The 104,581-nt window shown below is 66.4% G+C and carries 79 protein-coding genes (1 of these 79 cut by a window edge); 45 read left to right on the top strand and 34 right to left on the bottom strand.

What is annotated here, in order from left to right; all coding sequences use genetic code 11:
• Positions 1-128: 128 nt before the first annotated feature.
• Positions 129-1,550, bottom strand: coding sequence for a helix-turn-helix domain-containing protein (locus ACFOOR_RS04715; RefSeq protein WP_343164972.1), 1,422 nt, complete (start codon positions 1,548-1,550; stop codon positions 129-131).
• A 149-nt stretch (positions 1,551-1,699) separates the two neighbouring features.
• On the opposite strand from ACFOOR_RS04715, the gene aceA reads away from it, so the two are divergent.
• From aceA to ACFOOR_RS04690, 5 genes are all read left to right on the top strand, one after another.
• A complete protein-coding gene (gene aceA, locus ACFOOR_RS04710; protein WP_343164973.1) occupies positions 1,700-2,989 on the top strand; it encodes an isocitrate lyase in 1,290 nt (429 codons plus the stop codon).
• A gap of 28 nt (positions 2,990-3,017) precedes the next feature.
• Positions 3,018-4,649: a malate synthase A gene (gene aceB, locus ACFOOR_RS04705; RefSeq protein WP_343164974.1), complete on the top strand. Its 1,632-nt coding sequence runs from the start codon at positions 3,018-3,020 to the stop codon at positions 4,647-4,649.
• 298 nt (positions 4,650-4,947) lie between these two features.
• Complete coding sequence (locus tag ACFOOR_RS04700; protein WP_343164975.1) at positions 4,948-6,333, top strand: spinster family MFS transporter; 1,386 nt, start codon at positions 4,948-4,950, stop codon at positions 6,331-6,333.
• Positions 6,334-6,351: 18 nt separating this feature from the next.
• The gene (locus ACFOOR_RS04695; RefSeq protein ID WP_343164976.1) at positions 6,352-7,215 is read left to right on the top strand and encodes an alpha/beta fold hydrolase; all 864 of its coding nucleotides are present in this window, start codon (positions 6,352-6,354) and stop codon (positions 7,213-7,215) included.
• 139 nt (positions 7,216-7,354) lie between these two features.
• Positions 7,355-8,326 (top strand): hypothetical protein, encoded by a 972-nt coding sequence (locus ACFOOR_RS04690; RefSeq protein WP_343164977.1) that lies wholly within the window; start codon positions 7,355-7,357, stop codon positions 8,324-8,326.
• Positions 8,327-8,403: 77 nt separating this feature from the next.
• Here the strand turns inward: ACFOOR_RS04690 and pbpC are convergent, their stop codons facing one another.
• Together pbpC and ACFOOR_RS04680 are read right to left on the bottom strand one after the other, a co-directional pair.
• Positions 8,404-10,470 carry a penicillin-binding protein 1C gene (gene pbpC / locus ACFOOR_RS04685; RefSeq protein ID WP_343164978.1) on the bottom strand — a complete coding sequence of 689 codons (2,067 nt, stop codon included), beginning with the start codon at positions 10,468-10,470 and terminating at the stop codon, positions 8,404-8,406.
• A gap of 2 nt (positions 10,471-10,472) precedes the next feature.
• Positions 10,473-15,350, bottom strand: coding sequence for an alpha-2-macroglobulin family protein (locus tag ACFOOR_RS04680; protein ID WP_343164979.1), 4,878 nt, complete (start codon positions 15,348-15,350; stop codon positions 10,473-10,475).
• Between the two features lie 158 nt (positions 15,351-15,508).
• On the opposite strand from ACFOOR_RS04680, the gene ACFOOR_RS04675 reads away from it, so the two are divergent.
• Entirely contained in the window at positions 15,509-16,207 is a 699-nt protein-coding gene (locus ACFOOR_RS04675) for an SDR family NAD(P)-dependent oxidoreductase (protein WP_343164980.1), read from the top strand.
• A gap of 259 nt (positions 16,208-16,466) precedes the next feature.
• Here ACFOOR_RS04675 and ACFOOR_RS04670 read toward each other — a convergent pair whose 3' ends face one another.
• The 4 genes from ACFOOR_RS04670 to kdsB are packed head-to-tail and all read right to left on the bottom strand — an operon-like array spanning position 16,467 to position 20,218.
• A complete protein-coding gene (locus ACFOOR_RS04670) occupies positions 16,467-17,675 on the bottom strand; it encodes an NAD(P)/FAD-dependent oxidoreductase (RefSeq protein WP_343164981.1) in 1,209 nt (402 codons plus the stop codon).
• Positions 17,672-18,814 (bottom strand): CaiB/BaiF CoA transferase family protein, encoded by a 1,143-nt coding sequence (locus ACFOOR_RS04665; protein WP_343164982.1) that lies wholly within the window; start codon positions 18,812-18,814, stop codon positions 17,672-17,674. The genes ACFOOR_RS04670 and ACFOOR_RS04665 overlap by 4 nt, the downstream gene beginning before the upstream one ends.
• Positions 18,815-18,821: 7 nt before the next feature.
• Positions 18,822-19,439, bottom strand: a complete 618-nt coding sequence (locus ACFOOR_RS04660) for a histidine phosphatase family protein (RefSeq protein ID WP_343164983.1) — start codon at positions 19,437-19,439, stop codon at positions 18,822-18,824.
• The gene (gene kdsB / locus ACFOOR_RS04655) at positions 19,436-20,218 is read right to left on the bottom strand and encodes a 3-deoxy-manno-octulosonate cytidylyltransferase (RefSeq protein ID WP_343164984.1); all 783 of its coding nucleotides are present in this window, start codon (positions 20,216-20,218) and stop codon (positions 19,436-19,438) included. Before kdsB ends, ACFOOR_RS04660 begins: the two co-directional genes overlap by 4 nt.
• A 143-nt stretch (positions 20,219-20,361) precedes the next feature.
• On the opposite strand from kdsB, the gene ACFOOR_RS04650 reads away from it, so the two are divergent.
• From ACFOOR_RS04650 to argC, 3 genes are read left to right on the top strand one after another with little or no spacing between them, the layout of a single operon-like run.
• Entirely contained in the window at positions 20,362-21,369 is a 1,008-nt protein-coding gene (locus tag ACFOOR_RS04650) for an N-acetylornithine carbamoyltransferase (RefSeq protein WP_343164985.1), read from the top strand.
• On the top strand, positions 21,369-22,688 hold the full coding sequence (locus ACFOOR_RS04645) for an acetylglutamate kinase (RefSeq protein WP_343164986.1): 1,320 nt from the start codon (positions 21,369-21,371) through the stop codon (positions 22,686-22,688). The genes ACFOOR_RS04650 and ACFOOR_RS04645 overlap by 1 nt, the downstream gene beginning before the upstream one ends.
• Positions 22,685-23,629, top strand: coding sequence for an N-acetyl-gamma-glutamyl-phosphate reductase (argC, locus tag ACFOOR_RS04640; protein ID WP_343164987.1), 945 nt, complete (start codon positions 22,685-22,687; stop codon positions 23,627-23,629). Before ACFOOR_RS04645 ends, argC begins: the two co-directional genes overlap by 4 nt.
• Before the next feature lie 60 nt (positions 23,630-23,689).
• Here the strand turns inward: argC and ACFOOR_RS04635 are convergent, their stop codons facing one another.
• The 5 genes from ACFOOR_RS04635 to ACFOOR_RS04615 all read right to left on the bottom strand — a co-directional run bounded on the left by ACFOOR_RS04635 (position 23,690) and on the right by ACFOOR_RS04615 (position 33,191).
• Positions 23,690-24,364 (bottom strand): hypothetical protein, encoded by a 675-nt coding sequence (locus tag ACFOOR_RS04635; RefSeq protein ID WP_343164988.1) that lies wholly within the window; start codon positions 24,362-24,364, stop codon positions 23,690-23,692.
• Positions 24,365-24,381: 17 nt separating this feature from the next.
• Positions 24,382-26,496, bottom strand: coding sequence for a M12 family metallo-peptidase (locus ACFOOR_RS04630; RefSeq protein WP_343164989.1), 2,115 nt, complete (start codon positions 26,494-26,496; stop codon positions 24,382-24,384).
• Between the two features lie 122 nt (positions 26,497-26,618).
• Positions 26,619-28,721: a reprolysin-like metallopeptidase gene (locus ACFOOR_RS04625; RefSeq protein WP_343164990.1), complete on the bottom strand. Its 2,103-nt coding sequence runs from the start codon at positions 28,719-28,721 to the stop codon at positions 26,619-26,621.
• Between the two features lie 154 nt (positions 28,722-28,875).
• Positions 28,876-31,020, bottom strand: a complete 2,145-nt coding sequence (locus tag ACFOOR_RS04620) for a reprolysin-like metallopeptidase (protein ID WP_343164991.1) — start codon at positions 31,018-31,020, stop codon at positions 28,876-28,878.
• Positions 31,021-31,085: 65 nt separating this feature from the next.
• On the bottom strand, positions 31,086-33,191 hold the full coding sequence (locus ACFOOR_RS04615; protein ID WP_343164992.1) for a reprolysin-like metallopeptidase: 2,106 nt from the start codon (positions 33,189-33,191) through the stop codon (positions 31,086-31,088).
• A 181-nt stretch (positions 33,192-33,372) separates the two neighbouring features.
• Between ACFOOR_RS04615 and ACFOOR_RS04610 the strand changes: the two genes are divergently transcribed.
• Positions 33,373-36,720: a S8 family serine peptidase gene (locus ACFOOR_RS04610; RefSeq protein WP_343164993.1), complete on the top strand. Its 3,348-nt coding sequence runs from the start codon at positions 33,373-33,375 to the stop codon at positions 36,718-36,720.
• An 8-nt stretch (positions 36,721-36,728) separates the two neighbouring features.
• On the opposite strand, the gene ACFOOR_RS04605 is transcribed toward ACFOOR_RS04610, so the two are convergent.
• The 15 genes from ACFOOR_RS04605 to ACFOOR_RS04535 form a co-directional block, all read right to left on the bottom strand.
• Entirely contained in the window at positions 36,729-37,235 is a 507-nt protein-coding gene (locus tag ACFOOR_RS04605) for a hypothetical protein (RefSeq protein ID WP_343164994.1), read from the bottom strand.
• The gene (locus ACFOOR_RS04600) at positions 37,232-37,717 is read right to left on the bottom strand and encodes a GspMb/PilO family protein (RefSeq protein ID WP_343164995.1); all 486 of its coding nucleotides are present in this window, start codon (positions 37,715-37,717) and stop codon (positions 37,232-37,234) included. Before ACFOOR_RS04600 ends, ACFOOR_RS04605 begins: the two co-directional genes overlap by 4 nt.
• Positions 37,714-38,736 carry a PilN domain-containing protein gene (locus ACFOOR_RS04595; RefSeq protein ID WP_343164996.1) on the bottom strand — a complete coding sequence of 341 codons (1,023 nt, stop codon included), beginning with the start codon at positions 38,734-38,736 and terminating at the stop codon, positions 37,714-37,716. The genes ACFOOR_RS04600 and ACFOOR_RS04595 overlap by 4 nt, the downstream gene beginning before the upstream one ends.
• Positions 38,733-39,617 carry a type II secretion system minor pseudopilin gene (locus ACFOOR_RS04590; protein WP_343164997.1) on the bottom strand — a complete coding sequence of 295 codons (885 nt, stop codon included), beginning with the start codon at positions 39,615-39,617 and terminating at the stop codon, positions 38,733-38,735. Before ACFOOR_RS04590 ends, ACFOOR_RS04595 begins: the two co-directional genes overlap by 4 nt.
• Entirely contained in the window at positions 39,614-40,354 is a 741-nt protein-coding gene (locus ACFOOR_RS04585) for a prepilin-type N-terminal cleavage/methylation domain-containing protein (RefSeq protein ID WP_343164998.1), read from the bottom strand. The genes ACFOOR_RS04590 and ACFOOR_RS04585 overlap by 4 nt, the downstream gene beginning before the upstream one ends.
• Entirely contained in the window at positions 40,351-40,698 is a 348-nt protein-coding gene (locus ACFOOR_RS04580) for a prepilin-type N-terminal cleavage/methylation domain-containing protein (protein ID WP_343164999.1), read from the bottom strand. Before ACFOOR_RS04580 ends, ACFOOR_RS04585 begins: the two co-directional genes overlap by 4 nt.
• Positions 40,691-41,167: a GspH/FimT family pseudopilin gene (locus ACFOOR_RS04575; RefSeq protein WP_343165000.1), complete on the bottom strand. Its 477-nt coding sequence runs from the start codon at positions 41,165-41,167 to the stop codon at positions 40,691-40,693. Before ACFOOR_RS04575 ends, ACFOOR_RS04580 begins: the two co-directional genes overlap by 8 nt.
• Positions 41,139-41,573: a type II secretion system major pseudopilin GspG gene (gene gspG / locus ACFOOR_RS04570; RefSeq protein WP_343165001.1), complete on the bottom strand. Its 435-nt coding sequence runs from the start codon at positions 41,571-41,573 to the stop codon at positions 41,139-41,141. Before gspG (ACFOOR_RS04570) ends, ACFOOR_RS04575 begins: the two co-directional genes overlap by 29 nt.
• Positions 41,574-41,594: 21 nt before the next feature.
• Positions 41,595-42,791, bottom strand: a complete 1,197-nt coding sequence (locus ACFOOR_RS04565; protein WP_343165002.1) for a type II secretion system F family protein — start codon at positions 42,789-42,791, stop codon at positions 41,595-41,597.
• Between the two features lie 3 nt (positions 42,792-42,794).
• Positions 42,795-44,423: a GspE/PulE family protein gene (locus ACFOOR_RS04560; RefSeq protein WP_343165003.1), complete on the bottom strand. Its 1,629-nt coding sequence runs from the start codon at positions 44,421-44,423 to the stop codon at positions 42,795-42,797.
• 5 nt (positions 44,424-44,428) lie between these two features.
• Positions 44,429-45,481, bottom strand: coding sequence for a rhamnan synthesis F family protein (locus ACFOOR_RS04555; RefSeq protein WP_343165004.1), 1,053 nt, complete (start codon positions 45,479-45,481; stop codon positions 44,429-44,431).
• 35 nt (positions 45,482-45,516) lie between these two features.
• A complete protein-coding gene (locus tag ACFOOR_RS04550; protein WP_343165005.1) occupies positions 45,517-47,577 on the bottom strand; it encodes a class I SAM-dependent methyltransferase in 2,061 nt (686 codons plus the stop codon).
• 65 nt (positions 47,578-47,642) lie between these two features.
• Positions 47,643-48,404: a prepilin peptidase gene (locus ACFOOR_RS04545; protein ID WP_343165006.1), complete on the bottom strand. Its 762-nt coding sequence runs from the start codon at positions 48,402-48,404 to the stop codon at positions 47,643-47,645.
• Positions 48,401-50,449: a type II secretion system secretin GspD gene (gene gspD / locus ACFOOR_RS04540; protein ID WP_343165007.1), complete on the bottom strand. Its 2,049-nt coding sequence runs from the start codon at positions 50,447-50,449 to the stop codon at positions 48,401-48,403. Before gspD (ACFOOR_RS04540) ends, ACFOOR_RS04545 begins: the two co-directional genes overlap by 4 nt.
• A gap of 97 nt (positions 50,450-50,546) precedes the next feature.
• Positions 50,547-52,109, bottom strand: coding sequence for an ArnT family glycosyltransferase (locus ACFOOR_RS04535; RefSeq protein WP_343165008.1), 1,563 nt, complete (start codon positions 52,107-52,109; stop codon positions 50,547-50,549).
• 328 nt (positions 52,110-52,437) lie between these two features.
• On the opposite strand from ACFOOR_RS04535, the gene ACFOOR_RS04530 reads away from it, so the two are divergent.
• From ACFOOR_RS04530 to ACFOOR_RS04505, 6 genes are all read left to right on the top strand, one after another.
• A complete protein-coding gene (locus ACFOOR_RS04530; RefSeq protein ID WP_343165009.1) occupies positions 52,438-55,632 on the top strand; it encodes a TonB-dependent receptor in 3,195 nt (1,064 codons plus the stop codon).
• A 141-nt stretch (positions 55,633-55,773) separates the two neighbouring features.
• Entirely contained in the window at positions 55,774-57,342 is a 1,569-nt protein-coding gene (locus tag ACFOOR_RS04525) for an alkaline phosphatase D family protein (RefSeq protein WP_343165010.1), read from the top strand.
• 40 nt (positions 57,343-57,382) lie between these two features.
• A complete protein-coding gene (locus ACFOOR_RS04520) occupies positions 57,383-58,402 on the top strand; it encodes an agmatine deiminase family protein (protein ID WP_343165011.1) in 1,020 nt (339 codons plus the stop codon).
• 3 nt (positions 58,403-58,405) lie between these two features.
• Complete coding sequence (locus ACFOOR_RS04515) at positions 58,406-59,656, top strand: serine hydrolase domain-containing protein (RefSeq protein WP_343165012.1); 1,251 nt, start codon at positions 58,406-58,408, stop codon at positions 59,654-59,656.
• Positions 59,657-59,665: 9 nt separating this feature from the next.
• Positions 59,666-60,514 carry an N-carbamoylputrescine amidase gene (aguB, locus tag ACFOOR_RS04510; protein ID WP_343165013.1) on the top strand — a complete coding sequence of 283 codons (849 nt, stop codon included), beginning with the start codon at positions 59,666-59,668 and terminating at the stop codon, positions 60,512-60,514.
• Positions 60,511-62,061, top strand: a complete 1,551-nt coding sequence (locus ACFOOR_RS04505) for a GNAT family N-acetyltransferase (protein WP_343165014.1) — start codon at positions 60,511-60,513, stop codon at positions 62,059-62,061. Before aguB ends, ACFOOR_RS04505 begins: the two co-directional genes overlap by 4 nt.
• On the opposite strand, the gene ACFOOR_RS04500 is transcribed toward ACFOOR_RS04505, so the two are convergent.
• Positions 62,058-62,243 (bottom strand): hypothetical protein, encoded by a 186-nt coding sequence (locus tag ACFOOR_RS04500; RefSeq protein WP_343165015.1) that lies wholly within the window; start codon positions 62,241-62,243, stop codon positions 62,058-62,060. The genes ACFOOR_RS04505 and ACFOOR_RS04500 overlap by 4 nt on opposite strands.
• 165 nt (positions 62,244-62,408) lie before the next feature.
• Here ACFOOR_RS04500 and ACFOOR_RS04495 point away from each other — a divergent pair, with 165 nt between their 5' ends.
• Both ACFOOR_RS04495 and ACFOOR_RS04490 read left to right on the top strand, forming a co-directional pair.
• Entirely contained in the window at positions 62,409-62,978 is a 570-nt protein-coding gene (locus ACFOOR_RS04495; RefSeq protein WP_343165016.1) for a type 1 glutamine amidotransferase domain-containing protein, read from the top strand.
• Between the two features lie 137 nt (positions 62,979-63,115).
• Entirely contained in the window at positions 63,116-63,286 is a 171-nt protein-coding gene (locus ACFOOR_RS04490) for a hypothetical protein (protein ID WP_343165017.1), read from the top strand.
• A 289-nt stretch (positions 63,287-63,575) separates the two neighbouring features.
• On the opposite strand, the gene ACFOOR_RS04485 is transcribed toward ACFOOR_RS04490, so the two are convergent.
• The 5 genes from ACFOOR_RS04485 to ACFOOR_RS04465 all read right to left on the bottom strand — a co-directional run bounded on the left by ACFOOR_RS04485 (position 63,576) and on the right by ACFOOR_RS04465 (position 69,216).
• Positions 63,576-64,226: a MarC family protein gene (locus ACFOOR_RS04485; RefSeq protein ID WP_343165018.1), complete on the bottom strand. Its 651-nt coding sequence runs from the start codon at positions 64,224-64,226 to the stop codon at positions 63,576-63,578.
• 95 nt (positions 64,227-64,321) lie between these two features.
• Complete coding sequence (locus tag ACFOOR_RS04480) at positions 64,322-65,608, bottom strand: amino acid permease (RefSeq protein ID WP_343165019.1); 1,287 nt, start codon at positions 65,606-65,608, stop codon at positions 64,322-64,324.
• A gap of 19 nt (positions 65,609-65,627) precedes the next feature.
• A complete protein-coding gene (locus tag ACFOOR_RS04475) occupies positions 65,628-66,698 on the bottom strand; it encodes an aromatic ring-hydroxylating oxygenase subunit alpha (protein WP_343165020.1) in 1,071 nt (356 codons plus the stop codon).
• A gap of 112 nt (positions 66,699-66,810) precedes the next feature.
• Positions 66,811-67,857: a 1,9-bis(guanidino)-5-aza-nonane synthase gene (locus ACFOOR_RS04470; RefSeq protein ID WP_343165021.1), complete on the bottom strand. Its 1,047-nt coding sequence runs from the start codon at positions 67,855-67,857 to the stop codon at positions 66,811-66,813.
• A gap of 120 nt (positions 67,858-67,977) precedes the next feature.
• On the bottom strand, positions 67,978-69,216 hold the full coding sequence (locus tag ACFOOR_RS04465) for a type III PLP-dependent enzyme (RefSeq protein ID WP_343165022.1): 1,239 nt from the start codon (positions 69,214-69,216) through the stop codon (positions 67,978-67,980).
• A gap of 522 nt (positions 69,217-69,738) precedes the next feature.
• On the opposite strand from ACFOOR_RS04465, the gene ACFOOR_RS04460 reads away from it, so the two are divergent.
• From ACFOOR_RS04460 to ACFOOR_RS04365, 20 genes are all read left to right on the top strand, one after another.
• Positions 69,739-72,516: a hypothetical protein gene (locus ACFOOR_RS04460; protein WP_343165023.1), complete on the top strand. Its 2,778-nt coding sequence runs from the start codon at positions 69,739-69,741 to the stop codon at positions 72,514-72,516.
• A gap of 79 nt (positions 72,517-72,595) precedes the next feature.
• Positions 72,596-75,193, top strand: coding sequence for a TonB-dependent receptor domain-containing protein (locus ACFOOR_RS04455; protein WP_343165024.1), 2,598 nt, complete (start codon positions 72,596-72,598; stop codon positions 75,191-75,193).
• Positions 75,194-75,363: 170 nt separating this feature from the next.
• Positions 75,364-76,146, top strand: coding sequence for a type II secretion system protein N (locus ACFOOR_RS04450; protein WP_343165025.1), 783 nt, complete (start codon positions 75,364-75,366; stop codon positions 76,144-76,146).
• On the top strand, positions 76,143-78,089 hold the full coding sequence (gene gspD, locus ACFOOR_RS04445; protein WP_343165026.1) for a type II secretion system secretin GspD: 1,947 nt from the start codon (positions 76,143-76,145) through the stop codon (positions 78,087-78,089). The genes ACFOOR_RS04450 and gspD (ACFOOR_RS04445) overlap by 4 nt, the downstream gene beginning before the upstream one ends.
• Entirely contained in the window at positions 78,089-79,597 is a 1,509-nt protein-coding gene (gene gspE, locus ACFOOR_RS04440; protein WP_343165027.1) for a type II secretion system ATPase GspE, read from the top strand. Before gspD (ACFOOR_RS04445) ends, gspE begins: the two co-directional genes overlap by 1 nt.
• Positions 79,584-80,801 (top strand): type II secretion system inner membrane protein GspF, encoded by a 1,218-nt coding sequence (gene gspF, locus ACFOOR_RS04435; protein ID WP_343165028.1) that lies wholly within the window; start codon positions 79,584-79,586, stop codon positions 80,799-80,801. The genes gspE and gspF overlap by 14 nt, the downstream gene beginning before the upstream one ends.
• Entirely contained in the window at positions 80,798-81,265 is a 468-nt protein-coding gene (gene gspG / locus ACFOOR_RS04430) for a type II secretion system major pseudopilin GspG (protein ID WP_380213872.1), read from the top strand. Before gspF ends, gspG (ACFOOR_RS04430) begins: the two co-directional genes overlap by 4 nt.
• Positions 81,262-81,723 (top strand): GspH/FimT family pseudopilin, encoded by a 462-nt coding sequence (locus tag ACFOOR_RS04425; protein ID WP_343165030.1) that lies wholly within the window; start codon positions 81,262-81,264, stop codon positions 81,721-81,723. The genes gspG (ACFOOR_RS04430) and ACFOOR_RS04425 overlap by 4 nt, the downstream gene beginning before the upstream one ends.
• Complete coding sequence (gene gspI, locus ACFOOR_RS04420; RefSeq protein ID WP_343165031.1) at positions 81,720-82,079, top strand: type II secretion system minor pseudopilin GspI; 360 nt, start codon at positions 81,720-81,722, stop codon at positions 82,077-82,079. Before ACFOOR_RS04425 ends, gspI begins: the two co-directional genes overlap by 4 nt.
• On the top strand, positions 82,076-82,714 hold the full coding sequence (gspJ, locus tag ACFOOR_RS04415; protein ID WP_343165032.1) for a type II secretion system minor pseudopilin GspJ: 639 nt from the start codon (positions 82,076-82,078) through the stop codon (positions 82,712-82,714). Before gspI ends, gspJ begins: the two co-directional genes overlap by 4 nt.
• A complete protein-coding gene (gene gspK, locus ACFOOR_RS04410) occupies positions 82,711-83,688 on the top strand; it encodes a type II secretion system minor pseudopilin GspK (protein WP_343165033.1) in 978 nt (325 codons plus the stop codon). Before gspJ ends, gspK begins: the two co-directional genes overlap by 4 nt.
• Positions 83,685-84,902 (top strand): type II secretion system protein GspL, encoded by a 1,218-nt coding sequence (gspL, locus tag ACFOOR_RS04405; RefSeq protein ID WP_343165034.1) that lies wholly within the window; start codon positions 83,685-83,687, stop codon positions 84,900-84,902. Before gspK ends, gspL begins: the two co-directional genes overlap by 4 nt.
• Positions 84,899-85,393, top strand: coding sequence for a type II secretion system protein M (locus ACFOOR_RS04400; protein WP_343165035.1), 495 nt, complete (start codon positions 84,899-84,901; stop codon positions 85,391-85,393). Before gspL ends, ACFOOR_RS04400 begins: the two co-directional genes overlap by 4 nt.
• A complete protein-coding gene (gene gspN / locus ACFOOR_RS04395) occupies positions 85,393-86,109 on the top strand; it encodes a type II secretion system protein N (RefSeq protein ID WP_343165036.1) in 717 nt (238 codons plus the stop codon). The genes ACFOOR_RS04400 and gspN overlap by 1 nt, the downstream gene beginning before the upstream one ends.
• 1 nt (position 86,110) lies before the next feature.
• Positions 86,111-86,599 carry a hypothetical protein gene (locus tag ACFOOR_RS04390; RefSeq protein WP_343165037.1) on the top strand — a complete coding sequence of 163 codons (489 nt, stop codon included), beginning with the start codon at positions 86,111-86,113 and terminating at the stop codon, positions 86,597-86,599.
• 77 nt (positions 86,600-86,676) lie between these two features.
• Positions 86,677-87,477, top strand: coding sequence for a phosphonate ABC transporter ATP-binding protein (gene phnC, locus ACFOOR_RS04385; RefSeq protein WP_343165038.1), 801 nt, complete (start codon positions 86,677-86,679; stop codon positions 87,475-87,477).
• A complete protein-coding gene (gene phnE / locus ACFOOR_RS04380) occupies positions 87,474-89,483 on the top strand; it encodes a phosphonate ABC transporter, permease protein PhnE (protein ID WP_343165039.1) in 2,010 nt (669 codons plus the stop codon). Before phnC ends, phnE begins: the two co-directional genes overlap by 4 nt.
• Positions 89,484-89,660: 177 nt before the next feature.
• On the top strand, positions 89,661-90,785 hold the full coding sequence (locus ACFOOR_RS04375; RefSeq protein WP_343165040.1) for an OprO/OprP family phosphate-selective porin: 1,125 nt from the start codon (positions 89,661-89,663) through the stop codon (positions 90,783-90,785).
• A gap of 87 nt (positions 90,786-90,872) precedes the next feature.
• A complete protein-coding gene (locus tag ACFOOR_RS04370) occupies positions 90,873-91,967 on the top strand; it encodes a substrate-binding domain-containing protein (protein WP_343165041.1) in 1,095 nt (364 codons plus the stop codon).
• 211 nt (positions 91,968-92,178) lie between these two features.
• Positions 92,179-92,481 carry a GIY-YIG nuclease family protein gene (locus ACFOOR_RS04365; protein ID WP_343165042.1) on the top strand — a complete coding sequence of 101 codons (303 nt, stop codon included), beginning with the start codon at positions 92,179-92,181 and terminating at the stop codon, positions 92,479-92,481.
• A 276-nt stretch (positions 92,482-92,757) separates the two neighbouring features.
• Here ACFOOR_RS04365 and ACFOOR_RS04360 read toward each other — a convergent pair whose 3' ends face one another.
• A complete protein-coding gene (locus ACFOOR_RS04360) occupies positions 92,758-93,837 on the bottom strand; it encodes a glycosyltransferase family 4 protein (protein WP_343165104.1) in 1,080 nt (359 codons plus the stop codon).
• 208 nt (positions 93,838-94,045) lie between these two features.
• Here ACFOOR_RS04360 and ACFOOR_RS04355 point away from each other — a divergent pair, with 208 nt between their 5' ends.
• The 7 genes from ACFOOR_RS04355 to ACFOOR_RS04325 form a co-directional block, all read left to right on the top strand.
• Entirely contained in the window at positions 94,046-94,969 is a 924-nt protein-coding gene (locus ACFOOR_RS04355) for a DUF4328 domain-containing protein (RefSeq protein WP_343165043.1), read from the top strand.
• A 131-nt stretch (positions 94,970-95,100) separates the two neighbouring features.
• The gene (putA, locus tag ACFOOR_RS04350) at positions 95,101-98,226 is read left to right on the top strand and encodes a bifunctional proline dehydrogenase/L-glutamate gamma-semialdehyde dehydrogenase PutA (RefSeq protein WP_343165044.1); all 3,126 of its coding nucleotides are present in this window, start codon (positions 95,101-95,103) and stop codon (positions 98,224-98,226) included.
• A 273-nt stretch (positions 98,227-98,499) separates the two neighbouring features.
• Positions 98,500-100,383: a ribonucleoside-diphosphate reductase subunit alpha gene (locus ACFOOR_RS04345; RefSeq protein WP_380213865.1), complete on the top strand. Its 1,884-nt coding sequence runs from the start codon at positions 98,500-98,502 to the stop codon at positions 100,381-100,383.
• A 194-nt stretch (positions 100,384-100,577) separates the two neighbouring features.
• Positions 100,578-101,381 carry a lipid A-modifier LpxR family protein gene (locus ACFOOR_RS04340; RefSeq protein WP_343165106.1) on the top strand — a complete coding sequence of 268 codons (804 nt, stop codon included), beginning with the start codon at positions 100,578-100,580 and terminating at the stop codon, positions 101,379-101,381.
• A gap of 164 nt (positions 101,382-101,545) precedes the next feature.
• Positions 101,546-102,574 (top strand): ribonucleotide-diphosphate reductase subunit beta, encoded by a 1,029-nt coding sequence (locus tag ACFOOR_RS04335; RefSeq protein ID WP_343165045.1) that lies wholly within the window; start codon positions 101,546-101,548, stop codon positions 102,572-102,574.
• A 43-nt stretch (positions 102,575-102,617) separates the two neighbouring features.
• A complete protein-coding gene (locus tag ACFOOR_RS04330) occupies positions 102,618-104,084 on the top strand; it encodes an AMP nucleosidase (RefSeq protein WP_343165046.1) in 1,467 nt (488 codons plus the stop codon).
• Positions 104,081-104,581, top strand: partial view of a hypothetical protein gene (locus tag ACFOOR_RS04325; protein WP_343165047.1) — the 5' portion only. It continues 126 nt past the right edge of the window; 501 of the gene's 627 nt are visible here — the first part of the coding sequence; it begins with the start codon at positions 104,081-104,083; its stop codon lies off the right edge, out of view. The genes ACFOOR_RS04330 and ACFOOR_RS04325 overlap by 4 nt, the downstream gene beginning before the upstream one ends.

Genomic DNA, 104,581 nt, shown 5'->3' with positions numbered 1-104,581 from the left:
AAGCCCAAGGATGACACGGTTCTCCGCCGTGCTCCCGCAGGTCCTCAAAAACCTCCGGCAGCGGAAACCATCATGCCGCAATCCGCACATACAAGGATGAGGGACAAACCCTGTGTGCAAAGCAGGCCTCAATCCTCGCCCAAGGAATACGGCCCCGCGCCGCGGCGCCAGGGATCGATGTCGAGTGCGCGGCCCATCGGCGGGAAGGCGCGGTGGGCGCAGGGGCTGCGCTCGCACATGCGGCAGGACAGTCCGATCGGGGCGGGTGGCAGACCGCCGAGACGGTCGGCATAGACGACCTTGTCGGCATGGCTCCATTCGCAGCCCACGGCGACGGCCTGCAAGACGGGCGGTTCGCCGGGCGCGCCGGGCCGGGTGACGGCCTTCACTACCGAGACATAGCGCGTGCCGTCGGGCAGTTCGAAACCGTGCGGGATCAGGCCTTCGGGCGAGCGGAAGGCCTCGTGCAGCGCCCATTTCGGGCAGGAGCCGCCCGACCGGGCAAAGGCCAGCACGCCGCCGCCATAGCGTTTCGAGACATTCCCGGCCGGATCGACCCGCACCATGAAGAAGGGCACGCCCTCCGCGCCGGGACGCTGCAGCGTGGTGAGCCTGTGGCAGACGGCTTCGTAGCCGGCCTCAAAGCGGCGCTGCAGCCGGGTGATGTCGTGACGCAGATCGGTCGCCGCCTTCGCGAAGGCCGAGTAGGGCATGAGGAGGGCGCTGGCGAAATAATTGGCCAGCGCGATGCGGTAGAGCGTGCGGGCTTCCTTCGCGGCGAAGCCCGGCTGGTCGGCGAGGCGGTCGATGCGCTCACCCTGTTCGAGCAGCGCCAGGCTGGCGGCCATGTGAAAGGGCCGCGATTCGACCGGCATCACCTCCGACAGCATCAGGCGCCTTGCGTGGAAATCGAGCCGGCGGCGGGCGCCGCCCATTACCGCCTCTTCGAAGACCCGCACCACAATGCCATGGGCTTCCTGCAGGCGCGCCTCCAGCGTCACGGCGCGGCGGCGCACGTCGAGCTTCAGCTCCGCGGCGAGGGCTTCGGCGGCCTCTTCGAGTTCGGGGAAGTGGTTTCGCCTGGCGTCGAGCGCGTCGCGCACGCTTTCCGCCACGCCGGCAGCGGGCAGGCCGCCGGACATGCGCGACATCATTTCCTGCGCCGCACCGGACTGCTGGCGATAGGCCTGGTGCAGCTGGGTCAGCGCCTCGGCCGCACGGGGCTGGGTCTCGGCCAGCTCGGTCAGTTCCACGCGGTCAAGTCCGATGGGCGACAGCACCGGGTCGGCGGCGGCATCCTCGAGGTCGGCGAGCAGCTGGCGGTCGGTGCCTTCCGCAAAGCTTTTCATGTCGAGGTCGAACACCTCGGCGAGGGAGAGGAGGACGCGCGCGGTGACCGGGCGCTGGTTGCGCTCCAGCAGGTTGAGATAGCTCGCCGACAGGCCGAGCGCCTCGGCGGCTTCGGCCTGGGTCAGCCCCTTTTCGCGCCGAAGCCGGCGCAGGCGCGCGCCGGCAAAGATCTTTTCGAGCGGTCTGGTCTCGTCCGACATCGGCCTGCCATGAGTAAATAATTTACAGAATTACATATTCACAACTGTGCGAAGTATACAGGCTTTCCGCTTTATATGGCAAGCGTTCTGGACCTTTCGCAACCAATCCCTTCTGGTGCCGTCAACCGATTTACATGAGGGGACCTGTCATGTCCGACTTTTCGAAACTGATCCCGGGTGCGGTCGATGGCCGCTTCGAGGGCATTGAGCGCAATTACTCCGCCGACGAGGTTCTGCGCCTGCGCGGCAGCGTGCATATCGAGAACACGCTGGCCGAACGCGGCGCGGTGAAGCTGTGGGAGCTGTTGAAGACCGAGCCCTATGTTCATGCGCTGGGCGCGCTGTCGGGCAATCAGGCGATGCAGATGGTCCGGGCGGGCCTGAAGGCGATCTATCTCTCGGGCTGGCAGGTCGCGGCCGACGCCAATGTCGCCGGGGCGATGTATCCCGACCAGTCGCTCTATCCGGCCAATTCGGCCCCGGAACTGTGCCGCAAGATCAACCGCACGCTTCAGCGCGCCGACCAGATCGAGGCGGCGGAAGGCAAGGTCAGCCGCGACTGGTTCGCGCCGATCGTCGCCGACGCGGAAGCCGGTTTCGGCGGCCCGCTCAACTGCTACGAGATCATGCGCGCCTTCATCGAGGCGGGCGCTTCGGGCGTCCATTTCGAGGACCAGGTCGCGGCGGAAAAGAAGTGCGGCCATCTTGGCGGCAAGGTGCTGATCCCGACCGGCGCGCATGTCCGCAATCTCAACGCCGCGCGGCTCGCCGCCGACGTGATGGGCGTGCCGACCATCCTGGTGGCCCGCACCGATGCGGAATCCGCGACGCTGATCAATTCCGACATCGACGCCCGCGACCGTGAATTCATCGACTATGACGCGGGCCGCACGAGCGAAGGCTTCTACCGCCTGAAATCCGGCATGGGTGTCGATCACTGCATCAAGCGCGGCCTGGCCTATGCGAAGATCGCCGACCTTCTGTGGTGGGAAACCTCGAAGCCGAACCTCGAAGAGGCCAAGCGCTTCGCCGAGGCGATCCAGAAGGAATTCCCGGGCAAGATGATGGCTTACAACTGTTCGCCCTCCTTCAACTGGGAAGCCAATCTCGACAAGGCGACGATCGAGACCTACCAGCGCGAGTTGGGCGCGATGGGCTACAAGTTCCAGTTCGTCACCCTGGCCGGCTTTCACCAGCTCAATCACGGCATGTTCCAGCTTGCGAGCGGCTATCGCGATCGCGGCATGGGGGCCTATTCCGAGCTTCAGCAGGCCGAATTCGCCTCGGAGAAGGACGGCTACACCGCCACGCGCCACCAGCGCGAGGTCGGCACCGGCTATTTCGACCTGGTGAACCAGACGCTGTCGGGCGGCGAAGCCTCGACGACCGCGATGGCGCACTCGACCGAAACCGATCAGTTCAAGACCGAAGCAGCCTGAGCCGGAACCGGCAGGGAAGGAGCGGGCGATGACCCATATCTCACCGAATGGCGTGGAAATCCTCGGCAAGCTGGAACCGGGTTACCGGGCGATCCTCGCGCCGCACGCCCTCGCCTTCCTGGCCGGCATCCACCGGCGTTTCAACAGCCGCCGCCTGGCGCTGCTGGAGGAGCGCAAGGAACGCCAGGCCCGGCTCGATGCCGGGGAGATGCCGGACTTCCCGAAGGACACGGCCGATATCCGCGCTTCGGACTGGACGGTGCGCGCGGCGCCGGCCGATCTGCGCGATCGCCGGGTGGAGATCACCGGGCCGGTCGACCGCAAGATGGTCGTCAACGCGCTCAATTCCGGGGCCCGCTGCTTCATGGCGGACTTCGAGGACGCAACCAGCCCGGTCTGGACCAATCTGGTCGACGGGCAGATCAATCTGCGCGACGCGATCCGCCGCACGATCGACTTCACCGACGAGACGTCGGGCAAGCGCTACAAGGTGTCGTCCGACGCCGCGACGCTGATCGTGCGGCCTCGCGGCTGGCACATGGAAGAGCGCCATGTGCGCATCAATGGCGAGGCGATGTCGGCCTCGCTGTTCGATTTCGGCCTCTATCTCTACCACAATCACGATGCGCTACGGACGATCGGGACGGGCCCGTATTTCTACCTGCCGAAGATGGAATCGGCGCGCGAGGCGCGGCTCTGGGCGCTGGTCTTCCAGCATGCCGAGGAGATGCTCGGCCTCGACCGCGGCACGATCCGCGCGACCGTGCTGATCGAGACGCTGCCGGCGGTGTTCGAGCTCGACGAGATTCTCTACGAGCTGCGTGACTATTGCGTCGGCCTCAATTGCGGCCGCTGGGACTATATCTTCAGCTATATCAAGCGGCTGCAGAAACAGTCCGACCGCATCCTGCCGGACCGCTCGCAGGTCACGATGGGCGTGCCTTTCATGCGCAATTATTCGCGCCGGGTGATCGCGGTGTGTCACCGCCGCGGGGCGCATGCGATGGGCGGCATGGCGGCCTTCATCCCGGTGAAGGGCGACGAGAAAGCCAACGCCGAAGCGTTCGAGAAGGTCCGTGCCGACAAGCTGCGTGAAGCCACGGACGGGCATGACGGGACCTGGGTGGCGCACCCGGACCTCGTGCCGGTCGCCAAGGCGGTGTTCGACGAGGTGATGAACGGGCCGAACCAGCTCGACAAGCGCCTGGCTGTGACCGGCTCGGCGGCGCAATTGATCGAGGTGCCGGAGGGCACGATCACCGAGGCCGGCGCGCGCGACAATGCCGAGGTCGCCATCCGCTATGTCGCGGCCTGGCTGGCCGGGCGCGGTGCCGCGCCGATCAACAATCTGATGGAAGATGCCGCGACCGCGGAGATCGCCCGCGCCCAGCTGTGGCAGTGGAAGATGCATGGCGCGGTGACCGAAGAGGGCACCAAGCTCGACGCTACGTGGATGAAGGACGCGATCACCCGGGCCGAAAAGGACATTCTCGCCGACGACGCCTGGCGTCTGTCCGGCCCGAACGAGGTGATGGCGGCGACGGAACTCGTCCGCGATCTCGTCCTGTCGGACGACTTCATCGAATTCCTGACCGGGCCGGGCTATGACCGGATGACGCAAGACCTCCAGGTCTCGATGCGGTTGACGGAGTTTGATTGAGTTCCTGAGCCTCTGCCGGCCGCGCGGGGTGGAGTGTTTCATGGGGTCCCCATGAAAATGGGGACCCGAAGCAGGCACCTGGTTTCGGATTCCCGCTTGCGCGGGAACCCCGGGGAGAAGGAACGCTCACCCCACCCCGCTCCCGTCCTTCTTACGAAGGCCGCTCGCGTCCCTCCCCTTCGAGGGGAGGGTATGACGCACCCCGCACCATACCGGTTTTTCTTTACCCGCTCCGCGCGGCTGATAACTTCCCGTGACAAGCGAGCCGGAAAACCGGCCGGATACGGGGAGAGACGGTATGGCCGATGCGGCGAAACCGGCGGCTGTGCCGCCGGCCACGGATAGCGGTGCCTACCGCGCCTATGTGCTCGGCGGACTGTTCGTTGTCTACACATTCAACTTCATCGACCGTCAGATCGTTTCGGTCCTGCAGGAACCGATCCGGGCGCATTTCGACCTGGCCGACTGGCAGCTCGGACTGCTGACCGGTCCGGCCTTTGCCTTCCTTTATGCCATTCTCGGCTTGCCGATCGCGATGCTCGCCGATCGATGGCACCGGGTGAACATCATCGCGATCGCGCTGGCGGTCTGGAGCGCCTTCACCGCGCTGTTCGGACTCGCGGGCAGTTTCATGACGCTGCTTCTGATGCGGGTCGGTGTTGGCATTGGCGAGGCGGGTGGTTCGCCGCCCTCGCACTCGCTGATCTCAGACTATTTCCCGCCGAACAAGCGGGCCGGGGCGATGAGCGTCTATTCGCTCGGCATTCCGATCGGGTCGGTGCTCGGCATATTGTTCGGCGGGATCGGCTATCATGCCGTCGCGACCTGGTATGCGGAAAATGGCGTGCCGGGATGGCTGGACGCCATCGGAGCGTCCGAACCCTGGCGCGTTGCCTTCCTGCTGGTCGGCATACCCGGCATTCTGCTCGCCCTCGTGGTGAAGTTCACGATCCGCGAGCCCAAGCGCGGCCGGCAGGATGCCCCGCAGGCTGCGGACGGGGGTGCGAGCAAGTCACGCGCCCTTGGCAAGACGTTGAGTGTCCTGTTTTCCAAGCCGGCCTTCTGGCTGATCGCGCTCGGCGCGGCGATTGCCTCGCTGGTCGGCTACGGGCTTTTCCCGTGGGTGCTGAGCTATTTCGTGCGCATCTACGCGGTCGATGTGCCGTTGTCGGAAGCCGTGGCGCAGGCGGCCATTCCTTATGCCTTCGTCGTCGGTGGCGGCGGCTTTGTCGGCACACTCCTTGGCGGCTGGCTGACCGACAAGTTCGGTCCGAAATGGCTGGGCGCCTATCTCGCCATTCCGGCGATCGCGCTCGCCGTCTCCTATCCGCTGCACTTCGTGGCGCTGTCCCTGCCGGTGGGCACGATGGCCTTCATGGTCCTGGCCGTCGGCAGCGCGCTGCTGTCCTTCTGGTACGGGCCGGTCTGGGCGACGATCCAGAATCTGGTGCCGCCGGACATGCGGGCGATGTCCTCGGCCGTATTGCTGTTCGTCATCAACATCATCGGCCTGGGGATCGGACCTTTCGCGACCGGCGCCCTGTCTGACTTTTTCCGGGAATCCTACGGGGCGGATGCGCTGCGAATCGCCATACTCGTGATTGCATTACTGGTGCTGCCCGCGGCGGCGCTGTTCTATGCCGCTTCGCGCCGCCTTTCGAAGGACTGGGAGGCCGCGCGCTGATCCGCAGGGGGATGATGCGTGAGCCATACCGACGCCTTCTTTACCAGCCGCGACGGGCTGAAGATCAGCTATCGCGACCACGCTCCCGCGGGTGAGGAAACCGGATTGCCGGTGCTTTGCCTGCACGGGCTGACGCGGAATCTGAAGGATTTCGAGGATTTCGCACCGAAGGTGGCGGCGACCGGGAGGCGGGTGATCGCCGCCTCGCAGCGCGGCCGTGGCGATTCGGACCGGGATCCCCAGACCGGGCGCTATCATCCCGGCGTCTATGCCCAGGACATGCTGGACCTGCTCGATCATCTGGGTCTGCCGCGCGCGGTGTTTGCCGGCACGTCGATGGGCGGGCTGATGACGATGGTGTCGGCGATGCTGGCACCGCATCGGATCAGTGCGGCGATCATCAATGATGTCGGGCCGGAACTGGCCCCGGAGGGGATCGAGCGGATCCGCTCCTATGTCGGCAAGTCGGGCGATCACGACGACTGGAACAGCGCAGCGGACCGGGCGCGCGAGGTCAATGGCCACGCCTTCCCGAAGGAGACGGGCGCGGATTTCTGGCTGACCTTTGCGAAGCGGACGCACCGTGTGCTGGAGACCGGGAAGATCCGGTCGGACTACGACCCGGCCATCGCCTCGGCGGTATCGCAGGGCGGGCAGGCCGCGGTCGATCTCTGGCCGGTCTGGGCGGCGATGGTGCCGATCCCGACACTTCTGGTGCGCGGCGGGATTTCCGATCTGCTGTCGCGCGAAACGATGGCGAAGATGAAAGCCGTGAAGCCGGATCTCGAGGTCGTTGAAGTGCCTGATGTCGGGCACGCGCCCTTCCTGACCGAGCCGGCTGCCTGGCGGGCGATCGCGCAATTCCTCGAAAGGGTCGACTGACGGGGGAAGTCTTCGCCCGTCAGGGTAGATCGAATTTCAGAATTCGCGCCAGGGGAGAAAAATTTACTTTTCCCTTCGGAGATTCTTAAGAGCGCGTTAAGCTTTGCATCTCGAAGCCTAGAAAGAGGGGGGGAACCCTATGCTCCGTCGTACCTATCTGGCTGGAATCGCCATTGCCGCTCTGGCGCCCGCGGGTTTCGCGGCGGCAGACGACATGACGTGGTTCCCGTCCGAGCCGCCAACCAGCGCCACGCCGGGCGAGTGCTATGCGCGCGTCCGTGTCGAAGCCGAGTATCGTCCCTATACCGAGACGATCGTCACCGGCGACACCTACGAAACCTACAATGTCCGTCCGGCCGAACTGGGCTATGACGTCCGCGAATTCATCAGCCGCGAAGCCGGCATGCGCTACATCGTGCATGAGCCGGTCTACGACATCATCACCGAGCAGGTGATGGTGCGTCCGGCTTATGTCGAATATCGGGTGATCCCGGCGGTGCATGAGGAAGTCACCGAACGGATCATGGTGCGCGAACCGCGCATGGTCTGGCAGCGCGGCCGCGTGCCGGGTGCCCAGATGACCCGTTTTGATCCGGAAACCGGCGAAATCTGGTGTCTCGTCGAAGAGTCGGGCGAATACCGCACCGTCACCCGCAACGTGCTGGTCACGCCGGCCCGTGTCGATGAAGTCCGGATCGATGCCGAATACGCGACGATCCAGCGCGAAGTGCTGATCCAGGAAGCCCGCGTCGAGGAAATCCCGATCCCGGCCGAATACGACCGGGTCGAAATCCAGACGCTGGTTCGGGCCGCGTCGGTCGATTCGCAGACCGTCACCGGCCGCACCGAATCGGTCACCCGCTACGAGCTGGTTGCCGAAGAGCGCTATGAGTGGCGTCTGATGGATTGCGACGAAATGGAACTGCCGGGCTATGTCCCGCCGGCCTCCATGCGTTCCGAGCCGCCCGCCATGTCCTACCAGTACCAGGGCGGAGGCGACTATCAGGAGCCGCAATACGACGAGACCGAAACGCCGGTCGCGTCGCTGGCGTCCAGCCGGATCACCCAGCGCGGTGGCCCGCGCATCATCCAGGCCGCTGCGCGCCAGTAGGCGATCACGCGACCAGGCAAGTCAGGAATGCGCTCCGCACCGGAAACGGTGCGGGGCGTTTTCTTTTGTCCGATCCACTATCGGGCGGGGCCGTCGGCCGCGGTGCGGATGCGCACCCGCGCCGTCGCCGTGCGGCCTGCGTCGTCCACGGCGGCGATGGTGTAGAAGCCGCGCTGGGGCGGCAGCCAGACCGGATCACCAGCGCCATTGCGATCGGCGGGCGCACCATCGACGAACCAGTCGAGCCGGCCCGTCCCGCGTCCTGCGAGCACCAGCGGCCGGCCTTCCTCATTGGCCCAGACCTCCGAGCCGTCGGGCGGGAAGACGATTTCCGGCGGCAGGGTGTCGCCGAAACGGCGCAGCGGGGCCGGCGGTGAATGGTCGTCCGGCGTTTCGGCGCGGCCCCAGCCGGTGTCGGTTTCCGGCGCATAGCGGCGGGCGCGGTCGAACACGTCGAACAAAATAGGCAGGGCGCCCTCGCGGCCGGTCACGCCGGGGCGCGGCGTGCCGTCCGGACGGCCGACCCAGACGACCACGGTGAATCCGTCGCCGGTGCCGGCGGCCCAGGCATCACGAAAGCCCCACGACGTGCCGGTCTTGAACGCGATGCGCGGCGCACCGCGCGACAATTCGGCCGGCATGCGCCCGCCCGGATGCGGGGCGCGGCGCAGGATCGAAACGATTTCCTCGGCGGTTTCCGGCGTCATCAGGGTCTGGGCGGGGGCGTCGGCGTCGATATCGGACCGGTCTTCGAGCCAGCTCAGGGGACGCGCCGCGCCGCCGTCGCCAAGTGCGGCATAGAGGACGGCGACCTCGCGCACCGTCAGTCCGACCCCGCCAAGCGCGATTGCCAGGCCGGCATCGTCTTCGCCCGAATCAGCGATGCGGCCGTGTGCGCCCGCGAAATCGAGCGAGGCGGCGAAGCGCCGAGCCCCGACCGCGTCGAGCGCGAGAACGGCCGGGACGTTGAGCGAATGCTGCAACGCCTCGGCGACGGTGACATCGCCGCGGAAGCTGCGATCGAAATTCTCGGGCTGATAGGCGTTGAAGGCGCGCGGCACGTCGGCCATGCGGGTTCCGGCAGCGGCGAAACCGTCATCGAAGGCCAGCGCGTAGATGAAGGGTTTCAGCGTCGAGCCGGGCGAGCGGGCGCGGTCGGTCAGATCGATCCAGCCGCCCTGGCGGCCGCGTCCGGCCGAGCCGATCGCGGCGCGCACGGCGCGGCTGCCGGTCTCGACGACGAGGATGGCGATCTGGACATCGCTGCCAGCCTCCTCGGCCTCGGCCCGGGCAAGGGCTTCGAGCTCGGCCTGCAGACCGCCGTCGAGCGACGTGCGGATCTCGGTGACGCCGGGTGCGCGGCGGCGGGCCTCTTCGGCGGCATGCCAGGCCTCGGCCGGGAAGTCGGCACGCGAAGGCAGCGGTTCGCCGGCGGCTTCGGCCGCGCGGTCCGGCGACAGAAGGCCGGCCTCGGCGAGCCGGTCCAGAATGGCGGCACGGCTGGTGCGGGCCTGCGCGGGCCGCAGGTCCGGACGGCGGACTTCGGGCGATTGCGGCAAGGCGATGAGCAGGGCGATCTGGTCGGCGGTGAGCCGTTCCGGCTCGCGCCCGAAATAGGCCCAGCTCGCCGCCCTTATGCCTTCGAGATTGCCGCCATAGGGCGTGAGCGAGAGGTAAAGCTCGAGGATCTCGTCCTTGGTCAGGCGGCGTTCGAGCTGCAATGCGCGCCAGCTCTCGACGATCTTCGAGCCGAGATTGCGCGGGCGCGGTTCGAGCAAGCGGGCGGTCTGCATCGTCAGGGTCGAAGCGCCGGACACGATGCGGCCCGCCCGCGCCGATGTGAAGGCAGCCCGGATCACGGCGAGCGGGTCAACCCCGTCGTGGTCGTAGAAACGTTGGTCCTCGACCTCGATCAGCGCATCAATGAAGGCCGGGTCGATGCGATCGATGTCGGCGGCGAGCCGCCAGCGCCCGTCCTCGACCGGGAAGACGCGCAGGGCCCGCCCGCCGGAATCGGTCACCACGACCGACATCTCCGTTCCCCGGCCCATGTCGGGCGGGGTCAGCCGGTCGAGGACAAGGAGGCTCGCCGCCATCGCGAGGATGGCGGCGTGAACCCCGATGACCCAGACCGGCAGCCGCATCGTCAGTCGGCCCGCGGACGGATGGTCACGCGGCCCGCTTCGGACCGGGCGAAGACGTCGCTGCGGTACATGTCCTCGGCATTGGCGCCGGGGATGACATAGTCGCCCGGCGTTACCGCCCGCACGATGTAGGCCAGGCGGTAGCTGCGCCGTTCGTAGACATCGACGGCTGCGACGTAGCGGTCATCGCGGGCTTCGGCGATGTCCGGCGTCGTCAGATCGCCGAGGAAGGCATAGGGGCCGTTCCGGCCCGCATCCTCCGGCGACAGGACGGCCTCGATCTCGAAGCCTGCCGGCAGCAGATCGACGACGACGGCCGGAATGCGGCGCTGGTCCAGACCGCTGAGGGTCAGTGCGACGATGAATCGGTCGCCCTGAACCACGTCGGACAGGTCGGCCGTCGCGCCCGCGGGCGTCAGTATCATCTTCTCGATGGCCAGGCGTTCGGCCACGGCAGGCGGTGCATCGACCGGTGCGCCGCGGGCGATCTGGGTCATCCAGACCATGTTGCCGGTCTCGTTGGTGAAGACCGGCCGGGAGGCCAGTTGGTCTGCATCGAGACGGAAGGACCGGCCGGACGTCACCGTATCGGCATCGCCCTCGACGGAGACGTTGACCTCGGTCGTGTCGCCGGCGAGCGCCCGGGCGGCGAGGAGAAGGAAGGCTTTCTCCTGCGTCGTCAGACGGTCGGGTTCGGGCAGGTCGGTGGCGACGCGATCAGTCAGCGCGGCGACGACGTCAGTGTTACCCGCTTCCGCGGCGAGGGCGAGAACGCCGGCGATGTCGCGCCGGGGTGTCTGATACCAGTCGCCGGCATTGTTGTAGCCGAGCGCATCCATTGCGGCCTGGAAGGCGCTGCGCGAGCGGGCTTCGTCGCCGATCATCGCCAGACCGGCCCCGAGATGGGCACGGGCGAGCGGGCTGTCGATGTCGGTCAGGAGCCGGTCGTGCATGTAGCGCAACTGGGCGCGGTCGACCCGGCCCGCGCGGGCAAGGACGTAAAGCGCGTAGGCGGCGCTGCGGTGGTTCAGGCGTTCCTGGGTGTCGTACTGCCAGGGCCCGCGCTGGACCTGCGTCTCGTAGCCGGAGGCCCGCCACAGTTCGAGGCGCGAAATGCCGTCGAGCACGGTATAGGCGCGATCCAGAGCCGCATCGGGCACGGAATAGCCCTGCTCGCGGGCGCGGGCGAGGAAGTCGACCGCATAGGCCCCGAGCCAGGGGTTGGCATTGCGGTCACCCATACGCCACTGGCCGATCGCCCCGTCCGCGCTCTGGCGGTTGAGGATGGTCTCGACCGCATCGGCGACACGGCGGCGGATCTCGGCGTCGGTCTCGACACCCGCGAGCGATGCCATCTGGTCGGCATAGAGCAGGGGCAGAGCCCGGGAGACCTGCTGCTCGGTGCAGCCATAGGGATAGCGCGACAGCGAATCATAGAGCGCGGCGGCGTCCATCGGAATGGCCGAGAAGCTGACCTGGACGGTCTCGGAGCCCGGCGTGAAGCCGTCGATGACGCGCGGATCGGGCGTGTAGTTCCGCCCGTCCTCGATCCGGGTGCGTTCGATCCGGCTCACGGGAAGGAAGGCCGAACGGATCTGGATCGGATAGCTGCGCTGAACCGAGAAGTCCGGTCCGGCCACGGTGATGCCGATCGCGGTAACGCCGGTTTCACCGGCCTCGACCGTGATGCCGGCATCCTGGCGCTGTCCCGAGGCCAGTTGCAGCTGCAGTTGAGGATCGGCCACGGTCAGGCCGGCACCGGCATCGACGGTGACGGTATAGGTGCCGGCGTCGCCCTCGACATTGTCGAGCGTGGCGGTGGCGACAGCGGTGTCGCCCGGCGCGAGGAAGCGCGGCAGGATCAGTTCGGCCGGCACCTCGTCGCGCACGGTCAGGGGCTGGCTGGCCGCACCGAGGCCGGACGGAGTCCAGGCCACGGCCATCAGGCGCAGTTCGCCGTTGAAGTCCGGGATGTCGAGCTCGATCTCGGCCTCGCCATTGGTGAAGCGGACCGGTCCCTGGAACAGGGCGACGGTGCGCGTCGGCACCACGGTCAGGCCGGCGCCGCCGATCTGGTCACCGCCGGAGCGGACGTCCGCCGCGGCTCCCTGATTGGGGTCGAGCAGGCGGCCGTAATCGTCATACATGTCCACGGCCAGGCGCTTGCGGCCGAAGAAATGCTCGACCGGGTCGGGCGACTGGAAGCGGGTCAGAAGGAGGATGCCCTCGTCCACCGCGGCCAGGGTGACATAGGCGTCGCGGGTATTGCCCGCGGCCTCGATCGTGACCGTCAGCGGCTGGCGCGGGCGGATCACTTCGGGCGTGTCGAGCGACAGGTCCAGCGTGCGCCGGCCCATATCGACCGGGATGTAGCTGACCCCGACGGCGCGGCGCGGCCGCGGCTGTGCAACCGGGTCGCGCGGCGTGTAGACCGACACCATGACATAGGCGCCGGCGCCCCAGTCCTCGGTCACCGGCAGGGAGATGCGGGCGCCTTCCTGCGGTACGTCGATCGTACGGGTTTCCAGCACGCGGTCAGTCGCCACCACGACTTCGGCAATGCCGGCATAGGGGGCGAGGATGGTCAGTTCGGCCGCACGGCCGACTTCGACACCGCCCTCGGGCGTCGCGATGCGGACGCGGTCGGGGGCCTCGACCCCGTCAACGGGCTGCGATCCCCAGCCGACCCAGAAGCCGGTGCTGGATTCCACGCCGGTCAGGGGATCGGTGACGATGAGCTGATAGCTGCCCCAGTCGAGCGGCGGGGAGGTGATGGTGCCGCCTTCGAGGCCAACCTGCTGCACCCCGTCCTCGATGGTGACGACGTTGCGCGTGCGGCGCCAGCGCCACGGGCCGTTGTCCTCGCGGTACCAGTCATAGCGGTAGTCGATCCGGATCAGGCGCCATTCGACGGCGGTGGTGACCGGACTGCCCGTGGGATCGAGCGCAACGACGCCGAAGCTCGCCGTCTCGTCGCGGGCCGAGCGGTAGTCGAATTGCGGGTCGATTCCGAGATAACGCTGACGCGGGCGATAGGGGATGCGCACGTCGTCGGCGACCGGGCGGCCGCCGGGCTCAAGCGCGCGCACCACGGCGCGCAGGCGCAGCGGACGCGAGGCGTCAGCGGCTTCACCGTTCGGATTGACGACCAGAGTCGCGCGACCGGACCCGTCGGCAATCGTGTCCGGCAGGTCGAAAGTGCGTTCGCGGAAATCCTCGTCATGACGGCCGAAGCTGTAGTCGGCCCAGGCCGGGAAGGGCGTGTATTCCGCCTCGATGCGGACCTCGCCCTCGACCGGCAGGCCGGCCCCCGGCGCGCCATAAAGGAAGCGGACATCGGCTTCGATATTGCGCGTCTCACCGGCCAGAACCGGGGTCTCGTCGTCGGTCTCGAGTTCGAGCGCAATGCGTTGCGGCACGAAATCCTCGACCGAGAAGCTGACACGGCCGACGACTCCGAGACCGTCGACTTCCAGCGCCATGCGCCAGATGCCGCGCGCGGCGGCGCGGGGGACGTCGAAGTCGAACTGGACGGCGCCGGCTTCCGGCGCGCCGTCGAAGCGGAAGCGCTGGTTCTCGATGCCGTTCGGAGCATAGACGACGAGCGAGCCGGCGCGGTCGGTGATCGCCATGGCTTCGCGGTCGCGGATCAGGCCGGTCAGGTGAACCGTCTCGCCGGGGCGGTAGATGCCTCGGTCGAGATAGAGATAGGCGTCGGCGCCTTCGGGCGCATCGCGGCCGCCGACCGCGTCCTCGCTGAGATCGACTGGCGAACGGTCGAGGTCGAGAATGGCGAAGTCGCCCTCCGGGCCATAGGCGAAGACCATGCGCGGCGCGGTATCGCCGGTGCCGTTGACGATCGGGCCGTCGAAGCTCACGCGGCCGTCATTGTTGGTGGTCTGGCTGGCCAGGATCTCGTTGGAGCGGGCGACCAGGTCGATGCGGACATCGTCCTCCGGTCGTGCGGTCTGCAGCGAGCGGACGGTGATGTCGATCCCGTCCGAGCCGGTATAGGTCGTCAGGGCGAGATCGGTGATGACGAACCAGCGCGCGGCGCGGGCCGGCTGGCGTTCGTCCTCGTCGACACCGGCATCGGTGACGCGCATGAAATAGGCGCCGGGGCGCAGTTCGCCGATCGTGTCGGTGAGCGGCATGACGGTGACAGTCGGCGCATTGATCGCGCCGGACGTGTCCATCTCGCCTTCCCAGACCAGGCGCGATACGCCGCTCGGGTCCTCTTCGCCGTAGAGCCATTCATACTCACCTTCGCCGGCGGTATAGCCCTGGGAGATGGAGCGGAAGGCGAGCGCGCGGTCGGTGATCTGGAAGATGGTGATCTCGACGCTGTCGACATTGACGGTCTCGATCGGAATGCCGTCGGCCTCGATGCGGGGCAGGATCACGCCGCCGCCGGCAAAGCCGACATAGGCGGGGCGGTCGCCGAATTCGAGCGTGGTGGTCTGGTCGTAGCCGAGCTCACGGCCATCCGCGGCGGGCAGGCCTTCGCGCAACGTGACATCGTAGGAGGTCCCGAAATCCACCCCGCCGAGGCAAAGGGTCTGGCCGGTCACGGACAGGGCGACGGGCGTGTCGGGATCGATGCGCACATAGGGCGCGTAGTCGGTTTCGGGGTCGAGTGGGCCGGAAAAGACGAGGCAGAGGCTGGGCGTCGCGTCTTCGACATTGACCCGGTAACGCAGATATTCGAACCGGGTGGAAATCTCGGCTTCGGCGCGGGGCGCATCACTGGCGCGATCCTGAAGCAGTGCCGTGTTGCCGCCAGCCGTCTCGCCACTTCCGCTGCGGTCCCCGCAGGCGGTTACGATGAGGGCGAGCGCAGCCATGGCGAAGGCCGCGGCACGGTGAAGCCGATGTGTCATGAAAATCCTCCCTGTCCACCGAGGACATTACACCACCTTAAGGCATTTTCATGCCGGGAATCTTGGCCAAGTGCGGGCAGCAGGCCGGCGGGTGCGGCCAACGGGCTTGATGGCCCGGCATATCGGGCTAGCCTGAGGCCAAACAGATGGAGAGAGGCATGAAGGGCAAGGTCGTCGCGATCACCGGCGGTTTCGGAATTCTGGGTTCGGCGGTGGCCGAACTGGCGGAGAAGCGCGGCGCGAAGGTCGCGCTGATCGACCGCGCGCCGACGCCGCCCGACGGATTGTGCGATGCCGGGTCCGGCATGCTTTGCCTTGGCAGTGTCGACCTGACCGACGAAGCCCAGGCCTCCGAGGCGGTCGAGGCCGTGACCGACCGGTTCGGCGGGCTCGACGTGCTGTGCAACATCGCCGGCGGCTTTGCCTGGGAGACGCTGGAAGACGGCCGGATCGACACCTGGGATTTCCTCTACCGGCTCAACGTCAAGACCGCGGCGGTTACCTGCCGTGCCGCCCTGCCGGCGCTGAAGGCCTCGATGGCCGGGCGGATCGTCAATGTCGGCGCGGCCGGTGCGGTGAAGGCCGGCATGGGCATGGGGGCCTATGCGGCGTCGAAGTCGGGCGTCATGCGCCTGACCGAGGCGCTGGCCGAGGAGCTGAAGTCCGGATCGAAGGTGACGGTTAATGCCGTCCTGCCCTCGATCATCGACACGCCGCAGAACCGCAAGGACATGCCCGACGCCGATCCCAAGACCTGGGTCGCGCCATCGGACCTTGCCGAAGTGATCCTCTTCCTCGCCTCCGATGCGGCGAAGGCAATGACCGGCGCGCTGGTCCCGGTGACTGGGCGGGTTTGATCCTTCCCGCGCCTAGACGCTCCCCGGTTTCGCGCAGCGAAGACCGGGGTCGAGACTGGATCCCGGACCGGCTTCGCCGTCCGGGAGACGTCGTATTAGAAGTCATGGGGTCCCCATGAAAATGGGGACCCGAAGCTTCTACCCGGTTTCGGATTCCCGCTTTCGCGGGAACCCCGGGGAAAAGGTACGCTCACCCCACCCCGCTCCCGTCCTTCTTACGAAGGCCGCTCGCGTCCCTCCCCTTCGAGGGGGGAAAAACCTACATCCGCGTCTTCAGATCGAAGCCGGTGTCCGCGGCTTCCTCCGGTGTCAGGGCCGGATCGGGTTTTGCCAGGATGCGGCGCATCGCCATGTGGTCGGCCGGGGCGCGGACGCTGTCGGCGGCGATGACGCGGCCGTCCCTGAAATAGAAGACCGAGAAGCTGCCCGAGGCCGGGTCGCCGCGCACGACGCTCTCGTCCGCGCCCTCTGACAGGCCGGCCATCTGCAGCTTGGCGTCGTACTGGTCGGACCAGAACCACGGCACCTCGGAATAGGCCGTGGGTGTGCCCGCCAGCGTCTTTGCGAGCGCACGGGCCTGATCGGCGGCGTTCTGGATCGATTCGAGGCGGATACGGCGGCCCGCGAACGTGTTCATGTGGTGGGCGCAGTCGCCGATGGCGTAGATGTCCCGGTCGGCAGTGCGGCCGTATTCGTCGGTGTCGATGCCGTTGTTGCAGGCCAGTCCGGCTTCGGCGGCCAGCTCGCAGTTCGGCACGACGCCGGCGCCGAGAATGACCAGATCGGTATCAAGCGAATCGCCGTTGTCGAGCGTGACCGTGCCGGCGTCGCCGACGCTCTGGACGCCCACGCCATAGCGGATGTCGACACCGTGCCCGGCGTGCAATTCGTGGAAGAAGCTGGAAATGCGCGGGCCGACGGCGCGGCGCATCAGCCGGTCGAGCATTTCCACGACGGTGACCTTCACACCCATCTTGGCGATGGCGCTGGCGGTCTCGAGGCCGATGAAGCCGCCGCCGATCACGGCGGCATGCTTCGCGGTTTCCAGCGCCGCCTTGATTTTGCGCGAGTCCGCGAGGCTGCGCAGCGCGAAGACTTTCGGGCCGTCGATGCCGGGAATGGGCGGAACGCGGACGCGGGTGCCGGTCGCGATAACCAGCGTGCCAAAGGCGAGATCCTCGCCGGTCGAGAGGCGGATGGTTTTCGCGGTGCGATCGATGGCTTCGGCCTTCACGCCAAGGCGCAGGTCGATGCCGTGCCCTTCGTAGAAATCCGGCGCGCGCAGCGGCAGGCGTTCCTCGGCGAAACTGCCGAGCAGATAGGTCTTGGACAGGGGCGGGCGCTGATAAGGGGCGTCGGTCTCCTCGCCAATCATGATGACCGGACGGTCGCAGCCTTCGCGCTTCAGGCTGTCGGCCAGTTGAACTCCGGCCTGTCCGGCCCCCAGTATGACGATGGCGTCGGTCACGCGCTTTCTCCCGCAATGCCTTCAGACAACATGCGGTCGATCTCGTCCGGCTCAACCCCGATTCCCATGAGGATTTTCCGCGTGTCCTCTCCCGCGAAGAAGGGGCCGCGTCCTGCGGCGGCCGGCGTTGTGGCAAAACGCGGGGCCGGTGCGGGCTGGGTCAGGCCGTCTGACGTGAAGAAGGTGCCGCGGGCGGCATTGTGCGGATGGTGCGGGGCTTCGCTCAGCGACAGGACGGGGGAGACGCAGGCGTCCGTGCCTTCGAACAGGGCGGTCCATTCGGCGCGGGTCTTCGTGGCAAAGCAGGTCGTGAATTCGGCTTCGAGGCGGGGCCAGTCGGCCTTGTCCCACTGTTTCGCCGCGTCTTCGGCGGGCATGTCCAGTCCAGCGAGAAGCTGGGCGTAGAATTGCGGTTCGATCGCGCCGACCGCCATGAAGCCGCCGTCCGCCGTTTCGTAGCAGCGGTAGAAGGGTGTCGCCCCGTCGAGCAGGTTGTCGCCGCGACGATCGGTCCAGATGCCCGAGGCGAGCAGGGAATGGATCAGCGACATGATCGCCGCCGACCCGTCGGTCATCGCGGCATCGACGACCTGGCCCTTGCCGGTCGTGCGGGCATTGAGGATCGCGGCGAGCACGCCGAAACAGAGCATCAGCGATCCGCCGGCATAGTCGCCGACGAGGTTGAGCGGCGGCAGCGGCCGCTGCGCCGTGCCGATCGTGCCGAGCGCACCGGAAATGGCGATGTAGTTGATGTCATGCCCGGCGCGGTCAGCCAGCGGCCCGGTCTGGCCCCAGCCGGTCAGGCGGCCATAGACGAGTTTCGGATTGCGCTTCAGCACCGCGTCCGGACCCAGCCCGAGCCGCTCGGTGACGCCGGGCCGGAAGCCCTCGATCAGCGCGTCCGCGGTCTCGCACAGCTTCAGGACGGTCTCGACCGCCTCGGAGTGTTTGAGATTCAGCGCGATGGATTTCTTGCCACGACGGTTGGCGTCCTTGGGGCGTTCGGGCAGGCGCGGTTCGGCGCGGCGGTCGACCGCGATCACCTCCGCGCCGAGGTCGGCGAGCAGCTGACCGGCGAGCGGACCGGGGCCAATGCCGGACAATTCGATGATGCGTATGCCGTGGAGCGGTCCTGTCATGGCCCGATCAGAGCGGAAGCCCGGATGCCGGGTCAAGATTCCAGAAGCGCGGCGAATCGCCCGCCGGCGTCAGATCGGCGGCGCCGACATGGCCGGTCTTTACCTTGGCGTCGCCATCGAAGCCGAGTGCGGCGTGGAAGAAGCGCAGTATGCCATTGGAGGTGACGACCAGGACCGTGCCGCTCGACCGCCGCGCATCATTGAGAACCGCCATCGCATTGGCCTTCAACGTGGCCGGCGAGGGTGACCAGCCGGCGCCCTCGGGGAAGTCGTGGTGGTCGCGCCAGCCGGCGAGCGCGGCTTCGCCCCAGGCCGCGATGATCTCCTCGTCCGATTTTCCGCCCCAGGGGCCGTAGTCGATTTCCTTCAGGCGTTCATCGATCTCGATCGGTCCAGTGAAATTGATCCTCGCCGCCACGATGTCGGCGGCGCGGCGGGTGCGGCGCAGCGGGCCGGTGATGATGCGGTCGAGCTTCACCCCGGATGACTGGAGGGCCTTGCCGAGGCTTTCCGCTTGCGCCTCGCCCTTCTCGACGAGGGGCAGGTCTTCCTTCGCGCCGACCCAGACCGGTGTTTCGCCGGGGCCGAACGTGTTGCCGTGGCGGGCGAGGAGGAGGCAGGTCATCCGACCAGCTCGCCTTCGCGTTCGATGATGGCCTCGACCACTTTCGCGTCATCGCGGCTGTCGACCGACCAGGCCGAGCGGCCGCGATAGTCGACCTCGACAACCCGTATCGGAATGCCGTTCTCCAGCGCGCGCAACTGTTCCAGGCTTTCAGCCCTTTCGAGCGGACTCGGCTCCAGCGCGACGATCCGGCGCAGCGCATCGGTCCGGTAGCCATAGAGGCCGATATGCTGGAAGACGGGCGTTCCGGCTTCCGGGTGACGCTGGAAGGGCAGCACCGATTTGGAGAAGTAGAGCGCGTCCATGTTGCGCGCGAAGACGACCGTCGTGCCGCCGACCGCGCCCGCGGCCTTGGTCTCGCGGAAGCGTTGCTCGGTCTCGGCGGTCATGCGCACGGCGGGGGTCGCCATCTGCAGCGCGGGGTCGGACTTCAGCGTCGTCGCGACGGCGCCGATCACCCAGGGCGGGATGAGCGGGGCATCGCCCTGGACGTTGACGACGATATCCGCGTCGGAGTTCAGCGCGTCGAGTGCGGCCAGTGCCCGTTCGGTGCCGTTGCGGCAGGTCTCCGGCGTCATCACCGCCTCGCCGCCGAAGCCGCGTACAGCATCGGCGATGCGCTCGTCATCGGTGGCGACGACGGTCCGGTCGACGCCGTCGGCGGCGCTGGCCAGGCGCCAGACGCGCTCGATCATCGGCCGGCCGGCGATCGGGGCCAGCGGCTTGCCAGGAAAACGGGTCGAACCGTAACGGGCGGGAATGACGGCGAGAACGGTCATGAAATCGGCATGGCACAGCCGCGCAAAAGAGGAAAGCGTTACCAGCGCGAAGCCATTCAAACCCGCGCAATCATGCATTATAGACGGGGCACGTGCCCGGCCATGGCCGGGCCGCGCCGTTTTTGAAGGAAGGGTTGCGGGCGATGCGCCATTTTCTGACGACTGAAGACTGGAGCCGCGGCGAATTGCAGGCGCTGCTGGACCGCGCCAGGGCGCTGAAGGCCGGGGCGTCGTCGAATGCGCTGGCCGGCAAGTCGATCGCGCTGGTCTTCTTCAACCCGTCGCTGCGCACACGGTCGTCCTTCGATATCGGCGCGACGCAGCTGGGCGGTCACGCCATCGTGCTCGACGCCAAGGGCGCGACCTGGCCGATGGAGTTTGCCGACGGGGCGGTGATGGACGGCGACGAGGAAGAACATGTGCGCGAGGCCGCGCGCGTGCTGTCGCGCTATGTCGACCTCATTGCGATCCGATGCTTCCCGAAATTCCAGAACTGGACGGAAGAGAAGAAGGACCCGCTGATCTCGGCTTTCGCGGCACATGCGACCGTGCCGGTGATCAACATGGAGACGATCGTCCATCCGTGTCAGGAACTGGCGCTGATGCTGGCGCTACAGGAGAAGATGGGCAATGTCCGGGGCAAGGAATTCCTGCTGACGTGGGTGCCGCATCCGCGCCCGCTCAACACGGCGGTAGCGAATTCCGCCATCCTGATCGCGTCGAAATTCGGCATGAATGTCCGCATGCTGATTCCGGACGAGGTCTACCGCCTCGACGATCGCTATATGGGCGCGGCGGAACGCTATTGCGCCGAGGCCGGGTCGCGTTTCACGGTGACCACCGATGTCGAGGCCGCCTATTCCGGCGCCGATGCCGTCTACGCCAAGAGCTGGGGCGCGCTGCCCTTCTACGGGAAGTGGGAGGGCGAAGCCCCCTATCGCGCCAAGGGCCGGGATTTCATGATCACGCCGGACAAGATGGCGATGACGAACAATGGCGTCGTCAGCCACTGCCTGCCGATGCGCCGCAATGTGAAGATCGCCGACGCGGTGGTCGACAGCCCGGCCTTCCTCGGTATCGAGGAAGCAGAGAACCGCCTGCATGTGCAGAAGGCGATGATGGAAGCGCTCGCGCTTCAGGGCGGACACTGATGGCGGAGACTCCCGCTGTCCGTCAGACGATCGTCCAGCTGCTGTCGCACATGCGCGACGGCAAGGAGATCCGCGAATACCTGAACCGCTTCTCCAAGGTCGACCAGTCGCGCTTCGCCGTGGTGAAGGTCGGCGGGGCGGTGATCCGCGACGACCTTGAGGGGCTCGCCGCGGCGCTCGCCTTCCTGCAATCGGTCGGCCTGTTGCCGATCGTGGTGCATGGCGGCGGACCTCAACTCGACGCGGCGCTGAGTGAGGCGGGCATCCCGTCGGAGAAGATCAACGGGCTGCGTGTCACGCCGGACGCGGCGATCCCGGTCATCCGGGACAATCTGACGAAGATCAACCTGTCGCTGGTCGAGGCGATCCGCCGGGCCGGGGGCCAGGCCGCGGCGATTCCCCAGGGCGTGTTCGAAGCCGAGATGCTCGACGCGGCGGTCTATGGCCGGGTCGGCGAGCCGACACATGTGCGGCTCGATCTGGTGGACAGCGCGCTGAAGGGCGGCGAGGCGCCGATCCTGGCCTGTCTCGGCGACACGGTCGACGGGCACCTGGTCAACATCAATGCCGATTTCGCGGTGCGGGCGCTGGTGCACCGGCTGCAGCCCTACAAGATCATCTTCCTGACCGAGACGGGCGGGTTGCTGGACCAGGCTGGTCAGCTGATCTCGTCGGTGAACCTCGCGACCGAATTCGACCGGCTGATGGCGTCGGACTGGGTGTCCGGCGGGATGCGGGTGAAGATCGAGGAGATCAAGCGCCTGCTTGATGATCTGCCTCTGACCAGCTCGGTATCGATTACCCGTCCGGAAGAACTGGCGAAGGAGCTGTTCACCCATGCCGGCGCCGGCACGCTGGTGCGCAAGGGCGAACAGGTGATCCCGGTCACCGACAAGCGCGAACTGGACCCGGCGCGAACCGTGGCGCTGGTCGAGAAATCCTTCGGCCGGGCGACCGTGCCCGGATACTGGGACCAGCTGGATCTGAAGCGCGGATTCGTGACCGAAAACTACCGCGCCGGCGCGCTGGTGACCGAGGTCGGCGGGGTAGCCTATCTCGACAAGTTCGCGGTGCTGGAAGAGGCGCGCGGCGAGGGCCTGTCGAAGACGGTGTGGTCGAAACTGATCGAGGCCGTACCGTATTTCTACTGGCGGTCCCGGGCGGCCAATCCGATCAACAGCTTCTACTTCTCCGAATGCCATGGCGCGGTGCGTCGGGGTGAATGGGTGGTGTTCTGGCGCGGCGAAAGCGATCTCTCCCGCGTGCCGCACTTCGTCGATCTGATCGGCCAATTGCCGCCGACCCTGATCACGCCATGAGTGTGAGAATCGGTCTCGTCGGCGCACGCGGGCATACCGGGCGCCACCTGCTCCGCCTGCTGGCCGGACGCGGCGACATGCAGGTCGTCTGCGCCGGATCGCGCGAATTCGCCGGCCAGGCCGTCACCACGCTGGCGCCGGAAGCCGATCCGGCACTGGTGTTCGAGGCGCTGACGCCGGACGATATCGCCGCGCGCGGGCTCGACGCGGTGATCCTGGCCCTGCCGAACGGAGCGGCCGCGCCCTATGTCGCGGCGATCGACGCGGGCTCGCCCGAAACCGTCATCGTCGATCTGTCTGCGGATTACCGTTTTGACGAGCACTGGGTTTACGGCCTGCCGGAAATCTATGGACGCGACCGGATCAGGGGCGCAACGCGGATCGCCAATCCGGGCTGCTATGCGACGGCGGGGCAGCTTGCCATTGCACCGTTACGCGACGTGATGGCCGGGACGGCGCATGTCTTCGGCGTGTCGGGCTATTCCGGGGCTGGCACGACACCGTCGCGGAAGAATGACACCGTGGCGCTGAAGGACAATCTCATGCCCTATGCCCTGACCGGGCATTTGCACGAGGGCGAGATGGCGCGTCATACCGGCAGGCCGGTCGCTTTCACGCCACACGTCGCGGAATTCTTCCAGGGGCTGACGGCGACGGTGCAGGTCGGGTTCGCCGAAGCGCAATCCGCAGAGACGGTCCGGGCGCTCTACGAGGCGGCCTATCGCGGCGAGCGGCTGATCCGGCTGATCGACGCGATTCCGGAAATCCGCGACGGCGCGCATTTCAACGGCGCAGTGCTGGGCGGCTTCGCGGTGTCGAAGGATGGAATGCGCGGGGTCAGCGTGTGTGCGCTCGACAACCTCCTCAAAGGGGCCGCCGTCCAGGCGATCCAGAATCTGGCGATCGCGACCGGCCTGCCGGAATTCGACGGCCTCGTCTGAAATGAAAACGCCCCGCCGGTGGGGCGGGGCGTTGATCCATGCAGTGCGGCTCGAAGCAGCCTAATCGTTGCCGTTTTCGTGCGCGCGCAGCGAATTCACCAGCGCCTCGAGGTCGGCCTGAGCGCGGCGGGTGGCCTCGGCCAGCTGGGCCTGGGTCTCCGGGTCGAGCTCAAGGTCATCGCCCGTCCCGCCATCGCCGGACGGCGAATCGGCGTTACTGGCGGAGGCGACGGTGTTGGACGCGACCGTGGTTGTCTCCACGCCATTGTCCGCATCAACGAGCGGCTGGACCTGACGGGCCAGCATGGCGCTGACGCGTTCACCGTCCTCTTCCGTCACCTCGTTGTCGAGACGCCGCGGAGCCATCCGCTGGGAGTCGTCCGGCGCGGTGCCGGCACGGCCCGACAGCAGGACGATGCGCTGGATCTGGCCTTCGGTTTCTGGCGTCTCGCCATAGACGACGGCGTAGTCATAGCCCTGAAGCAGGCGCGACACGACCTCGGCGAGTGAGCCTTCCAGTTCGGCATCGATCGCCGGGTCTTCCTCGAGGCGGTCCAGACCGACGAGGCGGAAACCCGCCTCGTCCCGGATGGCCGTGAGGACTTCGCTCAGGTTCTCACCTGACGCGCTGACCTGCCAGGTGTCGCCATTGCGTTCGGCGCTGACATCGGCCGCGGCCGGCGCGATGAGCGCCGCCGAGGCCAGGAATGTCGTCAGAGTGAAGCGCAAGGTCATCGGGAGTGTCTCCCTCCTTATTGGGTGCGGACCGCGACACTGGTCGCGCCGCGCTCGCCACCGACATCGGTGAAGCGGACGAAGACGCGATTGCGGGCCGGGTCATTGTCGATCGCGCTGCCATTGCCGCGGACGAAGATGCCGAAGGTGGCGGTGGCATTGTTGTTGAGGGTCAGCGAGGTCGACGCTGCCCGTGACGTGGTGCAGGCGCCCGTGGTCGGGTTGGTCTGGCACACCTCGATATTCTGGATGTTCAGGGCCCGGCCACCGGTATCGGCGGCCACGTTGATCACCGCATCGGCGCCGACATTGGTCACGGCAACCGAGAAGACGCCGACCTGGTTACCGGTCGTCGGCACTTCGACGCGGCCGGTATTGCCCGCCGTCGCGGCGAGCGCGATCACGTCGGCCGGAGCCGTCGCCGAGGACGAGAAGGTCAGCGAGTTGAGGCCGAGCGTGTACTCCGCCGAACGGCGATTGGTGCAGAAGGCCTCGATGAACAGGTCGGTCTCGTCGAAATCGCTCGACACCGGCGAACGGCCATTGTCGGCCCAAGTGTCCGCGCTGGTGACCGAGAAGACGAAATTCTGGGCCCCACCCGAGGGGATGTCGACCGGCGTGTTCGCCGTGCCGGTCAGGGCGTTGGAGGAATTCGTCGTCTGATAGCTGAACTGCGAAGCGGACGCGCCGGCCAGGCGAAGGCCGCAAGCGGTCGCCGTCGTGGCATTCGCCGCCGGATTGATGACCGTTGCGAATGCCGTCGCGGCGGTGCCGTTCACAACCGAACGGGTCACCGGCAGAACCGCCGAGACCACACGCGGCGCGATTTCCCGGAATTCGGTGATGTCACGGCCTTCCTCGCGTGCGGCGCGGGCGTTGTCGGCGCTGTCGCCGGGCGTGGTGTCATGAGAGATGCCGCAGGCCGCGCCGGACGGGCAGAGATTGATCTCCGGATTGGAGAAATAGTTCACGCGGCTTTCGCCGGTACCGCTCGAATAGGACATGATCGTCCGGAAATTGCCATCGACGCGGTGGCCATAGGCGAAGGCCCGCACACCGGGGGTGCCGGCATCTTCACGATTGTGGGCAAAGCCGGTGTTGTGACCGATTTCGTGCGCGAAGGTCTGGTCGGTGCAGAAGCTGTAGCCGCCCGTGCCCGTCCAGTTCACGTCGATCCAGTCGGAGTTGACCGATACGCCGAAGGCCGCGGTGCTGGCCGAAATCGAACCGCTGCCGCCGCCGAGCACATAGGCGACGCCGCAGCTGCCATGCGTGTTGCGGTCATAGTGACGAAGGATCGAGACAAGGTCGGCGCCCTTGGCGTCGCGGACATCGCGGAAAGCGCGGAAGTCCTGGCCGTTCGCGCCGACCGTGTTGTCGCCCACGCCATCCTGCAGGTCGCCCAGGGTCGAGCTGTTCGACGCGGTCTCGCTCGCTGCGAAAAATTCGAGATTGACGAGTCGCGCCCGCATGCCCGTGTCGGAGTCGATATGGGCCTGGTCGAGCAGGGCGACGAGGAACTGGACGCGCGCGCCGACGGCGAGACCCCAGAGATCAACCATGGACTGCGTGTAGTAGACCGCGATGTCGACCGTGCCGTTGGAGCCCACAGCGACCGCTTCGTCGGTCGCCGGATCGTCGGACATCAGCGGTGAATTCTCGATCACGTCTTCCGGGATATAGCCGGTCGGGATGCCGTCATCGCCCCATTCCGGGACCGTCGCATCGGGATGGTGCTGGAAAATCCGGTGCCCGCCGGTGCGGTTCGGCACGATGTTCCAGGTGCCATCCGGCGTGTTGATCTGGCCGAAGACGAAGCCATTGGTCTCGGTGATGATGACGCGGTTGCGGATGTCCTGGCCCGCGATACGGCCGACCCAGGTCCGGGCGCCGAGATCGCCGACCGTCACACGGTCGAGCTCGGCCTCGTAGCCGGCGCCGAAATTGAGATCGATCCGCTCGCCCGCATGCATGTCCATGACAGCGGAATTCAACTGGCCGAATTCAATCGCGCCCGGCAGGCCTTCATCGGCGGCCGCAACCGGTTGAACATTGCGGAACATGTCCTCGGCATGGGCGCCGGCCGCCAGGGCCAGAGCGGACACCGCCGCCATGATGGTGGTTCTGAACATCAAAAAAACTCCCCGATTGAAAACGCCCTGACGCGTATGCGCGTGCACCAGAGGGTAGCATAACAAGCGAAAGCGGGCGGGCATAGATGCCCGCCCGCCTTATTCCGCCTGTGGTTGCAGGATTACTGCGTGCGTACCGCGACGCTGGTCGCCCCGCGTTCGGTCCCGCCCTGGGTGAAGCGCACGAAAACCCGGTTGCGCGCCGGATCATTGTCGATCGCCGTACCGTTGCCGCGCACGAAGATGCCGAATGTCGCCGTTGCATTGTTGTTGATCGTCAGCGTTTGCGACGCTGCGCGCGCCGTTGTGCAGGCGCCTGTTCCCGGGTCGGTGACGCAGATTTCCAGCGTGTTGACGCCGGCGATCGTGCGGCCACCCAGGTCCGGCGTGGCCGTGATCGAAGCCCCGGTGCCGACATTGCTGACCGCTACCGAGAAAACGCCGACCTGGTTGCCCGTGGTCGGAACATCGACCCGGCCCGTGTTTCCGATCGTGGCCGCCAGTGCGATCACGTCGGCGGTCGCCGATGCGGAAGACGAGAAGGTGAGCGAGTTGAGGCCGAGCGTGTATTCCGCGGAGCGGCGGTTGGCGCAGAAGGCCTCGATGAAGAGGTCGGTGTCGTCATTGGCCGACGGAAAGCCCGGAATGGCGGGGGTGTTGTCGGCAAAGGTCGAAGCGCTGGTGACCGAGAACAGGAAGTTCTGGGCGTTGCCTGCGGGGATGTCGACCGGGGTGTTGGCGGCGCCTGAGAGCGCATTGGCCGGCGTGGTCGTCTGATAGGAGAATTGCGAGCCCGTCGAACCGGCAAGACGCAAGCCGCAGCCGGTCGCCGTCGAGCCGGACGAGGCCGGGTTGATGATGGTCGCGAAGGCCGTCGCCGGAGCGCCGTTGACCACCGAACGGGTAACCGGCAGGACCGCCGAGACGACGCGCGGAATTTCCGCCCGGAAGTTGACGATGTTCAGCGATTCCTCGCGCGCCGCGCGGGCGGTGTCTTCCGTCGCCGAGCCGCAGGCCGAATTGTTGCGGCAGGTGGAGATTTCGGGATTGGAGAAGACCAGCATCTGCTGTTCGCCCGACTGCCCGCTCGGATAGGCCATGATCGTGCGGTACGAACCGGCGACGATGAAGCCGTGGGCGTAGTCACGGACGCCCGATCCGGCGCCGGAATTGTTGCGGTCGTGGGCAAAGCCGAGATTGTGACCGATTTCGTGCGCGAATGTCGGGTCGGTACACAGCGAGAAGCCATCGTTCAGATTGGCGTCTTCGCCATCGATCCAGTCTGCGGACACCGAATAGGCAGCGACCGCATCGCTGGCGGAAATGTCGTCGTCTCCGCCACCGAGAACATAGGCCAGTCCGGCCGAGCCGAGGCTGGCCTGGCAACGCTGCAGGATGCCGACGAGGTCCGCGCCATAGGTCGCGCCGGTATTGCGCAGGGCCGACAGATCCTGGGTGACACCGGAGCCGTTACCGTTCGGGCCGAAGCCCGAGAGATTGCCGAGCGTCACCGACTGGTCGGCATTGTCGGTGGTCAGCGAGACGGGCTGGAGCTGAACCAGGCGGGCGCGCAGACCGGTGTCGGAATCGATCAGGGCCTGGTCGAGGATGGAAAACAGGTATTGCACCCGTCCGCCGGTCGAAATCCCCCACTGGCTTGCGAAGCTTTCCGAATAGAACAATGCGATGTCGATCGTGCCGTTCGAGCCAACCGCAACGGCCTCGGCCGTTTGCGGACCTTCGGCGGCTTCGCGTTCGGCGAGCGCGCGCATCACATCGGTCGCATTCGGGACAATGGCGTCGTGTTCGTTGTAGATGCCGACAGCATTGTCGGGCATGCGCATGATCTGGTGGCGGCCGACGGCGTCGGAGAGGATGTACCATTCGCCGTCCGGCGCGTTCACGCGGCCAAAGATGGCGCCGTTGAATTCGGTCAGGATCACGCGGCGGTCTACGCCATCGCCGAGGAGTTCACCGACCCAGACCTGACCGCCGAGTTCCTGCGTGTCGACGCGGTTGAGCACGGCCTGGTACCCGCTGCCGAAATTGAGATCGATCGTCTCGCCCGGTTGCATGCGCATCACGCCGGGAGACAGACGGTCGAACTCGGTCACATCGAATCCGTTATCGGACGCTGCGGTGCGCGTGCCGACGAACATGTCATCGGCCAAGGCACCGGCGGACAGGGCAAGCGCGATGGCCGAACCCGTAACAAAACGCATCATCGGATATTTCTCCCCTGGATTTCCCTTTGCGGGATCATAGGGCAGCGGAACTCACCCGGCGAGTGAAATCGGGACAATTGCCATCAAATGTTGTGCGCTCTGACAAACCGGGAGGCGGCGGGGGCTCGTCTGCGAACCCCCGCCATTCCGGCAATTACGGCGTGCGGACCGCGACACTGGTCGCGCCGCGGGACGCGCCGCCCTCGTTGAAGCGAACAAAGACGCGGTTGAACGCCGGCAGGAATTCGATCGGCTCGCCCAGCCCGCGAACGAACACACCGAATGTCGCAGTGTCATTGGTGTTCAGGGTAAGCGTCTGCGATGCAGCCCGCGGGGTGATGCAGGCACCCGTGCCCGGATCGGTGCGGCAGATCTCCAGCGCCTGGACACCGAGAATATTGCGGCCACCGAGATCGGGCATCGCGGTGATGCTGGCACTGGCGCCGACATTCGTGACGGCCACGGAGAAGACGCCCGTGCGGTTGCCGGTAACGGGTACGACCACAGTGCCGGAGCTGCCGACCGTGGCCGCCAGGGCGATCACGTCAGCCGGAGCCGCGACGCTGGACGTGAAGGTCAGCGTGTTGAGGCCCAGCGTGAATTCCGCCGAGCGGCGGTTGGTACAGAAAGCCTCGATGAAGAGGTTGCGCTCGTCATTCGCGGACGGATCGGTCAGGCCGGTATTGTCGTCGAAGGTCGCCGCACTGGTGACCGAGAAGACGAAGGTCTGAGACCCGCCAGCTGCGAGATCGACCGGGGTATTGGCCGTGCCCGTGACGGCGTTCGTGGCCGGATTGGTCGTCTGATACGAGAATTGCGCCGGAGTTGCTCCGCCGAGACGGAGGCCGCAACCGGTCGCTGTCGAGCCCGACGATGCCGGATTGATGATGGTGGCGAAGGCTGTCGCCGTCACACCATTCTGGACCGACCGGGTAATCGGCAGGACCGAGGACACGACGCGCGGTGCTTCGGCGGAAAACAGGACGACGTCCTTGCTTTCCTCGCGGGCAGCGCGGGCGTTGTCGGCCGGATCGTTGGTCAGCACGCCGCTGACCTCACCCGGGGCTGCGATACCGCAGGCCTGGCCGTTCGGGCAAAGGGTGAGCGACGGGTTGGAGAACCAGGTCGCTTCCATCTCGTTGCCGATCGTGCGCGGCGCGCCGCCGGGACAGGCGCCGCCATTGGTCGGGTAGGCCATGATGGTGATGAAGTCGCAATCCTGGCGATGGCCGTGGGCGAAGGTGCGCACCCCGGTGCCGACACCGCCGGCGTCCTCGACATTGTGAGCCATGCCGAGATTGTGGCCGACTTCGTGGGCGTAGGTGATGTCTGAGCAGAATCCGCCGCCGGCACCATACCAGTCGCCGGTCACCGAATAGGCCTGGTTGGCCCAGCTCGCATTGATGTCACCGTTCGAGGCCGGCGCGCCGAGAATGTTGGCGATGCCGCAGCCGCCATGGCCGTCCTGGGTCAGCTGGATGATACCGATGAGGTCTGCACCATGCGAGGTGCGGTAGGCCCGCAGCGCGCTGAGGTCCTGGGTGATGGTGGGGGCCTCGTCGCCCGTCAGACCCGAGAGGTTGGCCAGGTTCTGGGCCTGGTCGGCATCGTCCTCGGTCAAGGTCACCGGGCCGGTATAGACCAGGCGAGCGCGCATGCCGGTGTCGCTGTCGACCAGGGCGGTATCGAGCACCGCGACGAGGTGCTGCACCCGCGCGCCGGACGTCATGCCCCATTGGGTTTCAAAACTCTGCGAGTAGAAGACGGCGACGTCGACGATGCCGTTCGACCCGACCGGGACATCTTCACCCACGACCGGCTCCTCGCCGGATTCGGCCATGGCGGCCGCGATGGCTTCAGGCGTGATGCGGATCGTGTCGTTGACGCGGTAGCGCTGCTCGAGGCCGGCCGGCATCTGCATGATGCGATGACCATTGCCTTCGGGAATGACGTACCACAGGCCTTCCGGCGTCGAGATTCGGCCGAAGACCGTTCCGTTCATCTCGGTGATGATGACCCGGTTCAGCAGGCCCTGGCCTTCGATGCGGCCCACCCAGCTGCGGGCGCCGAGCGCCTGGCTCTGGATGCGGTCGAGCTCAACCTCGTAACCGGCCCCGAAATTCATCGTGACGGTTTCGCCCGGTTGCATCTGCATGACGCTGGTGTCGAGGCGCGCGAACTCGAATGTCGTCGCGCCATCGTCCGATGCGACTGCGCGGACGGTCGAGAACATGTCGTCGGCCTGTGCCAGGCCGGCGAAGGATACGCTCGCAAACAGTGCGGCAACTAGAGATTTCATCTGAACCGTGCTCCCCCTTGGTGAGGGGAAAACTATTCGGAAATCCGAGTCTTGGACAGAGGAATCTATTCCGGTTCCGTTCGCACCGCGACGCTCGTCGAACCGACGATGCGGCCGGTCGAAGCGCCGGCCGCCTGGAACAGGATGCGGTTGGCGGCCGGTTGATTTGCGATGCTGCCGGTGGCCGTGACGAAGACCGAAAAGGTCGCGGTTTCGTTCGCGCCCAGCGTCAGGGGAAGTTCAGACAGGCGCGGCGTGAGGCATTGCGCGGTTGCCGGGTCGGTGCGGCAAATGTGGATCTGTCCCACTCCTTGAGCGCCTGTTGCCGCCCGGGCTGTGAACAGGATGTCACCTGGCGCGCCGGCATTGGTGACCGCGACAGCGAACGCTCCGGTGGCTCCCGGAGCAGAGATTGAGAGACGACCGGGGGAGCCGCTGGTGGCCGCCACGGAGATGATGTCGGGCCCAACCGACGGCAAGGCAGTGAACAGGAGCGTGTTCAGCCCCGGGATCACGGTCTGGGTGATCCGGTTGGCGCATTGCGCGTCGATCCGGATTTCGGCCTGGTTGGTCAGGGAGGTGCGGGAGATCGCAATGACGTAGCTCTGGCTGGCTCCGGCCGGAATATCGACCGGCGTGTCGGGCGTACCGGTAATGGCATTGGTCGCCGGATCTGTGGTCTGGTAGCTGAAGCTGCCGCCTGAATTGCCAGCGTGGACGCGCAGTCCGCAGGCGGTCGCGGTGCTTCCCGTCGAAGCCGGATTGACGATGGTGACGAAGGCGGTTGCCGCCACGCCGGTCCCGACCGCGCGGCTGGACGGCAGCACCGCCGTCACGACCGCCGGCGCGGGCGGGTCGCGGTATTCACGCACGCGCCAGCCTTCGGTACGAATCGAGCGGGCATTGTCGGCCGGTGTCGTGTTGTCGTCCGCGCCAGCCATTGCCGGCCGATCCGCCGCGATGCCGCAAGCTTCACCCCTGCAGATCAGGCGGTCCGGGTTCGAAAAGGCCGCAATCCAGGTCTCGAACTGGCCGCCATTGGGGCAGCTCACCCCGGATCGTGACGAGTGATAGCCCATGATCGTGCGGAAGCTGCAGTCAACACGGTGACCGTAGGAGTATGTGAACAGGCCGAACTGACCGCCGGCATTCTCGACATTGTGATGCGAGCCGAGATTGTGTCCGATCTCGTGCGCGAAAGTCAGGTCGCCGCAGCTCGCTCCGGTCCCGTTGGCGTCGGGTCCGTCGCCGGTGACCGCGACACCGAGCACATGGTCGCTCGCGGGATCGATCGATCCGACCGCGCCGGCACCGGGCAGATAGGCGACGCCGCAATAGGTCTGTTCGTGGCGCCAGTAGCGGCGCAGCATGATGACGATGTCGGCGGCCTTGCCGTTGCGCATGGCGTAGAGGTGGGACAGGTCGCCGTCATTGTTGCACTGCAATCCGGCCGTCGCTTCGCAGGTGCCGAACACGTCGGCCGATGTGCCGGGATGGCCGAAGCTGGCCCCGGCGACGAGGTCGTCGATGGTTTCGAGTGTCGAGGTCTGCTCAATCCAGGGCACGCCGAGCGGCTGGGCGTGGACCATGCGGACGCGCAATCCCGTGTCGCTGTCGATCAGGGCCTGGTCGAGGACATTGATCAGGTGCTGGGCGCGCGTGACGACGCCGAGTCCGTAGAAACTTTCCATCCCCTCGGTGTAGACGACGGCGATATCGACCGTGCCGTTGGAGCCGACAGGCACGGCGGATGCTTCAGCGGGACGATCCGGGGACGGCGCGCGCCGTGCTTGCGGGAAGCCGCGCAGCACATCGTTCAGCGGCGCGTCGTCGGCCAGCACGGCGCGCTGAGCCACCGAGGTCCCGCCCGCCTCGACCGGGGCGATCTGCCAGTCGCCTTCCGGAGTCGAGATCCAGCCGAAAACGGCGCCGTGTCCGGACGTGACGATGGCGCGATGGAAGGCCCCTGCCTCGCCGACCCGGGCCACCCAGACTTCGGTACCGGAGGGCTGAAGCTCGGACCGCAACACGGTCAGCGGCCAGCGCCCTCCCTCGGGCGAGACGAATTCGGTCACGGCGCCGGGCCGCAGTGCGAGACTGTCGTCAGGCAGGCCGGGGGCGGTGATCGTGTCCGGGCTGGCGGCGAGGAGGGCAGTCAGGAAGATCAGCATGAGGTATCCCGTCAGCGTATTGCGGCACGCTAACCCTCAAGCGCCACCAATGTCTCATGGCTTGCCGTTTCTCACGGACAAGTGACGCGCCGCATTTGCTGGACGGCGACACCGGTTTGCGTAACATGGGCGACGACCGCCCGATGATTGCGGTCCATTGATCGACCATTCGGGGGGTTCCATGTTCCGTTTCCTGTTCGCCGCGCTTGCCGCGCTTTTCGCGTTCGCGTCCGTGGCGCTCGCCGCGCCCGTGACACTCGATGATCGTGCGGAGGCTCAACTTGATGCCGGCGAGCGCGCCCGTGTCATCGTCTGGCTGGCAGCGCCAAGCGCCTCTGACGCTGCGGAGGCCGGCATCGAATCGGACGCGGCGTCCGCCACGATCAGCGCGGTCAGCAATGCCGTGATGATGCGGGTGTTCGGTGTTCCGGCGGCACGCATGGCAGAGGCGGCTCCGGGTTCGGACCAGCCGCGCATCGCCCGCGAATTCCGGTACACCCCCGTTCTGGCGATGGAGCTGAACCGGGACGAGATCGCCCGGCTTTCACAAGACGAAGGCGTTCGCCGGATCGAAGCCGACGAACTGTCCCGTCCCTACCTGAATGTGAGCGTGCCCCTGATCGGCGCGACCGCGTTGCACAATGGCGGCAATACCGGGGCCGGCGTGGCCGTGGCGATCCTCGATACCGGCGTCGATCACGAACACCCGATGTTTGCAGGCCGCATTACGGCTTCGGCCTGCTTCTCGACGACAGCCAGCGGCTCGACGAGCCTTTGCCCTGCGGGCGCGCCGACCGACACGACCACGCCGGGTGCCGGCGATGACTGTGCCTTTACGGGCGACACGGAAACGCCGATTGCCGGGTGCGGACACGGCACCCACGTTGCGGGCATTGCCGCGGGCGCCAGCTTCGTCGACCCGGGTACGGGCGATACGCTGATTGGTGTCGCGCCGGGTGCCAACATCATCGCGGTGCAGGTGTTTTCGCGCTTCACCAACTCGGGAGATTGCGGGTCATCCGTTCCGTGCGCACTCAGCTATTCCACCGACCAGCTGGCCGCGCTCGAATGGCTCTATACGAACCGGACGACGTTCGCGCTGGCGTCGATCAACATGAGTCTGGGCGGAGGAACCTTCACCGCATTCTGCAACACGGACTCGCGCTTTGCCGTGATAAACAACCTGCGCACCGCCGGTGTCGCGACAGCGATCGCTTCGGGCAATAACGGCTTCAGTAACGCGATCGGTGCTCCGGGCTGTGTCGAACCCGCGATCACGGTCGGGGCAACCAACGACAGCGATGTTCTCGCCAGCTTCTCGAATTCAGCCACCATGGTCGATGTGCTGGCTCCGGGCGTGTCGATCAATGCGGCCGCGCCGACCATCGACGACACGCTGCCCGGCCGGGCCCGGTCCATCAGCGGCACGTCGATGGCGACGCCGCATGTGGCCGGCGCCATCGCGCTGCTGCGTGCCAGCCGGCCCACGGCCAGCATGGATGCGATCGAGAATGCGCTCGAAGCGACCGGTATTCCGGTGACCAATGGCAACAACAACATCACCTCGCCGCGCATTCGCGTCGACCTTGCCGATGCGCAGCTGGCCGCGAACAGTGGCGGCACGGTTGCCGGTGTGATGACGGTGAGCCCGCTGATCGCGTTCAGCGCATCGGGCAGTGGCAGCGACGGTTCGAACTATGGCAGCCGCGAATACACGCTGACGAATACGAGCGGATCCTCGATCACCTGGCAGGCGGTGGGCAGTGCCGACTGGATCGTTCTCGAGATTGTTGCTGGAGGCGGCGGGGCCGACGGTCCGGGCGGTTCAGCATCCGACACCGAATCCGGTTCCCTCGCGGCGGGCAACAGCGTGATCGTTCGCGCCAGCGTGAATCCGGCCGGTCTGTCGGGCGGCAGCTATCTCGGAACGATCACCTTTGCCGCCAACGGCGCGTCGCCGGGCCTGCAGGTGGCGGCATCGCTCGCGGTCAGCATAGCTCCGCCGGTGAACGACAATTTCGCGAATGCGCTGGTCCTGACCCAACCGAGTCAGGTCGTGGCGTTCAACAACAGTGCGGCGACCAAGGAAAGCGGTGAGCCCAACCACGTCAGTGGTGGCGGCGCTTCGGTGTGGTGGAGCTGGACGGCTCCCGTATCGGGTCAGGTGCGTGCCGAAACCCAGAGCGCCGGCTTCGACACGATGATGGGTGTCTATACGGGTTCGGCGGTGAATGCTCTGAGCGTCGTCGGACAGAATGACGACATCGCCTTTCCGTCCAACACGCAAAGCCGGGTCGACTTTACGGCCACCGCAGGCACGACCTACCGGATTGCGGTCGATGGCTATAACGGCGCGTCCGGCAACGCCAATCTGTCGGTCGGCATGCTGGCGGCTCCGGCCAATGACAATCTGGCGAGCGCGGAGACGCTTGCCGGTGCCAATGGCTCGGTTTCCGCTTCCAACGTCAATGCAACACTCGAGACGGGCGAGTCGCAGCACGGCGGTACTGCGGGCGGCGCGTCGGTCTGGTTTGCATGGCAGGCCCCGGCCAGCGGGCCTGTGGCGTTCACCGCGACCGGCGGTTCGGCGGCACTTCTGGCGTCCTATAGTGCGAACAGCCATGGCGGCACGGCGATTTCGCAATCGGCCTCCGGGTCGATCGACTTCACCGCCGCGTCCGGCACGACCTATTACATCGCCCTCGACGGTACAGGCGGGGCGCAGGGCCTGTTCAGCCTGACCTGGGCGCAGGGCCCCGATCCGGCCCATCGCCTGCGGGCCGCGGTCCTGCCGAATGCGCGATCGGTGACGGTCGGCAACACCGCGACCGCCTTTGCGACCGTCATCAATCCCGCCAGCTTCGGTGCCGGTGGCACGAATTGCCGCATCGAGGCACCGGCCAGTTTCAACGGTGCTTTCACCTTCCGGCGGACCGATCCGGGCACGAATGCACCGGTCGGAAACAATGGAGACACGGTCAGTCTCGCGTCCGGGGGCAGCCAGACCTATGTGCTGTCGATGACGCCCGGCGCGGCGATGAATGGTGCCGTGCTGGCTCCGGTCTTCCTGTGCGACGATATCCGCCCGACCGATCCGATCCCGGGCGTCACCACCGTCACGCTGACCGCCTCTGCGGTCCAGACCGCGGACATCGTCTCGATCGCCGCCACGCCGACGGCGAACGGCATTCTCGATGTTCCGCTCAATGGCGCGCGGGCCTTTTCCGTGGCGGCGGTGAATATCGGGGCGGCCCAAACCGTCACGATCACGCCGGGTACGGGCGGGGTTTCCCTGCCACTGACGATCGACATGTGCGAGACCAATCCGGCGACCGGGGCCTGCCTGACCGGACGGACGCCGACGGTGGCGGTCAATTTCGCGGCCAACGAAACGCGCACCTTCTCCATCTTCGTGCGGTCGACCGGTGCGGTTGCCTTCACCCCGTCAACCAACCGGGTATTCGTGACTTTCACCAACGCGACCCCGGCGACGGTCGGGGCGACCGGCGTCGCGGTGCGGACGCAGTAATAGGGGAGTTATTCCTCGGGTTCGCCGACCGGGAGCGCCCAGCGTTCCCGGTCGCGCGAAATCTCCACGCCATCGGGGCGGATCGCGTCGATCCGCCAGCCGTCGACCGTGTCACCGGTATAAACGCGGCGGGTCTCGCCCGTCTGCCGGACGGTTGCAGCACTGCGGCCGTTCGGGCCGGTGACGACGCTGACGACAATCAGGTCGGGCGGACCGTCATTCGTGACAGGCGTCTGCACCGGGGTCTGAACCGGTTGTTCGATCACCTCGGCAGGCCGGCGCCGGTCGGCGCGGAAGAGGGGCCGGCTCTCGATCGCCTGAAACGACGATAGCGGCGGCAGGAAGGGGCCTTCCTCGTGCGCGATGGGCGGCGTGCGGACCACACCCGGCTGTACCGGCAACCCGCCGGGCGCGACCGCGCGCACCGTGTTGCCCGGGCCACCCAGCTGCGTCGCCGCGTAGACGCCGCCGAGTATGACCGCGACGCCCAGCAGGATGAGGAGACGCCGGTTCATTCCGCCGCTCCCGGCGACAGGCGCGCCTCGATGCTGGCCGTCAAACGCAATTGCCCCTCCGTGCGAGCCGGGCGAAGACCGGCCTCGGTGACGATCAGCGCCGGCGTGGTGGATTCCACAGCGTGCAGGAAGGCGGAGATCTCGCCGATACTGCCGCTGACCTCGACCTCGGACAGCATGCGCAAGGCATCGTCCGGATTGGCGGGTTCGGTATCGAAGCGGCTCAACGTGACGCCGTTCTGGCGCGCCATTTCGTTGAGCCGGGTCTGCAGGTCGGCGCGGGCCTGGGCGCGGCTCGCCGCGGTCAGCAGATAGCGCTGCGGGTCGGCCGCCGGCGGCAGTTCGGCATCGCGTTCGGCCACGGCGATCCGGTCCTGCGTCGAGACCCAGCCGCTGACCGACCAGGCGGTCAGGGCGATGACGGCGATGACCAGCACGAGCAGGCTGGCCAGGCTGAGCGCGCGGCGGCTGTCCTCGGTCATTCTCCCGCCTCCGGCTGAACCGCGACATGGCGCATCGACAGGTCGAAGCGTTCGCGGCCGGTTGCCTCGTCTCGGACCGTGGCGCTTGGAAAGGTGATGTTGGAAAACTCGGGCGCGCTGTCGAGTGCGCTGATCGTGGCGGCCGCATCCCAGGCCAGGCCGGACACGCGCAATTCGCCGCGGTCGAAGCTGATATCCGTCACATAGGCACCATCCGGCAGGCGGCGCGACAGATCGTTCAGCGCCACCGTCAGCGGGTCGGCGGCGAGCTTGGCACGCGCCTGACGGATCGCGGCCTGAAGCGAGGCTTCGATCTCGGCCGGGGTTTCCACAGCGGCGAGGCGCGGCGCGAGCCGGAAACGGGTGTCGAGCAACATGCCCGCGGACACAAGGAACAGGACCGCGGCGACGCCCGTGACCCAACGGAAGGCCGAGTGTCCGGCGGAAGGCGCGCGGCGGCCTTCGCGCAGATCGCAGACCGGGGCGGCGTCGATATCGGCGCGGGCGAGATCGCAGGCGAAGGCCTTCAGCCCGAGCGCGTCGGCGCGCGCCAGCGCCGTGTCGAGATCGGAGCGCCGCACCAGGGCGAGCGAGACGTCGATCCAGCCATCGGCTTCGCGCAGCGTGTCGCGTTCCAGCGCATGGGCGGTCTCCGCCGCGCCGAGCGGCGACAAGCGGGGCAGGGCAAGGCGGGCGGCGTCGTCGAGATGGGCGCGTGCGGCCGAGGGGAATCGGGCATTGCGGCGGAAGCCGAGCGAGGAGGCAAAACGCAGGACGAGCGGGCCGGACCGATTCAGCGCGGCGATTCCGGCACCGGCCTCGGTCGGCGACATGCCGGACGGGATGATGGTCTCGCCGCCGCGCCCGTCGCGGTAGCGCATCCGGCCCGGTTCAACGAGCAGGACGCGCCAGCGGCGCGCGAACAGCCCGCCGGCAAGCGGCAGGCGGGAGGCCGCGTCATCGACGTCGGCGGTCCACTGGCGCAAGGCGAGGCGCGCCTGTTCCGCGAAACCGCTCATCCGTTCTCACGCTCTCCAATCACCGCTTCGAGTGTATCCGCATCAAGGGGCGAGCGTCGAAGCAGCAAGAAGGGTGCCCCCTCGGCCGGCGCGGCAATCACGACCTCGCGGCGCATGTCGGCGCCCCCCGGTGTGTGCGCCTCCACGAAAATCGCATATCGCGCGCCCGGATCGCGGTCAAACTCCGTCCCCTCGGCCAGTTCGGCGGCCGGGGCTCGCGCCCGGCGTTCGCGCAGGATGCGGCCGCGGTCGCTGGCCGACATGTCGAGCGCGCCGAGCAGGACCGGAGGGGCGAAGACCGGTGCGACTTCCTCGGCGCCGTGAATGGTGAGGTAGGGCGCGGCCGCGTCATAGATTTCGGCGGTCACGCCCAGAACCGAGCGGAATTCCTCGCGGGCCAGAAAGTCCCGGTTGCCGGGCGGCGGCAGACCGTCGCGGCGATAGTCCAGCGCCTCGGCGCCGGGCTGGCTGCGGTCATTGTCTTCATCGCGCCAGTCGACCATGGCCCCGGCGATCGCCTCGGCGTCGCGGCGCGAGACGTCGAGTTCCTGCAGCAAACGCACGAGAGCTTCGGCGCTTCCGCGATTGATGTCGAACCGGCCTTTCTCGGAGACCGGCCACAGCGTCACCTCGATGCCATCGATCTCGAAGCTGAAGTCGCGGCCATCGGCGGCCCACCGGGCCTCCTCGTCCGCGGAGGTCAGGCCGGCGGCGGCACGGTTGACCGCCGCGTCGATCGCCGCGGACAGGCGCAGCTGGTCGAGTTCGGCCCTTGCCCCCGCCGTCGACACGCGCGCGGACAGGGCCGACATGCCCGCCGTCACGGACAGCGCACCGAGAAAGGCGACGACGATCAGAAGCGAAATCCCGCGCCGGCTCATTGCGTGACCTCGCCGTCCGCCCGTTGTTCGGCCTCTGTTTCCTCCGGCAAGGCGGGCAGGGCGACGATGAAGGGCGGCTGGCCGCTCGTCTCGCCGAATTCCATCCGTACACGGATGGGAAGATCCTGCTGGTCGCGCCAGTCGGTCTGCCAGCGCCCGGCCTCGCTTGCGTAGGACAGCGTGACCGGCTCGGCCAGGGTCATCAGCGTCCAGCTTTGCGCCTCGCCCCCGTCACCGAAGGCAGCGAGGTCTGGCAGGGCGCGGCGGGACAGGGTCAGCGCGACGGCGGGCTCGGTCTCGTCACCCGCAGGTTCGACGACGAGCCGGTATTCGTAGAGACCCGGCCTTGCCGGATAACCGGGATCGGCGGCGAGAAAGACGAGGCTGGAGGCGCTGCCCTGGAACAGGACGGGGGCCGCATCTTCGGATTGCGGAGCGGCGGGCCGATCAGAGTCGATCTCGGCATTGGCCATCGGTTGCGCTTGCTGACGCGGAATGCGGCGGTTCGCGGTGTCCTGCTGCGTCGTGGTCGGGGCGGTCGCCGGCACCGCGGTCTCCAGACGCGAACGCAGCGCCGCCAAGGCGGCGGTAACGCCTTCCCGGTCCTGCCGGACCGCCTCGATGCGGCGTTCGAAGGCGAGGGATTGCTGCACTCCGGTCGTGACGATGCCGATCGCCAGCGCCGCCAGCACCAGCGCGATCAGCAGCTCGGCGAGGGTGTAGCCGGCGCGGTTCATGGCGTCTCGCGCGGCGGGCTGGCGCGTTCGGTGACGACGCGGATCTGCCGGCCCGAGGGGGCTGTAATCGTCACGGTGAGGGTTTCCAGTGCCGCACCGCCCGGCGAGGGGGAAGAGGCGATCACCCAGGCATAGCCGCGGCTGTCGCCGTCCGGATCGGCTTCGGGGTCAGCCAGGAGGCTTTCGGCCAGCCGCGCGGCATAGACCGTTTCGGTCGCGGCGCGCTCGGCATTCGCGGTGGTGGCGTAGAGCTGATAGAGGCTGGCGAATCCCGCCGCGGCGATGGCCAGGGCGACGATCGACTCGATCAGGGTGAAGCCCTGTTTCGGTCCGGGCCTATTCATCGCCGGACTCCGATGCACGGGCGGTGACCCGTCCGGTGATCCATTCCACGCTCGCGATGCGTTCGCGTTCGCCGTAGACGATGGCAATGTCGCCGCCGGTCGATGTGCCGTCGGGGAAGAAGCGGATGCCGGCGAGCGGCGGGTCGAGCTCGGCTTCCGCCACGGTGGCGCGCAGGACCGGGTCGCCGGGCAGGTCATAGACCGGCCCGCCCGGTTCGATGCGAAGGACGCCGTCATCGAGATGGACGGTCATCAGAACGTCGCGCCCGGTCAGGCGGGCGCTGGCGCGCGCGGCGCGTGCGGCGGTGTCGAAACTGCGCACGGCGCGATCGAGCCTGGCCGCGTCGGAGGTGAAGAAGAGGCGCGGCGCGACCAGCGCCAGCGTCAGGCCGATGATGACGAGAACGACGAGAAGTTCGGCGAGCGTGTAGCCGTCGCGCCTACTGGACCGTGCGGACGATGTCTGCATCCTGGCCTTCCCCGCCTTCCTGCTTGTCGCGTCCGAGCGAGCGGATAACGACCTGACCGGGTCCGACGACTTCATAGATGAAGGCTTCGCCCCAGGGATCGGTCGGGACGCCGTTCCGGGCGTCGAGATAGGGACCATTCCAGCCGGCCGCGCCGGCGGGCTGCGAGACCAGCGCCGACAGGCCCTGTGAGGCATCGGGGAACTGGCCGACATTGAGCCTGTAATAGGACAGGGCGGTGGCGAAATTCTCGACCTGGGTCTGGGCGGTCTGGTGACGCGCCGAGCCAAGCTGGTTGAGCACGATCGGTGTGGCGATGGCGGCGAGCAGGCCGAGAATGACCATGACGACAAGGAGTTCGGCGAGCGTGTAGCCGGCCCTGCGGCTGCGGTCTGTGGTCTGGTCCATCTGCAACTCCCCTGACGCCAGCTAGAAATTCAGCGTGTTGATGCTCATCAGTGCCGACAGAATCGACAGGATGACGCCGCCAATGACAAGGCCCGCAATCATGATGACCGCCGGTTCGACGATCCGGCTGATCGCCTTGGCATTCCGCTCGAAGCGCGCCTCGTAGAAATCCGCCAGCCGTTCGGCCGCCGAGCCGAGATCGCCGGTCTCCTCGCCCACGGACAGAAGTTCGGCGGCGAGCGGCGGCAGCACGTCGCTGGCCTCGACCTGATCGGAGAAGCCGCGCCCGGTCCGGACCTGGGTCAGCGCCTCTGTCAGGCGGGCCACGGCCCACTGATTGCCCGCCGCCCGCGCCGCGAGGCGCAGCGCCGGAGCGGCCGACAGACCGTTCTTGAGTAGGAGACCCAGCACACGGCAGAAGCGCGCCGCGATCACGGTTTTGGTCGCTCCGCCGATCAGGGGCGCGCGCAGCATCCAGCGGTCCATCCGCTCGTGCAGGGCGGGTTGGCGCGCGGCGAGGGCGATCGCGAAGCCCAGCGCCACAAGGCCCGCCAGCAGCCACAGCCCCCAGGTCTTCAGCCAGTGCGAGACGCCGAAGACGAAGGCGGCCTGCGGCGGGATCTGTGCGCCGATCTGGGCGAAGGTGTTCTCGAATTGCGGGACGAGGAAGATCAGGATCAGCGTGACCGCACCGATCGCGGCGACCAGCAGGAAGGCGGGATAGATCAGGGCCCCCTGGATGCCGGCCTCAACCTGTTCGCGGCGTTCGCGTGTATCGGCGAGTTCACCGAGTGCCTTGCCGAGCGCGCCGCCCGCTTCACCGGCCTCGGCGATTTCCGGGAAGGGGGCGGGGAAGGTGCCGGGCCGCGCGGCGAACGCTTCGGAAAGCGCCGCGCCGCCGCGCACATCGGTCAGCAGGGCTTCGGCGACGGTCTTGAGATCGTCGTCGGTGGCGTGCCTGGCGAGCGCGGCCAAGGCCGGTTCGACGCTGAGGCCCGCCGCGGTGAGCACGGAAAGTTCGCGGGCGACCCGGGTGGCGAGCTTGCGCTTCTTCGCGCTCGAACGCGGGGCGGCTTCGGGCTTTGCAGCGGAGACAGAGAGCGGCGTCAGACCGCGCGCCATCGCGGCGGCGGCCGCCGCATCGCCTGAAGCGGCCTCGATGCGGGCGGTCTCGATCCCGCCGCCGGGCTTGGCCACGCGGACGGCGAAGACGGCCATGGCCTAGACGCCTCCCAGGACGCGGCGGACTTCAGACGGGCTGGTCAGTCCGGCCTCGATCTTGTCGCGGGCGTCGTCGAGGATGGAGGGGGATCCGGTCTTGCGCGCCTTCTTCTCGATCTCGTGTGAAGAGACGCCGTCGCGCAGCGCCTCGGAAATCGCGCTGTCGATCTCGATGAATTCGAACACGCCGGAGCGGCCGCGATAGCCGGTGTTGTCGCAGGCCGCGCACCCGGTCGCCTCGAAGGCTTGGCTCAGGCCTTCCGGAGGCTCGACCGGCGTCTTGCATTCCGGGCAAAGCATCCGGACGAGGCGCTGGGCGATGGCGAGCCGAAGGGTGGAGCGCAGCAGGGCCGGGTCGACCCCCATATCGATCAGGCGCGGCGCGGCCCCGGCGGCGGTGTTGGTGTGGACGGTGGCCAGAACGAGGTGGCCGGTGAGGGCGGCATTGACGGCGATTTCGGCGGTCTCGCCATCGCGCAACTCACCGACCACGATGATGTCGGGGTCATGGCGCAGCACCGAGCGCAGCACGGCGGCAAAGGTCAGGCCGATGGCGGGGTTCACCGCGATCTGGTTGACGCCCTCGATCTGGTATTCGACCGGGTCCTCGATCGAGATCAGCTTGCGGCCCGGCGCGTTGAGCTTCGACAATGCGCCGGCGAGCGTCGTCGTCTTGCCCGAGCCGGTCGGGCCGGTGACGAGGACGAGACCATAGGGCGCTTCGAGATGGTGCAGCAGCAGGTCGCGGTCGGTATCGGAAAGGCCGACGCTTTCGAGCGAAACCGTCGTGTCGCGGTCTTCCAGAAGACGGATGGTGATGCTTTCGCCATGCGCGGTCGGGGCCGTGGCGACACGCAGGTCGAGCGCGCGTCCGGCAACGGCGATGCGGGCGCGGCCATCCTGCGGGCGGCGGCGTTCGGCGATGTCGAGCCCGGCGAGAATCTTCACCCGGCTGGCGACGAGACGTGACAGGGCGGCAGGCGGCGAGGGGCGTTCCTGCAGCACGCCATCGATCCGGAAGCGCAGGCGCAGCCGGTCGCGGAAGGGTTCGATATGGATGTCCGAGGCGCGCGATTTCAGGGCCTCGGCGAGGATCGAGTTCACCAGGCGGACGACCGGCGCCTCGCTGGCGAGATCCTTCAGGCTTTCGGCGTCGTGTTCGCCAGCCTCGCCGCTGAGTGCATCGGCGAGGCGGTTGTCGCCTTCGCCATACCAGCGGGCGATGGCGGCCTCGATGTCGGCGAAGGTGGCGATCGCAATTTCCACCTCGGCACCGGAGGCCAGGCGCACGCCGTCGGGACCGGCGCTGTCGGTCGGGTCGGCGACGGCAAGCCGGATGGCATTGTCACTGCGGCCGACCGGGATGACCCAGGATTCACGCAGGAAGTCGGGCGCGACACCGATTCCGTCAGGCGGGGCGTCGGGGAAGTCCGCCGCGCCGATCCGGGGCAGGCCGTGAGCGGTAGCCAGCGCGTCGGCGATGGCCGGATCGGAGGCGGTGCCGAGACGGCGCAGGGCGCGGGTCAGCGGCTCGCCGGTCTCCTGGGCCAGACGGCGGGCGCGCGCGGCATCCGCGGGAGACAATCCCGCGACCCGGTCGAGCCATTCCATTCCGGCGTTTCCGTCCATGCCGATCAGATCACCCGGTTCTTCGCGATCGCCCGCAGATGGTCGACGATCATCTCGGTATCATAGCGGCTGACCGAGGAAATGACGTCACTCCATTCATACAGACGCGGCATGCCGATCGGATTCGCGGTCAGCACTTCGCGCTTCATGTAGGGAAAACCGTCCACGATCAGCCGGTCCCAGAAGAAGTGGCAGGGGTTCATCGGCGCGCCGTGATCGGCGAGGTGGCACATGAATTTCAGGAGGTTGCGGTGTTCCTCGGCGAGACTTTCCTCGTTCGCGAGGTCGTATTCGCGGACCTCTTCGCAGAATTCGGACACGAGCGGACGATAGGGCCAGACGGCCTTGCATTTCAGGCCCGCCCTGGTCAGGCGGCCGGTCAGGCCGATTTCCAGCCTGTTGATGATCCAGGATTTGGAATTGACGTGCTTCCAGTCGTCCCAGAGTTCGCGAACCTTCCCGTTCTGCAACGCGGCGCGGTGGAAGAGCAGGAAATAGCTCTGCAGATGCCAGCGCGTGTCCCAGCTCTCCGTCAGGCCCCAGACATCAGCCTCTGACGGCTTCATCTTCTTCAGGATCGGGCCGAGCTTCTGGAAGGGGCCGTAGGTCGAGTCGTTGATGAAGATCAGGCTGTCGAGCGCATCATAGTCCGGGACGAGTTTCAGCCCGTCGCGATAGGCGCCGAAGTCATAGCCGCGATTGGTTCGCCAGGCGAAGAGCGCGCAATGGGGCAGGGCCTTGGCGACTTCGTGTTCCGGGCATTTCGGACTGTTGGAGACGACGATGACGGAGCGCCCGGCTTCGGCCAACCCCTTGATATGGGCGAGCAGGAAGTCATGGACGCGACCGTTCGCGTCCCAGGTCACGAGGACAGCAACATCCTTCGCGCCAGCGAGCGTCTGACCGCCGTCCCAGGTCTGCTTCACCATCGAGCGGTTGCCGAATACGGATGCGATGGCGACTGAAATCGCCTGCGGGACATGGTCCTTGCGCTGGCGCGCTCCGAAGAACGCCCAGTAAAGCGGTTTCAGCGGGTTCAAGAATTTCGGCAGCGCCACGCCCATCCCCTCATTCGTGTCCGGCGGGACAAGTTCTAGCCCTGAAGCTCTGCAAGACGCGAGCCTATCGCGCGGTCGAAAGCGCCGGTTTCGCTCGATTTCGCCGCCTCAATGGCGGATTTTGCCATCGCCAGCCCCTCCGCCTCCCCAGCCGCCTTGTGCGCCAGCGCCTTGTGGAAAAGGGCGGTAAGACGCTCCTCGCCGTGGCTGCGCTGCTCGGAACGGTCGAACCAGACCGCCGCCTCGGAGGGTTTGCCGTCATGGTTCAGGCAATAGATGCCCATCGCGAATGCGACCGAGGCGCTGAGCGCTTCGGCATCTTCCGGCCAGGTTCTGATTTCGTTGGCCGGCGCGCGCGCGGCCTCCGCATCGGCGGCCTGCATGGCATCGATCAGGGCCCGGCAGGGCCTGGCCGATGATCGGGCGGGCCTCGAAGCCGGTATTTCCAGACCACGGAGCCGGTCCGCGAAGACCTCGTATTCGCGCGCATCAGTCATGGCATCGCGGGCGATGGTGAACCAGCGCCGGGCGGCTGTTTCGTCCTCTTCGGCGAGCGACCATTGCGCCAGTCCGGCCGCGGCATAACCCGCGGCTGCGGACACCGGCGCATCATACGCGATCTTCGCTTCAATCCGGTCCTGGACGATCAGGCGGATGCCATCAACCAGATCGACGCGGCCGGTCAGCGCGCCTTCGGCATAGACCTGGAACAGGGTCGCTTCCCACAAATCCTGCGGCAGGAGACGGAGCTGGCCGAGCAGGGCGAGCAGGTCGCCGGATGCCGCCATCGGGTCTGTCTTTGACGTCAGCGCTGCTATGTGCAGGCGGGCGCGGTAGGCGGCATCCTCGGTCTCGCGGCAGGCGGCGAACATGGATTCAAAGACGGCCTGTCCGGAGTGCGCGGCGCGGATGCAGGCCCGGTAAAGCTCCATCGCCTCGCCGGTGCGGCCCTGATGCTCGCGCAGCCGCGCGGCATAGAACAGGGCGATGGCGAGGTTGAACGGATAGTTGGCCGCGTAGTCCCGGATGGCGCGGCCGGCCTTGGTTTCCGGCTCGGTATAGGCCGGGCGGATCTGGCCGGGACGTCCCATGTCGAAGCCGAAATCGGCCTGCCAGCGGCGGGTCAGCGTGCGCAGCGCGTCGTTCGCTTCGTCCCAGCTGCCGGAGTGGACGCACTCCTTGAGATGGCGGACGGCAAAACCCGCGAAGAGCGCGGGGTCCGGTGCCAGCGAGTCGCGGCGCTGTTTCAGATAGGCGCGATAGCTGGAGCGCTCCGGGCGCGCGGTGAAGTCGACCCCGACCGGGCGGCGCGAGGCGACGGCGTACAAGGTCGAGTCTCCGGTCTTCACATGCACATGGGGGAAGCCGGCGCGATTGAGGGCGCGGATCAAGCCGTCGGCCGTGAAGATGACAAGGTGGTGGCCGGCCACGATGATCGGGCGGAGCGCATCGAGAGACGCATCGCGGGTCACCGCCGCCGCATCGGGCGTCGTCACGACCAGCGCGCCATCGGGTGCAACTGCCGAGGCGAGCGCCGCGAGGAAGGGATCGGGATCGTTGACGTGCTCGATCACTTCCGATGACAGGACCCGGTCGAACGGGCCGTCGGGCAGCGGATTGTCCGCGCTCAGATATTCGGGGATGTGGTCGTGCCCCAGATCGCGTGCACCGACCCCGGCGATGAAGGATGGATCGATGTTTCGGGCGCGCCAGCCGAGGGCCCGCGCCGCGAAGTCGACCGAGAAACCATAGCCGCCGCCCACTTCAAGATAGGAGGTGACCTTTTCCGGCTCAGCCCAGGCCAGGGGCGCGATCATCGCGTCAAGCCCGGCGCCGACTTCGAGGTAGAATTTGCGCGCGATGTCCGCGTCCTTGCGGCTCTCGTATTCGAAGGGCCGCGCATCCGGATAGTGCAATGTTCCGCATACAGAGCATTCGAACAGGGCGTAGCGCTTCCTCGGCTCGAAAGGCGGCGAAGCATCGAGCTGCTTTTCCATCAGGCCATGCGTGTGGCAGGCCGGACAGGTCAGCTCCCGGTAGCCATTGGCGCGCCAGACGACCCAGGGCTCGAGCGAGACCTTCCGCTTCTGCTTCATTGCGGCCTTGCGGCGCGGTCGTATGGTCAGCGAGGACACCTGCATAAGTCTGTTCTGCCTTGCGATCAGCCTGCCGCCAAGGGCGAACGCGCGAGAAGGAAGGCGAGGAAGACACCGGCCGCGAGCCCCGGTCCGAAGGGCAGGGCGAGATCGCGGGTCAGTTTCGTACCGAACACCGAGGCGATCGCGACGCCGAACAGGGTCAGGCCCGCGCCGATCGCGACGATCCAGGGCAGGGCCACCAGCCCGCACCAGGCGCCGCCCGCGGCAAGGAGTTTCGCATCGCCCATGCCGAGCCCTTCGCGTCCGCGCAGGAGGCGGTAGAGCAAGGCGATGCCGGCAAGAATGACATAGCCCGCAAGCGCGCCCGCGGCGGCCCAGACGAGCTCGTCGATCCCGCCAAGGCCGTAGCTGACCGCGAGGCCGGCCGGGATGAGGCCGAGCGTGACCGCGTCCGGCAGCAGGAAGGTCCGGAAATCGACAAGCGAGGCAAAGAGCAACGTCCAGCCGAGCCCGGCGGCGACCAGTGTCGTCCAGTCGTCGGTGGCGATGACCGCAGCCAGTGCGACGAGGACGGCCACGGCTTCCCCGGCCGGGTGAAGCGGCCAGATCCGCGTCTCGCAGGTGCGGCATTTGCCGCGCTGCAGAAGATAGCTGAGTACCGGCACGAGGTCGCGAACCCCGAGGGTCCGGCCGCATCCTTCGCAGGACGAGCGCGCCACGCCCACCCGGCTCCAGTCCGGCCAGGCCCGGGCCGTCGCGGTGACGAAGCTGCCGATGAAGGGCGAGGCCGCGAGCAGGAAGATATCGAGAAAGGCGGTACTCACTCGGTGTCCGGCTGAAGCAGCTCCATCCGGCGCCGGATCTCGTCGGTCACGGCGGCGGCCTCGTCATCATTGGTGACGACGCGCGGCGTGATGAAGACGAGCAGTTCGGTCCGGTTCGTGGTGATCTCGGTCGAGGACAGCAGATCGCCCAGATAGGGGATGCTGGCCACGCCGGGAATGCCGCGCCGGCCGGAATTGCGGCTTTCGTCGATCAGGCCGCCGAGAATGATGGTCTGACCCGAGCGCACGGAAACGGTGGAGGAAATCCTCCGGGTGGAAATGGTCGGGGTCAGATCGCCGGTCGAGGCGGTGGTCGAGACGTCGGAGACTTCCTGGTCGATTTCGAGTGTCACCAGGCCGGTCGAGCTGACGCGCGGCGTGACGGTCAGGATCACGCCGGTGTCGCGGAACTCGATATTGTTCACCACCGGCGAGTCCGGATTGACCACCGAATTCGACGTGCGGGTGACGATCGGAACCTCGTCGCCGACCTGGAATTCGGCGGTGCGGTTGTCGAGCACCATCACAGACGGCGAGGAGACGACCGTCAGGTCGGTCACGTTCGACAGCATGTCGAGGGCAAAGCGGGCATTGTCGCCGCTTTCGAGAAGGAAGTTGAACCCCGGAAAGGTGCCGTTGGCATCGAAGCCATCGAGACCGAAGCCGCCGCGTCCGGAATCGGCGACGCCGTCGAGACCGGCCGTCTCGAAAAAGAATTGCACGCCGTAGCGCAGCGTGTCGTTGAGCCGGACCTCGGCGATCACGGCGTCGATCAGAACCTGGGCCGGGGCGCGGTCGATGGATTCCAGAGCGCGCTGGACCAGCGCCTGGCCGCCCGGATCGGCGAGCACGAGGATAGCGTTGTTGATCGGATCGGCGATCACACGGATCGCGCCGGAGGGACGGGTCGCGCCGGCCGACGCGCCTCCGCCGGTTTCTGCTGAAGCCGATGCCAGGTCGGGCGAAACACCGGACGCGCCGCCCGCGCCGTCAGAGAAGAGCTGGTTCAGCAGTTCGGCGGTGGCTTCCGCCTCGCCGTTTTCGAGGAAGAAGGTGCGCAGCGTTGCGCCGCCCGGACCGCCGGTGTCGAGCCGGGTGACCCATTCGCGGACATTCTCCAGCAGGCCGGGGCCGGCGGCGATGATCAGCAGAGCGTTCAGGCGTTCGATCGCCTGCACACGCAGGGCGCCGGCGCTGGCCCCTTCGGCCTGGGCGAGGAAAACGGAATTGATCTCGGTGACCATGTCGGTCGCGGTGGCGTTGAGGAGCGGCATCAGCGCGACGCTCATGCCGGACATCCAGTCGACATCGAAGGCGGCCGCGGCCTCGACCGCGTTGCGGCGCTCCGGCGCGGTGCCGACAATGATCAAAAGGTTGCGGGCCGGATCGGCGCGCAGCGAACCGGGCCGGGTCACCACCGATTCCAGCAACTGACGCATGTTGGCGGCGGAGATGTATTGCAGCGGAATGACCGATACGCCCCAGCCGGGCTGGCTGGAAGCGGCGATGCGCGCGAGGCCGGACGTCATCGCCTCGCCGGCCGGCATGATGCGGTAGATGCCGTCGGACTGGACGAGGGTGGCGTTGTTCACGGCCAGGGCGGCCTCGAACAACGCAAGCAGGGATTCGCGCGACAGCGGGCGGGGCGTGGTCGCCGTCACCCGTCCCTGCACGCGGGGGTCGATGATGAAGGGCTCGTCGAGCAGGTCGCCGAACAGAGTCTGCGCCGCCTCGTCGATTCGGGCGTCGGCGAAATTCACCGTGTAGGCACCACTTTCGAGTTGGTCGCCGCGCGAACGCGGCGGAGCCACCCGCTGGCTGTTTCCGTACTGGACGAAGCCCTCCACATTGCCGGCTTGGGCCTCGGCGATGGTCTCGCCGTATGTGCTTGGCGCCGGCGGCACCGTGAGGACCTGGCGCGAGGTCGGGATGCGCGAGATCGGGTCGATCGTCACGTCGCGCGGACCGTCCGTCGCACAGGCGGCGGTGATGAGCGCCAGGCAAATTGCTGCCAGCCGCGCAGAATGGAGACCACTCCGACCCATAGGAAACCCCGTCCGATCAACCGTCGGTCTGCACTTTAAGCAGAAAGCGTTCGCAGTCCCAAGATTCTACACAGACGAAACCGGGTGAAAGTCGATTTCAGTTTTCCCCAGCGGCGATGCGCCGGGCGTCTTCCTCGGCCCAGCGCAGCTCATAGGCCTCGGTGCGCTCGATCCGCTGATGGCCCCGGGCACGCCACAGGGTGAAGACGCGCTCGCGCCCGCCGCCGACCGGAATCCGGATCTCGCCGGCGGGTTCGAACGTCTCGAAATCCTCGCGCATGCGATGCGTATCGAGCGGTCGGTGGGAGACCACGAGCACAATGCCGTCATAGTCGAGCGGCAGCGGCCAGGTCTGGTCGGCGTGATTGTGCGGCGCGGCAAAGCGCTGCCACATGAAGAGTTCGGACTGAATGCCGGAGCCGTAGCGCTGCATCTCGTGGAAGACGTTGCGGTCGTCGAACAGCACGCCATCGTAATCACCGGCATTGGCGGCGTCGGCGATGGCGGTTGCTGTCTCCTCCCAGTTGCGCACGCGCTTGAAGGCATTCGACAAGCCCAGCGTCTCGGCCAGTGGCGGCGACATCGCGACGCTGGTGAAGACGATACCCACCGCGCAGCTGACGGCGACCGAGGCATAGAGCACATAGCGCCGCCAGGGACGGCCCGACAGCAGGATCACGGCGACCAGAAGGCTGGCGGCGATATAGGCCGCCGCCGCCCAGTTGGCGTGGGCGCGGCTGATGAAGGCCTGGGCCGAGACGACGAGAAGGATGGGAAGCGAGAACAGGACGAGGAAGAGCCGGTTGTTGCCGTCCATCGCCAGAGGGCGTTTCAGGGCCAGCCAGAAGCCCGCCAGCAATGTACCGAACAGGGCGAGGCCATAGCCGATGAATTGCGCGCCGATGAAATCGGCGAGTTCGGCGAAATGGAAATAGTTGCCGTCCCAGTTCGCATTGTCCGCGGTGTGCTGGACCGTGGCGAAGTCGTTGGCGGCATTCCAAAGCATGTTCGGCAGCAGGAAGACGAGGGCGATGCCGCCGGCGGTGAGCCCCTTCAGCGACAGCAGGGCGCGCCGGGCGGGCGGGTCCAGTGCCAGTGCGAGACCGGTGCCGATGGCGAAATAGATGATGGCGTATTTCGCGAGGAAGCCGAGGCCGACCGCAATGCCGAGTCCGATCGCGCTCGCCCATCCGCTGCCCTGCCGCAACCGGATGAGGGCATAGAGTGCGCCCGACCAGAAGGTCAGCAGGACCGCGTCGGTCGAGATGATGCCGGCCGACAGCCAGGCCCCCGGCATGGTGAGGTAGATGACGGCGGCCCAGAAACCGGTCCGGGGAGTCTCCAGCCGGCTGCCGGCCAGCAGCAGGAACAGACCGGTGAAGGCGTGAAAGACGTTCGAGGGCAGGCGGATCGCGAAATCCGTCACGCCGAGAAGCGAGGTCGAGGCCGAGATGACCCAAGCGATGAGCGGCGGTTTGGAAAAATAGCCCCAGTCGAGATTTTGCGACCAGACCCAGTATTGCGCCTCGTCGGGGTAGAGATCGACCGGGCTGAAGGCGAGCAGGGTGATCCGAAGCAATGTGAGCGCGGCGATGAAAACCAGCCCGGCTCTCAGCCAGGTCCGGCCGGTGGAATCATTCGGATGCCCCGCCTGTGTCACGTCGCTCTCCCCCCTGCGGACGGGTGTCGCATTTTCGCCGCAGCCCGCCAGAAATCGCGGTTCCGCGAGACCGCGTCAACCCGGCGTTTCCGTGCCGGTCCGGTGCGGCCGCCTGTCGCAGCCGAACCGGAATCCGATTGTGTGGATTATGGAATCCGATTTCACCCCGGCTTTGCCCTGATTGCCTTATCCAGACACGCTCCCGCGAGCGTCGCAAAACGTTCACAAACCTGTCACGCAAGTGTTGAGGGCCGGGCCTAATTGCCGCCGCGTCAACAAGGGGCATTGCGCCCCGTCCATTTTGGTCGAGAGTGGGGGACCACCCGTAATGTCTCTTCTTAAGAAGCTTTCCTACACCACCGCGACGGCAGCGCTCGTCGCGATGGCGTCCACCGCGGCGGTTCACGCCCAGGTGACCACCACGGAAATCCGTGGCTCGGTCGTCGATGCCTCCGGCGCGCCGATCTCCGGCGCCACCGTGCAGGTGATCCACCAGCCGACCGGCACGTCGTCGACGACGACGACCGGCTCGTCGGGCTCGTTCAGCGCCCGCGGCCTACGTCCGGGCGGCCCCTACATCGTCATCGCGACGGCGGCCGGCTATCAGGGCGGCCAGGCGGAAGACCTGTTCGCGCAGCTGGGCAATCCGCTGTCGGTCAGCATTTCGCTGGAATCCGGTTCGGGTGACACGATCGTCGTGACCGGTTCGCGTCTCGTGACCGCCGACGTCGCCGTCGGCCCGTCGGCCGTGTTCGACGCCGCGGACCTCGCCAACTCCCCGGCGATCAACCGCGACCTGAAGGACATCGTCCGTCTCGACCCGCGCGTCTATCTCGACGAGTCGTTCAACGACTCGATCCAGTGCGCCGGCGCGCACCCGCGCTTCAACTCGCTGACTGTCGACGGCATCGGCCTGAATGACGGTTTCGGCCTGAACTCGAACGGTTACCCGACCGAGCGCATGCCCTTCCCGTATGACGCCATCAACCAGGTGTCGGTCGAGCTGGCGCCGTTCGACGTCCAGTATGGCGGCTTCACCGCCTGTAACATCAACGCCGTGACGCGTTCGGGTACGAACGAGTTCACCGGCTCGCTGTTCTTCGACTACACCGACGACAACTTCCAGGGTGCCGAAGCGGAGCCGTTCGACGAGCAGCGCTACGGCTTTGCCTTCGGCGGCCCGATCATCCAGGACCGTCTGTTCTTCTACGGCGCCTATGAGCGCTTCGAGGGCGTGAACCAGTTCTTCCGCGGGCCGGAAGGTTCGGGCGCCACGGTTGAGGTCACGGGCTTCACCCAGGCCGAATACGACCAGATCCTGAACATCGCCCAGACCACGTACGGCTTCAACCCGGGCGGCATTCCGCAGTCTGCGGCGGCGCTGGACGAGAAGTACCTGATCCGTCTCGACTGGAACATCACCAACAATCACCGCGCGTCGCTCACCTACAACTATTCCGAAGGTCTGAACCGCACCGAGTCGGACGGTGACAACAACGAGTTCGAGTACGAGAACCACCTGTATGACCGGGGTGCGGCTCCGCTCGAAGCCTATGCCCTCCAGGTCTTCTCGGACTGGACGGACAATTTCTCGACGGAAGTGCGCGTCGCCTACAACAGCGTCGACTTCCAGCAGGCTTCGGTGAACGGCACCGACATCGGTGAAATCCAGATCCGCGATGGCGCCAACACCATCTATCTGGGCGCCGACGACTCGCGTCACTCGAACCAGCTGAACTACGATACGCTGCAGATCCGGCTGGCCGGTTCGTACGACTTCAACGACCACCTGATCACGGCCGGTTACGAGCGTCTGACGTTCGACATCTTCAACCTGTTCGTCCAGCACACCGAAGGCGAGTTCCGTTTCAACAACATCACGGACTTCCAGAACGGTCTGGCCGCGCGCGTCTACTACGGCAACGCCGCGGGCACGAACAATCCGGCCGACGCGGGCGCCAGCTTCGCCTACGACGTCCACACCCTCTATGCGCAAGACGAGTTCCGTCCGCATCCGGATGTGAACATCACCGCCGGTCTGCGTTATGAGTGGTACACGTCGGAAGACCGTCCGAACGAGAACGCCAACTTCCTCGCTCGCAACGGCTTCTCGAACACGTTCAACCTCGACGGCGTCGACCTGCTGCAGCCGCGCCTCGGCTTCGAGTGGGATGTCAACGACGCCCTCTCGGTCCGCGGTGGTCTCGGCCTGTATTCGGGTGGCAACCCGAACGTCTGGGTGTCGAACAGCTACTCCAACGACGGCATCACCAACATCCAGCTGCTGGCGTTCAACGTCGACCTGAACGCGGTCACCAACGTGCAGGACGAAGGCGGTCAGGGCCGCCCGCTGTGGGGCATCCCGCAGGACCTGTTCGATGGCGTCGCCACCGGCACCGCGAACTCGACGGTCAACGCGATCGACCCGAACTTCGAAACCCCGTCGGAGTGGAAGTTCGCCATCGGTGCGACCTACGACTTCGACATGCCCTTCATGCAGTTCGAAGATCAGACCCGCCTGCTCGTCGATGTGCTGTACTCGCAGTCGCGTGACGGCGTCCTGGTCCGCGACATCGCGCTCCAGCAAGTCGGCACCGCCGCGGCTGACGGCCGTCCGGTCTACCGCCGGATCGACCGTTCGGACCCCGATTGCGTCGCCAATCCCGGCACCGTTGCGGCTCCGAACCCCGCCTGTACCTATCGCGGCTTTGACAATGACCTGCTGCTGACCAACTCCGAAGGCGGCAGCCAGTTCGTGTTCTCCGCGATCCTGCAGCAGGAGTTCGCGAACGACATCGATCTGAACCTGGGCTATGCCTATGTCGACTCGACGGACGTCAACCCGATGACCTCGTCGGTGGCGTTCTCGAACTGGGTCAACATCGCGACCAGCGACATCAACAACCCGACCGAAGCCACGTCCAACTACGAGATCCCGCACCGCTTCACGATGCGTCTCTCCTGGCAGCGCGCCTTCTTCGGTGAGTACATGTCGCGGGCCACGCTGTTCGGTCAGGCCTTCCAGGCCCGCCCGTACTCCTGGACCTTCGGTGGCAACACCAACTCGAACATGTTCGGTGACGGTCAGGAATACGTGCACCTCCTCTACGTGCCGCTGGCCAACGACCCGAACGTGATCTACGGGCCGAACTTCGATCAGGCGGCGTTCGACGCCTTCGTGAACCAGTATGGCCTGGCTCGCGGTCAGATCGTGGAGCGCAACGGCGAAGAAGGCAGCTGGTCGAACAAGTTCGACCTGCGTCTCGAGCAGGAATTCCGCGGCATTCTGCCGGGTCACACCTCCTCGGCCTTCCTGGTCGTCGAAAACATCGGCAACCTGATCAATGAAGACTGGGGCATCATCTCCCAGGCCGGCTTCCCGCAGCGTATCGGCGTGGTCGACGGTCAGCTGGGTGCTGACGGCCGCTACACCTACACCAACTTCTTCGCTCCGACCCCGGAGCGCGTGGTTGGCGACGTGTCCTTCTGGACCGTCCGCATGGGCCTGCGCTACGAGTTCTAATTACTCAGAGCGCAGTCTCGACGAGACTGGATCGGGGCGGCCTTCGGGCCGCCCCTTTTCTTTGTGCAACCACTGTCGCTGGCTTGTCGCGCAACCGTGGCAGGACTGGTATCAGTGAGGAAATATACGGGGAGAGTTCCGATGCTGCCGATCAGCCGCCGTCTGGCCCTCAAATCTGCCTTCGCCGCCGCGGCGGCCGGCTTCGTGCAGCCCTGGCGGGGCACGGCGATCGCGCAGACCGGGCCAATGCCCGGTGACCCGTTCAGCCTCGGTGTCGCGTCGGGCGATCCGACCCCGGACGGTTTCGTGCTCTGGACCCGGCTCGCGCCGCTGCCGCTCGATCCGGCGGGCGGGCTCGGCGAGCAACCCGTCGAGGTGCTGCTCGAGGTCGCCGAAGACGCGAATTTCCGCCGCGTCGTGCGCAGCCAGCGCCTGATGAGCCGCCCGGATCGTGCCCACGCGGTTCACGCCGAGATCTACGGCCTGCCGGCAGGCCGCGAGTTTCACTACCGCTTCCGTGCCGGCGGGGCGGACAGCCCGACCGGGCGTACACGGACGGCCCCCGAATTCGGCGCGCCGCTGGACCGGCTTCGGGCGGTGTGGGTGTCGTGCCAGCACTATGAGCAGGGCTTCTACACGCCCTACCGGGACATCGTGGCGCAGAACCCCGACGTGCTGATCCACACCGGCGACTATATCTACGAATCGAGCTGGGGGCCGCAGGTCCGCCGCCACCCGGCGCCGGAGCCCTATGATCTCGCGGGCTATCGGCTGCACCATGCCGCCTACAAGCTCGACCGCGATCTGCAGGCGGCGCACGCGGCGATGCCGTGGCTGTTCATCTGGGACGATCACGAGGTCGACAACGATTATGCCGGCGACGTCGCCGAGGAGCCGCACGTCCCGCTCGACGAATTCCGCCAGCGCCGCATCGCGGCCTACCGGGCCTATTTCGAGCATCTGCCGCTGCGCGGCCGGTCGGTGGTGACCGCGGCCGGACAGATGCGCACCTGGGGTTCGTCGGTGTGGGGCGATCTGGTCGAGTTCTGGCTGACCGATGGCCGGCAATACCGCACGCCCGATCCCTGCCCCTCGCCGGAGGATCGCGGCGGCCATCTCGAACCGCGGACCTGTCCGGGCTTCCAGGACGAGAACCAGACCTATTTCGGCCGCGAGCAGGAGGAATGGCTGCGGCGCAATTTCGGACGCGGCACGGCGCGCTGGGACGTGCTGGTGCAGGCGACGCTGTTCTCGCGCCTCAACCAGACCCTGCCGGACGGCACGCCGGCGGCGTATACCGATGGCTGGGACGGTTTCCCGATCGCGCGCCGGCGGATGACCGACATCATCGGCGGCCGCAATCCCAACACCGTCATTCTCGGCGGTGACATGCACTGCCACTGGGCGGCGAATGTGAAGGCCGATTACGACGATCCGGATTCGGCGGTGATCGCGTCGGAATTCGTCACCACGTCGATTTCGTCGCATTCCTATTCCTACAACCTGTTCAATGCGATGCTGCCGAACAATCCGCACATCTTGCATATGGATGACCGCCAGCGAGGCTATGGCATGGCCGATTTCAGCCGTGACCGGACCGAGGTGGCGCAGCGCGTGGTGGACGGCGTGGCCCGGCGCGACCAGGGCGCGGCGAGTGACCAGGCGCGCTGGGTGATCGAGGCCGGACGACCCGGCCCGCAACGCGTGTGACCCCTCCCGCCGGGACCGGGGAAATGCTAGGGAGCGCGGCATGACAATACGCATCCCGATCGAGACCGCGCGGCAGGCCCGCGTGTTCACATGCTGGCCGGCGGACGGCGATCTCTGGCTCGAGAATCTCGAGCCGGCGCGCGCCGAATTCGCGGCTTTTCTGTCGCTGATGATGGAGAGGAATGACGCCGGTCACACCCTGCCGGTGACGGTGCTGGCAGCGAACGCGGAGACCGAGGCCTCGGTGCGGGCTGCGATGGGCGACGCGGTCGACATCCTTCGCGCGCCCTATGGCGATGTCTGGACGCGCGATACCGGGCCGGTCTTCGGCTGGCGCGATGGCAAGCTGATCGCCGTGTCCTTCCGGTTCAACGGCTGGGGCGGCAAGTATGAACTGCCGGGCGACGACAAGGTCGGCGCGGTGGTGGCGAAAGCCGCCGGGGCGGTGATGCGCCCGGTCGAGCTGATCGCCGAGGGCGGCGCGCTTGAATTCGACGGGCAGGGCACGGTGCTGACGACCCGCCAATGCCTGCTCAATGCCAACCGCAATCCCGGGCTCGGCGAGGCCCAGGTCACCGCGCTCCTGAAGGAGGCGCTGGGCGTGGAGAAGGTGCTCTGGCTCGATGACGGGCTGCTGCACGACCACACCGACGGGCATATCGACAATGTCGCGCGCTTCATCGCGCCGGGTGTGATTGTCTGCCAGGAGGCCGCTGGCGATGACGATCCGCAGGCCGAGGTGCTCGACACCTGCGCCGAACAGCTTTCAAGGATGCGCGACGCCACGGGCCGGCCCCTGAAAGTCATCCGGATTCCCTCGCCGGGCCTGGTGACGGACGCGGAGGGCGAGGTGCGTCCGGCCTCGCACATGAACTGGGTCGTCGGGCCGAAAAACATCGTGCTTCCGACCTATGGCACCCCGTCCGGGGACGAGGCGGTCCGCGTCTTGCAGGCACAGATCGCAGATAGGCAGGTGATTGCGAGCCCGTCTTCGCATATCCTGTCGGGTGGCGGGTCGTTCCACTGCGTCACCTGCCATGTACCGGAGGGAAGGGGATAGATCATGTTTTCGCGTTGTGTACTGGGTGTGGCCGCGGCTGTCTGGGCTTGCGGGACGGCCGGTGCGCAGCATGCCGCGCAGGTCATTGCCAGCGGCCCGCTGACCACGGCGTCGAGTGCCGTCTATCTGTCGCCGGCCGAGATTGACGCATTTTCCGGCCTGCCTCGCGAAACAATCTATCTCGACGCCTTCCGCGAACGTCTCGACCAGGTCATGGCGCGTCAGGAAACGGTTGGCCTGGCGGTCGCCGTTCTCGAGCATGGCGAACCGGTCCTGGTCTATGTCGGCGGTGAGGAAGCAGCCGGGTCCGGCCGCCCGATCCGCCGCGACACGCTGTTTCGCGCTGCCTCCGTCTCCAAGGGGATGTCGGCGACCCTGCTGGCGCTTCTCGAGCATGAAGGCCGGCTCGATCTGAGCCAGCCTGTCCCCAACGAGCTGCTGCCGCTGCCGCGCGGGCAGCAGGCCAACGCCCTGCAGCTGCTGTCGATGCGGACCGGCCTGCCCAGCCACGCCATGGACCGGCAGATGGAGGGCGGCCAGAATGTCTCCCTGCTGCGCCAGCGGCTCGACACATTGCGCCCCGCCTGTGCGCCGGGGGAGTGCTACACCTATCAGAATGTCGCCTATGCCAGCCTCGAAGTGATCGCGGCGCAAGCCGCCGGGCTCGATTTCTCGACCGCTCTGCGGGCCTATCTGTTCGACCGGGTCGGCATGCACACGGCGACAGTCGGCGCTGCGGCCATGCGCGCCAGCGACAGCTGGGCGCGCCCGCACCGCCGCCGCGACCGCGACGATGACGGCAATCCGCTGCCCGGCGATCCGGACACCGTCTATGACAGCGTCCCGGCGGCGGCGAGCGTCAATGTCTCGATCGACGACATGATCGCCTGGGCGCAGGCGCAGCTCGGCACGTCCGGCCTTCTGCCGCAATCGGTGCTCGATCGTGTGCACACGCCGCAGGGCGAGACGCCGTCGCAGACGCGTCGGCTGTACCGCTTGAGCGAGCGCATCGACAACACCTGGTACGCCCTCGGCTGGCGCGTCTACGACTGGAACGGCCAGACACTGCTGACCCATTCGGGCTATCTGTCGGGTTACGGCGCACAGATCTATATGGAACCGGAGACCGGCTTCGCCTATGTCGGTCTCTGGAACATGGACGGTGACGCCCCCTGGTGGCTGTTCCCGACCCTGATGGATCTGCGGATGGTGGACGGGCCGGCGGACTGGCTCGATCAGCTCGACGAGGACTAGACCCCTTCGATGGGAAAGAATCTGATCAAGGTTGCGGCGATCCAGGCCGCCTTCGGCACCGACATGGCCGCGAATATCGCGGTCGTGGCCGGGCATGTGCGCGAGGCTGCCAGCCAGGGCGCGCATATCGTGCTGCCGCCCGAACTCTTCCAGAATCACTATTTCTGCAAGACGCAGGAAGAGCACTGGTTCGCCCATGCCTATCCGGCGTTGGAGCATCCGTGCGTGACCGCGCTGCAGCCGCTCGCTGCCGAGCTCGACATCGCCATTCCTGTGTCGATCTTCGAGCGCGACGGGCCGCGTTATTACAATTCGCTGGTGATGATCGACGCCGGCGGCAAGGTGATGGGCACCTACCGCAAGAGCCATATCCCGGACGGGCCGGGCTATATGGAGAAGTATTATTTCCGGCCCGGCGACACCGGCTTCAAGGTCTGGAAGACGAAGCATGGCCGCGTCGGCGTCGGCGTGTGCTGGGACCAGTGGTTCCCGGAAAGCGCCCGGATCATGGCGCTGATGGGCGCGGAGGTGCTGATGTATCCGACCGCGATCGGGTCCGAGCCGCATGATGACAGCCTCGACACGGCGGCCCGCTGGCGCCGGGCGATGCAGGGGCATGCGGTATCGAATGTGATGCCGGTCGTGGCCGCCAACCGCTATGGCGACGAGGACGGGCAGTCCTTCTACGGAACTTCTTTCATCTGCGATCATTCTGGAGAGGTCGTGTCGGAGCTGGGACGCACCGGCAGCGGCGTCATCACGGCCGAATTCGACCGGGATTTCCTCGACCGCCACCGCGCGGCCTGGGGCTTCTTCCGCGACCGGCGCACCGATCTCTACAGACCCTGGTTCAAATGAACGCGCGAAACGTACCGCCCAAACTCACCATCCGCAGCGCCAATACCGGTGACATAAACGACATCATCGCTCTGCAGGAACGCGCCTATCGGGGGCTTGAACCCGATACGCCCGGCATGTTGCGCGGGCGCCTGGCGCGCTTCCCGGAGGGCCAGATCGTCATCGAGATGGATGGCCGGCTGGCGGGCTGGTGTTCGAGTTTCATCATCGACGAGGCGGCCGCGTTCGACCACGCCCACACGCTCGACGGGATCACCGGCCACGGCTATCTCTCGCGGCACAATCCCAATGGCGACTGGCTCTATGGCGCGGAGGTCGCTGTCGATCCCGATGTCCGCCGGATCCGCATCGGCCAGCGGCTCTACGATGCCCGGCGGCGGCTGTGCGAGGAGCTGGGCCTCAAGGGTATCGTGTTCGGCGGACGGCTGCCGGGGCTCAGGCGCAAGATCAGGGAATACGGTACGCCGGAAGCCTATCTTGACGCGGTCCGGGCCAAGCAGGCGCGCGATCCGGTCGCCTCCTTCCAGATGCGGATGGGGTTCGAGCCGGAAGGTATCATCCACAACTATTACACCGAGGACCGCGACAGTCTCGGCCACGCCTCGCTGATGGTGTGGCGCAATCCCGGCCATGTCGCCGCCAGCAGTGACCAGCCCTGGCAGGCGGCGAAGGACACGGTGCGCGTCGCGACCGTTCAATTCCAGGCGCGCGCCGTGGAAACGCTCGACGAGTTCGAGCGCAATGTCGAATATTTCGTCGATGTGTGTTCGGACTACCGGGCGGATTTCTGCGTCTTCCCGGAAATGTTCACCGTGGCGCTGCTGGCGCTGGAAAAGCGCAAGCTGTCGCCGGCGGAATCGATCGCCGCGCTGACCCGGCATACGGCGCGTTTCCGCGAATTCATGAGCGAGCTGGCCGTCGGCTACAACATCAACATCATCGGCGGCTCGCATCCGACACGGACCGAGGACGGCGAGATCCAGAATGTCGCCTACATCTTCCTGCGCGACGGCTCGGTGCATGCGCAGGAAAAGATCCACCCGACGCCGAACGAGAAATTCTGGTGGAATATCAAGGGCGGCGACGAAGTTCACTCGATCCAGACCGATTGCGGACCGATCGGGGTGCTGATCTGCTATGACAGCGAATTCCCCGAACTCGCCCGGCGGCTGACCGACGAGGGCGCGCGCATCCTGTTCGTGCCCTACGCGACCGATGACCGGACCGGTCATCTGCGCGTGCGCTATTGCTCGCATGCCCGGGCCATCGAGAACCAGGTCTATGTCGTCACCTCCGGCAATGTCGGGAATCTGCCGGGTGTCGAGAACATGGACATCAATTATGCCGAGAGCGCGGTGATCACGCCGTGCGACTTCCCGTTCGCGCGCGACGGGCTGGCCGCGGTGGCGACGGAGAATGTCGAGACGATCGCGGTAGCCGATCTGCGGCTCGACGAGCTGGTCACGGCGCGCCATACGGGCACGGTGCGCAATCTGCACGACCGGCGTTTCGACCTCTACAAGGTGACCTGGAAGGACCGCGGCTAGGCGGCCGAGGAATTGCGCACCGCCGGCCAGGCAAGGCCCGCGGCGAGCGCTGCGCCGAGCGACGGCCAGGCAAAGGCGATGGCCTGGTCGATCAGGCCCTGGGTAAGGCTGACCGCGGCGACGGAGAGGCCAAGGGCCACGATCGCGCCGGCGAGGGTCAGAAAGGCAAAACGCACAGACATCACGCACGTCTCCGCACCTTGAGCGGAGACCCTAACCCGACTCCGCTAAAATCCGGTTAGCGGCTGCAAATGGCGGCATTTCGGCGCTTCGGGGCCGGAACGCAGGCCATGCCGGGACGTTGATTCGGCAGGCTGGGGGATCGGTATTCGAAGGAGACCTCCCCAATGACTGAACGTGCTCAAGGACGCCGCGTCGCCATTCTCGCCGCAGACGGTTTCGAGGAAGCCGAACTGTTCCAGCCCAAGGAGGCGATCGAGACCGCCGGCGGCGAAGCCATCATCGTTTCGCTGAAATCCGGCGAGATCGAAGCCAACCGCCATCGCGACAAGGGCCGCAGCGTGCTGGTCGACCGCACGGTGGACAGCGTCAAGGCCGAAGACTTCGATGCGCTCTACGTGCCGGGCGGCCTGTTCTCGCCCGATGCGCTGCGCCGCGAGGAGACGGTGCGCCGGTTCGTGCACGACTTCTTCACGCAGAAAAAGCCGGTGGCCGCGATGTGTCACGGCCCGCAGGTGCTGATCGACGCCGATGTGGTCAGTGGACGGACAATGACCTCGGTCGACAAAATCCGCTGCGATCTGGAAAACGCCGGAGCCAAGGTGGTCGACGAAGAAGTTGTCGTCGATGATGGCCTGATCACCAGCCGGACGCCGGAAGACCTCAACGCTTTCTGCGACAAGCTGGTCGAGGAGATCGGCGAAGGCAGACACGCTGCGCAGGCGCAGTCGGTCTGACTGACCGGCGATCGGTCTGGTAGGGGGCGGCTCATGCGGGCCGCCCTTTTCGCGGCAGGAGACGGCGTGCGGCACGATCCCGCACGCTGCCTTCCCGGAACTCGTGTTAGCCTTCCGGGACCAACAGGAGGGATGACATGAACGAACGCAAGATCTCGATCGAACAGCATAGCGGTATCGGCATGCTGTGGTTCGGCGGCTGGCTGTTCTCGATCGGCTATCTGAATCTGGGTTTCTGGCAGGGTCTGCTGGGCCTGCTCATCTGGCCGTATTTCCTCGGGGTCCATTTCATGCCGGTGGCGGGGTAGGCTCGCCACCTCCGACGCCCCCCGGTTTCGCGAAGCGAAGACCGGGGTCCAATCGGGATCCCGGATCGGCTGCGCCGTCCGGGAAACGTCAGTTGAAAGGTTGATGGGGTCCCCATGAAAATGGGGACCTGAAGCTCGCACCCAGCTACGGATTTCCAATGCCCGTCCCCGCGAATGCGGGGATCGCGGGAACCCCAGAGAGAGAATCCGGGAAGGCTCACCCCACCCCGCTTCCGGCGACCTGAAGGTCGGTGCTCGCGTCCCTCCCCTTCGAGGGGAGGGGAAACGCTCAGAGCAGCGCGCCGGCGATGCCGTCGAAGATGAATTGCGCGGCGAGGGCGGCGAGGATGACGCCCAGGATGCGGGTGATCATCGCCGCCAGCGTGTCGCCGATCAGCTTCATCAACGGTCCGACGGCGAGGAAGATGACAAGGCAGAGGACGAGGTTGGCCGCGAGCCCGCCAAGGACGGCGAGCTGACCGCCGACGGTCGCGCCTTCGCCCGACATGAACAGCATGACCGAAGCGATCGCGCCCGGACCGGCCAGCATCGGGATAGCCATCGGGAAGACGGAAATGTCCTCTTCCGACGTCATCGGCGTGCCGTCCTCATGCGCCATGTTCTCGACCCGCTCCTCGCGCCGCTCGGTGCGCTTTTCGAAGATCATGTCGAGCGCGATGAGGAAGAGCAGCACGCCGCCCGCAGCGCGGAAGGCGTCGAGGCTGATGTGCAGCGCGCCCAGCAGCCATTCGCCGAGATAGGCGAACATGAGCAGGACGCCGGTCGCGATCAGCACCGACTTGATGGCCATGGCGCGGCGGTGTTTTGCACTCGACTGGTCGGTCAGCGCGGCGAAGATCGGCGCAACGCCGATCGGGTCGATGACGACGAAGAAGGTGACGAAGCTGGCGCTCAGCAGTGCGATGTCGAAGCCGGTCATGGCGTAGGTCCTGCGGGTCGGAAATGAAACCGCCGCCTATCATGACCGGGCGGGAATGGCGATGCCGCGTCGGGGCAATTCCGGTTTGCTTTAACTCAGTCCCTCTGCCGCCCGAGATAGAAGACCGGGATGCCGATGACGACGAGACCCAGCCCCCAGGCGATGACTTCAAGGCCCGAGCCGAGAATGGCAAAGCACGAGTAGAGCGCCGCCGCGAGTGCGAGCCCGGTCCAGGCCCGCGACGAACGCCAGGAATGCCGGAATTCGGCCAGCGCGCTGACGAGATAGGGGGCAAGCGTCATCAGCGTGGAGATCATCAGCATGAAGGTGAAGGCCGCAACGAGGCCTCTTGTGTAGTTCGCGATCAGCAGGATGGAGGACAGGGTCGAAGCCGCGATCAGCGAAAAGGCGGGCGCGCCCTGGGCGTTCAGCCGGGCGAAGACTTTCGGTGCCAGCCGGTCGAGCGCCACGGCCATCGGCATCTGTCCGGAAATGAAGATATTGCCGTTCATCGACCCGGCCGTGGCGACCAGCGCCCCGGCAGCGATCATCATCGGCCCCCAGGCGCCGAGATTGCGCGCGGCGTCGGCGAAGGGCGATGTTGACACGGCAAGGTCCGCGGCCGGAACCAGCAGCATCACCGCCGCCGTCGCGGCGATATAGACGAGGGTGGTGACGACGACCCCGGCGACCACGGCGCGCGGGATGGTCCGTTCCGGGTCTGTAACTTCGCCCGCCGGAATGGTTCCCGCCTCCATGCCGGCAAAGGCCCACATGGTCAGCAGGGCGCAGGCGGCCAGAACGCCGAGGACCGGTCCGCCCGACGGATTGAGCTCGGGCAGGTTGGCGGCATCGCCGAAGACGAGACCCGCGAGGATGATGACGACGAGCGGGACGAGTTTCAGGATCGTCATGACCAGCTGGACGAGGCCGGCCTCGCGCGTGCCGCGGATCGACACCCCGGTGAGTGTCCAGATCAGGACCAGCGCGGCTGCGGCCTGTCCCATCGGATTGTCCGACAGCGCGGGAATGAAGACGGTGAGATAGCCGGTGAATGCGACCGCGACCGCGGCCGTCGCCGTCCACACCGAGGCCCAATAGCCCCAGCCGACGAGGAAGCCGGGCAGGTCGCCGAAGGCATCGTGCGCAAAGGCATAGGGGCCGCCGGTACGTTTCGTCCGGCTGGCCAGGCGGCCGAGGACAAGGGCGATGGCGATCGATCCCGCGCCTGTGATCAACCAGCCGCCGAAACTCAGGAGGCCATAGGGGGCGAGCACGGTCGGCAGCAGAAAAACGCCCGAGCCGATCATCACGCCGACGGTCAGCGACCACACGGCCCAGAAACCGAGCGGCCTGGGCCGGGCCGTGTTCGCGTCGCGCATGTGTCCCCCTCGCCGGCGGTCAGCCGGCCTGCGCGTAGATTCCGCGCAGATAATTGTGCCATTGCCAGAGTGCGGTTTCCTGCGCCGGGCAGTAGCGGCCCGGCTCGTAGACGCCCGTCTCCAGCGCCTTCTGGACGTGCTGGCAGATCAGCCGGTCCTCTTCCTGCACGCTGTCGGAGAAGGCGTCGTCCTCGGCGGCGCGGGCCTCGTTTCCGGGCGTGTAGTAGAAGTCGAACTCGACGCGGCAGCGGTCCGGCCCGTCGGCGACGATGCGGTTGGTCTGCATGCGGCCGGGCAGGATGTTCAGCATCGTGTTGGGGAAGAGGAAGACGTAGAGCGCCTCGCCCTTCGCATAGGGTCCGGTGTCGCCACTGACCGGCGAGACCTGGATCGAGCCCCAGTCGAACAGTTCGATCCGGTAGTCCCGGTAGTCGATCAGCGCATTGAGGCCGGGGTGCAGGACCGGGACGTGATAGCCCTCGAGATAATTGTCGGCATAGACTTTCCAGTTGCTCTCGACGGTGTAGACGCGGGACGAATGGTGGCGCATCCCGCCGAGGCGATAGGGGTCTAGCCGTGCCCCGATATCGCCGATGACCGCGTCGAAGTCGGGACCGTTTCCGGCGCTGGTGAAGACCATGCCCTGCCATTCGCGAACGTCGATGGGCCAGAGCGCGATCTCGCGGTGGTCGAAATCGGCCGCATCCTGCATTTCCGGGGCGACTTTCAGCCGGCCGTCCAGGTCATAGATCCAGCCGTGATAGGCGCAGCGCAGGCGCTTCGCGCCCTTGCCGTCGCAAAGCGCCAGTGGGCCGGCGCGGTGGCGGCAGATGTTGAAATAGCCCGCGAGCGCGCCGTCCGGCTTGCGCACGATGACGACCGGCTTGCCACCCAGCTCGCGGACGATGTGGTCGCCCGGTGCGGCCAGCGCCGAGGCCGGCGCGACGGCCTGCCAGCCCGGAGCGAGCAGATGGTCGCTATCGAAGCGGTGCCAGGCCGCGCCGGAATAGAATTCGGCGGGCAGGGCGGAGGCCTGCTCGAGCGGCTTCTGTTCCAGCCCGTCGCGGCGCGGTGATGCGTGATCGTCCATGGCCGGACGCTAGGCGCGGCGGCGGGCAGCGGCAAGGAAAAGCTGATTGCAGAAAAGAAAACGGCCGGAGCGAAGGCTCCGGCCGTGATCGTCCGTAAACGGAGGACGTGTTCTAGTCGTTGAACATGTCGCCATAGCGGTGGCGCGGACGGGTCTTCCAGGCGCCGCGATAGAAGACATCCGAGACGATGACCGGGGCGACCGTGGTCGCTTCGGCGAACACCATCTGCTCCAGCGCCACATCGACCTTGCCCCAGGAGCAGGCTTCCTTGAGCGTCGAGGACGAGCAGGCGCCGTCGCGCACGTCGGCGACAGTGATCTGCACCGCATAGGCGTGCATCGGCACGTCCTCGCCGAGGATTTCCGCGCACACGACCGTGTCCTGCGCGAAGTTCTTCGGCACGCCGCCGCCGACCATGAACAGGCCGGTCGTGCCGGCCTTGATCTTGATGTCGGTCAGTTCGCGGAAGTCCGCCACCGAATCGATCGACAGATAGGGCTTGCCCGCCTTCATGCGCTGGACCTGGTGCTTCACCAGGCCGAAGCCGGCCGAGCAGTCGGAGAAGGCCGGGCAGAAGATCGGCACGCCGTGCTCATAGCATTCCTGGACGAGCGAGCCCGGCTTCTTGGCATTGCCGTCGGCGAGCCATTTGCCCATCGCCTTGATGTAGGAGCGCGAGGAGCGCGGGCCCGGCTCGAGCATGTCGGCGATTTCGAGCGTGGCATGGTCGCAGGCCTGCAGCTCTTCCTCGTCGATATAGGTGTCGTAGATGCGGTCGATATAGAGATCGCGCAGCACGCGGTCGTCCGGGACCTCCCGGGCCTGGTAGTGCTTGAAGCCCATGGCTTCGAAGAAATCCATGTCGACGATGGCGGCGCCGGTCGAGACGATGGCGTCGACCATGTTGTTGCGCACCATGTCGCGCCAGACATGCATGCAGCCGCCCGCCGAGGTGGAACCGGCCAGCGTCAGGATGACGGAGCAATCCGGGTCGGCCACGGCGGCCTGAAGGATGCGCGCGGCGCGCGCGGCATCACGCGAGGTGAAGGACATCTTCTCCCAGGCGTCGATGATGACGCGTCCGTCGAAGGACGCGATGTCGATGTGCTCGACGGGATGCTCGAGCAGTTTGGCTTTCTCGTTCGACCGTTCAGTCATGGTTGTTCAATACCTGTCGTTTCGTGGGTCGGGTGGCCCGCCCCCTAGCATGAAAAAGACCGCTGCGTCCCGCCCGGAATGGCCGGGCGGGACGAAGGCGGGGTGATGCGGGAAGCCGGACTAGCGCCGGCGCATCCGCTGCTTGCGGCGCTTGGCGCGCGGGAAGGCGAGCACCGAAGCGGTCTGGTGGACGGTTTGCGGCTTGCGCTTGCCGTCATAGAGGCTCTGCCACGGGAAGTCCCGGACCGCGGCGGTCTCGACCTGGCCGAAACCGTTGAACCGGGTCGTCATGGCGGTGCCATAGGCGCCGAGCATGCCGATCTCGATGACGTCGCCTTCGCGGATGTCTGCCGGCAGGTCGTAGGGGCCGGGCATGGAATCCATCGAATCGCAGGTCGGACCGAACAGGCGGTAGGGGGCGAGATCGCCGCCCACTTCGCCGGTCTCGCGCCAGACCCGCATCGGGAAGGGCCATTTGGCGTGCGCCGCGTCGAACAGACAGCCATAGGAGCCGTCATTGAGGTAGAGCGCGTCGCCCTTCCTCAGTTCGACCCGGGTCAGGATCGAGGTCGATTCCGCGACCAGGGCCCGGCCCGGTTCACACCACAGATCGGCGTTCTCGAGGACCATCATTTCCTCGAAGGCGGCCTCGATCGCGGCGACATAGTCTTCCAGCGGCGGCGGCATCAGGCCCGGATAGATCGACGGGAAACCGCCGCCGACATCGACGATGTCGACCGTCACGCCGGCCCGCGCGATGAGGCGGCTCGCCTCCATCATCGCGGCGCGGTAGGCGGACGGATCCATGCACTGGCTGCCGACATGGAAGCTGATGCCCAGCTCGGCGGCAACGCCGCGGGCCTTCAGGATCAGGTCGGGCGCGTCGAAGGCGCTGGCGCCGAACTTGCCGGCCAGCGGCAGGGCGGAGCCGGCATTCGACACGGCGATGCGGACGATCAGCGTCAGGTCGCGGGCGTGTTCGGTCTCGGTCAGGATCTTGTCGAGCTCGGCTTCGCAGTCGAGCACGAAGATGCGGACGTTATAGTCGAAATACGCCTTGCGGATCGCATCGCGGCTCTTCACCGGATGCAGGAAAGCCGCCGTCGCACCCGGACAGCGCTCGCGCACCAGCCGCACCTCGTCGAGCGAGGCGACGTCGAAAAAGCGGATTCCGGCCGCGTAAAGACCGTCGATGACCCATGGAGACGGGTTCGCCTTGACGGCGTAAAGCGTCTCTCCGGAGAAATTGTCCTGGAACCAGCGGGCCGCTACGGCCAGACGGTCAGGGCGCGCGCACGCGACCGGACCCTCGGAAAGCCGACGGCGGACCAGGTCCAGGGGCGAGTGGTACGTTTCCAACGCACGAGACCCCCTGTGAGGCAGTTAACCCAATCCGGCATCGTCACCTCCGCCGGGACTGCGGAAATAGGGTTTTCCGGACCCGGTGTAAAGAGGAAAACGATGCGGTACTTCCCTGTCCCTGCATGGCCGAAGCCGCCCCAGTCCCGACAAGGCATAACGCGCAATGTGACGGGAATGTGCCGGATCCGGAAATGATCCCGGATCGGAGGCTGTGACACGGAACTGAAATCGAATTGTCGCCGTTCCGTTGCGGCTCTGACACCAAAAATTCACCGTCGAATTCAGCGCTGTGTTGCCGCCGTCACGCTGCTCAATATACACATAGTTTCAATAACTTAACATGTAAGCATTCGCGCCGGAGGGGTATGTGACACTTCCTTGTCCACTCCGTGACATGTGTGATGCGAAACCGTCATCCCCGTGTAGCAAATCTCGGATTGTTTCGCGGCGATTTCGCGAGCGGCGCGTCATGGCCGCTGGCGAAGTGTTGCTTTTGCGCCATCAATCCGGGGGACACCCATGCCGCACACCTTCTCTTACAAACGACTCGCGCTGGCCTGCGCGACCGGGCTGCTGGTCGCAGCCTGCTCGCAGGGTTCCAGCATTGAATCGCCTGGCGTCACCAATCCGGGCACGCCCCCGGGTGGCGGCGGTGGTGGCGGTGGCGGTGGCGGCGGTTCGGGTGCCGCGCCCTGCCCGACCGGCTTCACCTGCCGCGCGACCGCCGTCGGCGGCAACACGGTTGCCGTCGTGTCCGGCGCGGTCCTGACCAATCTGACGCTGCGCAACGAAACCGGCGTCGTCTATGAAATCGACGGCCGTCTGGACATCGGTTCGGACGTCGGCGCGACCGGCACGGCCGGCGGCACCGCTGCCCGCCTGACGATCGAGCCCGGCGTGACGATCTTCGGCACCAGCGGTCAGGACTATATCGTGGTGAACCGCGGCTCGCAGATCGAAGCCAACGGCAATGCCGCGAACCCGATCATCTTCACTTCGCAGAACGACATCGAGCGCCGCGCGGACAACGATCCGACCAATGACGATGGCGGCTCGAACATCGGCGAATGGGGCGGCATGGTCATTCTCGGCCAGGCGCCGATCAACCGTTGCCGCGATGCGGCGACGCCCGGTACCGCGCAGTGCGAGAACATCGTGGAAGGCGTGACCAATCCGGACGCGCTCTACGGCGGTGCCGACGCGGCGGACAATTCGGGCATCCTGCGCTATGTGCAGGTCCGCTTCGCCGGTTTCGCGATCAATACCCAGGGCAATGAGCTGAACGGCATCACGCTCGCCGGCGTCGGCTCGGGAACGACCTTCGAATACGTCCAGGTCCACAACGGCTCGGACGACGGCATCGAATGGTTCGGCGGCACCGTGAACGGCCGCTACCTGGTCGTGACGGGTGCGGACGACGACTCGCTCGACACCGACAACGGCTTCCAGGGACGCAACCAGTTCGTCGTGGTGCGCCAGCGTACCGATGGCGGCGACAACATCGTCGAAGCCTCCTCGGTCGGCCCCGGCGTCACGCCGCTGTCGAATGCCACCTTCTCGAACTTCACCTTCGTCGGCGACCGCACCAACGCCTTCCGCCTGAACACGGGTACGGTTGGCCGCTACGTCAACGGCGTGGTGAATTTCGGCGATCCCTGCTTCCGCTGGGAAGCCTCGGCCGGTGACGGCCAGGCGGGCTACAGCCAGGCCAATGATCCGCGCTTCCAGTCGGTCCTGTTCGACTGCACGGCGCTCAACACCGGCAACTCCGACGCTGCTGCGGCAAGCGGTGCGGTCAATGCCGATCCGAACAATCTGGTCGGTGCCAACTCGCTGGCCGCGACCTTCTTCCCGGGCCCGGTCGAGAGCGGCATCACGGCGGTCAATCCGTCGACGATCGATCTCTTCTTCCAGCCGGCAAACTATGCCGGCGCCTTCTCGCCGACCGAAACCGAAACCAACAACTGGGCCGCTGGCTGGACCGTCGGCCTGTTCCCGCCGGCGACCTGCCCGACGGGCACGACCGACTCCGGTTTCGACATCAACGGTACGACGGTTTGCCGCATCACGGGCGTCATCACCGATGACATCCGCCTGACGCGCGGCAATTTCTACGAGATCGTCAACCGCGTCGACATTGGTATCGACGTTGGTGCCGACGGTACGGCGCAGGGCGGCGATGCCGGCTCGCTGACCATCGAATCGGGCGTCACCCTCTTCGGTGACAGCGGCGCCGACTACATCGTCGTGAACCGCGGTTCGCAGATCTTCTCGAACGGCACGCGCACCAACCCGGTCATCATGACCTCGGAAGCCGACGTGACCAACGCGCCGGGCGACCGCACCGACGCCATCTCCGAGTGGGGCGGCCTCGTCATCCTCGGTCGTGCGCCGATCAACCGTTGCCGCGACGCGGCGACGCCGGGCACGGTGGCCTGCGAGAACATCGTGGAAGGCGTGACCAATCCGGATGCGCTCTACGGCGGTGCGACGGCGAACGACAATTCCGGTTCGCTGACCTTCACCCGCGTGCAGTTCGCCGGTTTCGCGATCAACACCCAGGGCAATGAGCTGAACGGCATCACCTTCGCCGGCGTCGGCTCGGGCACGAATGTCGCCAACATCCAGGTTCACAACAACTCGGATGACGGCGTCGAATTCTTCGGCGGCGGCGTGAATGTCCGCTACCTGGTCCTGACCGGCAATGACGACGACTCCATCGATACCGACAACGGCTACAATGGTCGCATCCAGTTCGCGATCGTGACCCAGCGGGCCAATGGCGGCGACAACATCAACGAAGCCTCCTCGGTGTCTCCGGGCGTGCTGCCGTCGAACCCGATGGTCGCCAACTTCACCCTGGTCGGTAACCGGACCAATGCGTGGCGTCTGAACACCGGCACGGTCGGCCGCTACATGAATGGCGTGGTCGACTTCGGAAAGCAGTGCTTCCGCTGGGAAAGCTCCGCGGGTGACGGCGTCGCCGGCTACAACATCCAGGCCGATCCGCGCTTCAACTCGGTGCTGTTCGACTGCGACGGCGGTGTTGCCACGGGCAATTCCGACGCCGCGGCCGCCAGCGGTGCGATCTCCGCGGACCCGAACAATGTCATCGGCGCCTCGACCCTCACCGGCACCTTCATCAACGGTGCCAACGAGACGGCCGTGACGGCGATCGACCCGAACTCCGTCGATCCCTGGTTCATGACCACCACCTACGCCGGTGCGGTCCAGAACAACCAGGATCGCTGGTGGGCGGACTGGTCCTGCGGTCTCGAAGCCTCGAGCCCTTGCTGACACCGGAAATGGACGGGCCGGAGCAATCCGGCCCGTCCGATGCCGGGGTCATCAGTCATCAGATCAAAGGGTAGATTTCATGAGACGCGCACTTTCATTCAGCGGGGCTCTGCTGGCGACGACGATGTTCCTGTCGCCTGCCGCGCTCGCGCAAGAGGCGGATACGGCGGATACGCCGGATGCCGCCGCCTCGACCCCTGACGACGTCGTTGTCGTCCGCGGTCAATACATCCCGGAACCGCAGCGCCAGACCGCGCAAGTGGCCTCCTTCATCACGCCGGAAGACCTGACCCGTTCGGGCGACTCCAATGCCGCGATCGCGCTGACCCGCCTGTCGGGTCTCAGCATCGTCGGCGGCCGGTTCGCCTATGTCCGCGGTCTCGGCGACCGGTATTCCGCCGCTCTGCTCAACGGCTCGCCGCTGCCGAGCCCGGAGCCGCTGCGCCGGACCGTTCCACTCGACCTGTTCCCGTCGGACGTGCTCGACACGATCTCCGTGCAGAAGACCTATTCCTCCAACTATCCGGCGGAATTCGGCGGCGGCCTGATCGACCTGCGCACGCTGCGCCTCCCGGCCGAGGGCTTCCTCAACGTGTCGGTGGGTACCAGCTACAACACGTACACGACGCAAAACACCGGCATCTATCACTATGGTTCGGACTGGGACTGGACCGGTTGGGATAACGGCCTTCGCGAAGTGCCGCGCGTGCTGCGCGGTTACCTGCAGGGCAGCCAGCCGCTTTCTTCCCGCACCGATGCCGAGATCGAAGCGGCGGGCGAAAGCCTGCTCAACTCGCCGATCAGCGTCATCCAGTCGGGCGATCTGCGTCCGAATTCCTCCTTCGGCATCGATGGCGGAGATGCCTGGTATGTCGGGGATCTCGAAGTCGGCTTCGTGGCCGCGGCCGGTTATTCCCAGGATTGGGAAACCCAGCGTGCCCGCCGCCAGTTCGTGCTCGGCGACATCATCGGCAACGATTTCACCACCACGGAAACGTCGCTGAACGTCACCGTCAACGGCCTCGCCTCGCTTTCGGCCTCGACCGACAATCACGAAGTCCAGGCGACCACCTTCTACGTGCACACCACGTCGAAGGAGACGCAGATCGACACCGGGCGCGACTTCAACGCGCAAGGGGCGACCGGTCTGGTGTGGGACGAGTCCTCGGGTTGGTACGAACGCGAACTGGCCATGTTCCAGCTGTCGGGCGAACACACGTTCGGCGATCTGGAACTGCGCTGGCGCGGGGCCACCGCCCAGGCGTCCCGCGATGCGCCCTACCAGCGCTCGCTTCGCCGCTTCATCGACGCGAATGGCGACATTCTCTACTCGGTGGCGAACAACTACTCGATCGCCTTCTCCGATCTGACCGACGACATCACCAGCTTCGGCGGTGAAGCCGTCTACACGATCAACTGGCAGGACGGGCGTCAGCTCGAACTGATGGTCGGCGGCGATACCTCGTCCACCGACCGTTCGTTCAACTTCACGGCCCTGCGTTTCGCCGGCGGCAACTCGCTGCCGGACGACGTGCAGCGGGCGCGTCCGGACTATCTGTTCTCGCCGGACAACATCGATCCGAACCGTTTCGTGCTTCAGGAAATCGCCACGCCGAACGACTCCTACGCGGCGTCGCTGGACGTTGATGCGCTGTTCGCCCAGGCGAATATCGACATCACCAGCTTCATCCGCGCCACGATCGGCGTGCGCTATGAAGATGCCACGGAAACGGTCCAGACCTTCGACCGTTTCGGCAATCTGGGGGCCGGCTCGCTGCTCGAGAATGACTATCTTCTCCCGGCGGCGACCCTGACCTGGAACTTCGCGGACGACCTTCAGCTTCGCCTCGGCTACTCCGAGACGATCGCGCGTCCGCAATTCCGCGAACTGGCCCGTTCGGCCTTCTTCGATCCGGAATCGGAGCGTCTGTATCGCGGCAACAGCGGCCTCGTGGACTCCACGATCCGCAACTATGATGCGCGCCTCGAATACTATCTCGGCCGGGACCAGTTCATCACGGTCGCGGGCTTCTACAAGCAACTCGAGGATCCGATCGAAGAGGTGCAGTTCTCGACCTCGACCTTCGTGTTCGAGACCACCTTCATCAACTCGCCGGAAGCCACGGTGCAGGGCGTCGAGCTCGAATACCGCACCTATTTCCAGATGCCGCTCGACATCGAGTGGTTCCAGGATCGCGACTGGCGCTTCTCGGTGAACTACACCTTCACCGACTCCGAGGTTCAGGCCGGCGCCAACGACCAGGTGTTCGACCCGATCACCGGATCGCTGCGTCCTGCCAGCCTCTACAATCTGGACGGCTCGCAGCTTCAGGGCACGTCGGAGAATATCGTCAACGCGCAGTTCGGCTGGGAAACCGATGTCGAACAGCTCACCCTGCTTCTGAACTGGGTGGACGACCGCATCCTGCAGCGTGGTCTCACGCAGCCGGGTGCGGAACTGCCGGACGTGATCGAAGCCCCGGGCATTCAGCTTGATCTGAACTACCGCCGGGACTTCGAGATCGACGGGCAATCCTTCACCGTGCAGGCCGGCGCCCGGAACCTGCTCGACGAGGACCACCGTGAATTCCAGATCAATCCGACGATCGGTGAGACGGAGTTCAACACCTATGAGCGCGGCCGGACCTTCCAGGTCAGCCTGACCGCGCACTTCTAGGATCGTGACGGCCCTTCGGGGCTGTCACAAATCCGCAGAAGAGTCGTCAAGAAACTGAAGCCCGGGCGTCACGAGAGTGACGCCCGGGCGTCATATTTTGCGCGCCAATCGAACGGGGTTCGGCATCGCATATGGGCGCACCGGTTTCAAAAGGCTGGAGTGGACGGCACGTGGCTGCGCAGGCAGCCCGCTGGTCCGCGCTTGCCGTCGAAGTCGCGCTGCTCGCGGTGATCGCTGCCTTTGCCGCACGCCTGGTCTGGCTCGTCGTCTACGGGGCGAGCGCGTCGAATCTGGACATTGCGCCTCCTGACCGGTCGCTGCCCGAAATCCGCCAGAGCGCCGACCTGTCGGCGCTGCAGTCCGGACGCCTGTTCGCCAGCCCGGACCGGCCGGCCGTCATGGCCGACGAGATCGCGCCGGAAACGGCGCTCGACCTGACCCTGTTCGGCGTGCGCCGCGGCCCTGATCCGCAAAGCGGCTCGGCCGTCATCCGCACCGGAAATATCGAGCAACGCAGCTACGCTGTGGGTGCGACGATCCTGGACGGGGTCACGCTGGAGGCGGTCTATCCCGACCGCGTCACCATCCGCCGCCGTGGCCTCGCGGAGTCACTCTATCTGCGCGAGGAAGCGCGGCGCAATTCCAGCCTGCCGGCCGCCAGCGTCAGCGACGACGGCAGCGCGGCGGCCGAGTTCTGGTCGGCGATCCAGATCGTGCCGGTGTTCCGGGACGGGGCGCTTGCCGGCTACCGCCTGACCGAGACCAGCCGCGCCGATCTGCTGTCGCGCACCGGGCTTCAGGCCGGTGACCTCATCACCGCCGTCAACGGCATACGCTTCGCGTCCGGTACCGATATCGGGCGCGTGATCAACGAGGTCGGCAGCGCCGACCGCCTCCGGCTCGAGGTCGAGCGCGGCGGATCAACCCAGACCATCGACGTGGAACCAAGATGACCCAGTCTGTTCTTCCCCGCTTCCTGATCGCCGCGCTGGCTGCGCTCTGCCTTATCGCCCCTGCCGCCACGGCACAGAGTGGCCAGGTGCTCAATTATCGTGATGCCGACATCCGTGCGGTGATCGACGACGTGTCGCTGGTGACCGGCTACACCTTCATCGTCGACCCGGCCGTGACCGGCATGGTGACGATCACCTCGCAGACACCGCTCAGCGAAGACGAGTTCTTCGCCGTCTTCCTATCGACCCTGCGGGTCAACGGCTTCACCGCCGTGCGGACCGCGCCGGGGACCTACCAGATCGTGCCCGACCAGGAAGCCGCCCGCGCCGGCGGTCCGGTGGGCGGAACGGCGAATGGCGACCAGTTCGTCACGGCTGTGATCCGGCTCAATCACGCGAGCGCGCGCGGCGCGGCCGGGGCGCTGCGGCCGATCATGAGTCCGCAGGGCATCGTCAATTCCGTCGACGGAACGAATATCATCGTGCTGGTCGACTATGCCGCCAATGTCGACCGGGCGCGCGGGGTCATTGCCGGGCTCGACCGCGACACCTCGGTCTATGAAGTCGTGACCCTCGCCAATGTCGGTGCCAACGACATGGCGCAGATCATCGAGGGGATGGGGGTTCGCGGCGGTTCGGGCGAAGACGGCATCTACGGCGTCACAGTCGTGCCGGTGCCGTCGTCGAACTCTGTGCTGCTGCGCGGCGACCGCGATGCGGTGGCGCGGATGCGCGAACTGGCGCAGCAGGTCGATGCGGTCTCGGTCTCGACCCAGGACTACCGCGTCGTGACGCTGAGCCATGCCGACGGCGCGACGCTGCTGCCGATCCTCGAAGGCATTTCCGCCCAGCTCTCGGGCGGCGAGGGAGCCCCGGCCTCGTCCATTTCCGTGGCCTTCCACGCCCAGACCAATTCGCTGATCATCAATGCGCCGCCCGACGCGCAGCGCCAGCTCGAGGCCGTGATCCGGCAGCTCGACGTGCGCCGTCCGCAAGTGCTGGTCGAAGCGATCATCGTGGAGATTTCCGACACAGCGGCGCGTGATCTCGGTGTGCAATTCCTGCTGTCGGGCGACACCGATGGTGATGCCCCCTTCCTGATGACGCGCTATCGCGGGGTCAATCCCGACCTCCTGGCGATCGCCGGGGCTCTGACCGTCGGCGAGAATGACGAGAGCAATCCGGCCAATCCGTCGCTGCGCGACCTGGCGCTCGCCTCGCTGCTCAATGCCGGCGGCATCACCGCCGGCTTCGCGGGCGAGGATGGCAGCGGCAATATTTTCGGCCTGATCCTCAACGCGCTGCAGGCGGACGTGAATTCGAACATCCTGTCGACGCCGTCCATCCTGACGCTCGACAACCAGGAAGCCTCGATCCTCGTCGGTCAGCAGATCCCGATCACGACCGGTGAAGTGCTCAGCTCGAACAACAACAATCCCTTCCGCACGATCGAACGGCAGGATGTCGGCGTGCAGCTGGAAGTCCGCCCGCTGATCAATGACGGTGACACGATCCAGCTCTTCATCCGCCAGGAAGTGTCGAGCGTGTTCGGTACGGTGTCGAACAATTCCGACGAGCTGATCACCAACCAGCGCGAGATCGAGACCACGGTGCTGGCCGACAATGGCGAGATCATCGTGCTCGGCGGCCTGATCCAGCGCGACGAACAGGAAAGCGTCAGCGGCGTGCCGGGCCTGTCGCGCCTTCCGGGCGTGGGCCGCCTGTTCCGCAGCGAGGGCCGATCGGCCAGCCGGACAAACCTGATGGTCTTCATCCGTCCGACGATCATCCGCAGCGCCGCCGACATGCGCGGTGCCACGGCGGAAAGCTATGCGCGGGTGCGGACCGGCGCGGCTGCAACCCCGCCGCAGATCAGCGAGCTCGAAGCCATCGCCGACATGATCGCCTCGGCTCCTGCGGGAAGCGCAGACCGGCCGCAGTGATGACCCTGCAGTCCGCCACCAGACCTGAGACCGGGCGGATCAGCTACGGCTATGCGCGCGACAAGGGTGTCGCGCTCATCCCGGGCGACCCGCCGGTCTTCGCGATCCGCCGCGGCGCCGATCCGTTCGCGCTGATCGAGGCGCGGCGGGCGGCGGGCTATCCCTTCCCGGTCCGGGAGATGGATGCGGCAGCCTTCGACAAGGCGCTGACCGAGATCTACGCCTATGAGGGGCTGAAGGATGACGGGCTCGGGAGCGAGAACGAAGCCGAAGACCTCAGCCGCATCATTGACGAGATTCCGAAGACCGAGGATCTGCTCGACGCGGCCTCCGACGCGCCGATCATCCGGCTGATCAACGGGCTGATCGCCGAAGCGATCCGCACAAATGCGTCCGACATCCATGTCGAGCCCTATGAGGGCCGGGTGGCGGTGCGCTACCGCATCGATGGCGTGCTGTCGGAAACGGCCTCGCTGTCGCCGCGCGTCGCCCCGGCGCTGGTCTCCCGCATCAAGGTGATGTCGCGGCTCGACATTGCCGAGAAGCGGGTGCCGCAGGACGGGCGCCTGACACTGTCGCTGGGCGGTCGCGCGGTCGATGTCCGTGTTGCGACGCTGCCGTCGCGCTTCGGCGAACGGGTGGTGTTGCGCCTGCTCGACAACGAACAGGCGCGCCTCGGGCTTGAGGATCTCGGCATGACCGGCCAGCAGCTGGCCGACCTGAAGAAGGCGCTGGCGCAGCCGAACGGGATCGTGCTGGTGACCGGACCCACGGGCGCGGGCAAGACGACGACGCTCTATGCCGGACTCAACCTGCTGAACGGGCCGGAACGCAACATTCTGACGGTCGAGGACCCCGTGGAATACGCGATTGCGGGTATCGGCCAGACGCAGGTGAACGCCAAGGTCGGCATGACCTTCGCTGCCGGGCTGCGCGCCATACTGCGCCAGGACCCGGACATCGTGATGGTCGGGGAAATCCGCGACGGTGAGACCGCGCAGATCGCGGTCCAGGCTTCGCTGACCGGACACCTCGTCCTGTCGACCGTGCACACCAATTCCGCGGTTGCCGCGATTACGCGGCTGAAGGACATGGGGGTGGAAACCTTCCTCCTGGGCTCCACCATCACCGCTATCGTGGCGCAGCGCCTTGTGCGGCGGCTTTGCCCACACTGCCGTGAGGCGCGGCCCGCGACCGCGGCCGAACTCGAGGCGATGGGTTGCCGGGCGGACGAGACAGTCACGCTGCATCACCCGCGCGGCTGCGGATCGTGCAAGGGGCTCGGCTATTCGGGGCGGGTCGGACTCTACGAGATCGTCACGGTCGACGAGACGTTGCGCGGCATGATCCACGACAATGCGCGTGAGCGCGAGATGGCCACTCACGCCTTCCGCAACCGGCAGACGCTGTTCCAGCACGGGCTCGACCAGGTGCGCGCCGGGGTGACGAGCCTCGAGGAAGTCCTGCGCGTCTGCCGCGAGGACGGAGAGCATCATGCCGGCCTTTGAGTATGAAGCGCTCGACGGGGCCGGAAAGAAGGCCAGAGGCTATCTGACCGCCGACAGCGAGGTCGCCGCGCGCCGCGAGCTGCGCCGCCGCCAACTGGCGCCGCTGAAGGTCGCGAAGGCGGCCGGCGATGTCGTGCGCAAGCCCGGCGAAGCCCGGTCGCGCAAGGCATTGTCGAAGCGCGAACTGATGCTGGTCACCCGTCAGCTGTCGAGCCTGATCGATGCCGGCATGCCGGTCGAGGAGTCGGTCGGCCTGGTCGCCGGACAGGTCGACGCCCAGGCGATGCGCCGCGTGCTCACCGATCTGCGGTCCCGTGTCATGGAAGGCGAGCGCCTGTCCGATGCGATGGCCGCCCATCCCGGCAGCTTCCCGCCGGTCTACCGGGCGATGGTCGCGGCGGGCGAGATGTCGGGCGGGCTCGGCGCGGTGCTGGACCGTCTGGCAGACTATCTCGAACAGGCCGATGCGGTGCGCCGCAAGCTGCAGGCGGCGCTGATCTATCCCGCCGCGCTCTCGGTGACGGCAATCACGGTCGTCGCGGTTCTGCTGATCTTCATCGTGCCGCGCCTCGCCGAACAGTTCGAGGGGACGGGCGTGACCCTGCCGGCGCTGACCCGTTTCCTCATTGGCTTGTCCGGTTTCCTGCAGGCGAGCTGGCCCTACCTGCTGGCCGGAATCGCGGTCATCGTCCTCGGTTCGATTCTGGCACTGCGCCGCCCGGCTGTCCGGGACGCGCGCGACCGGCTGGTCCTGCGCATGCCGGTCCTGGGTTCCACGATTCGCAAATCCGAAGCGGCACGGTTCGCGCGGACGATGGAAATTCTTCTGAAGTCCGGCGCGCTTCTGCCGGATGCACTCAAAGCCGCGCGGCGGACGGCGGGCAATGCCGCTTTTGCCGAACGGATCGCAAGGGTAGGCAAGGACGTCGAATCCGGGCGGGCGCTGTCCGATGCGCTCCGGTCGGGGGGCGGATTTCCGCCGATTCTCGTCTACATGGTCGCCGCAGGCGAACGCTCCGGCACGCTGGGTGACATGTTCGGCCGTGCCGCAGCGCAGACCGAGCAGGAACTCGATGGCGCGATGACCGTCTTCATGAATCTGCTCGAACCGATGATCATCGTCGTCATGGGCGTGGTGGTGACCGGCATCGTGTTGTCGATCCTGCTGCCCATTCTCCAACTCAACACGCTGGCCCTCGGATGATGGAGGCCCCTTTGAATACACGTCTTCCCGAACTCGAAGCCGATCGCCGCAAGGCGGGCTTCTCTCTCCTGGAACTCATGGTGGTGCTGGTCATCATCGGTCTCCTTGCGACCATCGTCGTGATCAACGTCCTGCCGAGCCAGGACCGCGCCATGGTGCAAAAGGCCCGCGCCGACATCGCGACGCTAGAACAGGCGGTCGAACTCTACCGGCTCGAACTGCTGACCTATCCCTCGACCGATCAGGGCCTCGAAGCGCTGATCGAGGCGCCGGCCGATCCGCGCCTCGCCGCGCGCTTCCGCGAAGGGGGCTATGTCCGCCGCCTGCCGAACGATCCGTGGGGCAATCCCTATCTCTACCTGCAGCCGGGCGAGCACGGGACGTATGACATCTACACGCTGGGGGCCGACGGGCGTCCGGGCGGCGAGGGGCAGGACGCCGATATCGGCAACTGGATGGAATGACGCGTTCTGGTGCCTCCACAAAGGCGGGCTATTCGCTCGTCGAGGTCATGGTCGTGCTGGCCGTGGTCGCGCTGCTCGCCGGAGCGGCGGCGCTCATGCTGCCGTCGGGCACGCCGGCGGCCCAGCGTGCGGCTGACCGGCTGGCGCTTGATCTGATGCGGGCGGAGCGTGCGGCGATCACCAGCGGCGACTTCATCGGCCTCACCGTGACCGGGGAGGGCTATGCCTTCACCCGCTTCGACGGCGCGACCTGGCAGGCCGGCGAGCCGGGCGGGCTGCGTCCGGTCCGGCTGGGCGAAGGCGTCCGCCTGCTGACCGAGGCCGACGGCATGCCGGCCTACTGGTTCGATCCGACCGGGGTGAATGACGCGGCGCGCTTCGTTTTCGACGATGGCGAGCGCCGGGTGGTTGTCGCTTTCACCGACGGCGTGGTGCGGATCGAGGGGGAGGGCGCATGACCACTCCGAAATCCGGCTTCTCGCTGATCGAATTGCTCGTCGCGCTGGCCGTGCTGTCGATTGCGGGACTGGCGCTGCTCAACGCGGTTCAGACCTCGACGCGGACGACATCGGTGCTGGAGTCGCGCGGTATCGCGCAGATCGCGGCGGACAACATTCTCAACGAGCGGCTCGCGCGATCCGGTGCGCTGGCCGAGGACAGCGGGACCTACGAGATCGCCGAGCGCGCCTATGACTGGACGCTCGAGATCGAGGCCACGACGGACGAGGCGCTGGCCCGGGTCACGCTGGTCCTGACCGATCTGGCCGATGGCCGCGAAGCCGCGCGGCTTGTCACCTTCACGAGGCGGCAATGACCGGGCGGTCGGGCTTTTCCCTCGCCGAGGTGCTGGTCGCGACCTTCGTGTTCGCGGTGACCGCCACCGTCTCGGTCGGGCTTCTGACCTCGTCGCTCGACGCGCGCGAGGCGAACGGCGCCAGGATCGGCGCGCTGGCCGAAGTCGACACGCTGCGCACGCTGTTGCGCGACGATGCCGGCCAGGTCGTTTTGCGACCGGTGCGGCAAGCCGATGGCCGGGTCAGCCCCGTGACCTTCGCCGGGTCAATCGACGGCGTGCCCGGCGCCGAGACCGAGCGCGGCGAGACGGTCATCCTGTCCCTGACGCGGCGCGGCTGGGCCAATCCCGGCGGAGTACAGGCGCGCAGTTCGCTGCAACGGGTCGACTATGTGCTGGCCGGGTCAAGGCTCGACCGCCGCGTGACGACCTATCCCGATGCCGCGCCCGCAACGCCGGTCTCAAGCCGTGCAGTGATCGGCGAGGGCGACGAGATTGCCATCGATTTCCTTTACGGCACGCAATGGATGCCGCGCGCCGAGGCGCGTCCCGGAGAAGCCGATCCGGTGATGCCGACGGCAATCCGCCTGCGTTACACGAATCCGGCGCTGGGTCGGCTGGAGCACATCGTGCGCCTGCCCGAGGAGGCGGCATGAGCGCGCTCGGCTCCAGACGCGGCACGGCGCTGATCAGCGCGCTGGCGGTGGTGGCGGCGATGTCCGCCGTCGCGGTCGAATTGACCGGCGATCTGCGCGTGTCGATCGCGCGCAGCGGCAACATGGCGGCGCGCGACACCGCCTACTGGTATGCCGAAGGCGCGCGCGGCTATGCCGAGGCGCTGATCTCGCGGCACCTGTCGCAGGACGACCGCGCCTTCCGGCCCGACGCACCCTGGCTTAACGGGCCGATCGTGTTTCCCGTGGAGGGCGGGCGGCTTGAGACCCGGCTGCGCGACGCCAACAACTGCTTCAATCTCAATGCGCTGGTGCAGCCCCAGGACGGGGAGGCCGAACGCCATGCGGGCGAACGCTTCCGCGGTCTGTTGACCGCGCTCGGCCTGCCGACGAGCGAGGCCGAGCGCATTGCGGCGCAGACCGCCGACTGGATCGACGCCGACGCCAGCCCGCGCGCCGGAGGGGCGGAAGACAGCTCCTATATGAGTGCAGCGTCGCCCTACCGCGCTGCCAACACGGCGATGGTCGAGGTCGAGGAGATGCGTGCGCTGGCGGCGATGACGCCGGACTTGTTCGCGGTGATCGCGCCGCATGTCTGCGCCTTGCCCGATCCGGTCCTGCTGCCGCTGAATCTCAACACGCTGCGGCTTCAGGACGCGGCGCAGCTGGCCGGCCTGTTTGAAGGGCGTCTGTCGCTGTCACAGGCCGAGACGGTGCTTCTGCGCCGGCCATCGGGTGGCTATGGGGACATCAGCGCGTTCTGGAATGATCCGGTGATCGCCGCGCTGGGCGCGCCGGGGTCGGCCCTGTCGCGCGTGACCACGACGTCGAGCTGGTTCGAGGTCCGGGTCGATGTGATCCTGGCCGAGGGCCGTTTCTCGCTGAACGAGACGGTCGAGGCCGGACCACGCCAGATCCGCCGCATCAGTCAGCGCTTCGGGAGTTTGCCGGGATGAGCCGGGATCTGATCATTCGCCTGCCGCGGCCCGGCGGGGCGCGCGTGCCCTGGTCGGTGATCGACCGGCACAGCGGCGAGACCGTCGCGTCCGGCCTCATGGTCGGCGATCGTCCGCCGCTTGAGGGCGTCACGCGCGCCCTCTATCTCGCCCCGTCGAGCGATCTGATGTCGCGTACGCTGACCTTGCCGGCCAAGCGGGACGGCGAGGCGCGCCAGGCCGCACCCTTCGCGATCGAGGACGAGCTGGCCGGTCCGCTGGACGACACCGAGATCGCCGTGGGGCCGCGCCGGCCGGACGGTTCGCGGATCGTCCATGCCGCCGACCGAGGCCTGATCGAACGCTGGCGGCGGATTGCCGCGGCGATCGATGTCCGCCCGGCCTGGCTGTTGCCCGAGGCGATGGCGCTGGAGGCAGAGGCCGGAGATCTGGTGCTCGCGGACGAGGACAATGACGTCGTCTTCGTGAACCGCACCGGGACAGGGCCCGCCTTCGGTCGGATCGAGGCCGAGCCCTCGGCGCTGCTGTTTCCGGCCCTGTTCTCGCGTCTCAGGCCCGGCACGGTCGCGATCACGCCGCGTATCCGCCTGCCCGGCCTGCCGGCAGGCGAGACGCCGAAGACCATCCATGCCTTGCCAGCCATCGATTTCGCGGTGGCGGCGAGCCGCCTTCCCGATACGGATCTCAGATTTCTGCCGGCCCTGCTCGGTCACCGGCATTCCGCCGCGACCGACTGGACCGGGCTGGCAGCACCCTATCGCCGGGCGGGCGTGCTGGCGCTGACGGCGATGGTGCTCTTCCTCGGCTTCAACCTGGGTGAGGGATTCTACCTGCGCTCCCAGGCGGCGTCGCTCGACGCGCGCGCCGAAGCGGCGTTCCGCAACGCCTTCCCGGACGTCACACGGGTGGTCAATCTCGACGCCCAGCTGCGCCAGCGTCTGGCCAGCGTGTCGGGCGGAAGCGGTTCGGATTTTCTGCGCCTTTTCGCCGGCTTCGCCTCGCTGATCGAGGGCGACGATGCCTTCGCGGTCGAGGCGCTGCGTTATGACAGCGCGTCAGCTGCGCTCAGCGTCAGCGCGACCTATCCCGACTTTGCGAGTTTCGAGGCGCTGCGCGACCGGGCGATCGAGGCGGGGCTGATCGTCGAGGACCAGGGCGCGCGCCAGGACGGTCTGTCCGTGCGCGGTGAATTCAGGGTGAGGCTGGCTCGATGAACCGGATACTGAAACCCGTGGCCGACTACTGGGCCGGCCGCACGCCGCGCGAAAGGCTGCTGGTCGCGGGGCTGGGCATTCTGCTTGCCGCGGCATCCTTCTGGTATGGGCTGATCGCTCCGCTGAGCACCTGGCATGACGAGAGCCGGGATATCTATACCGCTTCCGTCGAGCGCTATCGCAGCGTCGAGGCCGGGATAGCCCGCTACAGGTCGGCGAACGCCGGGGCGGACGCTCTGCTTGGCGGCGACCAGCCGGTGCGCACGATTGCCAGCGAACGCGCGCTGCAGCACGGCGTGACGATCGCGCGTGTCCTGCCGGGTGAGGATGGCCGGCTCAATCTGTGGATCGATCAGGCCGAAAGCCGCGCGCTGATCGACTGGCTCGCCGATCTCGACCGGCAATACGGGATCGCCGCAACCCGGATCACGGTCGAGCGCGAGGAAGGCGGCTTCGTTTCCGCGCAGATGATCCTGGAGCGCGTCTCGTGATGTCCCGCACTGCGCTTGCCTTCGTCTTCATCGTGTTCCTGCTCGCGGCGCTCGCCGTGTTCATGCCGCTCAGGGCCATCTCCGCCGCGACCGGGGTCGGGCGCGACGCGGCTGTCTTCGGGTCGGTGTGGAACGGTCATGTCCAGGGTCTGACGGCCGGGCCGCACCGGCTGTCTTCTGCCGAACTCGCTCTGCGGCCGTCCGGTCTGCTGCAGGGGCAGGCGGTGTTTGACTGGACCGTCGAGGACCCGGCACTTCGCGGCAGCGGCCGGGCCGCCGCCGGGTTTGATTCCTACCGGCTCACCGATGTCCGGCTGACCCTGTCCCCTGCCGCCTTCGTGCGCCTGCCGGCCGGGCTGGTGACGCCGCAGGATGCGGCCAGCATCATCGCCGAGCGCGTGGTGTGGCGCGGCGGGGCGTGTGCCGAGGCTGCGGGCAGCGTGCGCAGCGATGCGCTCTATGCGCTCGGTCAGCGGCTCGGCGCGGACCTGCCCGCGCTGGATGGTGTGCTGGCCTGCCGGGACGGGGATCTGGTGATCCTGCTGTCGGGCGATGCCGAGGATGCGTCGGTCAGTGCCGACATCACGCTGGATGGTCCGGCGGTCCGCGTTTCGGCCCGGGTCGAAACGCAATCCCCGGACGTTGCCGCCGTGCTGCAGGCAAATGGCTTCACTCTGAGCGACGGGGTCTGGACGCTGACCCTTCCGGGAGGGTGAAGTGCGGCGGCGGATCGTTTCCGCACTGTTGATCACCGGCCTTCTGGCCCTTTCCGCCTGCGCGGCAACCCTCCGCCCGCAATCGCGGACGGCCTATGTCAGCCTGCCGTCGCAGGGCAGCGCCGAACGCGGCCTGCCGGCGCAGGACCTGCCGCCGGGCGATTGCGGCGTCTTCCTGTTTACCCGCGAGGCCAGTCCAGTCTTCGTGCTGTTTGATCACCTCGATGCCGGCCTGATCCGGTTGTGGTTCGAGGACGAGATCCGGCACATCACGACCGATCCGCGCCGCGATCCTCCGGGACGGGCCACCGAATATCTGCGCCGTGTCATGATTGACGGTCAGCCAATCCTGTTCAGCGGCGAGATGGAGGCCCCGGACGGATCGGGGGCCGCGATTCCCGCTGCGGTGATGCGCCGTACACTGAGCAATGGCTCCGAGGCCGTCGTGCCGCTGTCGGGCGTGTGGCTGTGCCAGCCGGCACAAAACTGACTCCGATCCAAGCTTGTCACGAAACTGTTGCGCGGCTAGGCGAGAAACCCGAAACGGGCAAACGGGCCAGGATGGACATGACGGACACCGCGCCGGCACTGGAAATTCGCGACGTGACAAAGTCCTACGGGGCGATGCGCGCGATCGAGAACGTCGATCTGACGGTGAGAAAGGGCGAGATGGTCGCCCTGATCGGACCTTCAGGATCGGGTAAATCGACGCTATTGCGTTGTGCAACCGGCCTGGTCATCGCCGACAACGTCTCCGGACCGATCAGCATTTTCGGCGACAAGGTGCAGGAGGGCGGCAAGCTGTCGGCCAGGGTGCGCCGTGCCCGGTCGCGCGTTGGCTTCATCTTCCAGCAATTCAATCTCGTACGCCGGATCAGCCTGTACAAGAATGTGCTTCTCGGTGCGCTGGGGCGCATGCCGACGCTGAAGGGCGCGATGGGCAATTTCTCCACCGAGGATCGCCGCAAGGCGATGGAGGCGCTGGAACGCGTCGGGGTGAAGGAGCATGCCGGCAAGCGCGCGTCCGACCTGTCCGGCGGCCAGCAGCAGCGCGGCGCGATCGCGCGCGCCATGGTGCAGGGTGCCGAGGCGATCTTCGCCGACGAACCGATCGCCTCGCTCGATCCGGTGTCGGCGCGGCGCGTCATGCGCCTGTTGCGCGACCTCAACCAGGAAGACGGCATCACCATCGTGGTGACGCTGCACCAGGTCGATTACGCGATGAAATATTGTGACCGGGCGGTCGCGCTGAAGGCGGGCCGGGTGGTCTATGACGGTCCGATCGGCGGGCTCGGCCGCGACCGTCTCATCGAAATCTATGGCGACGAATACCGCGACGTGATCGACGAGGAAGGCGTGCCGGCATGATGACCCGTTTCCTCACCGCACTTGTGGCGCTCGTCACCTTCGCCGGCCTTGCCGCCGCGCAGGACGAGCGCGAGACCATCGTGTTCGGCGTGGTGGCGACCGAACAGTCGGAAAATGTCCTGCATCTGTGGGAGCCTTTCGTCGAGGACATGGCCCGCGACACCGGCTTCAATATCGAGCTGCGCTCTGCGACCGACTATGCCGGCGTGATCGAGGCGATGCGCGCCGACCAGGTGCAGGTCGCCTGGCTGACCAATGCGTCGGGGCTCGAGGCGTCGCGCCGCGCCGATGCCGAAGTGTTCGCCAAATTCATCTATCCTGACGGCCAGCTCGGCTATCGCTCGATCATCATCGTGCCGGAAAACAGCCCGCTGCAGAATGTCGAAGACCTGCTGGTGTGCGACGGCAGCATCAATTTCGGACTTGGCGATCCCTTGTCGACCTCCGGCACGCTGGTGCCGCAGGCCTATATCTTCGCCGATCGCGGCATCGATCCGCAGACCTGTTTCAACCAGGTGACCAGCGCCAGCCACGAGCAGAATCTGCTCGCCGTGGCGAATGGCCAGCTCGATGCGGCGACGAACAACACGACGAATATCGACCGGCTGGAACGCGCGCGCCCTGACGTGCTGGAACGGGTGCGGATCATCTGGCGCTCGCCGCTGATCCAGACCGACCCGATCATGTGGCGCACCGATCTGTCGCCGGAAGCCAAGGCGACGATCCAGGAATTCTTCCTGACCTATGGCTGGCGCGGCGATGCCGAGCAGCGTGCGCACGAGCAGGCGGTTCTGCGCGAGCTGGAAATGGGCGGCTTCCTGCCCGCGACCAATGAGCACTTCCTGCCGATCATGCGGCTGGAGCTGACCCGCGATCTGGCGGAAGCGCGCTCCGATCCCGACCTGACCGAAGACGAGCGCGCCGAGCGTGTTGCCGCGATCGAGGCGGAGATGGCGGAACTGGCCGAGCGCGAGCATCTGGTCGCGGCCCGTGACCTGTCCGCCGACATCGCGATGGCCCGCCGCGAGATGGTCGCCAATCCCGATGGCCCGCAGGATCAGGTCACCAATCTGGTGACGACCTATCTGCAGGATTCACCGCGACCCGAGGGGCGCGCCGCGCAGATCAACCGCCGCCCGGAAACCAGCCAGCTCAGCCGGATGCTGATCGGTCTGATCGTCGGCCTGATCGTGGCTGTCGGCATCTTCATGACGTCCAGGCCGCCGAAATTCTCGCCGGCCCGCCTGCCGTCCGACCGGATCATCGATGCGGCGATCTGGGGCGGTCTCGTCGGTCTCCTGGTCTGGAGCTTCTGGCCCGCAGAAGTGTTCAAGCTGCCGCTGCTGGCGGAGAATGCCGACCGGATGGGCGAGTATGTCGCCGGGTTCGCCCGGCCCGATTTCTCCGAAGCCGGAAACTATCTGCGCCAGATCGTTGTGACGGTTCAGATCGCGCTGTGGGGCACATTCTTCGCGGTGATCCTGGCGATCCCGCTGGGCCTGCTCGGCGCGTCGAACATCGCCCCGTTCTGGATCCGCCGCCCGGTGCGCTGGGTGATGGACGGCCTCCGGGCGATCAACGAACTCGTGGTCGCGGCCGTGTTCGTGGCGGCCGTGGGTCTTGGCCCGTTCGCCGGCGTGCTGGCGCTGGCCTTCCACACGGCGGGCGTGCTCGGCAAGCTGTTCTCCGAAGCCGTCGAGGCGATCGAGGACGGCCCGGTCGAAGGCGTGCGCGCCACCGGGGCCGGACCGCTGAACGAGGTGACCTGGGCGGTGATCCCGCAGGTCATTCCGCTGTGGGCGTCCTATGCGCTCTACCGCTTCGAGTCGAATACGCGTTCGGCGACTATTCTGGGCCTGATCGGCGCGGGCGGTATCGGCCAGGTTCTGTACGAGAACATCCGCAGCTTCGAATACGGCAAGACCGCCGTGGTGATCGGCATGATCATCATCGCGGTGACGCTGGTCGACATGATGTCCCAGGTGCTGCGCAAGCGCCTGATGTAGTCCGCACGCGGAGCGCTTCGCTGTCACAGAACTGACAGCGAAGCTTCACACTTCACAAAAGCTTCGCCGAACTGTCATTGAACCGAACAGGAAGCGTCATACCTCCGCGCCCGGAATGTCGCGGAAGCTTTGCGTGATTGTCACACTTGGCCTGCGGCGTTCCTGACCGGACGCCCCATGACCCGCCAGCTTGCCTGCCTTGCCGCCCTTCTGTCCGTCTCCGCCGCGCCAGCCCTGGCGCAGGATGACAGCGGCTTCGAGATCGGGCTGCGCGGACGGCTGTTCCTCGACATTGCCCGGATCGACGAGAATTTCACCGGCCTCAACGACGACTACAGCGACAGCCAGGTGCGCACCGCGCGCATCGGCGTCGAAGGCCGCTGGCGCGACTGGTCCTATGTCGCCGAGGCGGACTTCGCGGGCGATTCCGTGGTTCTGAAGGACGTGTTCGCGCAATGGACGAACAACGGCTTCGCCGTGCGCTTCGGGCATTTCAAGACACCGAACTCGATCGAGCAAATCACCTCCTCGCGCTACACAACCTTCATGGAACGCGCCCAGCCGGTCGACGCCTTTCGTTATGGCCGCCGTGTCGGCGTGACGTTCGCGCGCAGCGGCACGAACTACTCGCTGACCGGAGGTGTGTTTGGCGGCAGTCTCGGCGACGATTCGACCGGCTTTCACATGTCCGATTCGATGACCGTGGCCGGTCGCGCGACGTTCCTGCCGGTGCAGAGCGAAGACCGGTTGGTGCACCTTGGCGTCCATGCCCGCTATTATGACGAAGGCGATGACGGCAGCGAATCCCTGCGCCAGCGGGCCCGTCCCGGCGTGCGGATGGCCGACCGCTATGTCGTGGCGAATCCGGCCGGCGAGACCGCGACCCTGCTCGGCGTCGAGGCGGCCTGGATCGAAGGACCCTTCCACGCCCTCGTCGAGGCGGCTGTGGAAGACGCCGAAGGCAGCGAGGCGGTGAATTCCGCCGCGCTGACCGCGGGGTGGTTCATCACCGGCGAGCAGCGTGCCTACCGCGCCTCGACCGGTGAATTCCGCCGCACCGCACCGGCGCGTCCGGTCACCGAAGGCGGCACGGGCGCATGGGAGCTGGCCTTCCGCGCCGACCGTTTCGATGCCGGTGCCGACGGTACGCAGACCGCGATCGGCCTGGCGCTGAATTGGTATCCGGCCGAGACCGTGCGCGTCATGGTCAATGCGATTCACGCCGAGGCCGACGGCGCCGGTGCACGTTTCGGCGAGGGCGAGATGAACGCCATCCAGGCCCGTTTCCAGATCGACTGGTAATAAAAAATTCACACGCAAGACGCCCTCGGCATGACTATGCCGGGGGCGGAAATCGCCCGGAATACGGGCTGACGAAGGAGTAGAGACATGATCCGCATCGCTTCGGTTTCGCTGACCGTGCTGGCGCTCGCCGCCTGCTCGCCTGCAGAGAACACCGCCGCCCCCGCGGGCGGAATCGAACCCGCCGCCAACACGGGCGCCGCGGCCACGCCGGGCGCCGTGGAGCGTCCGATCCGCATCGTCGGGTCGTCGACCGTCTTCCCGTTCACCACGGCCGTCGCCGAATCCTTCGGCGCGCGCACCCAGTTCGCGACGCCGGTCGTGGAATCGACCGGTACGGGCGGCGGCATGCGCCTGTTCTGCCAGGGTGTGGGCGGCGAGAATGCCGACATCACCGGCGCCTCGCGGCGCATGACGGCCAGCGAGTTCGAGATGTGCCAGGCCAATGGCGTAACCGACATCGTCGAGCTGCCGATCGGCTATGACGGCATCGTCATCGCAAACGTGAATACCGGTCCGGAACTCGACCTCAATCGCGGTCAGTTGTGGCGCGCGCTCGCGGCGCAAGTCCCGGCCGAGGACTGCACGATGATCGACAATCCGAACCGCAACTGGTCGGACATCGACCCGTCCCTGCCGGACCTGCGCATCGAGGTGTTCGGCCCGCCGCCGACCTCCGGCACACGCGACGCCTTCGTCGAGCTCGGCCTCGAGGCCGGCGCAGAAGAAGTGCACGCGGAAACCGGCTGCGAGATCCCGGAGATGGCGATGGCCCGCGTCCGCGAGGACGGCGCCTGGATCGATGCCGGCGAGAACGACAACGCCATCGTCCAGACGCTGGCGAATACGCCGTCGGCCTATGGCGTGTTCGGCTATTCCTTCCTGGCGCAGAATTCCGACCGCCTGCAGGCGGCGCGCGTGGAAGGCCAGGACGCGACGTTCGACGCCATCTCGTCGGGCGACTATCCGATTTCCCGCTCGCTCTTTGTCTATGTGAAGCGCCAGCATGTCGGCCTCGTGCCGGGCATCGAGGCCTTCCTCGCCGAGTTCACGTCGGACGATGCGTGGGGTGAGTATGGCTATCTCGCCGACCGCGGCCTGATACCGCTGCATGAAGGCGAACGCCGTGATGTGGCGGACCGTGCCGCCAATTTGCGGGTCATGGACGGCGCACCGGAGTAGGTTTTCGGACCATTCAGGTCCAGGGCTCCCGCGAAAGCGGGAGTCCGAGGTCAAGTGCCAGCTTCGGATCCCCGATTTCTCGGGGATCCCAGACCATTGAAATTGCCAAATGCGCTGGGGCTCCCGCGAAAGCGGGAGTCCGAAACTGGGTACGACATTCGGGTTCCCATTTTCATGGGAACCCCATGGATGTTTGAAGTAAGCTGACTGCATGCCGGCCTACTTCTACATGATGGCATCGCGGCCAGACGGCGTGCTCTATTGCGGGTCGTGCAACAACATCGCCCAGCGGGTCCAACAGCATCGATCCCGCAAGGGATCTGTGTTCGTTTCACGCTTCAACGTGTTCAGGCTGGTTTATCTTGAGCGGTTCGACACAACCGCTGAGGCAATCCTGCGCGAAAAGCGCATCAAGAAATGGAATCGAGCCTGGAAGGTCGAGCTGATCGAAACGGCCAATCCAGAATGGGATGATCTGTCTTCGCGTCTCAATGACATACTTCCATTTGACTGAGACACTTGGAGCGCTTCGAAAGCGCTGCCGACCTCGGATTGCCGATTTCTCGGGGATCCCAGACCATAGAAATTGACAAGTACGCCGGGGCTCCCGCGAAAGCGGGAGTCCGAAGCCTGGTGCCACATTCGGGTTCCCATTTTCATGGGAACCCCGGGGAAATTGGTTGCCGTCCTGCCACGGGCCTCCCGCGAAAGCGGGAATCCGAAGCAAGGTGCCAAAATTCGGGTCCCCGATTTCTCGGGGACCCCATGGCTTCGCGATGTTCAAGCCGATCTAAAACAGCGGTTTGCGTTCCGGGCGGCCGAGGCGGCGGATGCGGCGCCAGATCTTGCGGCGTTCCGGCTTGGGCTGCGGCTTGAGATTCTTCACGAACTCCTCAGCGCAGGACCGCCAGGAGAAGCCCTCCGCGTATTCGCGGCAGCGCTCACGCGAACATTTCAGCGCTTCGAGGCAGGCTTCGCGCAGATCCTCGCTGACCGCGCCGGCACCGGAACCGGGGATCAGGTCCTTCGGACCCGGGGCGGGGAAGGCGGCAACCGGCGTGCCGGTGGCCATGGATTCCAGGATCACCAGGCCGAAGGTGTCGGTCAGACTGGGGAAGACGAAGACGTCGGCGTCGGCGAAATGGCGGGCGAGCTCGTCGCCATACATGCCGCCGAGGAATTTCACCTCGGGGTATTTCTTTTTCAGCTCCTCAAGCTGCGGGCCGGGGCCGATCACGACCTTGGTGCCGGGCAGATCCACCTTCAGGAAGGACTCGATATTCTTCTCGACCGCGACGCGGCCGACATAGAGGAAGACCGGGCCTTCGATGTCCTTGAACACACCGCCGTCGATGCCGCGCTTGGACGGGTGGAAAAGCTCGGTGTCCACACCGCGCGCCCAGGGCGTGATGTTCTTGAAGCCGCGTTTTTCCAGATCCTCGCGCATCGAGGGCGTCGCGACCATCAGCCGCCCGCCGGCGTCGTGGAACCAGCGCATGAAGGAATAGCCGGCCTTCAGCGGGATGAAGGGGAAGCGCGCGGTCACGTATTCCGGAAACTTCGTGTGGTAGCTGGTCGTGAAGGGCAGCTTCCACTTGATACACACGGCGCGGGCGGCCATGCCGAGCGTGCCTTCGGTGGCGATGTGGATCGCCTCGGGCTCGAACGCCTTGAAGCGCTCCTCGATCTGCTTGCGCGCGCCAAGCGCCAGCTGGATTTCCGGATAGGTCGGCAGCGGCATGGTGCGGAAGCCGAGACCGGGGTGAATCACCTCGATCTCATGACCCATGGCCAGGCATTCCTCGGTGACGCGCGTCAGCGTGCGCACGACGCCATTGACCTGCGGCTCCCAGGCGTCGGTCACCAGCATGATGCGCTGGGGGCGATCGTCGGCCTCGGATTCGGGTGCCGCGGATTGCGGGGACTCGGCGGGGGCGGAAGGCGTGTTCGTCTCTGTCATGGCGCTTTCCTAGACCATTCGCGGCGCTTGGCGAAGAGGGGCGGGCGGTAGAGATGTTCTTGACTCGGCAAAGCCTCGCGGGCTCAACTTAGGCCTGCGTTGGGGGGAGGGATATTTCGTGTGGCATTATGTTCACGACGGCATGACCGTCGGACCCGTCGACAATGCCCGGATCTCTGCCCTTATCGCCGACGGCACCATCACCCGCGAGACGCTGGTCTGGCGTAGCGGGATGACCGGCTGGACCAAGGCCGGTGAGACGCAACTGTCCGAACAATTCAGCGCTGCCGAGGCAGGCGAGCGTGTTCCGCCCGTTCGGGTGCAGAACGACGGATTCGAGGGCTTTCCCCGTCCGCTGCGCGGTCTGCTGCGCTGGGTCAGAGGGTTTCTCTATTTCTATATCGCGCTGACCATCGCCTCGTTCGCGGTCGACCTGATCCTGATCGACTTCCTGTCGAATCTGGGTCCTGACCCGTCCCGATCACCCGATGCCGATCTCGCCGACCTGGAACGCTATCAGTCGCTGCTTGGCTGGCTGACCATCCTCGTTTTCGTCATGCTCTATGTGACCGGTTTCACCGTGATGCGGTGGATGTTCCGCGCCATGAAGAATATCTGGTCGGTCGGCGGACAGACCGGCATGTCGCCAACCATGGCGGTCGTCTGGTGGTTCATACCTTTCGCGTCGCTGTGGATGCCGCTGCTGGCGATGCGCCGGATCTGGCGGGGCAGTTTCAGTCCGGAAAACCCGTCCACGGTGACTGTGCCGTCGACACTCGGGTGGTGGTGGTTTTTCTGGATCGGAGGGGCGGCCGTTTCGGTCGTGGGTGAGCTCTTCATCCAGTATTCGGGCGTCTACGACCTGCCATTGTTCTTCAGCTGGCAGGCGTTCGTGGATGGCGTCGAAATCGAGCAATACCGAACCGGTCAGATATTTATCGCGGCCTATCTCGTGATCGATCTGATCACCGCCGTCTTGCTGCTGCGCATCCTGCGCCAGGTCAGCCGCCGGCAAGATGAATCACTGGGGGTGTCGGCCTGAAGGTCGCGCCGGTGTGATTGTGCGGTGCAGCGCAGAAACCCCGGTCCGGCACAGCCAATAACCGTCGATTTTCACGGCTTGAATGACTATGGATCGCCCCGACGCAGACCCCTTGTGACGGAGCCTCATCCATGTCGTCATCCGAACCGCGCCGCATTGTCGACTGGGACGCCATCGATGCGGTGAAGTTCCGCAACGAGACCGAAGCGGCCCGGGGGCTGATCGAGCGTATCGCGCTCGACGCCGGCGCGCAGGCCGCAATCCGCGACACGGCGATCGACCTGGTTCAGCGCGCGCGCAGGATGACGCTGACGCGCGGGCTGATGGAGAGCTTCCTTCAGGAGTTCGGCCTGTCGAACAAGGAAGGCTTGGCGCTGATGTGCCTGGCCGAAGCGCTCTTGCGCGTGCCGGACGCGGAGACCGCCGACCGGCTGATCGCGGAGAAGATCTCGTCCGGGAAATGGAACGAGCATATCGGGCGGTCGGAAAACTGGCTGGTCAATGCCTCGACCCTCGGCCTGATGCTGACCGGGCAGCTGGTCGATGTCGACAGCGAGGCGCGCGCCGAGCCGGGTGTGTATTTCCGCAATCTGACCCAGCGCATGGGCGAGCCGGTGATCCGCGCGGCGGTGATGCAGGCGATGCGGATCCTCGGCGAGCAATTCGTGCTCGGCCGCACGATCGAGGCGGCGCTGAAGCGCGGCCACAAGCGTGCCGGCGCGCTGCATTCCTTCGACATGCTGGGCGAGGGGGCACGGACCGCGAAGGACGCGGCGCGCTATCACAAGCGCTACATGGACGCGATCGCCGCGGTCGGCAAGGCGCGCGGCGAAGGGCCGATCGAAAGCGTGGACGGCGTGTCGGTGAAGCTGTCGGCGCTGCATCCGCGCTATCTGGCGGTGAAGGAATCGCGCGTCTTCGACGAACTCTACCCGATGGTGCTGGAGCAGTGCGAAGCCGCGGCGAAAGCCAATATCGGCCTCTGCCTCGACGCCGAGGAAAGTGACCGTCTCGTCATTTCGCTGAAGCTGCTGGAGCGGCTGGCGCAGGAGAAGTCGCTGAAGGACTGGCAGGGGCTGGGCCTTGCCATCCAGGGCTATCAGAAGCGCTGCGAGAAGGTGATCGAGGGCCTGATCGCGCTGGGCCGCGCCACCGGGCGGCGTTTCCTCGTGCGGCTGGTGAAGGGCGCCTACTGGGACAGCGAGGTGAAGTGGGCGCAGCAGAATGGCTGGCCGGACTTTCCGGTCTGGACGACCAAGCCGGCGACCGATCTCAACTATCTGGCCTGCGCGCGCACGATGCTGGGCGCGCCCGACGCCATCTATTCGCAATTCGCGACGCACAATGCGCATTCGCTCTCGGCGATCCGCGCACTGGCGGCGGAAGCCGGCGTGGACCGATACGAATTCCAGCGCCTGCACGGCATGGGCGAGCCGCTCTACGACGCGGCGCACGACGCCTTCGGTGCCTTCCCGGTGCGCATCTATGCGCCGGTCGGCAGCCATGAGGATTTGCTGCCCTATCTGGTACGCCGCCTGCTGGAGAATGGTGCAAACACGTCTTTCGTGCATTCCTTCCTCGACGAGACCGTGCCCGCCGAGGACGTGGCGCGCGGCCCGTTCGAGGGCGCCGATTCGATCGACCGTCACCCCTTCATCCCGTCGCCGCCGAAACTCTACGGCTCGCGCCGGACCAATTCGGCGGGCACCGATCTCAGCCAGGTGCCGGTGCGCGCGCGCATCGCGAAAGCCCTCGCCGAGTTCGACAAGGCGCGCCCGATCAAGGCCAGCGCGATCATCAATGGCAAGGAGATGGGCGGCAAGGCCGAGGACGTGACCTCTCCCGCCGACCGCAGCCGCACCGTCGGCACCATCGCCGAGGCCAGCGCGGAAGCGATCGACAGCGCCTTCACCATCGCCGCGAAGGCGCAGGGCGACTGGGACCGGCGCGGCGGCATGGAACGCGGCGCGATCCTGCGCGACATGGCCGATGCGCTGGAGGGCGAGACCGACCGCCTGCTGGCGCTGATGGCGCGCGAGGCCGGCAAGACCCTGCCTGACGGCATCGCCGAGGTGCGCGAGGCGGTCGACTTCCTGCGCTATTACGCGGCCGAGGCGGAGCAGAAATTCGCCGCGCCGGACCGTCTGCCGGGACCGGCGGGTGAGACCAATCATCTCGGTCTCAAGGGCCGCGGCACGATCGTGTGCATCAGCCCGTGGAATTTCCCGCTGGCGATCTTCACCGGCCAGGTCTCCGCCGCGCTGGCGGCGGGCAATACCGTGCTGGCCAAGCCGGCCGAACAGACGCCGCTGATCGCGTTCGAGGCGGTGAAGATCTTCCTCAAGGCCGGGCTGCCCAAAGAGGTGCTGCACCTGCTCCCCGGCCGCGGCGAGACGGTCGGGGCGGCGCTGACGAAGGACGAGCGCACCGACGGCGTCGTCTTCACCGGTTCGACCGAGGTCGCCAAGCTGATCAACCGGACGCTGGCCCAGCGCGACGGACCGATCGCGCCGCTGATCGCGGAGACCGGCGGGCTCAACGGCATGTTCGTCGATACGTCGGCGCTGAAGGAGCAGGTGATCGACGATGCGGTGATGTCGGCCTTCGGGTCGGCGGGGCAGCGTTGTTCGGCGCTGCGCATCATCTTCCTGCCAGAGGACACCGCCGACAGCTTCATCGACGGGCTGAAGGGCGCGATGGACGAGCTGGCGCTCGGCGATCCGTCCGATCCCTTTACCGATGTCGGCCCGGTGATCGATACGGAGGCGCTGTCGCTGCTCGAACGCCACATGGCGCGTATGGGCAAGGAAGCGAAGGTTCTCAAACAGATCGAGACCGGATCGCTCGCCAGCCGGGGCAGCTATTTCGGCCCGGCGCTGGTGGAGCTGCCGTCGCTCGACCTGATCGACCGCGAAGTGTTCGGCCCGGTGCTTCACGTCTACCGCTACAAGCGCAAGCATCTGGCGGAGATCGCCGGCCAGCTGGCGAAGAAGGGCTATGGCCTGACGCTGGGGGTCCATTCGCGTCTTGGCGGATTCCACGATTCGGTGATCCGGGCGGTGCCGGCCGGCAATGTCTATGTGAACCGGAACATGATCGGCGCGGTCGTCGGGGTGCAGCCTTTCGGTGGAGAGGGATTGTCCGGGACCGGACCAAAGGCGGGCGGACCGCATTACCTGGCGCGCCTCGCCGCGGAAAGGACGATCACGGTCAATATCTCGGCCCAGGGCGGCGACCCCGAATTGCTGAATCTGTAGGGGAATGGCGCGGGATTTTTTCGCGCATCAGGCGTGCTGAAAAACCCCTAACAAATATCACTAGCCAGAGCAGGCGATTAGGAATTCGTTAACCAAAAAATCGCGTTTCGACCCTTCGGGGGCGTTGACCCTGCCTTTGACCTTGATCACTATATGTTGGGTCGGCTCACGGGGCCGGACACACTATCAAGGGCTTTGAACAGGTTCGCAGCGCGAGGCCGTGCCTCCGCGTACAGGTAAACTGCGCGCCGCGAATACCGGGGGAGTAACGTCATGACGCCTTACGATTCCGCTACGATTGTGGCACGAAAGGGATCGATGTCGGACGCGGAAAGCATCCAGCGCGGGAAACCGAAGGCGCACCATCTGCGCATCGTCGAATCGGTGAAGACCGATCCGTCGCGCGACGCGTTGCTGACCGATTTCGGCAAGAAGACGCTGACCGACCGTTATCTCCTGCCGGGCGAATCCTATCAGGACATGTTCGCGCGTGTGGCGAATGCCTATGCCGACAATCCCGAGCACGCCCAGCGCCTCTACGACTACATGTCGCGCCTGTGGTTCATGCCGGCGACGCCCGTCCTGTCGAATGGCGGCGCGACGCGCGGCCTGCCGATTTCCTGCTTCCTCAACTCGGTCGATGACAGCCTCGACGGCATTGTCGGCACGTGGAACGAGAATGTCTGGCTGGCTTCGAATGGCGGCGGCATCGGCACCTATTGGGGCCATGTCCGCTCGATCGGCGAAAAGGTCGGCCAGAACGGTCAGACCAGCGGCATCATCCCCTTCATCCGGGTGATGGACTCGCTGACGCTGGCGATCAGCCAGGGGTCGCTGCGCCGCGGATCAGCTGCGGTCTATCTCGACATCCACCACCCGGAAATCGAGGAATTCCTCGAAATCCGCAAGCCTTCGGGCGATTTCAACCGCAAGAGCCTGAACCTGCATCACGGCATCAACATCACCGACGACTTCATGGAAGCGGTGCGCGATGATCAGGATTACGAGCTGCGCTCGCCGCGCTCGGGCGAGGTCGTGCGCTCGGTCAATGCGCGCAAGCTGTGGCAGAAGATCCTGGAAATCCGCCTGCAGACCGGCGAGCCCTACATCCTGTTCACCGACACGGTGAACAAGGCGCTCCCCGCGCACCAGCGCAAGCTGGGCCTGAAAGTGCGCCAGTCGAATCTGTGCTCGGAAATCACCCTGCCGACCGGTCTCGACCACAATGGCAAGGAACGCACGGCGGTGTGCTGCCTGTCCTCGCTCAATGCGGAAAAATTCCTCGAGTGGAAGGACGACAAGCAATTCATCGAGGACGTGATGCGCTTCCTCGATAACGTGCTGCAGGACTTCATCGACCGCGCTCCGCCGGAGATGGACCGTTCGGTCTATTCCGCGCTGCAGGAGCGCTCGGTCGGTCTCGGCCTGATGGGTTTCCACTCCTTCCTCCAGGCCCAGGGCGCACCGTTCGAGAGCGCGCTGGCGAAGTCCTGGAACATGAAGATGTTCAAGCATATCCGGCAGGCCGCCGATGCCGCGTCGGTGACGCTGGCCGAAGAGAAGGGCGCGTGCCCGGATGCCGAACGGGCCGGGGTGAAGGCGCGCTTCTCGCACAAGCTGGCCGTCGCGCCGACCGCCTCGATCTCGATCATCTGCGGCGGCACGTCCGCCGGCATCGAGCCGATCCCGGCAAATTATTATGTGCACAAGACCCTGTCCGGCTCATTCCCGGTGAAGAATCCGCAGCTTGAAGCGCTGCTGGAGGAAAAGGGACAGAACACGGCGACCACCTGGGCGTCGATCCTCGAACACGAGGGTTCGGTCCAGCACCTCGCCTGTCTCAGCGATCACGAGAAGGCGCTGTTCAAGACCGCGTTCGAGATCGACCAGCGCTGGGTGATCGAACTGGCGGCCGACCGCACGCCCTTCATCTGCCAGTCGCAGTCGCTCAACATCTTCCTGCCGGGCGATATCGATAAGTGGGACCTGCACATGCTGCACTGGACGGCGTGGGAGCGGGGCATGAAGTCGCTCTACTACTGCCGCTCGAAATCCGTGCAGCGGGTCGGTTTCGCCAATGGCACCAAGTCGGACGCCGTGACCTCGATGGAGGCGGCCGCGAAGACCGACTATGACGAGTGTCTCGCCTGCCAATAGGCGGACAAGCCCTTGAATTCACGAAGGCTGGGCCACAGCGCCCGGCCTTTTCGTTTGCGGGTGCGTCTCTTGGGGTAACCCGGTCTTTACCGCACTGGCGAAATCCGGGCGGCCTTAACCCTTTTTCGCGCGAGGGGCGAGACGAAGCATGCTATAAGGTGCTTCGCGGCCGTTACGGGGAGACGGGTGCCTTGATGGACCGGGTTTCGAATATCGCGTGTCTTGCCAGTGGGATGGTGGCGTTTGCCGCCGTGTCTCCGGCTGTCGCCCAGTCGGGCGACTGGGACGCGCTTGAATCGGTCCGCGCTCCCCTGTTGCAGGAACGCCCCGGCACGCTCTCGCGCGAAGCCGCGGATGTCGCGGCATCCGCGCTCTCGGTGCGATCGGGCCTTCCCGGCAGTGTCACGGCGTTCAGCGGGACCGGGATTTCCTCGACGCCGCTTGGCGAGACCGGCGCGATCGAGGTGCGGGTCTACGATCCTTACGAAGCGACAATCGCCAACATCATGTTCTCCGCCGACGTGCTCGCCGACCGCGCCCTTGTCCATACCGGCGAAGCGGCCCGGTCGAGCGTCTCGGTCGACTATGTCATGGCGTATGATACCGCTGGCGGCGATGGCCAGCTCGATTTCGGCATCCGGCCGCGCGCCGGGGTCAGTTTCGGTCCGGACGGCACCGCCGCCGGGGCCGGTGCGGAAGTCCGCCTCGGCCGGTATCTCGATGACGCCGATGGCGAACGCCCGTCCTGGTATGTCTTCGCCGGGGCCGAGCGCAGCGCGCTGCTCTACGATCCGAGCGCCGGTTTCAACATGCGCGACGCGATGTCGCTGCAGCCCTATGCCGTGGTCGGTGACGCCCAGGCCGGGGTGGCGATGCGCTTCGGCAGTGCCGATCTGTCGCTCGCCTATGTCCGCCGGGAACGCGAATTCACGGCCGGCACGGAAGAATTCGACGCACACGAGGATTTCGCGGCGGTGTCGATCAGCCGGCGCTGGTAGGCCGGACGTTTTCCACGGAACCTGACTCGGCCGGTTGAAAACCGCGTTTTCACCTGACACCACCCCTAGATTTTTGGATGAGGTTAACCCCAATATGTTGTTAATCGAGCCTCGGGCCGCGGGCCGGCTCGCCTAACACCGCATCGCCGAAGGGGAACGCGTCCATGTCCGCCGAATCGCCGCTTCCGAGCCTCCTGACCTCGAGCCATTCCTACAAGCCGTTCCGCTATCCGTGGGCGTACGAGTTCTGGAAGAAGCAGCAGCAGGTCCACTGGATGCCGGAAGAGGTGCCGCTGGGCGAGGACTGCAAGGACTGGGCGACCAAGCTGTCGGACAATGAGCGCAATCTGCTCACCCAGATCTTCCGTTTCTTCACGCAGTCCGACGTGGAAGTGAACGACAATTACATGGAGCGCTATGCGCGCGTCTTCAAACCGACAGAAGTGAAGATGATGCTGTCGGCCTTCTCCAACATGGAGACGATCCATATCGCCGCCTATGCGCTGCTGCTCGAAACCATCGGCATGCCGGACAACGAGTTCTCGGCCTTCATGGATTACGAGGCGATGCGCGACAAGCATGACTACATGCAGCGTTTCGGGGTCGACACCGAGGCCGACATCCTGCGCACGCTGGCCATGTTCGGCGCCTTCACAGAGGGGCTGCAGCTGTTCGCCAGCTTCGCGATGCTGATGAATTTCCCGCGTCTCAACAAGATGAAGGGGATGGGCCAGATCGTGTCCTGGTCGGTGCGCGACGAGTCGCTGCACTGCGAAGGCATGATCAAGCTGTTCCACGAGTTCGCGAACGAGACCGGCGCGCTGACCAAGTCGGTGCAGGACGACATCGTGGAAAACTGCCGCACCGTCGTGATGCTGGAGGACAAGTTCATCGATCTTGCCTTCGAGATGGGCGAGGTCGAGGGCATGAATGCGGCCGACATCAAGTCCTACATCCGCTACATCGCCGACTGGCGCCTGCGCCAGCTGAAGCTGCCGGCGCTCTACGGCGCGAAGGAGCATCCGCTGCCCTGGCTGACGGAAATCCTCAACGGGGTGGAACACGCCAATTTCTTCGAGGCGCGCGCGACGGAATATTCCAAGGGCGCGACCAAGGGCGACTGGCACGGGGCGGAGGGCGTGTGGGCGTCCTTCGACAAGATGAAGACGCGCAACACGCTTCCGGCGGAGTGAGTTTCCCTTTACGGGGCGCGAGGTGCGAGTCTAGAAGCGGTCGATGGAAAACCGATTCAAGACCGCAAAGACACCCGCGGAGGCGATCGACCGCCTCCAGACCATCTACGACGCATCGACCGGACGCCTGCAGACGGCGCTGAAGGCCTATATCGAGGACGGGACACCGCCCGATCCCAAGGCCCGCGCCCGGGGCGCCTTCGCCTATCCCGAACTGCGCGTGACCTATGAGACGGAGGGCTCGCCGCCGCCGATCAGCCGCGCCTTCGGCAAATTCTCCGAACCCGGCGTCTACCGTCTGGCGATTACCCAGCCCTCGCTGTTCCGGGACTATCTCGAAGACCAGCTCTCGCTGCTGCAGGACCAGTATCCGATCACGATCGAGACCGGCCCGTCGGACGAGGAGATCGCCTTTTCCTACGTGCTCGACGGCTCGCAGGAAATCGATCTCGACAAGGCGAGCGCGGCCGATCTCGTCCGCCACTTCCCCTATGCCGATCTGGCGCGGATCGACGACGCCGTGCCGAACGGCGAGCGCAGCCCGGTTCCGGGCGAGCCGCGGCCGCTGGCCCTGTTCGACGCGCCGCGTGTGGATTATTCGCTGCAGCGCATCCGGCACTATACCGGCACGCCCTATGAGGACGTGCAGCAATTCATCCTGTTCACCAACTACCACCGCTATGTCGACGCCTTCGTGGCCTGGGCGATCCGCCAGCTGAAGGAAGACAACGAGTACGAGTCGCTGTCGGCGGCCGGCTTTGTCACCGTCGACGCCCGGACGCGCAATCCGCGCGCCGCGGTCGAAGGCGCGCCCTGGCGGCGCTTCCAGATGCCGGCCTATCACCTGAAGGCGCCGGGCGGGCGGGGCATCACGCTGGTGAATATCGGCGTCGGCCCGTCGAATGCGAAGACGATCACCGATCACCTGGCCGTGCTGCGCCCGCAATGCTGGCTGATGATCGGCCATTGCGGCGGCCTGCGGCATTCGCAGCGGCTCGGCGATTACGTCCTCGCCCACGCCTATCTGCGCTACGACCGCGTGCTCGACCGCGACCTGCCGCTGGAGATCCCGGTGCCGCCGATCGCGGAAATCCAGATCGCGCTCGCCGATGCGGTCAAGGCGGTGAGCGGTGATAGCGGCGAGGACCTGAAACGCCGTCTGCGAACCGGCACGGTGGCCACCTATGCCGACCGGAACTGGGAGCTGCGCTTCCACGCCGAGGCGCGCCGGATCAACCAGTCGCGCGCCATCGCAGTGGACATGGAATCGGCGACGATCGCGGCCAATGGTTTCCGGCTGCGCGTGCCCTATGGCACGCTCTTGTGCGTCTCGGACAAGCCGCTGCACGGCGAGCTGAAACTGCCCGGCGCGGCAAACCTCTTCTATCAGCGCTCGGTCAGCGAACACCTGATGGCGGGGATCGAGACGATCGAGATCCTGAAGCGCGACGATGCCGCCGCGCTGCATTCGCGCAAACTCCGCAGCTTTGACGAGCCACCCTTCCGATGAGCGCCCGCGCCGAACCGAAATACGCCTGGCTGGGCCGCGCCGCGATCGAGGCGATCCTGATCGTCTTCGCCGTCGTGCTCGGCTTCATCGTCAACGAATGGCGCGAAGATGTCGCCGACCGGCGCGCCGCGAATTCGGCGCTGGTGCGGATCGCCGAAGAGATGGAGGCCAATGCCAACGCCTTGCGGCAAGTGGTGGGCTATCACGAGACAGTCGCCGAGCGGGTCGGCGAGGCCATTGCCCGGATCGAGCGCGGCGAGGTGCCGGAAGACGGGGTTCTGTTCGACGTCCTACCGTCAATCCTGACGCGCGGCATCCAGGAGCCCCGCCTGACCAGCGTGGCGTGGGACTATGCCAGTGCGCGCGGCGATCTCGATCCGGTCGAATATACGCTGATCGCCGATATCGCGCTGATCTATGTCGCGCAGCAGGGCGGGGCGGATGCGACCTGGCGCGCGATCGCCGACACGTTTTTCGGGTCGGTGGAATCGCTCGAG

The organism is Hyphobacterium vulgare, from assembly GCF_042643335.1.
In the GTDB taxonomy this organism is placed as follows: Bacteria; Pseudomonadota; Alphaproteobacteria; order Caulobacterales; family Maricaulaceae; genus Hyphobacterium; species Hyphobacterium vulgare.
Note: the sequence above shows the minus strand (reverse complement) of the source record. Positions and strands in the feature narration are given on the sequence as shown.

What these genes read in the sequence shown, in the direction of transcription:
- ACFOOR_RS04715 (WP_343164972.1), bottom strand. Translation starts at nt 1,550, where the DNA reads ATGTCGGACGAGACCAGACCGCTCGAAAAGATCTTTGCCGGCGCGCGC.
- aceA (WP_343164973.1), top strand. Translation starts at nt 1,700, where the DNA reads ATGTCCGACTTTTCGAAACTGATCCCGGGTGCGGTCGATGGCCGCTTC.
- aceB (WP_343164974.1), top strand. Translation starts at nt 3,018, where the DNA reads ATGACCCATATCTCACCGAATGGCGTGGAAATCCTCGGCAAGCTGGAA.
- ACFOOR_RS04700 (WP_343164975.1), top strand. Translation starts at nt 4,948, where the DNA reads ATGGCCGATGCGGCGAAACCGGCGGCTGTGCCGCCGGCCACGGATAGC.
- ACFOOR_RS04690 (WP_343164977.1), top strand. Translation starts at nt 7,355, where the DNA reads ATGCTCCGTCGTACCTATCTGGCTGGAATCGCCATTGCCGCTCTGGCG.
- pbpC (WP_343164978.1), bottom strand. Translation starts at nt 10,470, where the DNA reads ATGCGGCTGCCGGTCTGGGTCATCGGGGTTCACGCCGCCATCCTCGCG.
- ACFOOR_RS04680 (WP_343164979.1), bottom strand. Translation starts at nt 15,350, where the DNA reads ATGACACATCGGCTTCACCGTGCCGCGGCCTTCGCCATGGCTGCGCTC.
- ACFOOR_RS04675 (WP_343164980.1), top strand. Translation starts at nt 15,509, where the DNA reads ATGAAGGGCAAGGTCGTCGCGATCACCGGCGGTTTCGGAATTCTGGGT.
- ACFOOR_RS04665 (WP_343164982.1), bottom strand. Translation starts at nt 18,814, where the DNA reads ATGACAGGACCGCTCCACGGCATACGCATCATCGAATTGTCCGGCATT.
- ACFOOR_RS04660 (WP_343164983.1), bottom strand. Translation starts at nt 19,439, where the DNA reads ATGACCTGCCTCCTCCTCGCCCGCCACGGCAACACGTTCGGCCCCGGC.
- kdsB (WP_343164984.1), bottom strand. Translation starts at nt 20,218, where the DNA reads ATGACCGTTCTCGCCGTCATTCCCGCCCGTTACGGTTCGACCCGTTTT.
- ACFOOR_RS04650 (WP_343164985.1), top strand. Translation starts at nt 20,362, where the DNA reads ATGCGCCATTTTCTGACGACTGAAGACTGGAGCCGCGGCGAATTGCAG.
- ACFOOR_RS04645 (WP_343164986.1), top strand. Translation starts at nt 21,369, where the DNA reads ATGGCGGAGACTCCCGCTGTCCGTCAGACGATCGTCCAGCTGCTGTCG.
- argC (WP_343164987.1), top strand. Translation starts at nt 22,685, where the DNA reads ATGAGTGTGAGAATCGGTCTCGTCGGCGCACGCGGGCATACCGGGCGC.
- ACFOOR_RS04635 (WP_343164988.1), bottom strand. Translation starts at nt 24,364, where the DNA reads ATGACCTTGCGCTTCACTCTGACGACATTCCTGGCCTCGGCGGCGCTC.
- ACFOOR_RS04630 (WP_343164989.1), bottom strand. Translation starts at nt 26,496, where the DNA reads ATGTTCAGAACCACCATCATGGCGGCGGTGTCCGCTCTGGCCCTGGCG.
- ACFOOR_RS04625 (WP_343164990.1), bottom strand. Translation starts at nt 28,721, where the DNA reads ATGATGCGTTTTGTTACGGGTTCGGCCATCGCGCTTGCCCTGTCCGCC.
- ACFOOR_RS04620 (WP_343164991.1), bottom strand. Translation starts at nt 31,020, where the DNA reads ATGAAATCTCTAGTTGCCGCACTGTTTGCGAGCGTATCCTTCGCCGGC.
- ACFOOR_RS04615 (WP_343164992.1), bottom strand. Translation starts at nt 33,191, where the DNA reads ATGCTGATCTTCCTGACTGCCCTCCTCGCCGCCAGCCCGGACACGATC.
- ACFOOR_RS04610 (WP_343164993.1), top strand. Translation starts at nt 33,373, where the DNA reads ATGTTCCGTTTCCTGTTCGCCGCGCTTGCCGCGCTTTTCGCGTTCGCG.
- ACFOOR_RS04605 (WP_343164994.1), bottom strand. Translation starts at nt 37,235, where the DNA reads ATGAACCGGCGTCTCCTCATCCTGCTGGGCGTCGCGGTCATACTCGGC.
- ACFOOR_RS04600 (WP_343164995.1), bottom strand. Translation starts at nt 37,717, where the DNA reads ATGACCGAGGACAGCCGCCGCGCGCTCAGCCTGGCCAGCCTGCTCGTG.
- ACFOOR_RS04595 (WP_343164996.1), bottom strand. Translation starts at nt 38,736, where the DNA reads ATGAGCGGTTTCGCGGAACAGGCGCGCCTCGCCTTGCGCCAGTGGACC.
- ACFOOR_RS04590 (WP_343164997.1), bottom strand. Translation starts at nt 39,617, where the DNA reads ATGAGCCGGCGCGGGATTTCGCTTCTGATCGTCGTCGCCTTTCTCGGT.
- ACFOOR_RS04585 (WP_343164998.1), bottom strand. Translation starts at nt 40,354, where the DNA reads ATGAACCGCGCCGGCTACACCCTCGCCGAGCTGCTGATCGCGCTGGTG.
- ACFOOR_RS04580 (WP_343164999.1), bottom strand. Translation starts at nt 40,698, where the DNA reads ATGAATAGGCCCGGACCGAAACAGGGCTTCACCCTGATCGAGTCGATC.
- ACFOOR_RS04575 (WP_343165000.1), bottom strand. Translation starts at nt 41,167, where the DNA reads ATGCAGACATCGTCCGCACGGTCCAGTAGGCGCGACGGCTACACGCTC.
- gspG (WP_343165001.1), bottom strand. Translation starts at nt 41,573, where the DNA reads ATGGACCAGACCACAGACCGCAGCCGCAGGGCCGGCTACACGCTCGCC.
- ACFOOR_RS04565 (WP_343165002.1), bottom strand. Translation starts at nt 42,791, where the DNA reads ATGGCCGTCTTCGCCGTCCGCGTGGCCAAGCCCGGCGGCGGGATCGAG.
- ACFOOR_RS04560 (WP_343165003.1), bottom strand. Translation starts at nt 44,423, where the DNA reads ATGGACGGAAACGCCGGAATGGAATGGCTCGACCGGGTCGCGGGATTG.
- ACFOOR_RS04550 (WP_343165005.1), bottom strand. Translation starts at nt 47,577, where the DNA reads ATGAAGCAGAAGCGGAAGGTCTCGCTCGAGCCCTGGGTCGTCTGGCGC.
- gspD (WP_343165007.1), bottom strand. Translation starts at nt 50,449, where the DNA reads ATGGGTCGGAGTGGTCTCCATTCTGCGCGGCTGGCAGCAATTTGCCTG.
- ACFOOR_RS04530 (WP_343165009.1), top strand. Translation starts at nt 52,438, where the DNA reads ATGTCTCTTCTTAAGAAGCTTTCCTACACCACCGCGACGGCAGCGCTC.
- ACFOOR_RS04525 (WP_343165010.1), top strand. Translation starts at nt 55,774, where the DNA reads ATGCTGCCGATCAGCCGCCGTCTGGCCCTCAAATCTGCCTTCGCCGCC.
- ACFOOR_RS04520 (WP_343165011.1), top strand. Translation starts at nt 57,383, where the DNA reads ATGACAATACGCATCCCGATCGAGACCGCGCGGCAGGCCCGCGTGTTC.
- ACFOOR_RS04515 (WP_343165012.1), top strand. Translation starts at nt 58,406, where the DNA reads ATGTTTTCGCGTTGTGTACTGGGTGTGGCCGCGGCTGTCTGGGCTTGC.
- aguB (WP_343165013.1), top strand. Translation starts at nt 59,666, where the DNA reads ATGGGAAAGAATCTGATCAAGGTTGCGGCGATCCAGGCCGCCTTCGGC.
- ACFOOR_RS04505 (WP_343165014.1), top strand. Translation starts at nt 60,511, where the DNA reads ATGAACGCGCGAAACGTACCGCCCAAACTCACCATCCGCAGCGCCAAT.
- ACFOOR_RS04500 (WP_343165015.1), bottom strand. Translation starts at nt 62,243, where the DNA reads ATGTCTGTGCGTTTTGCCTTTCTGACCCTCGCCGGCGCGATCGTGGCC.
- ACFOOR_RS04495 (WP_343165016.1), top strand. Translation starts at nt 62,409, where the DNA reads ATGACTGAACGTGCTCAAGGACGCCGCGTCGCCATTCTCGCCGCAGAC.
- ACFOOR_RS04490 (WP_343165017.1), top strand. Translation starts at nt 63,116, where the DNA reads ATGAACGAACGCAAGATCTCGATCGAACAGCATAGCGGTATCGGCATG.
- ACFOOR_RS04485 (WP_343165018.1), bottom strand. Translation starts at nt 64,226, where the DNA reads ATGACCGGCTTCGACATCGCACTGCTGAGCGCCAGCTTCGTCACCTTC.
- ACFOOR_RS04480 (WP_343165019.1), bottom strand. Translation starts at nt 65,608, where the DNA reads ATGCGCGACGCGAACACGGCCCGGCCCAGGCCGCTCGGTTTCTGGGCC.
- ACFOOR_RS04475 (WP_343165020.1), bottom strand. Translation starts at nt 66,698, where the DNA reads ATGGACGATCACGCATCACCGCGCCGCGACGGGCTGGAACAGAAGCCG.
- ACFOOR_RS04470 (WP_343165021.1), bottom strand. Translation starts at nt 67,857, where the DNA reads ATGACTGAACGGTCGAACGAGAAAGCCAAACTGCTCGAGCATCCCGTC.
- ACFOOR_RS04460 (WP_343165023.1), top strand. Translation starts at nt 69,739, where the DNA reads ATGCCGCACACCTTCTCTTACAAACGACTCGCGCTGGCCTGCGCGACC.
- ACFOOR_RS04455 (WP_343165024.1), top strand. Translation starts at nt 72,596, where the DNA reads ATGAGACGCGCACTTTCATTCAGCGGGGCTCTGCTGGCGACGACGATG.
- gspD (WP_343165026.1), top strand. Translation starts at nt 76,143, where the DNA reads ATGACCCAGTCTGTTCTTCCCCGCTTCCTGATCGCCGCGCTGGCTGCG.
- gspE (WP_343165027.1), top strand. Translation starts at nt 78,089, where the DNA reads ATGACCCTGCAGTCCGCCACCAGACCTGAGACCGGGCGGATCAGCTAC.
- gspF (WP_343165028.1), top strand. Translation starts at nt 79,584, where the DNA reads ATGCCGGCCTTTGAGTATGAAGCGCTCGACGGGGCCGGAAAGAAGGCC.
- gspG (WP_380213872.1), top strand. Translation starts at nt 80,798, where the DNA reads ATGATGGAGGCCCCTTTGAATACACGTCTTCCCGAACTCGAAGCCGAT.
- ACFOOR_RS04425 (WP_343165030.1), top strand. Translation starts at nt 81,262, where the DNA reads ATGACGCGTTCTGGTGCCTCCACAAAGGCGGGCTATTCGCTCGTCGAG.
- gspI (WP_343165031.1), top strand. Translation starts at nt 81,720, where the DNA reads ATGACCACTCCGAAATCCGGCTTCTCGCTGATCGAATTGCTCGTCGCG.
- gspJ (WP_343165032.1), top strand. Translation starts at nt 82,076, where the DNA reads ATGACCGGGCGGTCGGGCTTTTCCCTCGCCGAGGTGCTGGTCGCGACC.
- gspK (WP_343165033.1), top strand. Translation starts at nt 82,711, where the DNA reads ATGAGCGCGCTCGGCTCCAGACGCGGCACGGCGCTGATCAGCGCGCTG.
- gspL (WP_343165034.1), top strand. Translation starts at nt 83,685, where the DNA reads ATGAGCCGGGATCTGATCATTCGCCTGCCGCGGCCCGGCGGGGCGCGC.
- ACFOOR_RS04400 (WP_343165035.1), top strand. Translation starts at nt 84,899, where the DNA reads ATGAACCGGATACTGAAACCCGTGGCCGACTACTGGGCCGGCCGCACG.
- gspN (WP_343165036.1), top strand. Translation starts at nt 85,393, where the DNA reads ATGTCCCGCACTGCGCTTGCCTTCGTCTTCATCGTGTTCCTGCTCGCG.
- phnC (WP_343165038.1), top strand. Translation starts at nt 86,677, where the DNA reads ATGACGGACACCGCGCCGGCACTGGAAATTCGCGACGTGACAAAGTCC.
- phnE (WP_343165039.1), top strand. Translation starts at nt 87,474, where the DNA reads ATGATGACCCGTTTCCTCACCGCACTTGTGGCGCTCGTCACCTTCGCC.
- ACFOOR_RS04375 (WP_343165040.1), top strand. Translation starts at nt 89,661, where the DNA reads ATGACCCGCCAGCTTGCCTGCCTTGCCGCCCTTCTGTCCGTCTCCGCC.
- ACFOOR_RS04370 (WP_343165041.1), top strand. Translation starts at nt 90,873, where the DNA reads ATGATCCGCATCGCTTCGGTTTCGCTGACCGTGCTGGCGCTCGCCGCC.
- ACFOOR_RS04365 (WP_343165042.1), top strand. Translation starts at nt 92,179, where the DNA reads ATGCCGGCCTACTTCTACATGATGGCATCGCGGCCAGACGGCGTGCTC.
- ACFOOR_RS04360 (WP_343165104.1), bottom strand. Translation starts at nt 93,837, where the DNA reads ATGCTGGTGACCGACGCCTGGGAGCCGCAGGTCAATGGCGTCGTGCGC.
- putA (WP_343165044.1), top strand. Translation starts at nt 95,101, where the DNA reads ATGTCGTCATCCGAACCGCGCCGCATTGTCGACTGGGACGCCATCGAT.
- ACFOOR_RS04345 (WP_380213865.1), top strand. Translation starts at nt 98,500, where the DNA reads ATGACGCCTTACGATTCCGCTACGATTGTGGCACGAAAGGGATCGATG.
- ACFOOR_RS04340 (WP_343165106.1), top strand. Translation starts at nt 100,578, where the DNA reads ATGGACCGGGTTTCGAATATCGCGTGTCTTGCCAGTGGGATGGTGGCG.
- ACFOOR_RS04335 (WP_343165045.1), top strand. Translation starts at nt 101,546, where the DNA reads ATGTCCGCCGAATCGCCGCTTCCGAGCCTCCTGACCTCGAGCCATTCC.
- ACFOOR_RS04330 (WP_343165046.1), top strand. Translation starts at nt 102,618, where the DNA reads ATGGAAAACCGATTCAAGACCGCAAAGACACCCGCGGAGGCGATCGAC.